The organism is Sphingobacterium sp. B16(2022) (assembly GCF_012030425.1).
In the GTDB taxonomy this organism is placed as follows: Bacteria; Bacteroidota; Bacteroidia; order Sphingobacteriales; family Sphingobacteriaceae; genus Sphingobacterium; species Sphingobacterium anhuiense.
The window spans coordinates 403,700-517,166 of the sequence record NZ_JAAUVN010000004.1 but is presented as its reverse complement, the minus strand read 5'-3'; the positions used below and the strand labels follow the sequence as shown (position 1 = coordinate 517,166).

General features: G+C 35.2%; 105 protein-coding genes, 3 tRNA genes and 1 pseudogene. 62 read left to right on the top strand and 47 right to left on the bottom strand.

All coding sequences use genetic code 11. The annotated features are described in order from the left end of the window. The first annotated feature begins 994 nt into the window (after positions 1 to 994). Complete coding sequence (locus HCX49_RS25700) at positions 995 to 1,129, top strand: hypothetical protein (RefSeq protein ID WP_259194733.1); 135 nt, start codon at positions 995 to 997, stop codon at positions 1,127 to 1,129. Between the two features lie 149 nt (positions 1,130 to 1,278). Continuing rightward, positions 1,279 to 1,890 carry a trimeric intracellular cation channel family protein gene (locus HCX49_RS20615; RefSeq protein WP_168128016.1) on the top strand — a complete coding sequence of 204 codons (612 nt, stop codon included), beginning with the start codon at positions 1,279 to 1,281 and terminating at the stop codon, positions 1,888 to 1,890. 34 nt (positions 1,891 to 1,924) lie between these two features. Here HCX49_RS20615 and def read toward each other — a convergent pair whose 3' ends face one another. Continuing rightward, positions 1,925 to 2,506, bottom strand: coding sequence for a peptide deformylase (def, locus tag HCX49_RS20610; RefSeq protein WP_132771789.1), 582 nt, complete (start codon positions 2,504 to 2,506; stop codon positions 1,925 to 1,927). A gap of 93 nt (positions 2,507 to 2,599) precedes the next feature. Between def and HCX49_RS20605 the strand changes: the two genes are divergently transcribed. The 3 genes from HCX49_RS20605 to miaA are packed head-to-tail and all read left to right on the top strand — an operon-like array spanning position 2,600 to position 5,516. Then, entirely contained in the window at positions 2,600 to 3,388 is a 789-nt protein-coding gene (locus HCX49_RS20605) for a hypothetical protein (protein WP_132771788.1), read from the top strand. Positions 3,389 to 3,444: 56 nt separating this feature from the next. Beyond that, positions 3,445 to 4,617, top strand: coding sequence for a Gfo/Idh/MocA family protein (locus tag HCX49_RS20600; RefSeq protein ID WP_132771787.1), 1,173 nt, complete (start codon positions 3,445 to 3,447; stop codon positions 4,615 to 4,617). After that, positions 4,614 to 5,516: a tRNA (adenosine(37)-N6)-dimethylallyltransferase MiaA gene (miaA, locus tag HCX49_RS20595; RefSeq protein WP_317166851.1), complete on the top strand. Its 903-nt coding sequence runs from the start codon at positions 4,614 to 4,616 to the stop codon at positions 5,514 to 5,516. The genes HCX49_RS20600 and miaA overlap by 4 nt, the downstream gene beginning before the upstream one ends. A 67-nt stretch (positions 5,517 to 5,583) precedes the next feature. Here miaA and HCX49_RS20590 read toward each other — a convergent pair whose 3' ends face one another. The 8 genes from HCX49_RS20590 to HCX49_RS20555 form a co-directional block, all read right to left on the bottom strand. Continuing rightward, a complete protein-coding gene (locus HCX49_RS20590) occupies positions 5,584 to 7,137 on the bottom strand; it encodes a ribonuclease E/G (RefSeq protein WP_021189239.1) in 1,554 nt (517 codons plus the stop codon). Positions 7,138 to 7,455: 318 nt separating this feature from the next. Then, positions 7,456 to 8,286 (bottom strand): tetratricopeptide repeat protein, encoded by an 831-nt coding sequence (locus tag HCX49_RS20585; RefSeq protein ID WP_021189240.1) that lies wholly within the window; start codon positions 8,284 to 8,286, stop codon positions 7,456 to 7,458. A gap of 19 nt (positions 8,287 to 8,305) precedes the next feature. Next, positions 8,306 to 8,590, bottom strand: a complete 285-nt coding sequence (locus HCX49_RS20580) for an HU family DNA-binding protein (RefSeq protein ID WP_021189241.1) — start codon at positions 8,588 to 8,590, stop codon at positions 8,306 to 8,308. A 277-nt stretch (positions 8,591 to 8,867) separates the two neighbouring features. Next, the gene (locus tag HCX49_RS20575) at positions 8,868 to 9,911 is read right to left on the bottom strand and encodes an aminotransferase class I/II-fold pyridoxal phosphate-dependent enzyme (RefSeq protein WP_021189242.1); all 1,044 of its coding nucleotides are present in this window, start codon (positions 9,909 to 9,911) and stop codon (positions 8,868 to 8,870) included. Positions 9,912 to 9,990: 79 nt separating this feature from the next. Then, a complete protein-coding gene (locus HCX49_RS20570; protein WP_168128015.1) occupies positions 9,991 to 10,470 on the bottom strand; it encodes a hypothetical protein in 480 nt (159 codons plus the stop codon). Between the two features lie 5 nt (positions 10,471 to 10,475). Then, complete coding sequence (locus HCX49_RS20565) at positions 10,476 to 10,952, bottom strand: hypothetical protein (protein ID WP_021189244.1); 477 nt, start codon at positions 10,950 to 10,952, stop codon at positions 10,476 to 10,478. A 223-nt stretch (positions 10,953 to 11,175) separates the two neighbouring features. Further along, complete coding sequence (locus HCX49_RS20560; protein WP_132771782.1) at positions 11,176 to 12,768, bottom strand: DNA/RNA non-specific endonuclease; 1,593 nt, start codon at positions 12,766 to 12,768, stop codon at positions 11,176 to 11,178. Positions 12,769 to 13,087: 319 nt separating this feature from the next. Beyond that, positions 13,088 to 13,160: transfer RNA gene (locus tag HCX49_RS20555), tRNA-Lys, on the bottom strand. 218 nt (positions 13,161 to 13,378) lie between these two features. Here HCX49_RS20555 and HCX49_RS20550 point away from each other — a divergent pair. The 8 genes from HCX49_RS20550 to HCX49_RS20515 all read left to right on the top strand — a co-directional run bounded on the left by HCX49_RS20550 (position 13,379) and on the right by HCX49_RS20515 (position 21,458). After that, positions 13,379 to 14,512: a tyrosine-type recombinase/integrase gene (locus HCX49_RS20550; protein WP_168128014.1), complete on the top strand. Its 1,134-nt coding sequence runs from the start codon at positions 13,379 to 13,381 to the stop codon at positions 14,510 to 14,512. A 156-nt stretch (positions 14,513 to 14,668) separates the two neighbouring features. After that, a complete protein-coding gene (locus HCX49_RS20545; protein WP_168128013.1) occupies positions 14,669 to 15,730 on the top strand; it encodes a hypothetical protein in 1,062 nt (353 codons plus the stop codon). A 276-nt stretch (positions 15,731 to 16,006) separates the two neighbouring features. Further along, the gene (locus tag HCX49_RS20540) at positions 16,007 to 16,441 is read left to right on the top strand and encodes a hypothetical protein (protein ID WP_168128012.1); all 435 of its coding nucleotides are present in this window, start codon (positions 16,007 to 16,009) and stop codon (positions 16,439 to 16,441) included. A 94-nt stretch (positions 16,442 to 16,535) separates the two neighbouring features. Further along, on the top strand, positions 16,536 to 18,374 hold the full coding sequence (locus HCX49_RS20535) for a hypothetical protein (protein WP_168128011.1): 1,839 nt from the start codon (positions 16,536 to 16,538) through the stop codon (positions 18,372 to 18,374). Positions 18,375 to 19,253: 879 nt separating this feature from the next. Then, positions 19,254 to 20,078 carry a DUF4595 domain-containing protein gene (locus tag HCX49_RS20530; RefSeq protein ID WP_168128010.1) on the top strand — a complete coding sequence of 275 codons (825 nt, stop codon included), beginning with the start codon at positions 19,254 to 19,256 and terminating at the stop codon, positions 20,076 to 20,078. A gap of 10 nt (positions 20,079 to 20,088) precedes the next feature. Then, entirely contained in the window at positions 20,089 to 20,433 is a 345-nt protein-coding gene (locus HCX49_RS20525) for a hypothetical protein (protein ID WP_168128009.1), read from the top strand. Positions 20,434 to 20,459: 26 nt separating this feature from the next. Beyond that, the gene (locus HCX49_RS20520) at positions 20,460 to 20,924 is read left to right on the top strand and encodes a hypothetical protein (protein ID WP_168128008.1); all 465 of its coding nucleotides are present in this window, start codon (positions 20,460 to 20,462) and stop codon (positions 20,922 to 20,924) included. Positions 20,925 to 21,023: 99 nt separating this feature from the next. Beyond that, positions 21,024 to 21,458, top strand: a complete 435-nt coding sequence (locus HCX49_RS20515) for a JAB domain-containing protein (RefSeq protein WP_317166850.1) — start codon at positions 21,024 to 21,026, stop codon at positions 21,456 to 21,458. A 121-nt stretch (positions 21,459 to 21,579) separates the two neighbouring features. On the opposite strand, the gene HCX49_RS20510 is transcribed toward HCX49_RS20515, so the two are convergent. The 3 genes from HCX49_RS20510 to HCX49_RS20500 form a co-directional block, all read right to left on the bottom strand. Continuing rightward, a complete protein-coding gene (locus HCX49_RS20510; protein WP_168128006.1) occupies positions 21,580 to 23,544 on the bottom strand; it encodes a hypothetical protein in 1,965 nt (654 codons plus the stop codon). 1 nt (position 23,545) lies between these two features. Beyond that, positions 23,546 to 24,076, bottom strand: coding sequence for a type II toxin-antitoxin system antitoxin SocA domain-containing protein (locus tag HCX49_RS20505; RefSeq protein WP_168128005.1), 531 nt, complete (start codon positions 24,074 to 24,076; stop codon positions 23,546 to 23,548). Between the two features lie 1,122 nt (positions 24,077 to 25,198). Next, positions 25,199 to 25,681 carry a helix-turn-helix domain-containing protein gene (locus HCX49_RS20500; protein WP_165902487.1) on the bottom strand — a complete coding sequence of 161 codons (483 nt, stop codon included), beginning with the start codon at positions 25,679 to 25,681 and terminating at the stop codon, positions 25,199 to 25,201. A 1,780-nt stretch (positions 25,682 to 27,461) separates the two neighbouring features. On the opposite strand from HCX49_RS20500, the gene HCX49_RS20495 reads away from it, so the two are divergent. The 12 genes from HCX49_RS20495 to HCX49_RS20440 all read left to right on the top strand — a co-directional run bounded on the left by HCX49_RS20495 (position 27,462) and on the right by HCX49_RS20440 (position 38,065). Next, entirely contained in the window at positions 27,462 to 27,968 is a 507-nt protein-coding gene (locus tag HCX49_RS20495) for an RNA polymerase sigma factor (protein WP_168128004.1), read from the top strand. A 40-nt stretch (positions 27,969 to 28,008) separates the two neighbouring features. Further along, positions 28,009 to 28,272 carry a hypothetical protein gene (locus HCX49_RS20490; protein ID WP_168128003.1) on the top strand — a complete coding sequence of 88 codons (264 nt, stop codon included), beginning with the start codon at positions 28,009 to 28,011 and terminating at the stop codon, positions 28,270 to 28,272. 12 nt (positions 28,273 to 28,284) lie between these two features. After that, the gene (locus HCX49_RS20485; RefSeq protein ID WP_132771779.1) at positions 28,285 to 29,379 is read left to right on the top strand and encodes a hypothetical protein; all 1,095 of its coding nucleotides are present in this window, start codon (positions 28,285 to 28,287) and stop codon (positions 29,377 to 29,379) included. 153 nt (positions 29,380 to 29,532) lie between these two features. Then, on the top strand, positions 29,533 to 30,141 hold the full coding sequence (locus tag HCX49_RS20480; RefSeq protein ID WP_206368619.1) for a hypothetical protein: 609 nt from the start codon (positions 29,533 to 29,535) through the stop codon (positions 30,139 to 30,141). A 9-nt stretch (positions 30,142 to 30,150) separates the two neighbouring features. Further along, positions 30,151 to 31,257 (top strand): aminotransferase class I/II-fold pyridoxal phosphate-dependent enzyme, encoded by a 1,107-nt coding sequence (locus HCX49_RS20475; RefSeq protein WP_132771778.1) that lies wholly within the window; start codon positions 30,151 to 30,153, stop codon positions 31,255 to 31,257. 66 nt (positions 31,258 to 31,323) lie between these two features. Then, entirely contained in the window at positions 31,324 to 31,935 is a 612-nt protein-coding gene (bioD, locus tag HCX49_RS20470) for a dethiobiotin synthase (protein ID WP_132771777.1), read from the top strand. Between the two features lie 16 nt (positions 31,936 to 31,951). Further along, positions 31,952 to 32,944, top strand: coding sequence for a biotin synthase BioB (gene bioB / locus HCX49_RS20465; protein WP_132771776.1), 993 nt, complete (start codon positions 31,952 to 31,954; stop codon positions 32,942 to 32,944). Further along, entirely contained in the window at positions 32,929 to 34,197 is a 1,269-nt protein-coding gene (gene bioA / locus HCX49_RS20460) for an adenosylmethionine--8-amino-7-oxononanoate transaminase (protein ID WP_168128002.1), read from the top strand. Before bioB ends, bioA begins: the two co-directional genes overlap by 16 nt. A gap of 499 nt (positions 34,198 to 34,696) precedes the next feature. Next, positions 34,697 to 35,077: a hypothetical protein gene (locus HCX49_RS20455; RefSeq protein WP_132771774.1), complete on the top strand. Its 381-nt coding sequence runs from the start codon at positions 34,697 to 34,699 to the stop codon at positions 35,075 to 35,077. Between the two features lie 256 nt (positions 35,078 to 35,333). Further along, positions 35,334 to 36,077: a (Fe-S)-binding protein gene (locus HCX49_RS20450; protein WP_132771773.1), complete on the top strand. Its 744-nt coding sequence runs from the start codon at positions 35,334 to 35,336 to the stop codon at positions 36,075 to 36,077. Between the two features lie 12 nt (positions 36,078 to 36,089). Beyond that, positions 36,090 to 37,475 carry a lactate utilization protein B gene (locus HCX49_RS20445; RefSeq protein ID WP_168128001.1) on the top strand — a complete coding sequence of 462 codons (1,386 nt, stop codon included), beginning with the start codon at positions 36,090 to 36,092 and terminating at the stop codon, positions 37,473 to 37,475. After that, entirely contained in the window at positions 37,472 to 38,065 is a 594-nt protein-coding gene (locus HCX49_RS20440) for a lactate utilization protein C (protein WP_132771771.1), read from the top strand. The genes HCX49_RS20445 and HCX49_RS20440 overlap by 4 nt, the downstream gene beginning before the upstream one ends. A gap of 132 nt (positions 38,066 to 38,197) precedes the next feature. Here HCX49_RS20440 and HCX49_RS20435 read toward each other — a convergent pair whose 3' ends face one another. Further along, positions 38,198 to 41,374, bottom strand: coding sequence for a S41 family peptidase (locus HCX49_RS20435; RefSeq protein WP_168128000.1), 3,177 nt, complete (start codon positions 41,372 to 41,374; stop codon positions 38,198 to 38,200). 254 nt (positions 41,375 to 41,628) lie between these two features. Between HCX49_RS20435 and HCX49_RS20430 the strand changes: the two genes are divergently transcribed. Next, the gene (locus tag HCX49_RS20430) at positions 41,629 to 42,807 is read left to right on the top strand and encodes an MFS transporter (protein ID WP_132771769.1); all 1,179 of its coding nucleotides are present in this window, start codon (positions 41,629 to 41,631) and stop codon (positions 42,805 to 42,807) included. Positions 42,808 to 42,898: 91 nt separating this feature from the next. Here the strand turns inward: HCX49_RS20430 and HCX49_RS20425 are convergent. After that, positions 42,899 to 42,970: transfer RNA gene (locus HCX49_RS20425), tRNA-Arg, on the bottom strand. 92 nt (positions 42,971 to 43,062) lie between these two features. Then, positions 43,063 to 43,143 (bottom strand) — tRNA-Tyr (locus HCX49_RS20420). 240 nt (positions 43,144 to 43,383) lie between these two features. On the opposite strand from HCX49_RS20420, the gene HCX49_RS20415 reads away from it, so the two are divergent. The 6 genes and pseudogenes from HCX49_RS20415 to HCX49_RS20390 all read left to right on the top strand — a co-directional run bounded on the left by HCX49_RS20415 (position 43,384) and on the right by HCX49_RS20390 (position 49,427). Continuing rightward, on the top strand, positions 43,384 to 44,016 hold the full coding sequence (locus tag HCX49_RS20415) for a peroxiredoxin (protein WP_021189264.1): 633 nt from the start codon (positions 43,384 to 43,386) through the stop codon (positions 44,014 to 44,016). A 98-nt stretch (positions 44,017 to 44,114) separates the two neighbouring features. Further along, positions 44,115 to 44,429, top strand: a complete 315-nt coding sequence (locus tag HCX49_RS20410; RefSeq protein ID WP_021189265.1) for a thioredoxin family protein — start codon at positions 44,115 to 44,117, stop codon at positions 44,427 to 44,429. After that, positions 44,410 to 44,664: a DUF6952 family protein gene (locus HCX49_RS20405; protein ID WP_021189266.1), complete on the top strand. Its 255-nt coding sequence runs from the start codon at positions 44,410 to 44,412 to the stop codon at positions 44,662 to 44,664. Before HCX49_RS20410 ends, HCX49_RS20405 begins: the two co-directional genes overlap by 20 nt. A gap of 289 nt (positions 44,665 to 44,953) precedes the next feature. Continuing rightward, positions 44,954 to 45,487, top strand: a pseudogene (locus HCX49_RS25860) (PIG-L family deacetylase); the annotation flags it as partial. A 1,933-nt stretch (positions 45,488 to 47,420) separates the two neighbouring features. Further along, positions 47,421 to 47,621, top strand: coding sequence for a hypothetical protein (locus HCX49_RS20395; RefSeq protein ID WP_021189267.1), 201 nt, complete (start codon positions 47,421 to 47,423; stop codon positions 47,619 to 47,621). Positions 47,622 to 47,726: 105 nt separating this feature from the next. Further along, positions 47,727 to 49,427 carry a sodium:solute symporter gene (locus HCX49_RS20390; RefSeq protein ID WP_168127998.1) on the top strand — a complete coding sequence of 567 codons (1,701 nt, stop codon included), beginning with the start codon at positions 47,727 to 47,729 and terminating at the stop codon, positions 49,425 to 49,427. Position 49,428: 1 nt separating this feature from the next. Here the strand turns inward: HCX49_RS20390 and HCX49_RS20385 are convergent, their stop codons facing one another. From HCX49_RS20385 to HCX49_RS20350, 8 genes are all read right to left on the bottom strand, one after another. Further along, a complete protein-coding gene (locus HCX49_RS20385; RefSeq protein WP_206368617.1) occupies positions 49,429 to 50,223 on the bottom strand; it encodes an N-acetylmuramoyl-L-alanine amidase in 795 nt (264 codons plus the stop codon). Between the two features lie 80 nt (positions 50,224 to 50,303). Continuing rightward, entirely contained in the window at positions 50,304 to 51,332 is a 1,029-nt protein-coding gene (locus HCX49_RS20380) for a DUF3078 domain-containing protein (protein ID WP_021189270.1), read from the bottom strand. Positions 51,333 to 51,363: 31 nt separating this feature from the next. Beyond that, positions 51,364 to 52,122, bottom strand: coding sequence for a hypothetical protein (locus tag HCX49_RS20375; protein WP_168127997.1), 759 nt, complete (start codon positions 52,120 to 52,122; stop codon positions 51,364 to 51,366). A 58-nt stretch (positions 52,123 to 52,180) separates the two neighbouring features. Continuing rightward, positions 52,181 to 53,008, bottom strand: coding sequence for a glucosaminidase domain-containing protein (locus tag HCX49_RS20370; RefSeq protein ID WP_132844985.1), 828 nt, complete (start codon positions 53,006 to 53,008; stop codon positions 52,181 to 52,183). Positions 53,009 to 53,021: 13 nt separating this feature from the next. Next, positions 53,022 to 53,549, bottom strand: a complete 528-nt coding sequence (locus HCX49_RS20365) for a glucosaminidase domain-containing protein (RefSeq protein WP_021189273.1) — start codon at positions 53,547 to 53,549, stop codon at positions 53,022 to 53,024. A 22-nt stretch (positions 53,550 to 53,571) separates the two neighbouring features. Continuing rightward, on the bottom strand, positions 53,572 to 54,207 hold the full coding sequence (locus tag HCX49_RS20360) for an O-methyltransferase (RefSeq protein WP_132771812.1): 636 nt from the start codon (positions 54,205 to 54,207) through the stop codon (positions 53,572 to 53,574). Positions 54,208 to 54,441: 234 nt separating this feature from the next. Continuing rightward, positions 54,442 to 55,071, bottom strand: a complete 630-nt coding sequence (folE, locus tag HCX49_RS20355; protein ID WP_132771763.1) for a GTP cyclohydrolase I FolE — start codon at positions 55,069 to 55,071, stop codon at positions 54,442 to 54,444. Between the two features lie 27 nt (positions 55,072 to 55,098). Further along, entirely contained in the window at positions 55,099 to 55,512 is a 414-nt protein-coding gene (locus tag HCX49_RS20350) for a 6-pyruvoyl trahydropterin synthase family protein (RefSeq protein ID WP_031287841.1), read from the bottom strand. Between the two features lie 105 nt (positions 55,513 to 55,617). On the opposite strand from HCX49_RS20350, the gene mqnB reads away from it, so the two are divergent. From mqnB to HCX49_RS20335, 3 genes are all read left to right on the top strand, one after another. Continuing rightward, a complete protein-coding gene (gene mqnB, locus HCX49_RS20345; RefSeq protein ID WP_132771762.1) occupies positions 55,618 to 56,247 on the top strand; it encodes a futalosine hydrolase in 630 nt (209 codons plus the stop codon). A 140-nt stretch (positions 56,248 to 56,387) separates the two neighbouring features. After that, a complete protein-coding gene (locus HCX49_RS20340) occupies positions 56,388 to 57,374 on the top strand; it encodes a pyruvate dehydrogenase complex E1 component subunit beta (RefSeq protein WP_021189278.1) in 987 nt (328 codons plus the stop codon). 88 nt (positions 57,375 to 57,462) lie between these two features. Beyond that, the gene (locus HCX49_RS20335) at positions 57,463 to 58,206 is read left to right on the top strand and encodes a DUF6263 family protein (RefSeq protein WP_132771761.1); all 744 of its coding nucleotides are present in this window, start codon (positions 57,463 to 57,465) and stop codon (positions 58,204 to 58,206) included. Positions 58,207 to 58,266: 60 nt separating this feature from the next. Here HCX49_RS20335 and gcvH read toward each other — a convergent pair whose 3' ends face one another. Next, a complete protein-coding gene (gene gcvH / locus HCX49_RS20330; RefSeq protein ID WP_021189281.1) occupies positions 58,267 to 58,647 on the bottom strand; it encodes a glycine cleavage system protein GcvH in 381 nt (126 codons plus the stop codon). A 116-nt stretch (positions 58,648 to 58,763) separates the two neighbouring features. Here gcvH and HCX49_RS20325 point away from each other — a divergent pair, with 116 nt between their 5' ends. Beyond that, on the top strand, positions 58,764 to 59,951 hold the full coding sequence (locus HCX49_RS20325) for an anhydro-N-acetylmuramic acid kinase (RefSeq protein WP_317166849.1): 1,188 nt from the start codon (positions 58,764 to 58,766) through the stop codon (positions 59,949 to 59,951). Between the two features lie 3 nt (positions 59,952 to 59,954). Here HCX49_RS20325 and HCX49_RS20320 read toward each other — a convergent pair whose 3' ends face one another. The 9 genes from HCX49_RS20320 to HCX49_RS20280 all read right to left on the bottom strand — a co-directional run bounded on the left by HCX49_RS20320 (position 59,955) and on the right by HCX49_RS20280 (position 69,687). Then, positions 59,955 to 60,626, bottom strand: a complete 672-nt coding sequence (locus HCX49_RS20320; RefSeq protein WP_132771759.1) for a DUF2461 domain-containing protein — start codon at positions 60,624 to 60,626, stop codon at positions 59,955 to 59,957. A 10-nt stretch (positions 60,627 to 60,636) separates the two neighbouring features. Then, positions 60,637 to 61,437, bottom strand: coding sequence for a phosphatidate cytidylyltransferase (locus HCX49_RS20315; protein WP_132771758.1), 801 nt, complete (start codon positions 61,435 to 61,437; stop codon positions 60,637 to 60,639). Position 61,438: 1 nt separating this feature from the next. After that, entirely contained in the window at positions 61,439 to 61,654 is a 216-nt protein-coding gene (locus HCX49_RS20310) for a DUF2007 domain-containing protein (RefSeq protein ID WP_021189284.1), read from the bottom strand. Then, positions 61,629 to 62,558 (bottom strand): CPBP family intramembrane glutamic endopeptidase, encoded by a 930-nt coding sequence (locus tag HCX49_RS20305; protein WP_132844973.1) that lies wholly within the window; start codon positions 62,556 to 62,558, stop codon positions 61,629 to 61,631. The genes HCX49_RS20310 and HCX49_RS20305 overlap by 26 nt, the downstream gene beginning before the upstream one ends. 183 nt (positions 62,559 to 62,741) lie before the next feature. Then, positions 62,742 to 66,041, bottom strand: coding sequence for a S41 family peptidase (locus HCX49_RS20300; protein WP_168127996.1), 3,300 nt, complete (start codon positions 66,039 to 66,041; stop codon positions 62,742 to 62,744). A gap of 141 nt (positions 66,042 to 66,182) precedes the next feature. Next, positions 66,183 to 66,935, bottom strand: coding sequence for a zinc ribbon domain-containing protein (locus HCX49_RS20295; RefSeq protein ID WP_021189289.1), 753 nt, complete (start codon positions 66,933 to 66,935; stop codon positions 66,183 to 66,185). Beyond that, complete coding sequence (locus tag HCX49_RS20290; protein WP_168127995.1) at positions 66,935 to 68,035, bottom strand: Nif3-like dinuclear metal center hexameric protein; 1,101 nt, start codon at positions 68,033 to 68,035, stop codon at positions 66,935 to 66,937. Before HCX49_RS20290 ends, HCX49_RS20295 begins: the two co-directional genes overlap by 1 nt. Then, positions 68,025 to 68,525 carry a hypothetical protein gene (locus HCX49_RS20285; protein ID WP_021189291.1) on the bottom strand — a complete coding sequence of 167 codons (501 nt, stop codon included), beginning with the start codon at positions 68,523 to 68,525 and terminating at the stop codon, positions 68,025 to 68,027. Before HCX49_RS20285 ends, HCX49_RS20290 begins: the two co-directional genes overlap by 11 nt. Positions 68,526 to 68,979: 454 nt before the next feature. Then, positions 68,980 to 69,687, bottom strand: a complete 708-nt coding sequence (locus HCX49_RS20280; RefSeq protein WP_168127994.1) for an SAM-dependent methyltransferase — start codon at positions 69,685 to 69,687, stop codon at positions 68,980 to 68,982. 126 nt (positions 69,688 to 69,813) lie between these two features. Between HCX49_RS20280 and apaG the strand changes: the two genes are divergently transcribed. The 4 genes from apaG (at position 69,814) to HCX49_RS20260 (ending at position 76,245) form a co-directional block, all read left to right on the top strand. Continuing rightward, positions 69,814 to 70,200: a Co2+/Mg2+ efflux protein ApaG gene (gene apaG / locus HCX49_RS20275; protein ID WP_168127993.1), complete on the top strand. Its 387-nt coding sequence runs from the start codon at positions 69,814 to 69,816 to the stop codon at positions 70,198 to 70,200. 465 nt (positions 70,201 to 70,665) lie between these two features. After that, positions 70,666 to 72,525 (top strand): ABC-F family ATP-binding cassette domain-containing protein, encoded by a 1,860-nt coding sequence (locus HCX49_RS20270; RefSeq protein WP_168127992.1) that lies wholly within the window; start codon positions 70,666 to 70,668, stop codon positions 72,523 to 72,525. 99 nt (positions 72,526 to 72,624) lie between these two features. Next, positions 72,625 to 74,484 carry a tRNA uridine-5-carboxymethylaminomethyl(34) synthesis enzyme MnmG gene (gene mnmG, locus HCX49_RS20265; protein WP_132771753.1) on the top strand — a complete coding sequence of 620 codons (1,860 nt, stop codon included), beginning with the start codon at positions 72,625 to 72,627 and terminating at the stop codon, positions 74,482 to 74,484. A 186-nt stretch (positions 74,485 to 74,670) separates the two neighbouring features. Further along, a complete protein-coding gene (locus HCX49_RS20260) occupies positions 74,671 to 76,245 on the top strand; it encodes an Ig-like domain-containing domain (RefSeq protein ID WP_232789371.1) in 1,575 nt (524 codons plus the stop codon). Here HCX49_RS20260 and HCX49_RS20255 read toward each other — a convergent pair. Both HCX49_RS20255 and nadB read right to left on the bottom strand, forming a co-directional pair. Further along, positions 76,242 to 76,751, bottom strand: coding sequence for a gamma carbonic anhydrase family protein (locus tag HCX49_RS20255; protein WP_132771751.1), 510 nt, complete (start codon positions 76,749 to 76,751; stop codon positions 76,242 to 76,244). The genes HCX49_RS20260 and HCX49_RS20255 overlap by 4 nt on opposite strands. Before the next feature lie 7 nt (positions 76,752 to 76,758). Further along, a complete protein-coding gene (gene nadB / locus HCX49_RS20250) occupies positions 76,759 to 78,351 on the bottom strand; it encodes an L-aspartate oxidase (RefSeq protein WP_168127991.1) in 1,593 nt (530 codons plus the stop codon). Positions 78,352 to 80,357: 2,006 nt separating this feature from the next. Between nadB and nadA the strand changes: the two genes are divergently transcribed. Together nadA and thiL are read left to right on the top strand one after the other, a co-directional pair. Continuing rightward, a complete protein-coding gene (nadA, locus tag HCX49_RS20245) occupies positions 80,358 to 81,353 on the top strand; it encodes a quinolinate synthase NadA (protein WP_168127990.1) in 996 nt (331 codons plus the stop codon). A gap of 20 nt (positions 81,354 to 81,373) precedes the next feature. Next, positions 81,374 to 82,420 (top strand): thiamine-phosphate kinase, encoded by a 1,047-nt coding sequence (gene thiL / locus HCX49_RS20240; RefSeq protein WP_168127989.1) that lies wholly within the window; start codon positions 81,374 to 81,376, stop codon positions 82,418 to 82,420. Positions 82,421 to 82,476: 56 nt separating this feature from the next. Here the strand turns inward: thiL and HCX49_RS20235 are convergent, their stop codons facing one another. Continuing rightward, positions 82,477 to 83,301 carry a segregation and condensation protein A gene (locus tag HCX49_RS20235; RefSeq protein ID WP_317166848.1) on the bottom strand — a complete coding sequence of 275 codons (825 nt, stop codon included), beginning with the start codon at positions 83,299 to 83,301 and terminating at the stop codon, positions 82,477 to 82,479. Positions 83,302 to 83,434: 133 nt separating this feature from the next. Here HCX49_RS20235 and dxs point away from each other — a divergent pair, with 133 nt between their 5' ends. Next, positions 83,435 to 85,363, top strand: coding sequence for a 1-deoxy-D-xylulose-5-phosphate synthase (gene dxs, locus HCX49_RS20230; RefSeq protein ID WP_132771748.1), 1,929 nt, complete (start codon positions 83,435 to 83,437; stop codon positions 85,361 to 85,363). 413 nt (positions 85,364 to 85,776) lie between these two features. Beyond that, the gene (gene dnaA, locus HCX49_RS20225) at positions 85,777 to 87,201 is read left to right on the top strand and encodes a chromosomal replication initiator protein DnaA (protein WP_132771747.1); all 1,425 of its coding nucleotides are present in this window, start codon (positions 85,777 to 85,779) and stop codon (positions 87,199 to 87,201) included. 97 nt (positions 87,202 to 87,298) lie between these two features. On the opposite strand, the gene HCX49_RS20220 is transcribed toward dnaA, so the two are convergent. The 6 genes from HCX49_RS20220 to HCX49_RS20195 form a co-directional block, all read right to left on the bottom strand. Next, positions 87,299 to 87,706 (bottom strand): hypothetical protein, encoded by a 408-nt coding sequence (locus tag HCX49_RS20220; RefSeq protein WP_021191448.1) that lies wholly within the window; start codon positions 87,704 to 87,706, stop codon positions 87,299 to 87,301. A gap of 196 nt (positions 87,707 to 87,902) precedes the next feature. Further along, positions 87,903 to 88,289 carry a hypothetical protein gene (locus HCX49_RS20215; RefSeq protein ID WP_031289190.1) on the bottom strand — a complete coding sequence of 129 codons (387 nt, stop codon included), beginning with the start codon at positions 88,287 to 88,289 and terminating at the stop codon, positions 87,903 to 87,905. A 95-nt stretch (positions 88,290 to 88,384) separates the two neighbouring features. Then, a complete protein-coding gene (lpxK, locus tag HCX49_RS20210) occupies positions 88,385 to 89,440 on the bottom strand; it encodes a tetraacyldisaccharide 4'-kinase (RefSeq protein ID WP_168127988.1) in 1,056 nt (351 codons plus the stop codon). A gap of 1 nt (position 89,441) precedes the next feature. Then, positions 89,442 to 89,906 carry a gliding motility lipoprotein GldH gene (locus HCX49_RS20205; RefSeq protein WP_168127987.1) on the bottom strand — a complete coding sequence of 155 codons (465 nt, stop codon included), beginning with the start codon at positions 89,904 to 89,906 and terminating at the stop codon, positions 89,442 to 89,444. A gap of 62 nt (positions 89,907 to 89,968) precedes the next feature. After that, on the bottom strand, positions 89,969 to 91,354 hold the full coding sequence (locus tag HCX49_RS20200) for a stage 0 sporulation family protein (protein WP_206368615.1): 1,386 nt from the start codon (positions 91,352 to 91,354) through the stop codon (positions 89,969 to 89,971). Between the two features lie 6 nt (positions 91,355 to 91,360). Further along, positions 91,361 to 92,503 carry an ATP-binding protein gene (locus HCX49_RS20195; RefSeq protein WP_168127986.1) on the bottom strand — a complete coding sequence of 381 codons (1,143 nt, stop codon included), beginning with the start codon at positions 92,501 to 92,503 and terminating at the stop codon, positions 91,361 to 91,363. Positions 92,504 to 92,727: 224 nt separating this feature from the next. Between HCX49_RS20195 and dnaN the strand changes: the two genes are divergently transcribed. From dnaN to nadD, 7 genes are all read left to right on the top strand, one after another. Beyond that, positions 92,728 to 93,852, top strand: coding sequence for a DNA polymerase III subunit beta (dnaN, locus tag HCX49_RS20190; protein ID WP_021188232.1), 1,125 nt, complete (start codon positions 92,728 to 92,730; stop codon positions 93,850 to 93,852). A 10-nt stretch (positions 93,853 to 93,862) separates the two neighbouring features. Beyond that, entirely contained in the window at positions 93,863 to 94,522 is a 660-nt protein-coding gene (locus tag HCX49_RS20185) for a DedA family protein (protein ID WP_021188231.1), read from the top strand. A gap of 122 nt (positions 94,523 to 94,644) precedes the next feature. Further along, positions 94,645 to 95,292 carry a DedA family protein gene (locus tag HCX49_RS20180; protein WP_168127985.1) on the top strand — a complete coding sequence of 216 codons (648 nt, stop codon included), beginning with the start codon at positions 94,645 to 94,647 and terminating at the stop codon, positions 95,290 to 95,292. 64 nt (positions 95,293 to 95,356) lie between these two features. After that, positions 95,357 to 95,926, top strand: coding sequence for a CAP domain-containing protein (locus HCX49_RS20175; protein WP_168127984.1), 570 nt, complete (start codon positions 95,357 to 95,359; stop codon positions 95,924 to 95,926). Positions 95,927 to 95,984: 58 nt separating this feature from the next. After that, positions 95,985 to 96,860, top strand: a complete 876-nt coding sequence (locus HCX49_RS20170) for a YicC/YloC family endoribonuclease (RefSeq protein WP_132771739.1) — start codon at positions 95,985 to 95,987, stop codon at positions 96,858 to 96,860. Between the two features lie 2 nt (positions 96,861 to 96,862). After that, the gene (gene gmk / locus HCX49_RS20165; RefSeq protein WP_132771738.1) at positions 96,863 to 97,435 is read left to right on the top strand and encodes a guanylate kinase; all 573 of its coding nucleotides are present in this window, start codon (positions 96,863 to 96,865) and stop codon (positions 97,433 to 97,435) included. Then, on the top strand, positions 97,435 to 98,010 hold the full coding sequence (gene nadD / locus HCX49_RS20160) for a nicotinate (nicotinamide) nucleotide adenylyltransferase (RefSeq protein ID WP_021190413.1): 576 nt from the start codon (positions 97,435 to 97,437) through the stop codon (positions 98,008 to 98,010). The genes gmk and nadD overlap by 1 nt, the downstream gene beginning before the upstream one ends. Positions 98,011 to 98,046: 36 nt before the next feature. Here the strand turns inward: nadD and HCX49_RS20155 are convergent, their stop codons facing one another. Continuing rightward, complete coding sequence (locus HCX49_RS20155) at positions 98,047 to 98,571, bottom strand: YegJ family protein (protein ID WP_168127983.1); 525 nt, start codon at positions 98,569 to 98,571, stop codon at positions 98,047 to 98,049. Positions 98,572 to 98,743: 172 nt separating this feature from the next. On the opposite strand from HCX49_RS20155, the gene HCX49_RS20150 reads away from it, so the two are divergent. Genes HCX49_RS20150 through HCX49_RS20140 form a run of 3 tightly spaced genes read left to right on the top strand, consistent with a single transcriptional unit; the run spans position 98,744 to position 101,077 of the window. Continuing rightward, on the top strand, positions 98,744 to 99,502 hold the full coding sequence (locus tag HCX49_RS20150) for a hypothetical protein (RefSeq protein WP_132771736.1): 759 nt from the start codon (positions 98,744 to 98,746) through the stop codon (positions 99,500 to 99,502). Position 99,503: 1 nt separating this feature from the next. Beyond that, positions 99,504 to 100,259, top strand: coding sequence for a hypothetical protein (locus HCX49_RS20145; RefSeq protein ID WP_168127982.1), 756 nt, complete (start codon positions 99,504 to 99,506; stop codon positions 100,257 to 100,259). After that, entirely contained in the window at positions 100,256 to 101,077 is an 822-nt protein-coding gene (locus tag HCX49_RS20140; RefSeq protein ID WP_206368613.1) for a formylglycine-generating enzyme family protein, read from the top strand. The genes HCX49_RS20145 and HCX49_RS20140 overlap by 4 nt, the downstream gene beginning before the upstream one ends. Before the next feature lie 38 nt (positions 101,078 to 101,115). Here HCX49_RS20140 and HCX49_RS20135 read toward each other — a convergent pair whose 3' ends face one another. From HCX49_RS20135 to HCX49_RS20120, 4 genes are all read right to left on the bottom strand, one after another. Beyond that, complete coding sequence (locus tag HCX49_RS20135; protein ID WP_132771734.1) at positions 101,116 to 101,886, bottom strand: SDR family NAD(P)-dependent oxidoreductase; 771 nt, start codon at positions 101,884 to 101,886, stop codon at positions 101,116 to 101,118. Beyond that, positions 101,886 to 103,010, bottom strand: a complete 1,125-nt coding sequence (locus tag HCX49_RS20130; RefSeq protein ID WP_132771733.1) for a DUF4861 family protein — start codon at positions 103,008 to 103,010, stop codon at positions 101,886 to 101,888. Before HCX49_RS20130 ends, HCX49_RS20135 begins: the two co-directional genes overlap by 1 nt. A gap of 5 nt (positions 103,011 to 103,015) precedes the next feature. Further along, positions 103,016 to 103,861: a 5-dehydro-4-deoxy-D-glucuronate isomerase gene (kduI, locus tag HCX49_RS20125; RefSeq protein ID WP_021189180.1), complete on the bottom strand. Its 846-nt coding sequence runs from the start codon at positions 103,859 to 103,861 to the stop codon at positions 103,016 to 103,018. An 86-nt stretch (positions 103,862 to 103,947) separates the two neighbouring features. Next, positions 103,948 to 104,859 carry an AEC family transporter gene (locus tag HCX49_RS20120; RefSeq protein ID WP_132771732.1) on the bottom strand — a complete coding sequence of 304 codons (912 nt, stop codon included), beginning with the start codon at positions 104,857 to 104,859 and terminating at the stop codon, positions 103,948 to 103,950. Positions 104,860 to 105,255: 396 nt separating this feature from the next. Here HCX49_RS20120 and surE point away from each other — a divergent pair, with 396 nt between their 5' ends. The 8 genes from surE (at position 105,256) to HCX49_RS20080 (ending at position 113,348) form a co-directional block, all read left to right on the top strand. Beyond that, the gene (gene surE, locus HCX49_RS20115; RefSeq protein WP_021189178.1) at positions 105,256 to 106,026 is read left to right on the top strand and encodes a 5'/3'-nucleotidase SurE; all 771 of its coding nucleotides are present in this window, start codon (positions 105,256 to 105,258) and stop codon (positions 106,024 to 106,026) included. 1 nt (position 106,027) lies between these two features. Continuing rightward, positions 106,028 to 106,288: a hypothetical protein gene (locus HCX49_RS20110; RefSeq protein WP_132771731.1), complete on the top strand. Its 261-nt coding sequence runs from the start codon at positions 106,028 to 106,030 to the stop codon at positions 106,286 to 106,288. Beyond that, entirely contained in the window at positions 106,285 to 107,157 is an 873-nt protein-coding gene (locus tag HCX49_RS20105; RefSeq protein ID WP_132771730.1) for a menaquinone biosynthesis family protein, read from the top strand. Before HCX49_RS20110 ends, HCX49_RS20105 begins: the two co-directional genes overlap by 4 nt. 141 nt (positions 107,158 to 107,298) lie before the next feature. Next, positions 107,299 to 110,595, top strand: a complete 3,297-nt coding sequence (gene secA / locus HCX49_RS20100) for a preprotein translocase subunit SecA (RefSeq protein ID WP_132771729.1) — start codon at positions 107,299 to 107,301, stop codon at positions 110,593 to 110,595. Positions 110,596 to 110,619: 24 nt separating this feature from the next. After that, on the top strand, positions 110,620 to 111,078 hold the full coding sequence (locus tag HCX49_RS20095; RefSeq protein WP_021189175.1) for an SPOR domain-containing protein: 459 nt from the start codon (positions 110,620 to 110,622) through the stop codon (positions 111,076 to 111,078). A 10-nt stretch (positions 111,079 to 111,088) separates the two neighbouring features. Then, entirely contained in the window at positions 111,089 to 112,279 is a 1,191-nt protein-coding gene (locus HCX49_RS20090; RefSeq protein ID WP_168127981.1) for a M20 family metallopeptidase, read from the top strand. Positions 112,280 to 112,284: 5 nt separating this feature from the next. After that, entirely contained in the window at positions 112,285 to 112,854 is a 570-nt protein-coding gene (locus HCX49_RS20085) for a thiamine diphosphokinase (RefSeq protein ID WP_132771727.1), read from the top strand. Then, positions 112,851 to 113,348 (top strand): GNAT family N-acetyltransferase, encoded by a 498-nt coding sequence (locus HCX49_RS20080; RefSeq protein ID WP_021189172.1) that lies wholly within the window; start codon positions 112,851 to 112,853, stop codon positions 113,346 to 113,348. Before HCX49_RS20085 ends, HCX49_RS20080 begins: the two co-directional genes overlap by 4 nt. The last annotated feature ends 119 nt before the right edge of the window (positions 113,349 to 113,467 follow it).

Here is a 113,467-nt window from a genome sequence, read left to right as displayed (position 1 = left end):
TGATGTCGGCATTGCGCCGTTATCGATCTTGTTTCTGTTTCCCTTCGTTTCCGTTGGGACTGCAAAGGTAGAAATCTTTTTGGTTTCTCCAAAATAAATGTGAAAATTTATTTTTTTTGTTTTCCTGATGTTTCTGCGTTTAATCTTCATTAAACCCTTCTTTTTTCAGTGCCTATCCTTTCGGATCAGCCGTTCCTCCCTTGCGGAGTGGTGCAAAGATAGCGACTTTTTATAATCACTTCCTAATCTTTTCCGGAAATAGTTTGCCTCGAAACGGTAAACAGCTTATAACCTGACCGATAAATTTACCTATGATCTGTTCTCGGGGCTGAGAAACGGACAATCCTGGCTTTAAACTATAAAAAGGGGTAGCGGGGGAACTGTTCGTCCTGAACCGTCTTTCATGGATGCAGTATGCTTTTAGGGAATAGCCAAATGGAAATTATATCTTTTTCAGTACAGCGGCATCATCGACACTATTACTATTACTATTACTATTACTGATAAGGTGATCCATGTCTCCTCATGCTTTCCGCAGGGCCGACATCTTTACTTTATACTATATAGTATATAGTATATACTACAAAAGGGATCCTGAGAAGTGCTGCTGTTTTGCAATAGCCAGCTATCCCCGTAAAGATACTCCGGAATAAGGCATATTATAACCTGCTCGGGAACTGAAAGGGAACTGATTATTACTTAAACTGGGATTTATAGAGAGATTACTGAGATTTTATAGGGGGTTAATAGAGCTTTACCTCTACTAACCCCCTATAAACCCCCTCTTATCCCTCTGTTATACCTCTATTATATTCGAACCAGGTACCCAGTTGCTTATAACATGGTATCACCCTGCTAACAACAATAATAGTAGGTTTCTCCAGATTCAATTGGTTTAAAGAGCTGCTTTATAATCACGCTCAAACAGCTAATCGAAAATCAATTTGCATCAAATACGTAATTTTTTCTTTCATAGATTTTAAAAATAAAATCTATGAACTATATTATAAAAGTCAGATTATGTAATAGTCGGTATCTCCAAACTTCCAAAAAAGAAGATATTGATTCTTACCATGCTGTAGACAAATTGATCAGAACTAGCGCTAAGCATTATCGTGATGTAAAATAAAAAACTATATTTACTGCTGGAATAGACGAAACATTAGATTAAGTGATCGGAAAATCATTTTTTAAATCAGGATCATAAAACGATAAAAAAGTATATTAAATACGAATCAACCTATACAACTAAGCGCCAAACCAATAGAATAAGCATAAATGACAGGACCTGATTATATATACTATACTGATTTAATGGGCACAATGCTTTTTGCCATTTCAGGAGCCATGGCAGCTAATCGGAGAAAAATTGATATTTTTGGTGCAACTTTTACAGGATTTGTTACAGCAATAGGGGGCGGTTCACTCCGGGATGTTTTTCTAAACCTTCGTCCCATTTGGGTTGACGATGGGAATTATTTAATTGCTATACTAATCGGGGCTTTTCTATCAGCAGTCCTTAACGACAAATTAGATAGATTCTCCCGAACTTTAACACTTTTTGATGCCATGGGGATCGCTTTCTTTACTATTGTTGGCTTACAGAAATCCATTACCTATGAAAGCTCTACAATTGCGGCTGTAATTCTAGGCATGTTTTCGGCTGTAATGGGAGGGGTCATCCGGGACACCCTTATGAATGAAACGCCACTAATTTTCAGAAAAGAAATTTACGCAACAGCTTGTTTATCAGGAGCTATACTTTACGTAACCTTACCTTATTTTGGACTTTCCGAGGGCATAAATGCTTTTTTAAGTGCATTGTTGATCTTTACAGTTCGGATCTTAGCCGTAAAATATAAATTCTCCCTTCCGATAGTGGGTGGATAAGGTGGAGAAATAATTAGAAAAGCGTTAATTATAACTAACGCTTTTTCTTTTGAAATGGAAATTTCATTTTATATCCAACACGGATCATCCCTTTAGAAATTGTATCCAGTTTTCCTTTCAACATTGTTTTTTTCAGTGTAGACAATTTATCAGTAAACAATTTCCCTTCGATATGATCATATTCATGTTGTACAACACGCGCTGCTAAACCGGATAAATCAATTTCGTGCTCCTCAAAGTTTTCATCCAGATAATTAATCTTAATATTCGGGTTCCTCAAAACATCCTCATTAATATCAGGAATACTTAAGCATCCTTCATTAAAGGCCCATTTCTCACCAGACTCTTCAACCATGATCGGATTAATGAAAACTTTCTTGAAAGCTGTCAACACTTCTTTTTCTTCTTCAATATCTTCAGCAAAAGGAGTTGCGTCGATTACAAAAAGACGAATTGGCAAACCAACTTGGGGGGCTGCTAACCCAACACCACTTGCTGCATACATCGTTTCAAACATATCTGCAATAAGTTGTTTCAAGTTTGGATAATCCTCATCTATTTCATCTGCTACCTTACGCAAAACTGGGTCTCCGTAAGCCACAATTGGAAGTTTCATACTTTATTTTTTTTTGAAGGACAAAGATACGTATTAAAATTCAATCGAAAACCACAGTTTGTTTCTAATAAATCATATTTTTGTTATTCGAAAATGACAGATTCATACCATCAAATAGTAGAACGCTTTTGTAATGCATTACGAAAGAGCTTCAATTCAGAGATTTTAGTCTCCGAAAAATCCCCCGTATTTACAGTAATAACGGGGGAGGAGCTTCCTTTTAAAATTCACCTTTACGGATCTAATATCACGAAGCGGGTTTCAGAAGAAAATCAAAAAATCGTACATATTGATGAAGATATATTATTTAGCAAATATGCTATCATTCTAAAAAGAATACTGGCAATCGCCTTACATCAGAAAAAAGCTTACGCTAGAAATACCGTTGTAGCTCGTGTCGATAAAAAAAATACAATCGCATTCTTGGAAGAAAACCACTTGCAGGGGGCAATGCCAGGAAAATATCGGTATGGTCTATTTTTAGAGGGTGAACTAGTTTCTCTTGCCGTATTTAGCGGAGGAAGAAAAATGCCTGAATTAAATATTGAAAACTATCGGTCATTTGAACTAATTAGATTTTGCAATAAACTTGGTTATAATGTAGTAGGGGGAATCAGCAAATTGCTTAAAGCATTTATCAACGATTTCAACCCCCAGGATATTATGACCTATACGGATAAGGATTGGAATCAAGATTCTTCATTAGAAAAAATTGGTTTTGTCAAAAAATCAGAACTCGAACCCCTTAAATTTTGGGTAAATGGAATATCAAGAGTGCTCATTAGAGATGAAGATCAATATAAGAACCTACAAAAAGAATTTCCTGATGGCTACTTAAAAGAAAACTTGGGCAGTCTTAAACTGATTCTATCTATAAAATAAAATCATTTTTTGTATCTTGTCGATTAATCTAAACAGTAAATAATAAAATATATCACATGAAGAGAAAACTACGAATGGGTATGGTCGGAGGGGGCAACGATGCTTTCATCGGAGCTGTACACCGTATCGCGGCAAATATGGATGGTAAAATCGAACTTGTATGTGGTTCATTCAGCATCAATCCTGAAATCAACAAACAGTCTGCTGAAGATCTATTCATTCCAGAAAATCGTTGCTATGCAAATTATGAGGAAATGATTTTAAAAGAAAGCCAGCTTCCCGAAGGAGAGCGCATGGATTTCTTAACGATTGTTACGCCCAATTTCATGCATTATCCTCCTGCAAAAATGGCTTTGGAAAATGGTTTCAATGTTGTCATTGAAAAACCGATGACCTTAACATTAGAAGAAGCAAAATCTTTAGAAGAAATAATAAAAAGCACGAATAAAACACTTTGCTTAACACATACTTACTCCGGTTATCCGATGGTAAAACAAGCGAAAGCAATGGTTAAAGCTGGTCACTTTGGTAAAATCCGTAAAGTTGTTGTCGAATATCCTCAGGGATGGTTGAGTAAATTGACTGAGCGTGAAGGAAATGCCGGTGCGGCGTGGCGTGCTGATCCTACTAAATCTGGAAAATCTTTAGCGATGGGCGATATCGGCGTACACGCAGCTCACCTAGCAGAATATATCACAGGATTAAAAATTACAGAATTATGTGCAGACTTAACGACTTTCGTTGAGGGAAGACATCTAGATGATGACGGTTCTGTTTTATTGCGTTTTGAAGAAGGAGCAAAAGGAATGCTTTGGGCTTCACAAGTAGCAGCCGGAGAAGAGAATGCTTTACGCATTCGTATTTATGGTGAAAATGGCGGGTTAGAATGGGCTAACGAAGATCCGAATAACTTAACAATCAAAATGTTAGGCGAACCTCGTCAAGTATTCCGTACCGGAAATGCGTACAATGCTCCAAATCAGTTAAGTTCATTTGCAACACACAATACGCGTATCCCATCTGGGCATCCAGAAGGTCTATTAGAGTCATTTGGTAATATTTACCGCAATTTTGCTCAAACTGTATCTGCGAAATTAGAAGGTAAGACACCAACGGCAGAAATGTTGGATTTCCCTCAAGTACACGAAGGTGTACGCGGCATGGCTTTTATAGAAAATGTTGTCAACAACAACAATGGTTCTGAAAAATGGACTAAATTTGTTGTGTGATAACTAAACAACAAACATTACTTTCTTCTTTGGCAATCTCATCTTTGCCAAGGGAGAAAGTCATCGTTATTTTAGGCCCTACAGCTTCTGGGAAAACAGCTCTAGCAGTCCAAATAGCAAAAGAAATCGGGGCCGAAATTATCAGTGCAGATTCCCGCCAGGTCTATCGTCAAATGGATATAGGTACTGGTAAAGATCTATCCGAATACGGCGATGTTCCTTATCATCTCATCAACATCTGTGATCCAGGAGAAAAATATCATCTAGGACAATTTATAGAAGATTTCCAACAAATCTATCAATCCCTATTGCTACAAAAAAAACGTATCATACTTTCCGGGGGCACTGGGCTCTACATTCAAAGTGTTATTCAAGGCAGTAAATATGTTAAAATTCCTAGCCAACCTGGTTTTAAAGAGGCTCTATATCAATTTGAAAAGGATGAACTTATCGATAGATTAGCCAAGTATAACAAACCCAATGATCTATTTATTGATTTATCCACTAAAAAGAGAATCATTCGCGGGATAGAAATTTTAGAATGGCTTAAGAATAATCCAGAAATGATACTTAGTAATGAAAGTTTAGATTCCTTTGTAATAGGCTTAAATCCTGATGTATCAACAAGAAGAAAAAAGATCTCCAAAAGACTGGATCAAAGAATAGAGGCAGGACTTATTTTGGAGGTACAGGCATTATTGGAATCTGGTGTTAGTCATACAGAACTGCAATATTATGGTCTGGAATATAAATATATATCTAAATACCTATTAGGCGAATTAAACTACGAAGAGTTCTATAAAAAATTGGAAACAGAAATTCATCGCTATGCAAAAAGGCAGATGACTTATTTCCGTAAGATGGAAAAAGATGGCATTGTCATCAATTGGTTGGATTAAAAGTATCAGAGTTTATAAACAGAAAAAGGGTTGACCAGATGGATCAACCCTTTTTAATTTCTTTCGATTATAACTTGATTTCCTCGTCTTTAGCATTAAAGAAATGGAATTCCGTTAAATAATATGAAGTAACCGGAACAACTTTGATCCATTTTTGAAACTTCAAAAACCATTTTATTCTTTTTGAAATAAAGCCAGATTTAATAAAAGCGGCTATATAAGGATGTACACATAGTGATATTCCTTTTTCATTTTGTTCTTGAAGAATAAAACTTAAATTATTTTCAATATCATCCATCAGGACAATACTTGACCGGATCTCACCAGTACCATCACAAGCGGGACATTTCTCATTTGTAACGATATTCATTTCTGGTCTAACACGTTGACGCGTAATCTGCACTAATCCAAATTTACTTGGAGGCAAGATTGTGTGTCTCGCACGATCCGTGGCCATACATTCTTTCAAGAAGCTGTACAGCTCTTTGCGATGAGTAGGTTTATGCATATCGATAAAATCGACAACAACGATCCCGCCCATATCTCTTAAGCGCAATTGACGCGCAATTTCTTTTGCTGCTTCCATATTAACCAGGAGCGCATTATCCTCTTGGTTCTCTTTATTAGCAGAACGATTACCACTATTAACATCAACGACGTGAAGTGCTTCAGTATGCTCGATTACGAGATAAGCACCACCTTGTAATGTAACAGTTTTTCCAAAAGCAGCTTTGATTTGTTTCTCAACCCCAAAATGGTCAAAAATTGGTTCTTTATGTTTATAAAGTTTTACAATTTTTTCTAGATCAGGAGAGATATCTTGGACATAAGATTTTGTCTCTTCATATATCACAGGATCATTTACATGAATATGTGTAAATTCATCTGTTAATAAATCGCGTAAGATGGTAGAAGCTCTATCCATTTCACCCAATACTTTTTGAGGAGGTTCTGCTGTCCGAAGTCGCTTGGTAAATATTTCCCACTTAGAGATTAGATCCAATAAATCCTTTTGTAGTTCGTCTACGCCTTTACCTTCAGACACCGTTCGGATAATAACTCCAAAATTAGGAGGTTTTATTCCTTCGACAATCTTCTTGAGACGTGTCCGCTCATTACTTCCTTTGATTCGTTTGGATATGGAAACCGCGCTTGAAAAAGGTACCAGTACGACAAATCTACCTGCAATAGATAGATCGGAGCTCAATCGAGGTCCTTTTGTTGATATTGGTTCTTTTGCGATTTGAACTGGTAAAAGCATATTTTTGCTTAAGATATCAGATATCTTACCGGCCTTATCGATGTCCTTTTCAAGTTTTAAACTATTTAGCAGTTTCTCTTGATAACTGCCATTCTTTACTATTCGAGTAAGTTTTAGCAAAGATTGAACCTGAGGACCTAAGTCCAAATAGTGGAGAAAAGCATCTTTTTCGTATCCCACGTCTACAAATGCTGCATTTAATCCCGGCATAATTTTTTTGATTCGCCCAAGATAAATATCTCCAACTGAAAAATTATTGTTAACCGTTTCCCTATTTAGTTCAACAAGCTGCTTATCCTGTAGCAAAGCAATAGTAACTCCTTTTTCAGGAGTAGAATCGATAATTAATTCCTTTACCAACAGCTACATATTTACGATACAAATTAGCATACCCTGCTAACTTTGTTGTATCTGATTAAACCTTAAAGAACGTTTTTTTATAAAAAAAAACAATCTACACGTAATAAATTACGTGTAGATCATCAAACTTCAATGCGATTATTGCGTTATTTTCATGTCTCAACAACCTATTGGAGTCTTATACAAGAAAGACTATTTTTTCTTGTGTCTATTTTTTCTTAAACGTTTTTTACGTTTGTGAGTAGCCATTTTGTGTCTTTTTCTTTTTTTTCCGCTTGGCATAGCTAATTTTTTTTAAATGATTATAAACTAAATTAATTACTTACTCAACTCAGCGATCTTGCGATCGATAAATTGTGAAAGGGAAGGGTCAGCAGCTAGTTGTTTACTTTGTTTAAAAGCAGCAACCGCCTCACTTTTCATCCCAATATTTTCATAGCCTGTGGCTAAATAAAAGTAAGATTCCGCATCTGGTTTCAATTCAATAACTGTTTTGAAACGATCAATCGCTTTATCAAACTGGCGAGATTGTAATGAAAACAATCCCAAAGTTTTGTTTGCTTCTACATTTTTTGGATCTGCTTGAACCACTTCACGAAGTAAAGCAATTCCTGCCATCGGGTTATTAGTACCCGAAACCATAGCAGCTCCTAATCCTGTTTTCGCTTCTAAACTAGCAGTATTTAATTTCAACGCAGCTTCGTAAGAACGAATTGCATTTTGTGTTAAAGCCTGAGCTAAAGTAGAGTCTTGTAAATTTGTGTAAGCAGTACGATAAGAGTTACCCGCTTTCAACCAGTATTCATATTTTGGAGAAATTTTAGCCATTTCTTCATAAATGAATCCTTGCGGAGCTGGCTTCGCCAAATCATCCCACTTTACAGCCAACTTTTGAAGTAAAGAAATCTTTTCTTCTCCAGATGCCTTTGCAATTTGGGTCTCAATATCGGAAATATCTTTGATTAAATTTGCATCTAATCCTTGTTTTGTCATTAACGATATGTTTTCCAAATTAATTTCGGAAGAAGATTGCTCCGTTTGAGCAGATTCTTCTTTCTCGTTCACCAAACCTTTGATAGGTTGTGCCAATAGTACCGCAACTAATGCTGCAACCACGCCTACTACTATAATTTGTTTGGTTTTTGCCATTTTTAATCTGTTTTTAAGATTATTTATTGCCGTTTTTTACTTTCTCAACAAATACTTTTGCCGGTTTGAAACTAGGAACGAAATGTTCAGGGATGATGATCGCTGTGTTTTTAGAAATGTTTCTAGCAGTTTTTTCAGCTCTTTTTTTAACAACAAAGCTACCAAAACCTCTTACGTATACATTTTCTCCACCCACCATTGCGTTTTTAACCACTTTGAAGAATGCCTCAACGGTCTCTTGAACATCTACCTTCTCTAAGCCTGTTTTGTTAGAGATTTCTGCAATAATTTCTGCTTTAGTCATATCAATTTTACTGTAATTATTTATTTCTCAACCTTTAACCAAATATACTTTGGGGTTGCAAAAGTATCTCTTTAAAATGACGTTTGGAAATAATTTAAACATTTTTTTTATTTTAAAATTATTCCAAAAGAGATCATTTACAACAGCTTAGCCATTTTGCATCGCTAAACTCATTTTTCAAAGAAGCACAAAAATACACTTTATTACTGAAAATCAAACCTTTAATTTTATTTTTATCATTTCACGTGAAACAAATGATAAGCCTATGACTTAAATTTTAATCACAAATTACCTGTGCTATTTTTTTTAAATCTTCGGCATTATGAAGACTGCTCAGCACAATTCTGTTTAATGGTGGATCTGTTTCCAAAGGATAAGGAAAACTTGAAATCAAAAATCCCTCTTTTACTAATTTTTGATAAAGTTCAGGGTTCGTGGAGCTGAAAACAGGAAAATTAGGAATATGACTTAGGTTATTGCCGATTAAATCGCTTAATAGCTTGATATTCTGTTGGAGTTTATTGAATTCATCCGAATATATTTCCTGTGAATTTGTAAAAGCGTACATGAAAGCGGGAGAAGCAGGGGAGGCTCCAGTAAAAAAAGATGACTTGCGAAACCTTTGAATCCACTTATTGGATGACAAGATGATACCCGCATCTGTTCCCATTCCTTTTGCCAAAGATGCAACCACTACGACATCAATTCCTGTATTATCAAACATAGACAATTCCGTAGAAACTTTATTTTTGCGAACCACCCCGATTCCGTGCGAGTCATCGACTAAAAGCACGATCCTTTTATTGGGATCTATTTTTAGTAATGGACTAAAATCGTAGTGCTGGGGTGTTAAATTATCCAGTGCATTACTCACAATTACGAAAGAATCTTCTTTAGAGGCATTGATATGCTTTACCACATCCTCCAGCCAAGAAGCCATAAGACCACTCACTCCTGGATTGACATCAAACCACAATGCTGGATGACTATTGGGAGCATATAGAAGTGTTCCTTGTAAAGCAAGTTCCCTCACAACCAATTGTGCCGCCAAATAACCACTTGAAACTATCATCGCATCTTCAAAGCCAAATCGTAAAGCTGCAGCCTCCTCAGCAATATCAAAAATACCAAGCTGAATATTATTATTACGGGAGGTTCCGTTATTCAGTCCATAAATAGAAATTCCTTGTTTATATACATCGATATAAGCCTCATTAACCAATAAGCCCAGATAGGAAGTTCCGCCAAAAAAGAGATACGTCCTTTCTTCATCACTGATCAGTCGACCTGTTGGCTGATGCAAATGGGTAAAATCTTTCATTATCAATATTACACTTTAAAATTACCGGGAAATAGACTCTGTTATAAATAATAGGTTGTTATCTCAAATAACAAAAACACTACATATTGAGTTTGTAGTTGAGCGGAATATTAAATCTGAGCGAAATCGTAAAACCCTTCAGTGGACGATAATCCTGCTTGTCAGCGATTGAAAATCCATATCCAAAATCCAAGTCCAAAAGAGTGGCCATTGTAACACCTACTTTTGGTGTAAAGGTATATGGAGTGAATTCTGTCCGTACAAAAGGAGCAACTACCCAGGATTCAGGATAGAAAGACAGCGCCAGCTCAGGAATTACTGCAAACTTTTTCTGTGTCCATGTAAAATTATGTGTCCATGTAAAATTAGCGGTAACATCTGTTTTTAAAATATTTTCACCGAGAAAAGCAAATGCAAAATACCCTCCTGTTTTTACAGCACTTCCTTTTTGATATTGATAACTAATTGTAGGACCATATAAGATCTCCTGAGCTTTTACCTGCATACTGAAGCTAAATAGCACAAGACAGATCAATTTAACAACAATACTTCTTCTCATAGAGTCTAATATAAATGAAAGTTTAAAGGAATATTGACTCCTAAGGATAAATTCACTCCTTTAATTTGTTTAAAATCTTTCTTGGTATTAATATCAAACCCATAACCTACTCCCAGATCAATGAGAGAGAAAAGACTGAGACCAACTTTTGGCGTTACCGTATAGGGGGTCAATTCGGCTTTGACAAAAGGTAATAGAACAAAATCATTGACATAATAAGTAAATCCCACCTCGGGAATTACGGTTGTTTTACCGCCCATCCAAGTGAAATTTGCACCAGCATCAATTTTCATATACTGCGACTCATTTGGTGCAAATAACCCCCAGGCAGATGCTTTCAAAAAACTTCCGCTCTGATATTGATAACCAATAGAAGGTCCAAATATCCAATTGTTATGTGCCGGTAATGGGTTCTTTTGCGCTGCCACACTTAGACAGGACAATACCCCAATAAGAATGAAAGCAAATCCTTTTATATTCATCTAGCTAAAATACAAAGTATAACCATTAATCAGTACCTCCAAAACAATTAATGTCTAAAATCGTTTGGTTTTATCATTAAAAAAGAATGGGAATCTGAGCTTAATTTTGCCTAGGTCCCCCTGATATTTCTTTTAAAAGCAATCTTCTAACAAACAACTCACCAATATATATGGTGCTGTTCAATGTCTTGTGTGTTTTTTACAATGCAATGAATGGTAAGATTTATCTCCAAATGTTTGCATCAATACTTTGTTTTTGCGTTGTATTTAAATCCGGGAACAAATTAAATCCTGTCACTTTCTCTAATTCGCTTACTGTCATTTGATACTTTTCAAACTTGTTAGAACTTGGTGTTTCATTGTCCATCTTATAGGCAATGGTATAATAATTCTTTCCCTTTTTCATTGCTAGCGCTTTAAAATAATACTTGGGTCTGGCGATTTCTATGTTTTTATTATCGATGATATATTCAATCGCTGTGTTAGATTTTGTATTTGGCATCGCTCCTGTTACCACATATAGCGTATCACATTGTGCCGTCCATGTCCGCACTTTATTTTCTAGGTTTGCCCAGACACCCTGATTCAGTTTAGATGCCTGTGCGGTCATATTTGAAAAGTAAAACGTAGTCTTATTCTGAGCATTATTAAAATTTCTGTCCGCACTTGGCAACTGATGCCCTCTATCGTAACCTGAAGTACCAAAACCTTTAAATAAAGTGGGCTGAAACTCCATTGCTATAGCCGGGTCGTATTGCCAGTCATCGGTACGTTTGGCATTACCGAGATAACTACTGTGCAACGGGTAGGCAACCCAATAGGCCATTTTTTTCACCTTATCGTACAGCATGGTGTAATTACGGCGTTTCGGATCATCAGGTAAAAAGTGCTGAATAAAAACCTCGTCCTTTTTCAACTTCGTTATTCCTGGAATTTCTAAGTAAGGTTGCGTTGCGACAATGCCTCCATCAGAAATACCGTTATCAATTTTTACATCAAAAGAATAATGATTCGCTCTTTTCAGTTTATTTACTTTTGGTAGCTTCCAAGTAAACTTCGTGTTGTCTGAAGTTAAAAACTGTATGGTTTTTCCAGTAATATTTTCTCCTGGAAAAAGGAAGAATTCGACAAAAGCAGTCCCATCATGGTTGTTTATGACTTTTCCCTCAATATCTTTCTGGCTGTCCTTTTTAACTGCTAACTTGCCTGTTACCAGATCAAAGGAGCCAAGCGTGTTTAGTTTCGGCATTACGACTTTCATCTCTTCATACCCGTGTTCATCTATATTGGCTACCGTTAATTTAATGGATATTTTTGATAATTGACGTTCAAATATAAGTGGAATATTATTGTTCCCTTTATTGATTGCCTTTGCATTTTTTGCGTACATGAGATCTATTTTCGCCTGATTAGACTGATCCGTTATATCAAGTACATATTGATAATCGCTAATTATTTTAAAAGGATAATAAGCAATAAAATCTACCGATTTTTCAGGTAAGAAAAGTTCATCTGTAGTTTGAAATATTGATCCGTTTATAAAAAAAATATGATTATTAGTACCGTTGACAATGGAACTAGTCGATAATGGCATTCCTGACTCGATCATAAATATACCGATCTCATCTCCTTTTTGCCATGTAGTACCTATTGCTCTATTTTGATTCTCTTCAACGATCGTTGCTGTAAAGTGTACAGCGTTCTGATCTATTCTGATCTGGTTTTTACGACATGCGTATACAACCAAAAATGTTATAATAAAATAAACTACCTTCTTTAAAAATTTGGTCTTTGTAGTTCTGGTTTTTTTAATCATCCTAAAATATAGTAAGTATTAATTTTAGGGCGAAAATGGCTAATAAATTTAGATTAATGAACATTTAGTAATGACTTTTAATCGATGAAACCACCAAAATTTTGTAGTTAATTGATTACTAGAGGTCTTAAATTAGCCGAAAAAACGATTTTAACAGGATGATTGATTCAATCACAAATGTCCAAGTTACATATGAATTGCAAAAAATGTAAAACAAATCATTTTGAGGATAAAAAAAACGAATCAATCTCAAGTATCAAAAGTCGCGAAGAATAAAAAAGCCACTTTTCATAAAGAAAAATGGCTTTTTTACAGGAGGTGACCTCGGAGGGGCTCGAACCCTCGACCCATTGATTAAGAGTCAATTGCTCTACCAGCTGAGCTACAAAGTCAAGTCTATACTCAAATGTAACTTAGATTTTTTTTATATCAAACATAAAAATGAAAAAACAATATTTCTAGGCTTCTAGACACTGTTTATTATATTATTTTACTTGAAAAATTTGATTTTTAATATCTAAAGTTACAATGAAGCTATCATATTTAATTATTGAAAAGAAAAATACAATAGATAAAATTTATTGGGAGAACAGTGCGAGAACATCAAAAAATGCACAAAATCCAGATTTCCATTTCCACAACTGATGACTTAAAAAAACGTTCCTATATCTACATCAAGATAGGAGAAAATAAGTATAAGGAGTACACAGGTATAAAACTAGGTTTAAACATACAACCAAACTCTTGTAAAACTATCAATGAGAGGAAAGAACAGTTAAGGCAACTAGAATACGAATTTAAAAAAGCCATTGAATTTGGTAAATATCCTATCAACAAATCTTTATCAAAAGTAAAAACGATAGAAAACACTTCTTTAGGAGAACTATTAGATCTAGCTATATCAAACAAGAAAAAAGCAAATCTAACCCGTAACTACGTTAACCATCTTGAAAGATTAACAGAAAAACTAAAAGCGTTTCTAACAACAGAAGAGTTAAATAGTAATATTAACGACTTACAACGGAGTCGGATTCAAGAGTTTATGAATCAATTCAATTCTACGGCTTCTAATTACATGATTTCGCGTCGTCATATAAAAGCTGTATTTGGAGAAATAGATAAGGATTTTGAATTCAATACGGCAATAATTACCAGAACTGACAAGAGAAAGGCTACTCCTAAACTACACAAAATCTATTCTGACGAACAACTTAAGAACGTATTACAGTTCTTAAAAAACAATCATGAAGAATTGCACTTATGTTGCCTAATGAGTTATGGCTGTTTATTACGCCCACATAATGAAATTAGGCTACTAAAGCGTCACCACTTTAAAAACAATATAACAGAAATCCATCTTTCAGGTAATGAAAATAAAGGTAAAAAAATCAGAACAGTGCCAATACCTAGTTATGTAAGAGAATTACTTCTAAATCGACTGGAAGGCTTATCTCATGACGACAACATCTTTACAAGAAGACCTGATTCCAATAATCCATATTATTTTAGTACCGCTTGGACTCGAATGTTTAAACTAATGGAGAAAGAGGGTATTATTGAAAAGAATCAAACAATCTACTCCTTTCGCCATACTGCTTCTGTGAACGTATACAAAAAAACTAAGGATCTACACATTCTACAGCAATTGTTAGGTCATTCGGACATGATAGTCACCTTAAAGTATTTGCGTGGTCTAGGGGTTCATAATGTTGATGAATTAAAGCATGTGATGCCTGAGTTATAATTTAAAAGTGAGACACGGATATTTTGTTTTTTATACCCCTTAATGAAAATGATGTCTCATCAAAAATAAAAATACGCCCATTTCCCTTTATTGGGGATGGGCTTTTTTCATTTGTTTTTGCTTATAATTAGTTTTTATTTAACAGATCAATATTTAATGGAAATTACAACCTCTTGGGAAACATTAGGATTCGATGAAACAATCGAAATTACTGAGACAATTTGTAAATATTTTATGCCAATCACAAGGGAGATTGATGATTCAAAAATAATTACAAGACAAGGAACAAATTCCGAAGAGTATCTAAAGCAACGGAAAAAAGAACTAGCCAATACACGAAATCTTAAATATAAACTACGAGTTCAACGGAGTTATTCCGAACACGGAGAAGTTTTCTACCATAAAGACTATAGCTATCGAGACCTTAGCTCAAGAGTACTATTTAAAAAGCCTGAAACTGAAATTTCATCTGAAGAAGCCGAAACACTGAAACATTTTTTAAACAATCTTTTCAGTATTACAGCGCTTTACAAAGAAGATTATTGGCAATCATACTATGAAAATTATGATGACTTTAGCTCAAATCCTTTTATTCAAGAGGCTATAGAAGAGGTTAGAGATATCTTTAATGTGCTAAAAATGAGAAAGGATATCCTCAACTCCGAAATCGTTCTTAGGCATAAAGACAAATATGGCGCGGTCATTACCGATGAAACCACAAAGGTAAATGACCTTTACAAACAGGAGGCGTTTGATTATTACACACAGCTTAAATATCAAAACTTTCTGCATAGATTCCGTTTGGAAAGGTTCTTAACTGATCAAGAAAAAGCTTTAAACATTCCTATCAAGAAAACACCTAATACAATCTATGAGTTTGATCATGAGATTTCCTTAAAGATTGGATTCATGGAATTTTCTGGCATTACCCCCACTTGTACTACTGATTTTTTCGAGAAGCTAGTCACCAATCTAGTCGACAGTATGTCTTTTAGCGCTAAGCTATCACCATTATACGAGTTTTTAAAACTAGTGGTACCTGCGCTAAACAGCTTCATACATGACCATGCTCATGAGAAATACAAGAAAAAGGATAAGCACTTCCTAATTTTCTCCTTTCTTAGGCTATTCGATTTAGTACCCAAAAAACAGACTATGGATGTCAATGGGCTTGATGATGTTAAGGAAGACTTTATAAAACAACTCATAAAGAAATAGACAATATATAACCCTCCATTTTAAAAAGGACAGAAACTTGAATGTTTTCTGTCCTTTTTTATTTAATCCAAAAAAGTTTTACACACTAATAATTAATAAGATAACTCTTTATTGTAAAAAGGGGGCGATAGAAAATAAACCTTATTATATCCCCCTTTTTTGCATGTGCACCTTTGTGCTGTCCGAAGGGGATAACACTTAAACAATAAGGCGCCAAAGTTTAAGTGGAGAAACGAACCGGGATGACATGACAGATTAAAACTAAAAATTTCGAAGATGAATATTGCTCAATTAAAAAACAGATCACAGGTACAAAAACCATTATTTGCTAGCACGACAAAAAAAGCAAATCAAAAAAAAGCCAAATATACCTTGTCTAATAAAAATTTCTTCACTGAAAATCATGAATACTTTGGAGTCACATCAAAAAAATACTTTAAAGAATATTATAGAGCGCTTGATAATGAACAACGATTAGGTTTATGGCTGTTCTTTAAAAATCTCTCAAGCGGAAATAAAATAGACATTTCCGAAGTTAGATTTAATAAGGATAATATTTCATATGTTGAAATCAAAACCACAATAGACAAAAAGCGTATTACATTTGAGCTGTATTACATGAGAGGTATGCATAAGCTTCTAAGTTTCGCATCATATACCAAATATGATCTAGATGCGAAAGAATTATTAAAAATAGCGAGTCAAGACTAATACTTCATAATCTGGGGGATTTCTCTCCCAGATTAATACTAAAATTTCACAAAATTTCCATTAGCCAATTTATTTGGCTCAGCATTTTAATGTCATGAAAACAGAAAATCTATACATCTCAAAAGATACTTATTTAGATACAATACTTTCGCGAATCCCTACAAATACATTGCTATTTAAAAATATTACTGGCATTGGAGCGACTTACTTAGAAATAATTGATAAGACTAGAAATTCAATCATAATAGTACCAAATGTTCCAGTAATACAAGGCAAGCAAACAAAGCACAGCCATCTATTGGGTGTTTATGAAGGAATAGGAAAAGATCAAATCAAGCGCTTCCTAAAAAAAAGTAAGCCAAAATTTAAGAAAATCATGGTAACTCCTGAATCACTGTCCCGTGTATTGGACTCGTTGAAGGAACTAGAAATAGACTGTTTTAATGAATACTTTCTTTTGATTGACGAGTTTGATAAAATGACACACGATAGTGACTTTCGTGAAGAAATTACATTCCCAATGACGGTATTTTTTGAGTTCAAGAATAAAGCAATGGTGAGCGCAACTCCTATCATTCCATCAGACTCTCGTTTTGCAAAGCACAATTTTACAATTAAAAATATTATTCCAACTTACCCTATCACGAGAGAGCTAAAGGTAATTACAACAAATTCAGTATTGGATGCATTTAAATCCAAATTAGAATCTTGTAAATCAGATAAAATATTTGTTTTCTTTAAATCACTAGCACAAATATCCAATTATATTAAATCATTGAATATTGAAAATGAGTCTAGTATTTTCACTTCAAAGGAAGAAGTCAAAGAGTTTTACAACAAAAGAAAAGAAATAAACCCCTTCCATCTAAGTTATTTATTGGACGAGACAAAGTTCAGCAAATATAATTTTTTGACCAGCAGATATTTTACAGCTGTCGATATAGATATCGAAGAAGATGCTGATGTATTTATTCTTGCAGATTTAAAAGTCTCACATACGATCATCGACCCTTCAAATGAGATTATTCAGATACTAGGCCGATTTAGAAAGAGTAAAATCAAATCAGCACATTTCATCACAGATATCCCCACAAGCATTTCCTTTAAAAGCCAAGAACAGTGTAAAGCATATTTAGAAGCAAACCAAGAGGTATTTAATTATCTTAAAACTATGCGCTTTTCCACGCCAGACTTAGTAATTAAGGAAGTTATTGATGGACTTATTGATATGACTGGATATAAGATTTTTGTAAATAAAGATTATAGTATTAACTACTTTTTAAGAGACAATTATTGTCTGTCAAATCACGTCAAATCGTTGTATATCGATGTAAAACGATTAATCTTGGAATTTAAAAATGTAAAAATTTATAATACAGAGATGAAATATTTCAATGTTTTGCATGAAGACCTCCCATTTTCAAATCTTGATTTGGATAAAATTAAATTTAAGGATACTAGCATTCCGTTTTTAGATAAGCTAAACATCATCATTGATAATCTAAATGAGTTACAAAGTATTCAAAAGAGAATTCACGAAGGTGAATATGTGATTGGAAACATGCAAGAAATGAGAAAAGACCTATTAGAAAAACATCCTGAGATATTCAATATCTTCATGGACGAGGGTGAAGAAAGGCTGAGGGAAATTGCCAAAAGTCAACTTAAATTAAACCAATACTATCAAAAGGCTTATCTCAATGACGCTTCAAAAAATTTTCCTTTAATTTCCGAATTGAATGAAAAATTTAGAATGGGGGAGCAATATAATGAAGCTAATATTTTAAACAAATTTTTTTCTATTGCTAAAAAGTATGATAATGGCATAAAAAGAAATAAACATTTTCTAAATCTATTTATCAATACTAAGAAGATTCCAAAACTCAACGGACAAAGAAGAATAGAAGTTACAGGGTTTGTACACTTAAAATAGGGATATTTTGGTACATCAAAATCATTATTTATACCCCTCAATAATTTTGATGTACCATAATGTTTTGTTTAAATCAAACATCGTACTAACTATACACTCACTATATATCTTCCATATTAGTAATACTAAAAAATGACAGCTATATAAACTCTATTATCAATATAGCCGACAATGGAAATAATATTTATATCATTGATATACATTAAATTACTGTCAAGTATTCCAAATTAGAATTAGTAAATATTGGATTTCAACAGTTTAATTAAAGAAATACAACATTAAATATGGCTCCTATTTCTAAAATAGTCAGCAAAATTTCCACAAAAAATAAAATTATATAGAAATTTTTAACAATTGGTGTTGAAATACCCCCACCCAATTATCTTTTGAACACCACAGGTGTATATTAAACAGCCCCCACCTTAGATTTGAGGAAGAAGCATTTATTAAAGTCAAATTTTTATATTTATCTTTGGACAATAAATAATTACAGCTATAGAATAAAAAGAATTTAAAATATCAAGTTAAGCGTTAACTAAAAGTTCTTGTGAAAGAGAAAACCTAGGAAATTTTCAAATTACACAACAAGGACAGTTAGAGTAACGTTCTACGCTCAAAAGCGTGGGGCGTGGCCTATCTGTTTGTGTAAGGGTTCTTCCTAGGTACCTCTCTCCGACAGCTCTAGGTTATAGTCCCACGCTTTTGTATTTACTAACCTATCGTAAAGGGATTCATCGATACCTAATTATTATAACATGTTTATAAAGTAAAATCTATTACGGATTACCGTATACAGCAATTTATTGCTCTCCGTATTTTTGAAAATCACACCATAAACAGTCGTTGCAATTAAAACGACACTAATCAAACTTTAGATTTATGAAAAAAGTAATCTTACTTTTAATGACATTGGCAACCTTAGCAGGTTGTTCAAAAAAAGATAATACAGATAATAACTCTGGTGAAATAGAGAACAATTGTCTTGTCGAACAATTAACCTATGAAGGTGGCTTTGTAAAATTTAAGCGTGATAACCAAAATCGAGTCATTAATGCTCAAAATGAACTGGATGAAAGACCTTGGCAAGGTAAGTTAGAGCATTCATCTTACGATTTTGCTTACGAGCTAAATACAATTACACTTAAATTCAAGAATGACTATGAGTCATATACTGTTATTTACCAGATTGATAAATCAAATAATGTTGTGAAATCCCAAAAATTAGATTCTAACAATTCTATTGATATCGAAAAGAACTACAGTTATGATGCAAATGGATATTTGAACAAAATTATTTCAAAAAGTAAAAGCAAATGGCATCGAGACATTATTTTAGAATACAAAGATGGCAATTTGATTAAAACCAATGAAAATTATGGTTCAGAAAATGGGATTTTAAATAAAAGTAATTTTGAGTTCAAATATGATTTACCTCAAAATAATGTTCCTTATTTCGCCTTATATTCAAGATTATCCTCAACTCTTGATTTTGCAGAATCAGTTCTTCTTGAACAGGGCTATTTTGGTAAAAAATCAAAAAATGCAATAAGCTCTGAAAAAAGTCTATATAGTGATGGTGCTCCTCATGAAACAAATTGGTCATTTACTTACACCACTAATAATAATGGTTTAATAACTAATGTTAAAGAATTCGAAGAGACCGATGGAGCAAAGGAGTATACAATAGATTATAAATGCAAATAGTATTTTAACAATGTGGTATAAAATCAGAACTGGTGATAATTCAACATATAGAGGTTGGAATTATAGCGTAACAGCAGATTCTAACAATGATCTACGAATTTTAATCACCTCTCCATACGCAATGGATAGACCGATTGCAAACTCGGGCAATTATGAACAAGAAATAGAATTGTTCTACAGATTTATGGAAATCAATGCGACAAATACATATTCTTTTAAAGAAAAGGTAAGAGTTTTTGGAATATTTTCAACATTTGCACCCAATATTGAAAAGGGGCATAATGCCGCTAGAAAATATATAGATCAACGTTTAGGTGACTTCAACCTCGAAAAATTTTATAAAACTATCATGTAAAATATCTATGCAACGGTTATTAAAATATGCTTAATTTCTTAATATTAGTATTTGCTATTACTCTAGGGATTATTAAACTAATAGAGTTTCTATTATGGGGAGTCATTATTACTATAATGCTTGTCACTATTATTGTCTCTCTACTTTATTTTTATCGTAAAAAAAATACTAAGTCTACACACTGCACTCTAGATGACTTTTTTCCAGACATTGGAGCAGATATTCCTGAAAAAGAGTTCGAACACATGAAAAAACAAATCATTTCTTACTTGCGTTCCTATGGTGTTAATGATAACTGTGAAATTAATCAGGACATAAATAATGATAACACAGTCGTTTTTCATAGTGACCCAACATTTAACGGAGTGTTCCACTGGGGAACCATGGATTCACTTAATCAATATAAAAGTGTTTCTGAAAATCCCAATCTGGAAGAATTTACAACTCTTTACATAAGGTCTTACTATGATGTGATCGCAGGCGTTATATAGTAATCATTTTTAAATCTACCTCAATGTTAGCCTCTCCACATCGGAGAGGCTTTTTTTATGCACTTTAATTTACAACACAATATGAAAAATCTATCGAATGTGGCGGAAATCACCGTCCAATTTAAACCTAATTTTAAGGTTTCTGAATGTCCTCAAATTTCTGACTCATCTACAGCTCATACAATATTAAAAGAGTTCTGGGACGAAGGATTGATGCAATTTTTAGAAGAGTTCAAGGTCATCTATCTTAATAATGCAAATCATGTACTTGGCATATCAGATATTGCAATGGGAGGGAGAGCCTCCGTAAGTGTGGATATGAAAACCATTTTTTCTATTGCTCTTAAATGCTGTGCATCTAAAATTATCTTATCACATAATCATCCATCAGGTAAACTAATGCCAAGTTCTCACGACCATGCTATTACGAAGAAGGCTATTGAAGCAGGTAAGGTTTTAGATATACAGGTGGCTGACCATTTGATACTAGGTGTTAATGGGTATTACAGCTTTAGAGATGAAGGAGATTTTTGAGACATGATCTTTTTGTTTTTATAACCCCTGAATAATTTTGGTGTCTCACCTGTAATCATCACCTCTCACTTGGAACCTTTGTGGGTTTCTGTGAGGGTGATGATTATAGAAAAAATAAATTTTATTCAGCTATTAAGTTTAGGTATTTATAAAGGTCATCATGTGCTCTTATATTAAAATAAATCAATATAAATGCTGTTACATATAATCCTAATACAATAAAATGATACCACTCCAACTTTTTTAAATTTTCTCTAGTTATTATCCAAATTAAATAAATGAATAGGGATAAACTAAAAGCAAATGCTAGTATGAAATTTAAAATTGTATTCAATGATAAATCCACATTGTCTTTGAATATTTGTAAAGAACCTATCGAAAAAAGTGCTACTGCAGAGAAAATACCTAAGACCTCTATTGATCTTCTTTCTTGTTGTTTAATAATACTCTTGCTTTCTTCTAATTCTTTGTTTGTGGATTGTATTTTTTCAATAAGATCACTTAATAGATCAAAAGTCGTTTCAAAAGATTCTATTTGATTCTTCTTAAATTCGATATTTTTAACTTCTTCGGATATTTTGCTATAATCTAAAGGTACGACATAGCTACTGGGGAAAAATAATTGGAATTCACCAAATTCAAGTATATTAAATGTTTCTTCTGATTGACAATGTTTAAAATCGTTTTGAAATGGTTTCAATTTCAACTGATGAGACCATTTAAAAGCACTTTTTAATTTACTATGGCATTTGCTAAATAATTCTAATAATTTATCGAATTCACTTTTAATTTGAAGACTGACTTGATTCTCCTTAATCCCATAAGTTTTCTTATAATAGTCTTCTATAACACAAGTTAGATACTTTGTCAATTTTAACCAAGGAAAATAATTTTTGATATTATCTGTATGCTGATATGTTCTAATACTTTCATAAATTTCGAAAAGTTCCTGATAACTCAGGCTTATTGTTTCGAGTTTTAAAGATATAGAATTATTAAATACATAAGCCTTTAATATTTTCAAACTATTTCTATCAAAATCTGAATCTGTTATATTTTTAGATTTTAATTTATTCTTAATTTCTTCTAAAATGTCGAACCTTTTAAAATCATCTTTACACAACTTAATATATGTGTGATAATCAATGGATGTAAAATCATCTAAATTCAAATCACTGAGTCTAGCTAGATTTTTTCTTTGCTCTTTCTTCGAGTTTTCTCCATCCGTATAATGCGATTCAATAAAACTTTTCCATACCTTAAAGTTATTATCATTATCTAAGTCGACCTCAATTTTATCATTATCAAAAATATAGCTATATGTATTTTTACCAGTCCTTTTTGCAATTTTGTAAAGTAAAAAATCACATTTCATCTCCACAATTCTTTTTAACTCTTTATTTTCCGAATTTGGTAATTGAAGTTCTTTAAAAGACTGCTTAAACAAAATTAGATCAGTAAACACATTATCATTAGGATCATAACCAAAATGCTCGAGACCATATAACTTTAATATCGTTTCAAATCCATTTAAATAATTTTGTTCTTTTTCAGGAATATTTAGCCTTTTTATATTTAATGCACTAAAAAGCTCCCTCTGAGAATCGAAAGAGAAATTAGATTCCAACCTTTTCTGAAAATTTAAGGTTAAGTTCTTTATTCTTTGAAAAATAAGTAAAGGACTATCGTAAATTAACAAAGACGAAGCATCACTAAGCCTTTTATAAACACTAACATATGCTAATGGTATCTGCTTCAGATCGATGTTATCGTAAAATGTATATTGTGTTAAATAGGTCTCCAATTCCTCCAAATCCTTTTTCAGATCCGATATGCAATACTTACCAGACAGTAATACATAAGAATAGTACCTAATTAAGTCAATACTCAGTTTGGTAAAATGGAGTATTAAGAGCCCCTCCTGAAGGTCATAAAATGATTCAACAAATTTTCTTCTCTCTGACTTTGTCGTTAAGATCATCCTTTCTCTATCCGATTCCTTAATATTCGCTTCCAAGGAATAGATTTGACTTTCTTTCTTTGCATTTTCTAAAAAATCCCAAAAATTCAAATCATAGAAATTCATTCTAGAAGGAGTAAATTTTTAATTCATTAGATATAAGTGATTTATCAATATATGATGAAAGGCTACCCTTTTTTTTCGCCTGTTCAAATGAATATTGCCAAGAGAACCACTTATGACTTAATTCAACTAAATCAAAAGCAGTATATGTAACCAAAATACGATTGCGATTTTTCAAATTATTTACTATTTCATCGATAATAGATTTATCCTCTGGAGATATAGATGTAAGTATCGACTCAATACTAAAATTACTTTTTATAACCAATGATGATTTGGTTATTGTAAAATTATTCAGTTGATCTATGATTTGATAAACATCACTCTCAACATGACCATACGGCAATGCATGGAAATTATTAAAAATCCTTAAAGCACTGTCGGAAGTACTACATGCAAAAAAATGCAGTTTAATTAATTTTAACTTACTTAAATCATTATTTCCGCCTTGATTAAAATCTAAGTTCTTAGCCTCACAATACCATTGATAGACTAAATACACGAAGTATTCAAATAGATCTTTCTTCTGACTCATTTTTATTTTTCTTATTTAAGTTTTTGTAATATACAAAAAATTGTGCAAATCTACTTAATTATATTAGTATTTCTTATACTTCATTAATAATTATCGAAATTCAATCAAATTGGTAATAAGGCATTCCGTTTTGGAATTACCGCCATGAAGATACGCCAAACCAAGTTAAAAAAGAAACAGGATTACATCCCAATTCTTTTTTAATGCTCCGCAGTTTGTCATACTTCCTGTTTTGGTAATTCCTTCACTTCATAAAAACTCCTTTGTGTTTCATAATAAGCATTACATGCCTATTAGAAACCCAACCGTTTTTCGAGTTTGGCTCGCCTGCTTGGTCCCTCAGGCTTCGCTGTTGTCACTATTTTTGATATTCCCTCCTCACAGTCCTTTTTTCAAAAATACCACCAACAGCTTCGTCTATTTCATAGATATCGTTGAATCATGCTACGCATTTCTCTTCAACGACCTTCGCTCAACTCGCAGGACGGCGAGCGATAAAAGTGTGTGCTAAAATGAGAATGTTTTACAATAAATAGGAGTGAGACATGAAAATTATGTTTTATATACCCTTGAAAATAATGAGGTCCCAACAAGAAGCAATTTCTCATTAAATACGAAAGTCCTTAGTAAGCGCATTACCACAACTTCAAAAATCAAAAAAACCTATTTAACTTTATACTGATAGAAAGGAGAATATTTCATTGAAATAGCGAGAACACATGCGAGAACAGGGGCCTATTTAAGGCTCAAAAACAAGGTTAATCAACAAAATTTTAAAACTACTGATCTGACAATAAATTTGCTTAAGTATTTTAAAATCAATTAATTAAAGAAGTGAAATATGAGCTTAAAGCGCTGATTAAGAGTCAATTGCTCTACCAGCTGAGCTACAAAGTCAAGTCTATACTCAAATGTAACTTAGATTTTTTTTATATCAAACATAAAAATGAAAAAACAAGATATATTAATATAATCTTTTTAAGACATTCATTATCAAATTGAAAATCCATAAATGAAGTATATGAATTCGATAACAAATATAGACATGAACTCAAACTGCCGTTTTTAATCGCGAGCCTCAATCAGCCAAATTACTCAGGAAGTATCAGCTTTGTGTGTTTTCTATATTTTATTCGTCTTTTTCTTATATAGCTTAAAATTTCCTTCTTTTCTATATTCTAACACATGCTCTTTACAATATCCCGTTAAATAAACGGAAAATTTATTGCTATCGTTTTTATCCAAATTCAATTCTGCCAATACCTCCGCCACACGTTTAGGTGTATTAAAAAAATCCGAGTGATAAACTAAATGATCCAACTTTTGTGTTGTTTCTATACGTCGTTTAGATTCAGGTTCGATTTTATATAGTGGCGTCAGATCCATGTTCTTCTCAAACAATGTTCTGGGCTGGATATTCAGTGCGCGGCAAATTAGCAAGAAGTTATACATAGTCGTACCTTTTCCCTTTTCTACCGCAGCAATGGTATTAATGGTAAGGTCAGTCATATGTGCAACGTCCCTTTGCGTAAAATCTAATTCATCTCGACGCTCTCGAAATTTTTGACCAATATTCAGGATAATATCTTCATTTATTCTTGACACGTAACAAATAGAGTAAATATTTGCGCAAAATAAATACAAATAAAAAGCTGATTTAATTTGCGCAATTCCTTTTATAATATTACTTTTGTGTATATAAGGGAGAAATTACCTTTCGTCCTATGGTATATGTAACCAATTATGATCGATATGAAATATTCATCAAAACCTAGGATTCTCAAAAATTAAATGTTCTAAGGTGATATCAGCACAGCGATATATTCACGTTTTTGTTCTTTGACTTATTGGTATTGATAAAAAAGAGGCTTCTTGTGAAGCCGTAAGGCAAGGGATAGTTCCACTCGCCAAATACACTGAAAACAACTTTGTATTTTTTCTTCATTAAAAAAAGATATTAATAATATGTTGCCAATTTCTGTTTTCCAAAGTCATACTTGGTTAATAGATGGTTAGGGATCTTCTCATATTTGGTCTTGTTTGTTGTCCCTAATTATTAAGTGATACACAACTATGTTTATGTTTATTTATCCTAAGGGTTCATTAAGATTAGAAATTAATTTTTCTTATTATTCCTTTTAAAGGGCACATTATAATTTAATAATAGATTTAGACAGATATCATAAGTTTACGTACCCATCATCTACCTTGGTAAACATTACGCTCACGACCTACACTCCTTTAGTAGCCCGAGAGAAGAGGTTCCTTGTGAAACCGCAAGATGAGAGCAAATGCTGCTCATTAAGTACATGGTCTACAAAAAACTTGCAATAACCTTTGTTCATCAACTTTGTAAACTGAATTGTACATACAGCAAAGGACTATAAAATTACATGCAAAAGCTCTTACTACAGTTGGATTACAATATGGAGAAAGCTGCTCTTTTTATTGCATACGAAGTATTTTAAAGATAAAAAATAAAAGTAGTACACAATTAGGTTCTTACTAAGATAAGGAGACTTAAAATCTATAGCTGTAAATAACCTTTATAAAAACAGCCCTATAGAAGCACTGCGAAATCACTTCCATAATAAAATAGATATTAAAGACAAAATGAGGCTTCTTGTAAAGCCGTAGGGTGAGGGTTTAAACTACTCACTAAATACTTTCCAATTTATTTTTTTCAAGCTTTACAATCTGTATCAACTGTAACTTGCTAGAACAATAATGGGTTAACAATCTTTATGGGTTACTCATCCGCTTTTTATAATGATTAACATCTTTTCTCTACCCACATATTGAGGTTAACTCAATCATTAGCTCCTGAACACAAGACTATTGGTTATGTATAAACAATAAGCTGGACTAACAAAATGAATAAATTACTACGTATATACAATCATGCACTATTTATAATTATGAGGTAAGAATATCAGCTTATAAGCAGGTTATATATACGAATCAGCTATTAAAATATTTATCGAGGCTGCTTGTACAGCCGTAGGGTGAGGACACTTGTCGCTCACTAAATACCTACCAAGAATTAAATTATTCAACGAAGATAAAGCTACATGTTGCTAGGGATATACAATTGAAGGTCTGCCATTACACTAAATTTGAACCGGTTTATTCATTAATATCTTCTTGGAGCGTTTATACAATATTGAATTTTGAGTTAAAACATCTTTTCACGAACGCTTTCAACATGATAAGGTCTTCACAAATTCTTTTAAGAAAATCGCAAAACGACTAAAACAAGATTACCGTCAATACCAATAAGTTCTATTCATAAATCTTTCAACTTAGGCAGCTTCATGGTTAAAATCGCCAGAAAAGAAACTGCACGAAGTTGTCTCAAAAGTTTACCCACTAAATAAAACGAAATATGAACAAACTTTACAGTCAAAAAAACACTAAAAAACAACTTATCCAACTCAACAAAGGGATTGAAGCAGGATTAAATTATTTCTATGAGAAGTTTTATCCGTATTTCTACCTCCGCTCTAACCGTGCGACACAAGACACCTGTATTGCAACTAGTATTACTCATGAAGCTTTCTTAAGGTTATGGCTATATCGGGAAAATATTCATTCTGAAGAAGATCTTTTGCATTTCCTAAAAATGCAAATTAAAAAGGCTATTCATATTTTTTATAGCAACCCCCGGAGCCGCTTTCACCGTAGCCTCCTTCAATTAGATTCTATAGAAAATTATCAGGAATTTCTTGCTGGATATGAAGAAGATGATGACGCTCATGAAGACTTAGTTTATCTTGATAAATTAGACAATGAAAAGCAGCATCAATTAGATAAACTCAACAAAGTACTGCCATTTTTAAACCTCGAACCAACTATTCATCAGACTCAGTCTTCAGTACAGCTTCAATTATGAGCGTATTGCCTATTACTTAGGCGGAATATCGGACTATGAAGTGAGTTTAAAAGTAGAAAAGACGATTGAAGTTCTTCGTTCAATTTTAAATAGTTATGAAAAAATAAATAAGGCAATCTCAAATAAAAAGATTGTTGCACAAGTAGAACTTACAGACGAACAGGTAGAAATTTTCCGCATGCGCTATGAATTGCAATTCTCTTTTGAACAAATATCAAAGCAATTGCATTTAAACACTACAGCTGTCAAAAAAATATTTATCGAGGCACACAGTAAAATAAAACCCCGCAAGAAAACTGCTTAAAACCCCTTTGTTATGGAAAACAACACAACTATTTTAACCCGGAAAATACAGATTTATATCGATTGTGATGATAAAAAGAAAAGAGCCACATATTACGATAGGCTATTCGATTGGCAAAATATAATATTTAGAGCATCCAATATTGTACTCTCCCATCAATTTCTGCAGGATAGCTTAAAAGATCTCATTTATCTAACTACTGAAGTGAAAGTAAAATTAGCAGACCGTAATACCGATGAAGAAGGAATATTGAATACATCAAGAATGAATACTACCTATCGGCTTCTTTCAGCTTATTTTAAAGGCGAAATACCGACCGATATCTTATCTACGCTCAATACAACATTATACAAAAATTTTCAATCGGATCGTAAAGCTTACTGGAAGGGAGAGCGCTCGTTAAGAACTTACAAAAAAGATATTCCTATTCCTTTTTCTTCAAAATCTATGAAATTAAGTAATGATGAACAAGGGCGAGATTTTAAAATTTCTTTATTTAAACTTCCTTTTCGAACTTATCTTGGTAAAGATAGGTCTGATAAACGCATACTGTTACAAAGGGTACTGGTCGGGCAGATTAAGGCTTGTTCTAGCGCTATAAAGGTTATAAAAGGTAAAATATTTCTTCTATTATCATTAGAAATGCCCCAAAAAGACCATGTTCTGCAGGAGCATCTTATTGCAGAAGCATCGCTATCTATTGAACATCCTATTTCAGTGAGTATAGATAATGATTGCTACCAAATCGGGACAAAAGAAGAGTTTTTATACCGTCGTATTGCTATTCAAGCGGCAAGACATAGACTACAAAGAGCCATAACTTATAATAGAGGTGGCAATGGCCGTAAAAGAAAACTCAAAAGTCTAGATCATTATAATCAGAAAGAAAAGAATTATGTTGATAGTAGACTACATCTCTATAGCAGAAGACTCATTGATATCTGTATCAAATCTCAGGCAGGAACACTTCTTCTAGTCAATCAATCCAACAAAGAGGAGATCGCCAAGGAGGATGAATTCTTACTCCGCAACTGGAGCTATTACGGCCTTATTGAAAAGATCAAATATAAAGCTAAAATGGCCGGTATTAATGTTATTATAGAATAGTTTACAGCCTACAGTACATTAAAAAAGAAAGAAAAATACAATCTAGAAATGTAAAAACTTACTGTGAAAACGCTACCGGACTAGGCAAAATATGAAAACTGGTACACGATGAGCTTCATGCGGGACAATACCTTTGTTTCAAAATTTAAAGCTATGGATATTCAAAATGTGCTTCGTTGTATAGTGCAGCAAGATGAACTGCATGCCAGATGGTTGAATACACTTTCTTTTATGGAAAACGCTGGCGCTAGGAAAATATCGCAATGTGAACATCCTACAGAAGTTAGTATCATACAGCTAAAACATGCGGCAGAGGAGCATAGGCATGCTTATTACCTGAAAAAACAGATCGGTAAACTTGGAACAGCCATCTGCTCGACCTATGAGGATAAATATTTAATCGCTCCAGTATACACAAAACAATACCTGCATCAATTGGATATTAAATCTTGTCGCTACCTCAAAGAAACTTTTAATCTAAGCGGCGCAGCTCTTAAGCATGCCGCTTACCTATTTGTTACTTACGCCATTGAGGTCCGTGCCGACGAGCTATATCCCATATACCAGCATACGCTTGATACAATGAAAAGCAAGGTTATGGTCAAATCTATAATTCTTGAAGAGGAAGGGCATCTGGAGGAAATGATTGATCAACTGGCGCAGTTTTCTCCTCAATGGGAGCAGTATGCCAACAATGTACAGACTATAGAGCGGGCCTTACATACGGAATGGATCAGCGCAATAGAAAGTCAATTAAACTAATGTCCGGCGATGTACAGTACATGGGATAAACTGCTATTGCAAAGAAAAGAGTCCGCATCACTTCGAAAGCTCAGCATAAATGCCAGTGAGACCGATTTCCTGAGCAATGACTATTTGGGCATGGCCAGGAATAAAGTTTTTCATAAGATGATGCTAGAAACCATACAGTCAGACCCCAAAATACTTGCGGGTAGCACTGGTTCAAGACTCATTAGCGGTCACTCGGCAGAGGTGCATGAAACAGAATTCATTCTTGCACAAAAGCATCGTACCGAATCAGCTTTACTATTCGCATCGGGATATGCGGCCAACCTCACTTTATTCTCTTGTCTACCGCAGCGGCAAGACACCATTATTGTAGATGAGTATATACACCGTTCTGTACACGACGGCTGTGTTATGTCTAAAGCTATAAAATGGAAATTTAGACATAATAATCTTGAAGATCTAGAAGCCAAGTTAAAAAGAGCCAGGGGACTGTGCTTTGTGGCCGTTGAAAGCCTATATTCTATGGAAGGAGATTTTGCCCCTTTAACAGAAATCGCCAAATTGACCGATAAATATGGAGCATCTCTCATCGTCGATGAAGCACATGCATTTGGTGTATTTGGCTATGGCCTTGTCCATCAATTGGGTTTACAAAACAGCGTATTTGCAACTTTGATCACTTATGGTAAGGCTATGGGATTACATGGGGCAGCACTACTCTGCAGTAAACCTATCAAAACTTACCTCATCAATTTTGGCTCTCCCTTTATATACAGTACAGCCCTTCCAGATCTTATCTGGAGACAGATTCGTATGGGATATGAATTTATTGACAATCACCCTGCCTTAGCTTCAAATTTAAGGCACAACATTCGCCTATTCAGAACACAGCAGGTACCCACAATATCAGGCACAGATAGTCCGATACAATCGCTTATAGTTCCTGACAACAAACAGTTGTTGAACTTAAAGAACTCCCTGTCTGAAAAAGGATTACAAACCTATGCTGTTTTTTCACCAACAGTAAAATTAGGAACAGAACGTTTACGTATTTGCCTACACACATTTAATCAGAAAAACGATATTCTCTTGCTAACACAAAGCATAAAATCGAGTCTTGACTTATAGAGAAAGAAACATATCAAAATACTCGTTTTGAGTCCCAAACCAAATAGAATTAAAATAAAAAACAATATGAAAGAACAGATTTTTGTAACGGGAATTGGAACAGAAATTGGCAAAACCGTCTGTTCCGCTATATTAACTCAATATCTAAAAGCGGATTATTGGAAACCTGTCCAATCTGGAGATTTACATGCCACAGACAGCATGCGCATATATGATCTCCTTCAAGGTGATGTCCGTATCCATCCCGAACGATATAAGTTACAACTTGCTGCATCTCCACATAAGTCCGCTTTATTAGAAAACACATCGATATCGCTCGAAGATTTTAAAATTCCTGAGACGACAAATAATCTTGTTGTAGAAGGTGCTGGTGGTTTATTTGTCCCACTCAGTGACACCTGTTATATCATTGATTTAATACAAGCCTTAACAATTCCAGTCGCGCTGGTTATCAAAGATTATTTAGGGTGCATTAATCATAGTTTACTATCAATAAATGCCATAAAGCAAAGAAATATAGATTTAAAATACTTGATATTTAATGGTGGTATCGATACCGATACCGAAAGGGTGATCTCCCTCCAAATACCTGAACATACACAAATTATTCATATCCCGCAGCTAGAAACTGTAACGGCAGAAGCTGTACGAAAAATAACCGATCCATTTAACTCTTAAAGCAGTTTAATAACAGATGAAAACTACAATCCGAAATAACTGGACCAAGGAAGAAATTCAACAGATCTATGACCAACCTCTTATGGAGCTCATTTATCACGCCGCTTCGGTTCACCGCGAATATCATAATGCCGCTGAAGTACAGGTGTGCACCTTACTATCTGTAAAGACAGGCGGATGTCCAGAAGATTGTTCATACTGTGGCCAGGCCGCACGCTATCACACCGATATAAAAGTACAGGCCCTCTTACCCACACAAACCGTGATCGAGCATGCTCAAAAGGCAAAAAATAATGGTTCTACCCGATTTTGTATGGCGGCCGCTTGGAGAGAAGTTCGTGACAATCGTGATTTTGACCGTATTATAGACATGGTAAAAGGCGTAAATGATCTAGGTCTTGAGGTCTGCTGTACATTGGGAATGCTAACGGAACAGCAGGCTATTCGGCTTCAGGAGGCAGGTCTACATGCCTATAATCATAACCTAGATACCTCTGAACAGTATTATGATGAGATCATCTCTACCCGCACGTTTGATAACCGCATCAATACCATCAACCATGTGCGTAAGGCTGGAATAACCGTTTGTTCAGGGGGTATCATAGGTCTAGGTGAGTCACACATAGACCGGATAGCGATGCTTTTAACATTGGCGACTATGCCCAAGCATCCTGAATCTGTACCGGTCAATGCACTCGCACGTGTTAAGGGAACCCCATTGGAAAACAATGCCAAAGTTTATATCTGGGATATGGTCAGAATGATCGCTACAGCCCGTATAGTGATGCCAAAATCAATGGTTAGGTTAAGTGCCGGCCGTATAGAGATGAATGAAACAGAACAAGCCTGGTGTTTTATGGCGGGTGCCAATTCCATTTTTACAGGTGAGCGAGAGACATTACTGGTGACTCCAAATCCAGGAGTATCTGAGGACATGAAAATGTTCCAGACACTGGGATTAAAACCGATGGTCAAACACATGAAGGACGAAGCATGCACAGCACATTAAAAGAACGGGACAAGAACGTTAACTGGCATCCTTACACGCAAATGAAGGGTGCATCGGACATCATCCCTATCATTCGGGGCGAAGGGACATATCTATATGATGATCTAGGTAACCGATATATCGATGCTGTATCGTCCTGGTGGGTAACTTTACATGGGCATGCCCACCCCTATATTGCAGCCCGTGTTTCTAAACAGTTAAATACGCTGGAGCAGGTTATATTTGCAGGATTTACACATGAACCAGCTATTCAATTAGCTGAAAACTTACTAAAACTACTTCCTAATAATCAACAAAAAGTATTCTATACCGATAATGGATCTACTGCTGTCGAGGTTGCCTTAAAGATGTGCATACAGTACCATGCAAACAAAGGTCAAAAGAAATCAAAAATTCTAGCCTTCCGCAATGCTTACCATGGTGATACTTTTGGAGCGATGTCAGTGAGTGCCAGAGGGGTATGGACAGAGCCATTCGGACATCTGCTTTTTGATGTTATTTTTATAGACATTCCCACAAATAAAAATATTGAATTCCTACGTCAGGAAATTGATAAACACGCGACAGAGGTCGCTTGCTTCATCTACGAACCGCTGGTACAGGGGGCAGCAGGAATGTTGATGCATGAACCAGAAGACTTGAGTACATTAATGAACTATTGCCGTTCTAAGGGAATCTTAATGATTCAAGATGAAATTTTTGTCGGTTTTGGCCGCACAGGAAAACTGTTTGCGGCAGATTATCTGTCTGAATCACCAGATATCATGTGTTTTTCCAAAGGTTTAACAGGTGGAACTATGCCATTGGGCATGACAACTTGCTCCAATACGATCTATGAAGCTTTCTATTCGGATGAAAAACAACGGGCCTTATTTCACGGCCATTCTTTTACCGCCAGCCCTTTAGCTTGTACAGCGGCACTGGCAAGCATGGAGTTATTATTAAATAAAGAAACTTTAGCCCGTATTGCAAACATCACAAGGAAACACAGCATCTTTCTTTCTAAGATCAAAAATGAGCCTAAGATCAAGCATGTCAGACAAACGGGAACAATAATGGCGATCGAATTACAACAGCGTGAAGAAACATCTTATTTTAGTAATATAAATGAAATTGTATATCCCTATTTCTTACAGCGAGGTATATTAATAAGACCATTAGGCAATATTATTTACCTTGTTCCTCCTTACTGCATTAGCGACGCGGATCTTGATTATATTTATGAAGTCATTACCGATGCTTTATCTTTATAAATCAGATATTAAAAGCGAAAAGAACGAATTGCAATCTTTTTACTTTTGAGTCACTTATTTCCCAATATGTCCAAATTTTGATAAATAAGAAGGTGAAAATTTTCACCTTCTTATACAAATATAACCCCAATTTGTCCTTCTGTCTCCAGTAAAAGCCAATTAATATTGGAATAGTATCGTCAAGTAAATCTTACGAATATGGCATATAAGGCCCTTCTAATAGCTCTATTCGCTCTGATCATATACCGATAATACACAGATCGTATCAATTCATTCTTAGTCTGCACAAGAAATAATTCCATGCGATGCACTGCTAACTATGGTATGAATAACCGATGCTTTTGTCAGCTAATTCATTGATGAGGTCTAATTTTCAAAAAATAAGTTATAATATTTCATACTATTATAACTTAAAATTGTATGTTTGCACGCATAAAAAAAGGCGATAGTATGAGTATATCATCTATCCCCTAACAAAAGCATAAACAACCCAAACAGCATGTCCATTACATACAACGAACGTTTCTTTCTCTTGTTTGAGGATCTAAAGAAAAAAGGTGAATTAAAAACATACGTAGAACTTGGTAAATTAATCAATGAATCGAAAGTTGGAATCAATGATTTAAAAACCGAACGAAAAAAAGTGAGTATTCAGCATATTCATGATATGAAAATATCATACAATTATATCAATACAGACTACCTGATCGGAGCAAGTAATCAGCTATATTTATCGGCTAACGAAACCTTGCAATTAACCTCAGCGACAATTCCTGACAACTCTGGACAGCAAGAAACTATTCTAGCGCTCAAAGAAACGATCGAAGCAAAAAATGAAACGATCGCGGTTCTTAAAGCATTGCTCGCACAGAAAAAATAGATTCCTATTTTTTTTAGCAAACAAGTAAAAAAGATAAGAGCTTTTTTATTTTGGAAAAAAGCTCTTTTAAGTTTTTCATCGTTTCTTAAAAATATTTATGCATTGGCAAAAAATACAGATACCTTTTCCAATTGTTGCCAATAGTGTTTTATAAAAATTCAAGCAATTAAGTAATTTTATTGCTACTCCATGATAGTTAAGAACAGTAAATTCGAATTTTATTTGTAAACTTAGCCCATCAATTTAAATCAACAATATGCGTGTAGGATTATTTATTCCTTGTTATATCGATGCGATCTATCCCGAAGTAGGAATTGCAACACTAGAACTGTTGGAGCGCCTCGGAGTGGAAGTGGTAGTGCCATTAAATCAAACCTGTTGCGGCCAGCCGATGGGCAATGAAGGTGATCAAAAAAATGCGGCTTCATCAGAGCAGCTTTTCTGCGATAATTTTGAAGGTTTTGATTACATCGTTGGTCCGGCAGGAAGCTGTGTAAAACACGTACGCATGCACTTCGATGCTATTCCACAAACTGAAAAAGTAAAGCATGTACGCAAAACAACTTACGAGCTTGTTGAGTTTCTAACAGATATATTAAAGGTTAAAGAGTTCCCTTGGGCTTCTTACAAACATAAAGTGGCCATTCATAATAGTTGCAGCGCTATACGGGGTTTACATATACAATCTCGCTCTGAGTGGCAAGAACCCTACTTTAATAAAACGGAGCAGCTATTAACGATGGTAGAGGGGGTGACCATTAAACAGATTACCCGCCCGGATGAGTGCTGTGGATTTGGGGGCACATTTTGTGTTACTGATGAAGCTGTCAGTGTCAAAATGGGGCAGGATAAAGTTGCTGATTACCTGAATCACGAAGTAGATTGTATCGTCTCACCTGATATGTCTTGCTTGATGCATCAGGAAGGGATTGCTAAACGCGGAAAAGCACCTTTAAAATTTGTACACATCGCTCAAGTTTTAAATAATGGTCCTTTTTAAAAGAAAATCAAAATGAGTAAAGTTAGAGTTGACCAAAATGCGGCAGATTTCATCTATATGGATGACATCCACCAGCCTACACACGATAAAAACTTATGGAATGCCCGCATGAAACGGGATCTTGCCGCATCTGGAATTCCTGAATGGGAGCAGATGCGTGATCTTGCCTCACAAATAAAAGAGCATACACTAACCCATCTGGACCAATATGTAGAACAGTTTGTGGCCGAAGCGACCAAACGTGGTGTAATTGTACATTTTGCGAAAGACGATATAGAACATAATCAAACCGTATACGACATATTAAAAAGTCACAATGCCACCAAAGTAGTCAAAAGTAAATCGATGCTCCAGGAGGAATGTGAAATGGGCGCTTTTCTTGAGGCTAGAGGTATCGAAATGATCGAAACTGATCTTGGCGAAAGGATACAACAACTTTCTGGGGAAATGCCAAGCCATATTGTCATGCCCGCTATTCATAAAACGACGGCAGATGTGGCTGAACTTTTTGCAAGAACAATCGGTACGAATCCAGATGAGGATGATCCTACACAATTAACAGAAGCTATGCGAAACAATGCTCGTCCTAAATTTTTGGAAGCGCATGCAGGTTTAACGGGAGCAAATTTTGCTATCGCAGAAACAGGTGCTTTTGTAGTCTGTACAAACGAAGGTAATGCCGACCTTACAGCAAGTATACCACCGTTACACATTGCCAGTATTGGAATTGAAAAAATTCTTCCCAAAACGAGAGATCTTGCCCTATTTATCCGTTTACTGTCACGCAGTGCTCTAGGCACTCCAGCCACTCGATACACTTCTCATTTTATGGGACCTAGAGAAACAGGAACCGAAATGCATATTGTACTAACGGACAATGGAAGAAGCCGTCGTTTAGGAATGGAGGATTTCTGGAGATCCTTGAAATGTATTCGTTGTGGAGCATGTATGAATACCTGTCCGGTATACCGTAGAAGTGGGGGATTAGCATATGGAGCCACTTATTCGGGGCCGATCGGTATCATTATCGATCCGACTTTTGATGAATCAAAATTCAGTGAGCTTCCTTTCCACTCATCACTTTGCGGTTCTTGCTCTGAGGTTTGTCCAGTTCGGATTAATATTGCTGAGCAAATTGGGCTATGGAGACAGCGCATGGTCAATATCAATGAATCTTCCAAAGCACTTCACTATGCGTTTGGAGCGGTAGAAAAAGTATTTGCTAATCCCAAATTATTCCGATTGGCAGAGAAGGCGGCATACTATGGTATGAAACTTACACCAAATTGGTTATTATATAACACCAAATTAAATGCTTGGGGTAAACACCGCGAATTGCCGGAAATTAAAAAAGAGACTTTCCGCGATTGGTATATTAAAAATAGATTGAAAAAATGAGTTCACTAGACGAAATATTAGCGGCTATCCGTCAAAATCTTCCTGCTCAAAAGGTTGCTTATCCTGAGTTGCCATCTTTTGAGAAACAGGGAACTAATCTGAAAGATCAATTTAAAGTAAACCTTGGGCTTGCCGGAGGAGAAAGCTATGACGTAGAAAGTATTGCAGAAGCGCAAGAAATCATGCTCAAAAACCTTCCTGATACACGGGTTAGTTGTTCTGCAGCCCCAGAATGGGAGGGTACCAAATCGCTTAATGCTATTGCACATCCTCGAGATCTAGACGACGTAGATTTAGGAATTATAAGAGCAGAATTTGGAGTGGCAGAAATGGGGATGATATGGCTTACTGAAAATTCATTGAAGGTAAACTCTCTGGGATTTCTATCACAGCATCTTGCTATATTACTTGATCCAGATGCGATTACAGAAAATATGCATACAGCATACAGCGATATTGATTTTCAAGCCTCTACTTATGGTTGTTTTGTTATGGGCCCTTCAGCTACCGCAGATATTGGAGCTTACTTGGTACGCGGCGCACAGGGAGCACGAAGTTTGACTGTTTTCTTTATAAAAGAAACGAAATAGTCATTATTTTATCCTACTCTAATCTTGATTTCTAATGTTTATCATTAAAGAATAATTGAATAAAAATCAAGGTACTGTTCAAAAATAATAAACCAGATTCATCTCTGAATCTGGTTTATTATTAAAAATTTCTTATTTCAAGTCTTTCAATATTTCTTGCACTGCGCGTTCCAGTTGCGGGTCTTTATCATTCGTACGATCTGCGATTGTGTTTTTAACCACAATATCCGGTGCTACACCTGATAACTCTAAATCTTGACCAGCTAAAGTATAACATCCCCAGGCTGGCACGCGATAACTAGATCCGTCTACTAAACCTTTTGCTGATGTAAAGATAATCCAACGATAGGTTTCATTTCCAATAATCTTACCTAATTTCAATTCCTTAAACCCTGCTGCGGTCATTTCTGCATCGCTCAGAGATTGTTCATTTATCAAAAGTACAATAGGTTTCGATGCTGGTGCAAAATTACTTTGCGGAGCCCGCTGACCGCCACGATACTGCCACTTCAAATAAGGTCTTTGTGACAGAAAACGTAACACCTCATCGTGCACATTACCTCCTGTATTGTATCGCAGGTCCAAAATAATACCATCTTTATTATTCTCTTGCTCGGCCATATCGATCAAAAAGCGTTGCAACTCCGGCCCTCCCATATTTTTCATATGTGAATATGCAATTTTGCCATTACTCCATTGATCAACTTTCCCTCGATTGCCTTTCATCCATTCGTCATAAATCAGGTCCTTAAAAGCGGTACTGGTTAAGGGCCGAATAAAAACTGAAATTTCTTTACCGCCACGTAGTATAGTCAACTGTATTTCCTCTGCAAGGGACGGCCATGTAAAATACTGATCCCGATCTTCTTTAGGATTTACTTTATTTCCATTAACAGCCATGATCTCATCGCCTTCTTTCAGATCTACTCCTTTACGGGAAGCTGGACTGTTGTCTATAATCTGTGCTATTTGATAAGGATTATCCTGATTGAATAAAACACCAATTTCATTAGTTACGTCCCCAAATGGTTTGCGCTCTTCTGCTCCCATCGAACTAAAGCCCAAATGTGAAGAGTTTAGCTCTCCTAACATATCATTTAATAATATCCGTAAATCACTACGGTCATTAATACCAGAAAGATACAGTTCATACTTCTTCTTCATTGCCGTCCAATCGATACCGTGGAAAGTACTATCGTAATAGTTTTCTTCTAGCCCAGCCCAAGTCTCATAGAACATCTGCTTGAACTCATTTTCCAGATCACGGTTAAATCTAAAATTGATTGTTACTGCATCAATTTTATTTTGGTCAAGGTTATATTTTTGAATTACTCCTCTATTAAGGATAAAATACTTACCTCCAGATTCGATAAACTGGTTAATTCCGTTGTCAACAACTTTTTCGGTTTTAATAACTTCAAAAGGTTCATAGATCGTTCTGTATAATCCGTACTTTCCTTCGTGATTGGATGAAAAGAAAACATAGTTTTTTTCTCCTTTTTGGATAGCAATGGGATCTGATTGCGTTCCAAAAGCAGGGCTTACTTGTTCAATACGGTCACGTAACCCTTTAACATCTATTGTAACCAGCACTTTTTTGTCGGTAGAAGAACTTGTTGCTTTTTCTTCTTTCTTATCCTTCGCCTTTGTTTTATTGTCATTCTTATTGTCCGTAATGGTATCTTTCTTTACAGGCTGACTAAAGAGCTCATTGAATTTGCTAATGCGATAAGGTTCGTCAAAATTCTCCAATGCCATTCTAAAAATACTGGAGTTCTGCATGCCGGTAGGAAAGGACGGCTTTGTGCGGTTACTGGCAAAATAAATATATTTTCCATCTGGTGACCACGATGGGGAGGCTTCAGTGACACCAGTATTGGTCAGATTTGTTGTTTGACCTGAACCGATATGATGAACAAAAATATCTTGCTCAAAATTTCGAATAGCAGTAAAAAGAATATATTTCCCGTCTGGAGAAAAAGAGGGAGAAGAATTTTGAAATGCCCACAGTTCATCCTTAACAACAGTTTTACTATTTAAAGTTGTCAAATCTAAAAGACGTACTTCATCTCGCCCACTTAAATAAACAGCATGTGATTTATCAGCGTTGAAAGTTAACTCTCTATTATTGCGAAGATCTTGTGTCAACTGCTTTGGTTCGCCCAATCCGTCTGCGCTACGGGTGTACCAGTTCAGGTAACCTTGATGGGTCTGACTGTAAAGTAATGTTTTGTTATCCTTTAACCATTTCACCTCCATAACGCGCTGTCCCTGACTAGGCATCTGACGGATAAATTTACCTTCGCTATCGGAAACGAAGAGCTCGCCTCTCGATACAAATGCCATCTTTTTACCGTCAAGTGCTACATCAAAATAGCTGATGTTACCATTTACATTAAATTCCTTGCTCTTGCCTAATACCTGATTTCTGCTCAATGCGATAGTTGGCTGTGTAACCTTCTTTGATGCAACGTCATATAAAAACAATTGATATCCTTTTTCAAAAACAATCTTTTTCCCGTTGGCAGCTACAGCAGGTCTCTTGATAGATTCCTTAAATGAAGTCAAAGCCACGGGTTTATCACCGCTCATCTGATACAGGTTATATTCGGCATTTCCTTGATCAGATACGAAATAGATCACACCATTTTGATCAACAGTAGGCCAGAAATCTTTACCATTGTAATCGGTATATTGCTTAAATGTTTTTGTTTTAGGATTATAAGATTTTATATCCGGATTGAATGCTCCTTTATATCGCTTACGGTTAGTTGAACTATATCCTTCCCAACTATCATTGAACAATAGTTCTCCAGATGGTGTGGTTACAACTTGACTTATATAATTGAAATAATGTGGAAATAGTCGCTTTGCAGTCCCCCCTGTAGCATCAACTTGATAACTACTCATCCGATTGTAGCGGGTTGATGTAAAATATAACGTTTTACTGTCCCAGCTCCAACTGTCCACTTCATCAGCACCATCGTGATGTGTAATTTGACGGATATCACCACCAGCTAAAGGCATGATATATACATCCATATTTCCATTCTGATTTGCTGAGAATGCAAGCTGTTTGCCGTCAGGCGATATCCGTGGATTGATTTCATTGCCCTCCATACCTGTTAATCTCACTGCAACCCCACCTTCACTTTCAACTTTCCACAGATCACCTTCAAAACTAAAAACAAGGACTTTTCCATCAGGACTTAAAGTCGGATGGGATAAAAATGTGGGTTGTTGCTGCGCAAAAGCATGCATGGTTCCACCTAAGGCAAGACAAGTGCCCAATAACAATTTTCTAATCATACTTTTCAAGGAGGCTAATCGATTAAATACCTGTATGCCAAAGTTAATCAGCTACTCGTTAGAAAACAATGAAATAATCAATCGTTATTAAAAAAACCTACCCCAGCATTAAAAACAGTTTTCAATATCACGTGTTCTTTATCAATGTGCACCCATTAATTTTAATATTTTTTGCATAAATACCAAAAGATGAAACATCATCACTGTCATTATTAATTTCTTACATGTACCTTTGCTGACACATCATTACAACAATGAACGCATCCTTAACCTACTCTGAAGAAGAGCTTTACCAAAACCGTAATCGCATTCGGATTGCTGTATCCTTATTTTATTTTTGCCAGGGCCTGGCATTTGCTTCTTGGGCAAGCCGTATTCCAATTATCAAAGAACGTCTGAATCTTACAGAAGGTCAATTAGGCACAATTTTATTGATGCTTCCTGTCGGTCAACTGGTCACCATGGCGTTATCCGGGAAACTGGTTACCACTTACGGCAGTGCTAGAGTACTACGAATAGTCGCGATTATTTATGCCCTTATTTTATGTTTAATAGGTTTTGCACAAAACGCATGGGAATTAGGAGCAATCTTATTTTTCTTTGGGGTAATTGGAAACATGTGCAACATAGCTGTCAATACACAGGGGGTTGCTGCAGAAAAGATTTTCAAAAAATCAATCATGTCATCTTTTCATGGAGCCTGGAGCATCGCCGGATTTACTGGTGCCCTCATCGGGTTACTCACTATGAATATAGCTGTAGACACCATTCCTCATTTTATCATTATTTTTGTTCTCATTGTGATTAATACGACCATCAACTACCGTTACTTGATTCCTGGTGTCGCTACAGAGGCTAAAAAAACATCATTTTTTTCCAAACCGGAAAGCAGTTTAGTACAATTGGGTATCATCGGCTTTTTCAGCATGGCCACCGAGGGTGCTATGTTTGACTGGAGCGGCGTTTATTTTAAGGAAATAGTTCACGCTCCAGAACAATTTATTATTGTTGGTTATGCGTCTTTCATGGTCATGATGGCGCTGGGAAGATTTATTGGGGATGCGGTCATCAGTAGGCTCGGTAGAAAAAGAACCTTACAAATTAGCGGTATATTGATGTTTGTCGGCATGATGACCTCTGTTATATTCCCTCTTTTTTACATTAGCACATTGGCTTTTATGATGGTGGGTATCGGTGTTGCGTGCAATGTCCCGACGGTATATAGTGTTGCTGGCCAGAACAAAAAGGTTACTCCAGGGGTAGCCTTGGCGATGGTATCTAGCATTAGCTTTCTGGGCTTCTTAATGGGACCTCCTTTAATCGGCTATATTGCAGAGCTGACAAGTTTACGATATTCTTACGGTGTATTTGCTTTCTTCGGTGTCCTCATGTTTATTATGGTAAGTAAACTGAAAGTTTTCAAGGAGGGATAACAGGTAAAAGAAAGATTATTCATTAACCATATGGCAGATGTGATAAAAAAAGAAAATGCGAGACTATTTAACAGTCTCGCATTTTTTGTTGTAGCCCCAAGCAGAATCGAACTGCTATCTAATGTTTAGGAAACATCTATTCTATCCGTTGAACTACAGGGCCGACAAAGCGTATGCAAATATTTCAAATATATTGCTTAATCCCAAACTTATTTATTAAAATGTTACTGAAAAAAGAGGAGAGAAAAAATACTGTGGGGGGAGAAGGATTCGAACCTTCGAAACCGAAGTAACGGATTTACAGTCCGTCCCATTTGACCGCTCTGGAACCCCCCCAGTATAATTTGTTGACTTCTAAAGAATTAAGATTTATTGTATCTCAATTTCCTTGTGGAACGCTACAAAGGTAGAATTTTGTCTGATAAATGCAAAATTTATTTAAAATAAACCTATCGAGAAAACTTATTGTACCCTTAATGTAAAAATAGATTTTAACGATAGCTCATTGAAAAAATCAATACTTTTTTAACCTTATTTGAGGTATCTTTGTATCAACAAAAAAAGAAAGATATTATTATGAGTTTCACAGGTAAAAGTTTTCCAAGCATCACAGTAGATGCAATCGATTATTTAGGCGATAATTTACAAATTAACGTTTTCGAAAAAGCAGTTCAAGAAGGTAAAAAAGTAGTATTGTTTTGGTACCCAAAAGATTTCACTTTTGTTTGCCCAACAGAATTACATGCTTTCCAAGAAGCTTTACCAGAATTTGAAAAACGTAATACAATCGTTATCGGTGCATCTTGTGATACAAACGAAGTTCACTTCGCTTGGTTAAATACAGCAAAAGATAACGGTGGTATCGAAGGCGTAACTTACCCAATTTTAGCAGATACTACACGTAACCTATCTTCTGTATTAGGTATTTTAGACATTAAAGAAGTAGAGCACCCTGAGTACGGTACTTTAGTTGAAGGTTCTGCAGTTTCTTACAGAGCTACTTATTTGATCGATGAAACAGGTCGCGTATTCCACGAATCTGTAAACGATATGCCATTAGGTCGTAACGTAAAAGAATATTTACGTTTAATCGATGCTTATGCTCACGTTCAGAATTTTGGTGAAGTATGTCCTGCTAACTGGGAAGAAGGAAAAGAAGCAATGCACGCAACTCGTGACGGTGTAGCTAGCTATTTAGCTGGTAACTAAAAACAATACTGAAAAGACTACATTGGTCTTTTTACAAAGGGGGTAATCCCTTGCCCCCTTTGTTTATTCATCTTTCTCAATAAATAAACAAAAAAATCATGGTACAGGAATTAGAAAACGATAATTTACAAGAAATTGTAAACAGTAATGATATTGTAATGGTTCAATACGCAGCTACTTGGTGTGGTAACTGCAAAATTATGAAACCGAAATTCAAAAAATTGGCGACTGAAAATGAAAATGTAACTTTCGTAATCGCTGATGCAGAAAAATTTCCGGAATCTAGAAAACTAGCAAATGTCAATAACTTGCCTACTTTTGCGGCTTTCAAGAATGGAAAATTGGTAAATCAAGTACAAACAAATAAATTTGACGCCTTAATCGACTTATTCAATGAAGCTTCCAGTAATTAAACATATCACCGAGTTTATCGAACAGAACGATGTTGACTATGTATTAGAGACCATCGAGACATTAGAATCCTTGGTAGAAGCTCCTTTAAAAGATGAAGAGCTTGATGTAATCGGTGAATTGATTTCAAATCTTTATGGTGCTGTTGAGGTTGATAAACTAATTAAAGAAGGAAATAGTAAAAAGGACGCTATGAACATGTTTATGAAACGTGTTTTAGGTTCAATTGATAAATAAATCTTTTAGCCTTTAGCAATAGCAATTACTGCAACAAGAACTTCATTTTTAATATGAATGTGTATAATCCGCTTTTTGTGGAAAACTTGTTCTCATTTAATGCTAAAGTCCAATAAAGATTGTACTATCTTTAGCGGTAATAAAGGTTACCACTTAAAGAATTTGCTATCCTGATGAACAAACTATAAAAGGGTAGATTTTAAGATAATATTTTAATTGTTAGAAACGGAAATTCTCCCTACAGAATTTCCGTTTTTTATTTAACCACAATATTAATTACCTTTAATCTATGTTAAAATCAATCCTATTTACCAACATATTCATTTGTTTAACCTTTCTGCCACAGGCTCAAGCTCAAAAGGCAACAAATAGCTGGAACAGTGCTGACATAAAATCAAAATTAGAAAAATTAAATGTTCTAGGGTCTGTTCTATATTTTGCAGCCCATCCGGATGACGAGAACACTAAATTAATAGCATGGTTAGCTCAGGAAAAACATTATAAAACGGGATATCTGTCCCTAACAAGGGGAGACGGGGGACAAAACTTAATCGGTACGGAACAGGGAATAGAACTTGGTCTGATTAGGACACAGGAACTTTTAGCAGCAAGAAGAATCGATCAAGGAGAGCAGTTCTTTACTTCTGCTTTTGATTTTGGATTTTCAAAAACTTCGGAAGAGACCTTTAATTTTTGGGATAAAGAACAAGTACTTCGAGAAGCGGTGTGGATCATTCGAAAATTCCGACCTGATGTCATTATAACCCGATTTCCACCTGATGCGAGAGGGGGACATGGTCATCATCAAGCTTCTGCAATATTAGCAAAAGAAGCATTTGTTGCCGCTGCAGACCCAACACGGTTTCCAGAACAGTTGAAACAGGTCAAGCCATGGAAAGCAACTCGTTTGCTATGGAATACGTACAATTTTGGCAATCAAAATACAATTAGTGATGATCAAATACAGATTGAAATAGGCCAATACAATCCCTTGATAGGCAAATCCTATGGAGAAGTTGCTGCCGAAAGTAGGTCATCGCATAAAAGTCAGGGATTTGGAAGTGCTGCTCAGGTTGGAAAGTCTACAGAATATTTTGAATACATAGCAGGAGAAGCAACGAATAAAGATCTTTTCGAAAATATTGACGATACCTGGTCAAGAATCCCTCATACCGCTGCTATCAGTACGAAAATAAAACAGATTAATGCTTCCTTTCAGCTCGACCACCCGGAAAAATCAATTCCTGACCTATTCGAAGCTCTGACACTGGTCAAGGCGATAGCGGATAACTACTGGAAAGAAATAAAAACAAATGAAATCAATGATTTAATCCTTGCCTGTGCTGGAGTAAGAATAGAAAGCATCGCAGCAAAGCCGCATTATGCTATTGAAGACACGATAAAGGTTACAAATCAACTGATTGTAAGAGCTGATGTTCCTGCGATACAGGTTGCTAAGATCAATGGAAAAAATATCAATCAAAATCTCGAAAATAATACCCTAACAAGTTTTACTAGTTCTTACCCTGCGCGGTTTAGTACACAACCATACTGGTTGGATGCTCCAAATCTTATAGGTCGATTCCAATTCGCAGACTTTAATAAAACTGGAGCCCCTGAAAATCCAGACTATCCAGCTGTTGACTATGAACTGGTCATCAATGGAAAGGCGCTTAACTATAAAAAACCCATCCAATATAAATTTACAGATCCTGTTAGGGGAGAAATCTACAATCCTATCGTGATTTCACCAGCCATAACCGCATCTACGGACCAGACGATCGTACTAAGTCAAAATAACACTCCACAAAAGGTAAGGGTAACATTTGTAAATGAAGGCAGTACAAAAAATAGAACAGAAAATGTTTCTCCTGTTGTCAACAAAAATTGGATCGTAACTCCAAATCTGGTTAAGCTCGAATATTCAGAAAACCAGCAACAAATAAGTCAGGAATTTACCGTTCAGGCACAGACCAAAGATACACGCCTAGATACACTTTCCTTCCGTTATGGCTCAAATGAAAAAGTCAAAATAAACCGCGATATACATTATGACCATATACCAGCCATCACGTGGTTTCCTGATCTTACAGTAAAAGTCAGCAATCTGCAACTTCAAGTTCCTATCAAAAAAGTTGGATATCTGGTTGGAGCGGGAGATTTAATTCCTGAGTCTTTAAGAGCAATTGGTATTTCTGTAGATCTTCTAAATGAAACACAGGCTCTGCATCAAAATCTCGCACAATATGATGCCGTCATAGTAGGAATAAGGGCTTTTAACGTCTTAAAATCGATGAATCAGATTAGTGCTAAACTAAATGAATATGTTAAAAATGGCGGTACAGTTTTGGAACAGTATAATGTAAACAACAAGTTGCTCTCTAATCAATTTGGTCCATATCCATTCCGTTTAGGCAACAGCAGGGTGACGGAAGAACTTGCTGTAGTAAAATTTGATGAACAAAATCAAATTTTTAACTATCCAAATAAAATCATCAAATCTGATTTCGACAACTGGGTACAAGAACGGGGTCTGTATTTTGCGGAAGATATCGACAGTCGTTATCAAACACCTATACAGATGCAGGATAAAAATGAACCGCTTCACAATGGATCGCTATTGATTACTAACTATGGAAGTGGTAGATTTGTCTATACATCATTGTCATTTTTCAGACAATTGCCTGCAGGAGTTCCTGGAGCTTACAGATTATTTGTAAATTTGTTATCAAAATCAAAATAAAACATACAATTCAATGGAAAATCAAGTTGAAAACAACGCATGCGCACCTAATCCAAAAGGATTAATCGTATTAATCGGTGTGATATTTGGAGCTTTAATTTCATTCACTGCAAACGAGACTTTTTTAAGTATCATAGGTGGAGCTGTTGTTGGTTTAATTATCGCAGCTTTCTTCAATAGCTTCCTTTACGCTCAAACACCGCATGACAGATAGGGGAAATAACCCCTTAACACAAAAATGGAAGCGCTTTTATATTTTAGTAGCGTGTAGCCTGCTTGTGGTCATACTATTCCTTTATCTATTCACGAGCTATTTTTCATGAGTACGATTGATTGGATAGTTCTTATTCTGACTCTTTTGATTATTGTGCTGTATGGCATGTACAAAAGTAGAGGAATCAAAAATATTGATGGGTATTTACTTGGTAATCAATCCTTACCTTGGTACCATGTCGGACTTTCGGTGATGGCCACTCAGGCGAGTGCCATCACCTTTCTTTCTGCGCCAGGCCTGGCTTACAGTTCAGGAATGAGCTTCGTCCAGTTCTATTTCGGTCTTCCTTTGGCCATGATTGTACTCTGTATCACCTTTGTACCAATCTTTCATAAACTTCGCGTTTTTACAGCTTACGAATTTCTAGAGAAACGGTTTGATATTCGGACCCGTGGATTAACGGCTTTCTTGTTTTTGATCCAGCGCGGTATATCAACAGGCATCAGTATTTTTGCTCCGGCACTTATTATAGCCAGCATTTTACATATTAACCTTCCTCTCACCACGCTTTTAATCGGCAGTATCGTGGTAATCTATACGACATATGGTGGTACTAAAGCAGTTTCACACACGCAAATGCTCCAGATGAGCATCATATTTGGAGTGTTGCTTGTCGCCGGAATACTTGTTGTCAAACTCTTACCTACAGACATTGGTTTATATAAAGCGCTTCATATTGCTGGTAAATCTGGAAAAACAAATGCGATCGACTTTACATTTGACCTGAATAACCAGTATACTGTTTGGACAGGTATTATTGGTGGTTTCTTCCTACAGCTATCCTATTTTGGTACGGATCAAAGTCAGGTAGGCCGTTATCTAACGGGTTCATCTATAAAAGAAAGTAGACTTGGTCTACTAATGAATGGCTTACTCAAAATACCTATGCAATTTTGTATTCTGCTCATAGGCGTTCTTGTTTTTGTTTATTATCAATATCACACACCGCCAATCTTTTTCAACCAGGTTGAAGTAGATAAGTTAAAACAAAGTGAATATAACAGCACTTATACGGTTCTGGAAAAGCAACAGGCTTTTATTAGTAATAAAAAGAAGGAAACAATCAATCGTTTAACTAAAGCCATTGATGATGAGGATCAATCTACAATAGACGAAGCAAGGCTTACACTCAAGAATTCAAATGAAAAACTAAACGGTATCCGTACAGAAGTTGTCGCATTAATAAAGAAGAATAATCCCGCTGCCGAAACAAATGACAATAACTACATCTTTCTATCTTTTGTAAATAATACTTTCCCTAAGGGCTTAATAGGTCTGCTTATCGCTGTTATCTTTCTTGCATCTATGGGATCTACAGCAAGTGCGATCAATTCTTTGGCTTCTACAAGCACCGTTGATATTTACAAGCGATTTATAAACCAAAATTCTAGCGATAAACAGGATCTATTCTGGTCACGTATATTCACGCTTTTCTGGGGTGTATTTTCTATCGCTGTTGCCTTATATGCGAGTAGACTGGGCAATCTCCTAGAGGCGGTTAATATCCTAGGTTCATTATTTTATGGTACTATTTTGGGCATTTTTATTGTCGCCTTCTATATGAAGAGTATAGGAGGGAAAGCCGTGTTTTATGCTGCAATAATAACTGAAGTGATTATTTTTACGATCTGGAAAATAGATGTCATAGCCTTTTTATGGCTCAATGTCATTGGCTGTATCTCGGTCATGTTCATCGCCTACTTATTAGAAAACTTGATACCAAAAAAAAGCCATTCAATCGAATAGCTTAATAATTTTGATATAGATTATAAAGAATACTTTTATCATAAATCGTGAGTTCTGGGCTCACATCGTTGACAACAAACTTCCTTTTAAATGCAATAATTGCCGCTTTCAAATTGCGTGTATCGTAACCAATGATTCTCAAGGCATCAATTGGGTTGAAGGTTTCTGGGGCTGTTACCAATTCTGCAGGATTATACCATATACCAAAACCGCGATCTGCCAATTTTTTCCAAGGAAAAAATACACTTGGATCATTTTTACGAGCTGGAGCAATATCAGCATGACCAATGAAATTTGCTGCGGGAATGCCGTAATTAGCTTTTAATGTATCCAAGACAACCATTAACGCTTCAATCTGGGCATCTGGAAATGCTTCCTTTCCATTATTATCCAGTTCTATTCCAATGGAGATCGAATTCATATCTGTGATCGTTCCCCACTTGGAAAGTCCCGCATGCCAACCTCTTACATAATCATTGAGCATCTGAACGATTACACCATTACGGCTAATCACATAATGTGAACTTACCTTTGTGTGCTCTACCTGAAATGTTCTGATGGTTTGATCCAGACTATTTTGTGCTGTATGATGGATAATAACGTAGTTTGGTTTGCGCACATCATAGTGTATGGCCGTTTCCTGACGTATATTAGCATGTATGCCGGCCTTTCCCAATGTCCATACTTTGTGCTCTCCCAAGCTTAATTTGGGAACGGTATCGTGCACGATCACCTTTTGGATGATCGTATCTATCTTTATAGGTACAATTTGCTCTATAGATCCCTTTTTAGCCATGCCTGACTTACTCTTACATCCAATAATGGATAGAGCAAAACAAAGTATAAACGGAATCCAAAGATTTTTTTTTTCAAACATTATCGAGGTAACCTATAAACCAATCCTAATGCCAATGATTCACTTAACTGAACTTTTGAGATCACATCCGTATCATAAACTAAAATTCCGTTTAAGTTTACATTGATCGCTCGCGATACTTTAGCTGTCACTGTGACATCCAAACGATGTGAAGGGTCCGTTACTTTTTTATAATTCGCAAATAAATTATAACGTGCTTTCACATTCAATTTATCTGTAAAATTTTTATCCATATTTCCGGTGATCTGAAAAGCGAGGTCATTTTGAACAGTTTTACCTCCTTCAACACCATACCTTACTTGATCTTTATCAATTGGTGCACGATCTGGATATTTCTGACTATATTGCTCAACCGTTAGGGGTTTAATACGGTTATCCAAAATCAGAGTTTGGCGTGCAGTACCTGTACCAAAACGAATCGAATAAGAAGCGCTTGGCTTGTATTCAAAACCCAGCGATTCGGTTATGTACGCAGGAGCCATAAATGCATTCTCGATATAATCAATGGTATCTTTACCGTCAACTTGTTTATATTTATATCCTGCATCAAATTGAGATTCAAAGGTTAATGAAGTATAAAGTGCCCATTTAGCAGACAATTTATAAGACAATTTATTATCCCAAAAAATACGGTCGTTATTTTTCTTCGCGATTTGCTTATTATTTTTAATCTTACCATATCGCAAATCGATCTCAGTTACAAAATTGAAATTGTCTCTGGTATAATCTGATTTATGATTTGCAATTAATCCGACGGCTGTTGATCCAACTCCACCACCTTTCCAGTCGCCATTAAAGGCTGCCTGATTAATATTTACTCCAAAACTGGTCCAATGCTTCCAATAATCAACTTGTAATTCTAATTTTGGTACTACTGGACGAATATTTTTTAAGGAGATATTTTCTTGTTTATTCTCCGAAATAACTGAATCTGGCTTTACTCTAAGGTCTTTCAAATTAACCTGAGCGCTAACCGTACCACACGATAAGCCAATAATTAATAAGGCAAATAAGGATTGTAACTTCATATCAAGCAACTCTTTTTTTTCTTTTCTTAATTTAAGGTACTAAAATAGGATTTATTGTTGGTAATGGCTCAATAAAATATCGAGAAGGATTTTTTTGATACTTTTCATAACATTCTTTGATATAATTTGTCAGTTCATACTGTGTACAGCTAATGATGAAAAAGTAACTTGGTTTAAAGATCCGTCTAAATTTATTAAGCTCTTCTCCTTCTAAACCTGTTGTACGACTCACCAGTTGTTCTGAAAACTTATACTCGATAACATTATCTTTATAATCACTCTCAATCAATTTCTTTAATCTTTTTGCATTTTTAGCTTCTCTGCTAAACAGACTATAGATGGAGTTGATACTGAGCCCTGCACCATTATGCCCTACTGAAAACAGATCTCCTGGATCAGAAAGCCGAAAGGCTTTCTCATAATCATTTCTTGCCTTTTTTAAAATCTCATCTGGATCTTTCTTTGCAACTACAGAAACTTCATCAATATAAATCGATTCACGCTTCAAATGGAACAGTATAACAGGAGAGGTATTTACAATGACGGTATCAGGATAGTATTCCCGAGAAGTCGCGATCAATGCATCTCCTTTGTCGGCCATAATAGAAAATTCTCCCTTACTATTGTTAAAGACTTCTTCGTTGGTCCTAGTGTTGCGGATTGTTACTTTTGATATACGTTGTTTGGTATTAAAATCAGAAACAATACCCTCTATACGCTTTTGTGCAAAAGCATCGGGTGCTAGTGCAACCAAAAGAATGAGTATTACGATATTTTGCAGAGTCTTCACTCTCGTAAAACTACGTTTTAGCTTATCAAAATAGAAATATTTAACATCTTTTGATGATTTACTTTGAAATTACCAATAGCTGCCCGATGGCTAAGTTTGTGTCAGTCAAGCCATTTAACTCTTTTATTTGATCAACAGTGATACCGTATTGTTTACTCAACGAGTATAATGTGTCTTTCCCTTGTACTTCATGAATACGCATTGCTACAGGACTCTTGATTTGCTCTGTTTGTACCACAGGAGCTTCGACTGCATTGTGTACAATCTCTCGCTCAACAACAACTTCTCTTTTCTCCTTCTCAACACGAGTTTCCACGCGGTCATATTGGTAGAGTTCATACCGTTCAATCATATCGATCAATAAATCTGGATATCGCGGGTTGGTGGCATAGCCTGCGGCTTTCAAACCTTTGGCCCAGCCTTTATAATCGTTCTTATTGAGCAAGAATAAATCGGAATAACGTTTACGCAACAAGAATTCAGAATGATCTCTAAAAGACTGTTCCGGACTTTCATAAACGCGAAAGCAGTCATTGATATTATCATCTGGGCGATTAATGGATTTTCCCTTCCATACACCTCCACATTTGATTCCAAAGTGATTATTGGCTTCGGTAGCGAGGTAGCTATTGCCATTTCCAGATTCTAATAATGCTTGTGCCAATTTGATACTCGCAGGAATACCGTACTTATTCATTTCTGAAATAGCAATATCTTTATATTTCTCAACATAAGCATTTCCTGAAACAGCTGGTCTTAACTTACTAGGACGATTGGAAGAGGTAGAGCCTTGATGATTTTTGCTTTTATAGACGGTGTTTTTTTTGGATGAGCATGAACTAAAAAAAACAGTAAGGGCAAGTAGGATAAAAGCAATTTTTTTCATTGGATGAGTAGCATTACTTAGAAGCGGTGAGTTTCCTAGATATTGTGGTCGGATTTTTATCAAAACTATCTAAATCATACATTTCAATTGTTTTGATAACCTTCGCAGACCAATCTTTAGTTCTTGAATATCCTGCTTTTGCTAAAGCACCTACCCAAGCTTTGTAGTTTTGTCCTCGATTTTCCTCAAATAAGGGAGTCGTGGTTTTCTTTCTTTTAACCAACGATATAAAGTCATTATAAGAATCAAGTACTGATTTATAACCTTTATATGCTGAATTAATCACTTTGCTATTATTTTTTCCTTTAATACCGAAGTGATTATTTAAATTTTTTGCAATCTTACTATTTCCATGTGCACTTTCATGCATTGCAATAGCTAAAATTACTGATGCTGGAACACCATGTTCTTGCATCATCTCTTGTGCTACGGGGCTGTATTTATCAATATAAAATTGATTGCTTTGAGCGGATGCAGTAGCATAACTACTGACGATCAAAATTAATACAGCAACATAGTTTTTTAATGTTTTAAAATTCATAAAGAATCATTTAGTCCACTAATTACTTTTTGCGTAATACAAAAAGTCCATCTCGAATCGGCAATAAAACCTTTTCGATGCGCTGGTCCTGAGCTAATTGTTCATTCAAATCTATGATTTGCTTTGTTTGATTGTCTGGATTTTCATCTAATACTTTGCCTTTCCACAAGACATTATCGATTAAAATCAGTCCTCCAGACGGGACTCTATCTAAAATTAATTCGTAATAGTAATGATTACGTTTTTTATCAGCATCTATAAAAACCAGATCAAAACTACCTTCGATCTTCGGAATTACTTCTGCAGCATCACCAATATGGTATTTAATTTGAGACGCATATTCAGATCTGTCAAAATATCCCTGTACACGCTCCTCCTGTTCTGCATTAACATCTACCGTATGTAAAATCCCCTTTTTAGACAAGCCTTCTGCAAGGCATAAAGTAGCATATCCAGTAAACGTACCGATTTCCAAAATAGTATTTGGAGCAGCTAATTTACTAAGCATAGCAAGCACCCTTCCTTGGTAATGTCCGGATAACATATGAGGCATTGTTTCCTTCAAATAGGTCTCCCTATTGACGCTTTTTAGCAACGGATTTTCTTCGTCACATGTGCGCTCTAAGTAAGATTCTAAATGCTCATTACAAATGTCCATAACAACAAAATTACTGAACATGATTTATAATCAGAAAAAATAAAATACAAACCGCTGATAATTAGGTAATTAATATTTAGTCAGATGTTACATAAAAAATCGCATCCGCCTTTATGAAGCATAATGACACTTTTAAAAAATCGTGATTTTTTAAATTCTTTGAATTTTCAAAGAAAAAAAAGTCCAATCATCATAGGAAGATTGGACTTTAAATTTTGTTATTTTTTTATTGAATTACGTCAAATTTGCAGTAATTAGTTTTAAGAATTCCGAACGCGTTACATCGTTTTGAAAAGCTCCTGTAAATGCTGATGTTGTAGTGACAGAATTTTGCTTCTGAATGCCTCGCATAGCCATACACATATGCTTACATTCGATCACCACAGCCACACCCTTTGCTCCTAAGGTTTCTTGAATACAGTCACGGATTTCATTGGTAAGACGTTCTTGAACTTGTAGTCGACGTGCAAAGATATCTACAACGCGTGGAATTTTGCTCAATCCAACGATATGACCATTAGGAATATAAGCAATATGCGCTTTACCAAAGAATGGCAACATATGGTGTTCGCACATCGAATACACTTCAATATCCTTCACCACAACCATCTGGCTATAGTCTTCCTCAAACATAGCACCTTGTAATACTTTAGCAGGATCAATATCATATCCATGAGTTAAAAACTGCAAAGCTTTTGCTACACGTTCTGGTGTTTTCAATAATCCCTCACGATTCGGATCTTCTCCTAGAGATTCTAAAATATCTGTATAATGAGCGGCAATACGACCAACTTTTTCTTGATTATATTGATCAATTTTCACGTAGCCGTCTAACTCTTCTTCTTCAAATGAGTGATTACTCATAGTAATTAAATAAATTAGTGTATAAGATTAGTCGCCAAAATATTCGACGTAATTATTTTCTGTTTCATGAAGGCGAATGCTGTGCAACTGCACTTTTTGTTCTTCAAATAATGGTTTCAATACCTCAAATATAGCAATTGCTATATTTTCTGTAGAAGCCATCTTATCTTTCATAAAATCAACATCAAGGTTAATATTTTTGTGATCGACTTTATTTACGATATTTTCCAAAATAATGGTTTTCATCAATTTTAAGTCAATCAGAAAACCTGTTGTTGGATTTACGTCACCTTTGACCGTCACAAACAAATCATAATTATGACCATGCCAATTAACATTTGAACAGTTTCCGAAAACATTTTCGTTTTTCTCAATACTCCAATCTTCGCGGTAAAGCTTATGTGCAGCGCAAAAGCGCTCACGACGAGTGATATATACCATAATACCACAAAGATACGTGTTTGCAACCAAAATATCGCTTTCAACGAAATGATTACCATCACATTTGCGTAAATATTGATTAATATTGTACAAAGGTTATCCCACATGAAAACACTTATAGTAGCAGCAACTCGATTCGAAATTCAACCCTTCCTTGATCGTATTGCTGCATATCCGAATACCGACTATTTAATAACGGAAGTAGGTATGGTACAAACAGCTTATCGGCTTGGAAAACATCTTGCAAATAATCAATATGATCTTATCATTAATATCGGTATTGGTGGCTGCTTTAATCGATCATTACCAATAGGGGCGGTCGTTTCAATCGATCGCGAGATCTTCTCAGAATTAGGAGCAGAAGATGATGAGAGATTCATTCCGATTGATGAACTTGGATTTGGTAACGCTCATTATGTGGCCACACAAAATAAGACAACTAAGGAACTGGTGCATGCATTACCAACAGGGCTAGGTGTAACAGTTAATAAGGTGCATGGAAATGAATTAGAAATTTCGAAATTACTGATACAAATACCCAATGCTCTGATTGAATCCATGGAAGGAGGATCTGTTTTTTTAGTTGCATCTGAAGCAAAAATTCAAACCATACAGATCCGTGGAATATCTAATTATGTAGAGAAGCGAAATCGTGCCACGTGGAACGTACCGCTCGCTATCCACAATAGCAATGCGGTTCTTTTCGAAATTTTGTGTAAAATAGATAAAGTTTAATTTTTGAATTTTATTACTGTTTTCGCCATCCTGTTATTAAAAAATGACATAAAAGCAGATATTTAGCGATGAATAACCTTCAAAATATCAATAATAAATAGTAGATTTGTAATCTAAAATTTGACACTATTTTACAACTGATGAGAGAGATACAATTCAGAGAAGCACTTCGTGAAGCGATGAACGAGGAAATGCGTAAAGACGAAACAATATTTTTATTAGGAGAAGAAGTTGCAGAATACAATGGTGCTTATAAAGTGAGCCAAGGTATGCTGGATGAATTCGGAGCTAAACGCGTGATAGATACACCTATTGCAGAATTAGGTTTTGCAGGTATAGCAGTCGGTGCTGCGATGAACGGTTTAAAACCAATCGTTGAATTCATGACTTTCAACTTTTCTTTAGTTGCGATTGACCAAATTATCAATGCTGCTGCAAAGATTCGTTCCATGAGTGGAGGTCAATTCTCTATTCCAATAGTATTCCGTGGTCCAACTGGTAATGCAGGGCAATTGGGAGCACAGCACTCTCAAAATTTTGAGAACTGGTATGCAAATACTCCAGGATTAAAAGTTGTTGTTCCTTCAAATCCTTATGATGCGAAAGGTTTATTAAAATCTGCTATGATTGATCCAGATCCAGTTATTTTTATGGAATCTGAGGTTATGTATGGTGATAAAGGTCACGTGCCTGAAGAAGAATATTACTTACCAATAGGTAAAGCAAATGTTGTTAAAGAAGGTACTGATGTAACCATCGTATCTTTCGGTAAAATGGTTCCACGTGTTGTATTACCTGCTGTTGAAGAATTGACAAAAGAAGGTATCAATGTGGAAGTAATTGACTTACGTTCTGTTCGTCCAATAGATTACCCAACTATTATCGAGTCTGTTAAGAAAACAAACCGTTTGGTAATTGTGGAAGAAGCTTGGCCATTAGCGTCTATTTCATCTGAAATAACATATTCTGTACAACGTAATGCATTTGATTATTTAGATGCTCCAATCGTTCGTATTACAGCAGCAGATGTTCCTCTTCCATATGCAGCTACATTAATTGAAGCAGCTCTTCCAAGTGTTGCTAAAGTTGTAAAAGCTGTAAAAGAAGTTGCTTACATCAAAAAATAAAAGCATCTAATTGCTTAAATCAAAAAAGACCTTTGGTAATACCAAAGGTCTTTTTTAATTTAGGGGATATTTTACTAACTAATCTTAAATGATCAAGACCCTATCGCTCGCTTTTTTGTCGTTCTTTATTATTACGACATTAATTGCTCAAGACAAAGTTTTATTAAAGCTGAAACCCGATCTTAATAATCCCTTTTCACAAAAAATGCACATGACTATAGATGTCAATGCTGGTGCTCAAAGTACTATGATCGATGCAACCATGTTGTGCGAGACAACAAACACCAATGCTACAGACAGTACATTGACCTATGCAACGAAATATACAGCAATGATCATGGCAATGGATGCAGGAATGATGACCGTCAACTATGATTCCAAGAATCCGGAAGCCAATGAACTTTCCAAACAGATCCATGAAAAAGTTAAAACTTTGCTGGAGACCCCTATCGTGGCTGTGATGGGTTTAAATGGAAAAATAAAAGATGTCGAAGATTTACCTGATGATAATGATCTGTTTGATGCCAATATGCTCAAAGAAGCAGCGTTTGAATACCCAAATAGAGAATTAAAAGTTGGAGAACAATGGAAAGCAACAGCAAATAATAAGTCTCTAGGCCCAATAGAACAAACATACACCCTAAAAAGTATCTCAGCAGAGGGTATATCGATTACTTCAGAAGGAAGTATAACGGCAGAAGGCCAAACTGTCGGATCAATCACTGGCCAATACCTATTAAATCCTAAAACTCATTATTTAAAAGCGCTTACGCTCGAAACAAAAGTAAAAAATGAAGAGGTTGAAGTCACCAGCAAAATAGAAATCCTATAAACCACAAAAGAGCTGTCAATGACAGCTCTTTTGTGGTTTTATTGAACGTAAATGTTAAAATTACGCGTTAATTTCTTCTTTATATTGATCAGCAGTTAATAAAGCATCAACGTCAGCTACATCATTTAATTTGATACGAATAATCCAACCCTCTCCATAAGGATCTGAGTTTACTAATTCTGGTGATGCATCGATTGCCTCGTTAACAGCTAACACTGTTGCTGTAACAGGAATGAATAAATCAGAAACCGTTTTTACTGCCTCGATTGTTCCAAAGATTTCGTTTGCAGCCACTTCTTCACCAATTGTGTTGATGTCTACAAATACGATATCACCTAACTCACGTTGTGCGAAATCAGTAATACCAATAACGGCCTCATCACCTTCAACACGAATCCATTCGTGATCTTTAGTGTATTTTAATTCTGCTGGAAAATTCATTTTACTTTTTTTTAATCTTCTATTTAATTACGCCATGAAGTTACAAAATATATTTATATCACAAAAATCTTGTGTACTCTATCATATTTTGTTCCTACTTTTAAGGTATGAACTCAATGATTGAAAAGCTTTACAAAATCGCAAAAAAAGATAGTCGTTTTATAATAGGACTTATGTCAGGGACTTCATTGGATGGTCTTGATATTGCACTTTGTAGAATAAGTAATAGTGGTAAGTCTACACAAATTAGCGTGGATAATTTTATTACAATGGACTATCAGGATGAGTTTAGAAAATACGTAAGAGGTGTTTTTGCAAAGCGTACAATTGATCAACAGCTGCTCTGCGGACTTCATGCTTACGTCGGAAATGTACATGCAGCACTGATTAATCAGGCTCTTGAAAAATGGGGGATTCCACATTCAGAAATTGATTGTATTGCTAGCCATGGGCAGACAGTATACCACGCTCCACAAAGCCTTACAGATGATCAATTAATGCCCAACAGCACTCTTCAAATCGGGGATGGCGATCATATTGCTGTAAAAACTGGTATTATTACACTATCAGATTTTAGACAAAAACACATCGCTGCAGGTGGTGAAGGTGCACCTCTGGCGGCCTACGGCGATTACTTACTGTTTTCGGATAGGAAAGAAAATCGATTTTTATTGAATATCGGTGGCATTGCTAATTATACATTTATACCTAGCCAAGAAAGTGATTTGAAAGCTTTTGCAACAGATATTGGCCCCGGAAATACCATTATGAATCAGTTTGCAAAAGAAAAATTTGATATAGAGATGGATAAGGATGCAAACATCGCTACACAAGGAACTATCAATGAGGGACTTTTAAATGAGCTTTTAAAAGAACCATTTCTACAAGATGAATTCCCTAAAACAACTGGTCCGGAGCTCTTTAATTTGGATTATCTAAAAAAATGTCAGATAGCATCCAATAATCTTTATATGATTCCTGAAGATATCATGGCCACTTTAAATCAATTTACTGCAACATGCATCATTGACGCAATCCATAAGCTATCAAAAACATTAAGCAATGTACATATCTACATCAGTGGGGGAGGTTTACACAATCCGCTATTGGTCGCTAAAATCAAAGCAGGATTGCCTCATCATAAAGTCTCCTCATTTGGAATACTAGGCATTGATCCCGACGCTAAAGAAGCTGTGTTATTTGCCCTACTGGCTAATGAAACATTGGTTGGCGACCGAGACAATGTAAGTCAAATAAAAGATTCTCCTGCAGTCTGTATGGGTAAAATTAGCTTACCTCAATAACAACTAATCATTATCAATAGCTTCGTGTAGATACTGCTTCAAAGGAAGCATTGTTTTATATAATGCAATGATATTATTCAAAGCATTTTTATCAGTCAGAGCGCTATTGGATAAGCTTTTGTGTGCAACAAAGCTCTTTAATTTTAAAAATTCAATTGAAGGATGTGTTGCCTCATAACCAGCAGGGGGGCGTTTTAGTTTGTCTTCTTCTTCTAAAGTAAGACCACTTTTTTTCTGTAAATCTGCTATAATTGCATTAAATTTCTCTTCGTTATAATCTATTTCCTGACGAATAGCATCTAAATGTTTTTTTTCTGGTCTCCAGTAACCACAGGCAATAAATGAATTATCTGGAGAGATGTGGATATAATATTCTGGTCCGTCCAATTTACGGCCATCTTTGGAAATACCTGCACCGAACCAATTTTTATAGGGTGTTTTGTCTTTTGAAAAACGCGTATCACGATAGATACGAAACAAACATTTATTAGCCTGAATATCGGTCGTAATATGAGGATCAAATTGAGACAGGCTATTAATCAAATCAGCCACAAACAAACGAACATCAGCTAAAGCCGCTTCATAACGTTCTTTCTCTTCTGCAAACCATTCACGGGTATTGTTATTTTGTAAATCTTTTAAAAATTTAAACGTATTTTGATTAATATGTCCCATAAATATGATCTTAATTTACTAAAAACAAAAATAAATATACCAAAGGTCCAGCGATTAATAAACCGTCGAATCGATCTAATAAACCTCCGTGTCCAGGTAATATATGTCCAGAATCTTTCACATTTAAGCTTCTTTTAAGCATCGATTCTACCAAATCACCCAATGTACCAAATACAGCAATTATCATTGCTACAATAATCCATTGCCATTGCGGTATTGTTTCAAAATAATGTGCTAAACATAAAGATACAAGAACTGCCAATACAATACCACCAATAAAACCTTCCCAGGTTTTCTTTGGAGAAATTCGCTCAAAAAGTTTATGTTTTCCCAAGGATCTCCCAGCTAAATAAGCCCCTGTATCACTCGTCCAAAGTAAAATCATAAAACCCAAAGGTAAAAAATGATTAAATGAGCCACCTATATAGCCTAATCTTGTAAAACAATAAAAAGGAAATCCAACATACAGAATACCTAAAATGGTAAAGCCGATATCATTAAAGGGGAAATCACGCTTTTGATAAAGAGCTTGTATATAGATCGCTAAAAGAAAAGGGATGCATAACAAAATATACTTCGCCTCAAAAATGCCTAAACTATATAACGCTGTTGTACTAAATAAAACAACTGTAGTCAATATACCTAAAGCTTTACTTGGTCTACGATCTTCTGAGCTAACAATACCATAAAACTCATACAGACACCAGGCGCTTAATAAAGAAAAAAATCCAAGGAAAACTGCGTCGCCCAGCAGCATAGCCCCAACCATGACGATGATAAAGAAAAATCCTGTAATAGCTCTAGTTTTCATACTAATCTTCGCTTTCTGTCGTAGATTCGATTAAAACTAATGCCTGTTGCTCATCTTGTTGATTCACATAAAGCTCAATCTTACCAAATACAAGGTATGATGAGTCCTGCTTATTTAATACAATAGCAGGTATCCCGCTTTCTTCTAACATTTGTTTAACGATCTCAGCTTCTATTGCATTAGTATAAACTTTAATCTTCTTCCAGCCTTGCTCCATATGGGATTTTTTTAGTTGAACGATAATATAATACTACAAAAATAACAGTAAATATTAAGCTTGCAAGGTAAACCCAAATTGGTTCTTGTTCAAAGTTATTCATTTCTTCGAAAGGTATCCCTTTTCTTGTATAATAAAACGCTGTAATGGTGGCACTTGCATTATTAATAAAATGGCCAAAAATAGGCAAATATATGTTTCTACTCCAAACATAGAGATATCCAAAAAAGGCACCAAGAAGCATTCTAGGAATAAATCCAAAGAACTGCATATGAAATGCACTAAAGATTATTGCTACTAACCAAATGACCACGTGCTTATTCCATATCCAACGACCAAAAATGTTTTGTAGACAGCCTCTAAAAACCATTTCTTCACCTACGGCTGGCACCACTGCTAAAATGATCAGATTGATCAATAAACCGCCCCAAGTTGACTCCTCTACAATTTGTTTAGTCATTACAGCGGCACTATCTTCACTAGCACGCATCCACTGCTGTACACCTCGAAGACTATCGGGCAATTGCATAGATTCATTCCAATACGCAAGCAATGACATCATAGGAATGAAACATAGCATGGCCGCAAAGACAAAAAGATATTGTAATGATGAAACCTTATTTATTCTTTCAAAATAGGGATGAATGCCTGATTCGCTACGATATAAGATCCAAGCTGGTAAAATAAATGTTGTAACACTACTGATCAACAACATCCCTTTGAGTGCCACTGTATTTTCTTGAAAAAAAGATAAACTGAACGGGCTCTCGGGAGACAAAATCTTCATAACCAATAGTGATAATCCCATCAATACCAATTGAATACTTACACCCAAAACGATCATGTAAAGCAATAATCTAAATAAAGATTTTCCGGGATTTATCTTTGTCACTAATTCTTCCATGTAGTACTTTTAATTTATTTCATAAATATATTACAATTAAAATTTATTACCTCAAAATCTTCTAAAAGATCTACTTTAAGCTATCATGCTGCATCTAGAACAACGTCTATCTGGATATAGAAACCTGTAAACCAAAAAAATCCCGTTTCATTTAAAATGAAACGGGATTTCCATATTTTTCAATTAATTAACCCGAATTGGATCAGCCGGTTTTTTCATGTTCTTGTAGGGATAATTTTTCATTTCTTCCAACAAGATCTGAACCGTTTTTTCCAATTGTGGATCACGACCTTCTATCAAATCCTTAGGTGTTTGCTCGACGAAAATATCTGGAGCAACACCTTCATTTTCGATGATATAATTGCCTTTCAAATCGTATACACCAAAGTTTGGTGAAGTGATTCTTCCTCCATCCAATAAAGGAGGATAACCGCTGATACCAACTAAAATACCCATAGTGGTACGGCCTACCAATTTTCCTAATCCTTTGTGGCGGAACATATAAGGCATCATATCTCCTCCGGAACCCGCATTTTCATTAATAATCATTGCTTTTGGCCCATAAATTCCATTACCTGGCGTATTGAATCCCTTTCCGTCACGTATTCCCCATCCAGCGATTAAATCACGGGATAATAAATCGATAACGTAATCGGCCACCCAACCGCCACCATTATTACGCTCATCAATTAATACCGCTTTTTTATCCATCTGAGAGAAATAATAGCGATTGAAAGCAGTGTATCCTTCTCCACCTGTATTAGGCATATAAATATACGCGATCTGACCCTTGCTTAATTCTTCCACACGTTTTCTGTTCCGCTCCATCCACTCGGTGCTTCTTAAACTCATCTCATCAGAAAATGATATTGGTTTAACCACATATTCTTTAGCTCCAACTAAACTAGGTTTTGTATTGACTTTAATACTTACCTGTTTACCAACAGTATTATCAAATAAACTGTACAAGTCCATATCGGCAGTAACTGCTGTACCATTTACTGCTACTAAGTACATTCCCGATTTGATATTTAATCCCGGTTCAGACAAAGGCGCTTTAAATGATGGATTCCAATCTAAGCGTGTAAAAATCTTATCAAGCTTATAAAAACCTTTATCAATAGAATAATCAGCTCCTAAAACACCCACACTAACCGAAGGACCACTAGGTTGATCACCTGGATAAATATAATTATGTCCAACAACCATTTCGCCCATCATTTCGTTCAATAAATAACCTAAATCAGAACGGTGACTTACATAAGGCAAGAACTTCTCATATTTCGTTTTTACAGCATTCCAATCTGCTCCATGCATATTTTCAACGTAGAAATAATCTTTCTGCATTGCCCATACTTCATCGAATATTTGTTTCCACTCAGCAACAGGATCAACTAATTGTTTGATATTATCCAATTTCAATACACCAGTTGTAGGACTTGCCACTTTTTGACCTGCTGTTACAATATTAATACCTGCACTGGTCTGAATAATCATTTTCTTACCGTCGGCACTGATAGCATATGAGCGGATACCTGCGACAAGATCTTTTTCTTTGAAATCTGTAAAATCATAAGCATAGAGTGTCCCATTCTTGACATATGTCAATTGATTGACGACAGATCCATTGATACCATAAATACCATCACCTAATGGAAGCGCAACAATTCGATTATTGATATGATCAAAATCTATTTCTGTAGGCTGTACCGCAGGTTTTGAAGGTTCTTTGTTTGGTTCTTCTTTCTTCTCGTCTTTTTTCTTTTTATTAGCCTTTGCTGTTTCTTTAGGCTTTTCCGACTCCTCTTTCTCTTCTTTTATCGTTTCTTCATCACTTTCATTTTTGAAAATAGAAGGTGTTTTACTGGATAAAATGAATGCATATGCTTCATAATTAGCACGACGCTCTGTTGCTGACATATGCAGTCCAGAATTTGTTAGTCCTACATTTGTACTTGCTGTGAAAAAAAGATACTTACCATCTCGACTAAATGAAGTCGATCGAACCGCACTCATACCATCGGTAATCTGTGTGCTTTTTTTACTGTCAAGATGATATAAAAATACTGCCGAAACGGAATTTGGAAGTGTTTTAATGTAAGAAATCCACTTCGAATCAGGTGACCAACTTGGTTGGAAATGATTAAAAACACGTCCAGTCTGAGCACTTTCTGTATCCGAATCTACCTTGACTATCTTTTTACTATCGATATCAATGTAAAATAAATTCAAGTGAGAATCGTTATAAAACAATTTCTTAGAATCAGGAGACCAGGTAGGTTCAAAATAAAAATTAGCTTCACCTAAAGTATACATTAGAGGTTCATCTTTTCCAAATTGATCGCGTAATTGAAGTACATATTTCCCTTTTTCACTCGAAATATAGGAAATCCATTTCCCGTTCGGAGACCAGCTTGGAAAGCGGTCATGTGCGCCTGGAGAATTTGAAATATTGCGCGCTTCGCCTTTTTCTTTAGGTACAGAGAATATTTCTCCTCTCGCTTCTATAAGAGCACGTTGCCCGGTAGGGGAAATGTTCAAAGTGCGAATATCATCACGCATATTATCATAATGTGGTCTTTTATACAACGCATCATTACTCACATTAATTTTTAATGCTGTAGAAGACTTTGAATTGATATTGTAAATGTGTACTCTTCCTTCTTGTTCAAAGGTCAATTCCGATCCGTTGCCCGTCAATGTTCTGACGTCATAGTCAGTAAAATTGGTAATTTTATCGATTTTTTTTGATTTGACATCGTACGAGAAAATATTGACAATTTTATCTCTATCTGAAAGGAAGTAAACCTTATTATCCAACCATACCGGCTTAACGTCATTGCAGCGCTCTCCAGGGATTATTTCGATTTGATTACTCTTTGTGTCGAAAATCCAAATGGATGGCATACCACCGCCTCTATAGCGCTTAAAAGCAACACGGTCACGTTCCGTAGGATCTGTATTTTTTATATAAGCCCAATAGCGTCCATCTTTAGAAGGGCTACCCTGATAAGCCTCTGGCATAGGAAGCGATTTGTCCAATGTCAATCCAGTAACAGATGAAGAATATAAACGTGGACTTAATGCATAATTGTATTCGCGGGTTGTGGTATAATATACTTCATTATTATTTAGCCAGCCTCGCAGCACATCAGATGCGGGATGAAAAGTAATACGTTTAGGTTCACCACCTTCAATCGGCATGACATAAACGTCTGTATTACCATCATAATTACCCGTAAAAGCAATCTGTTTTCCATCCGGTGAGAAGATGGGGCTTTGTTCAACACCAGGATTTGTCGTTAATCTTCTTGGATTTGCTCCAGATTTATCCGAAATCCAAATATCACCTCCATATACGAAAGCAATATTTTCGGCGCTAATACTAGGACTTCTCAATAACAAAGTTTCTTGTGCTTCTACTGAAAAAGCACCCGATAAAGCCATTACTAATCCTAAAAATCGAAGTTTAGGTTTTAACATATATTTAAAGATAAAATAGGGTTTTTATTGTGCTGTAAAAATAACCAATAATTTATCAATAAATTATGTATATCAATTAAGTTGCAATAAAAAAGCCCCAATTAAAAAATTGGGGCTTAAATATCAATATAAGGCTGTTTTTTAGAAACCGTAGTCTTGTTCTATTTCTAAAACAACACCTTCGTCTACTAAAACACGTCCACAGTGTTCACAGATAATAATTTTCTTACGTTGACGAATCTCAGATTGTAGTTGTGCAGGAATTTTATTATGACATCCTGAACAGCTATCACGGTCAATTGAAACAACTGCAAGACCATTCTTGAATGAATTACGTAAACGGTAATAAACTTTATTTAAGCGTTCATCAATGTTAGCTTCCGCTTTTTCAGCTTTAGCCAACAAATCATCTTCATCTTTTTGAGTTTCAGAAGTAATTGTTTCCAATTCTTTCTTTTTACCTTCTAACTCACCTTTACTATACTCTAAATTAGATACTGTCGTATCGTAGTTTTCTGTTTTATTGCGAATTTCGAATTCGAATTCTTTAATTCTTTTTTCACAAACTTGGATTTCTAATCCTTGAATTTCAATTTCTTTCGAAATAGCATCATATTCACGATTATTTTTTACTTCGTTCAGTTGACTTTCATATTTTTTGATAGCCAATTGAGCGTCTTTAATCATGTTCTTACGCTTAACGATCGAATCTTCTAACTCATCTAAGTCTGTTCTGATCTTTTCGATACGTGTTTCTAAACCCGCAATTTCATCTTCAAGATCTGCAACCTCGATAGGTAATTCTCCTCTAATTTGGCGAATTTTATCTACTTTAGTATGTATGGCCTGTAATAACCATAATGCTTTCAATTTTTGTTCTACGGTTTGTTCCATCAACAATAGTGTTTTATAGGATTTGTATCTACTTCTGTTATTAGGACTGCAAAGTTAGGAAATTTTTCTGTAATTATATCGAACAATAATTCTTGCGTAAATTGTTCGCTTTCATAATGACCGATATCTGCAATCACAATTTGATTTTCTGCATCAAAAAATTCATGATATTTATAATCGGCTGTAACAAAAAAATCCGCTCCAGACCGCTTTGCGGTATTTAATAAAAATCCACCGGCACCACCACATACGGCAACCCTTGACACAGGTTTACCCTGTAGAGCAGTATGTCTAATAACCTGCAGGTTTAAATTATTTTTTAAATAGGCTAAAAAATCCTGTTCAGACATAGGACTTTCTAAATTTCCAATAACTCCAGCTCCGACTTCTTGATTTTTATTTTCCAGTTTAAGCGTATCGTAAGCAACTTCTTCATAAGGATGTGATTCATACATAGCCAAAAGAACTTTACGTTCAATAGCTTTTGTATAAACAACTTCAATTCTGGTCTCTTCCACTCTTTCTTGTAGCCCAATTTCCCCAATAGTTGGTTGTGCTTCGCCATGAGGTCTAAATGTACCATAACCGGCATTATTAAAACTGCATTGATCGTATTTGGTCCCAACTTTACCTGCGCCAGCATCAAATAGAGCTTCTCTAACCAATTCGACATGGCTTCGTGGGACATAGACCACAAGTTTATACAAAAGATTAGATTTAGGTTCTAAAATAGCCTGATTTTGAAGATTTAACAGGGAGGCTATCTTTGAATTAACACCACCTGTTATATTATCCAGATTCGTATGAATAGCATACAGCGCAATATCATGTTGAATTGCTTTTATAACAGTACGCTCTACGTAATTGTTACCATTAAATTTCTTCAGACCTTTAAAAACAATAGGATGATGAGAAACAATTAAATTACATCCTTTAGCAATTGCATCATCAACTACCTCTTCAGTACAATCTAAAGAAATCAATATTTTTGAAAGTTCTTGATCCGGATCTCCCACGATTAAACCGCAATTGTCATACGACTCCTGTAGATCTAATGGTGCTATCCTTTCCAGATAAGCAGTAATTTCCTTAATCTTCATGTTTATTCTCTAATTCTTCTTGATCCCTAAAAGTATTATGTTGCTCTAATATACGCTTATAATTTTTGATATCAACCCAATAATTAATCATGGTTACAAAATGAAAAATAATAGCAACAACAGATATAAATGGGGGTAATGGAATATTTGTCGCCAAATATATCCAGCCATATAGTGAACCTTTCTTAAATGTCGGAGATTCATCTACAGCGATTTTACGATCAAAAAATTCATTAATTAACGAATCCCGTAAACGTCTTGCTACTTCAAAATTCCAATAAATATTAAATAAAGGAATAGCGATACCAAATACCTGATTAGGTTTTATACATTGATTTTCTTCTGACACCAATAATAATGTCTTTCTCATCGTATTGGCTAAAAACAGCCAAATAACAATACGAATAATATAAATTGCAATTACTGTATAGATAAACTCCGGCTTTGAAATTTCCTTCAATAACTGTTCTTGTAATTCTACTTGATCCATCTGTGCTAATTCTCGTTATGCAGTAAAGATACCAATTCTTTTAAATTCTTTATTCGTCGATTTTGATCAATTACCCTTAAAATGATATTTATATTAAAAGCTTTAACCTATTCCCAAATAGTGAAAGAGTGGGGGATTTATTAGATTATTATCCAACTGTATTCCTGCAACTTAGCAAGTTTTATGAAAAATAAAGTTCATATAAAAAATATATCTAATTAATAATCAGACGTGTATTTCAAAAGCATAGTATGCCGTATACAACTGAGATAATGATTGCAATCTACATGGAATCATTTAATACAACGCGTTTCAAAAACTATTCGTTATCAACAGATAAAATAACAGAGTAAATAAGTACTTACTCACCGTATTTCACCCCGTTTAAAACACCTCAGTGAGGTTTTTAATTTCAGTATGCGAACTTACCACACTAGGGTAGGGGAGACCATTACTAGTAAAGCAAAAATATAGCAGGTCTTTTATGAAAATCATCGGATCTCTTTTTCCATTGATCAATAGTCAATGTTTTAATAAATTCAGCATCATCTGTGAGATCACATGCAACACAAAGTTTAGTTTGTCCTTTACATGTTTTTAATAATTCGGCCAGTAATTGATTATTTCTGAAAGGAGTTTCTATAAAAATTTGTGTCTGATCTTCCTTTGATGCCTGTAGTTCCAATTCTTTTATACGTCTTGAACGATCTGTTTTATCAATAGGTAGATATCCTTGGAAAGCAAATTTTTGTCCACTAAAACCCGAAGCCATTAAGGCTAATAAAATAGAACTAGGCCCAACTAATGGCACAATCTTAATTCCTTGACGATGTGCTTCAGCCACAATATCAGCACCGGGGTCAGCAACACCTGGGCAACCAGCTTCGGACATGAGACCGACATTTTTACCTGCTAGTAAGCCCTTGAAAAAATCTTTAATGTTTCCTTTATCTCTTGCATGCTTACCATAATCATAAATGATCAAATCCTTTTGAGGAATATTAAGTCCAGCTTGTTTAAGAAACTTACGTGCTGTCTTCTCATTCTCTACAATATATTCATCCAAGCTATTTATTGTCTCCACTAAATAGGAAGTGAAAGATTTTGCTGATGCTTCCTCGCTAAGAGGAACCGGAATCAAAAATAGTGTACCTTTTTGCATATTTACAAACCTACTAAATTGTCTTTCATAACAGATGCATTTTTCAATATAATGTAAAACCTTATCATTTTTTTGAGTATTTAAACTCATTATTAGTAACTTAGTTGCATAGCAAAAAAACTATATATGACAACTCAAATAACAGAAGGAATAAAAATTTCAGTAGAATGCGTTTTTCAACCTGAATATTCTAATCCAGAAAGAGATCATTTTATGTTTGCTTATCTAATAAGTATAGAAAACTTAAGTGATTCAAGTATTCAGCTCATGAGCCGCTACTGGGATATTTTCGATTCAATCGGAGATCATAATGAAGTATATGGTGACGGTGTGGTCGGAGAACAGCCCATTATTGAGCCAGGTCAAATGCATCAATATACATCAGGATGCAATTTAAAAAGTGAGATGGGCTATATGGAAGGTTACTTTAATATGATCAAATTGATAGACGACTCTTCATTCAAAGTTGACATCCCTAGATTTAACTTGATTGCAAATTACGTATTGAACTAGATCATTATCACCTGCATTTCATCTTATCCAGATCTTCTCCAAAGATTACATATAAAAGGCGAAAATTACTTACTTTTGCGTGATACATTTGTGAGTGGAAATTATTTTCTAAATAATCAAATTCATATATCTTCCTTATTCATCGCGATTGATTTTACATGTGATAAAATCTGCTTGAATAACTTGGACATACTGTTGCTAGGGACCAACATTTAAAATCTCCTATTAAATGACCAACTGTCATTTATTCTTAATAAAATAATACGTTAGCAATGTGCTAACTTTTGCATATAATTTACTACCATCAAAGTTATTTATACTAGAGGGTAGACATTCATAGTTTTTAATACATAGAGGTGTATTGAAAAACACAAGAAAAACACAAAATACTAATAATCAGTATTTTATGTTTTTCTTATGTATAAATTATGCAATTTATTGAACAAGAAAAATTAGGAAATTAACGTGAGTATATTAGCAACTGAACAAGTAAGTCATTCATTTCATGATAGATGGCTTTTTAAAGATTTACATTTTGGACTTCTAAAAGGGGATCGAGTAGCCTTAGTAGGTATCAACGGAACAGGAAAATCAACCCTTCTCTCCATATTAGGTGGCAAATTAGAGCCTACCTCCGGAAAAGTTGTTAAAGAAAAAGGTATCAAGATTGGTTTTTTAGATCAAGATCCTAAATATGATGGATTAACCTCCATTAACGATTTTATATATTCAACTGACAACGAAGAACAGCGATTAATTAGAGATTATGAAGAGCTTTTGGCTATGCCAGAAATTGATCAGAATAAATTAGAAGAGCTGACAGAAAAAATAACAACCCTCAATGCATGGGAGTATGAGTATAATATTAAGACTATTTTGAATAGACTTAATATTGTCGATTTTCATCAAGATATAAAGAGTCTTTCGGGAGGACAACGTAAGCGACTAGCTCTAGCAAAACTTTTAATAGACGAACCGGATGTTTACATTCTAGATGAGCCTACCAACCATTTGGATATTGAAACAATAGAATGGCTTGAAAAACTTTTGACAACAGGAAATAAAACTGTATTACTGGTTACCCATGATCGTTATTTTTTAGATAACATTTGTACAGAGATCAGAGAATTGGATAGGGGAAAGCTGTTTACTTATAAAGGAAACTATTCATACTTCCTCGAGAAAAAATCTGATCGCGAAGCGATCGACGCAGTAATGGTAGAAAGAAGTAGAAATCTATTACGTCGGGAACTAGAATGGATGAGAAGACAGCCGCAAGCACGTGGTACAAAATCAAAATCTAGAATAGATGCTTACTATGAGCTTGAAGATAAATCCAAAGCTCAAAAAGCAAATGACTCTGTTCAGTTAAGTGTTAAAATAAGTAGACAAGGCTCTAAAATTTTAGAATTGGAAAATGTCTCTAAAAATTATGGAGATAAAGTCATCATCAGTGATTTCTCTTATGTTTTCAAAAAAGGTGACCGTATTGGATTAGCCGGTAAGAATGGAACAGGTAAATCTACTTTTCTAAATTTAATTACCAAAAATGAAGTACCGACTAGTGGTAGTATTGCTGTAGGTGAAACGACCGTTTATGGATATTACAAACAAGGTGGTTTAGAAGTAAGTGAAGGAGATCGAGTTCTAGATGTTGTAAAAAATGTAGCAGAATATATCAAGATGGCAAATGGTGAAGTGATCACTGCTTCACAATTGTTGACACACTTTTTGTTTCCTCCTGAAAAACAATTTGGTTTTGTAAGCAAGTTGAGTGGGGGTGAGCGTAAGCGTCTACAACTAATGCGCGTGCTGATGTTAAACCCGAACTTCCTAATACTCGATGAGCCATCAAACGATCTTGATATTGACACCTTAAATGTTCTAGAAGATTTCTTAATGAACTATAATGGCGTACTTATATTAGTTTCTCACGATAGATATCTACTAGATAAATTGACAGAGCAATTATTCATATTTGAGGGAGAGGGAAAAATTGATATCTATAATGGTAATTATGCCGATTATAAAACAGAGCAGGATATCTTACTAAAAGAACAAAAACAGAAAAAAGATATTCCTGTTCAAAAGAAAGAAGAAGTAAAGGAAGAAAAGAAAAAGCTTTCATATAAAGAGCAATTGGAGTACGATAAACTGGAAAAAGAAATACAGCAATTGGAAGAACTCTTGGTAGAAAAAAACGATACACTTCATTCTACGGTTGACCATGTACAACTATCAAGTATAGCAAAAGAAATAGAAGATATACAAAATAGTATAGACGTCAAATCTGAAAGATGGTTGAGTCTAGCAGAACTGATGTAAAAATAACACACTACGTTTCACGTGAAACGTAGTGTCATAAATAATAAAAACTAAACAATCAATTCCGCCGTTTCACGTGGAACTTTGAAATAAAATAAGATGTTTAAAAAATATAACGTTATCGTAGTTGGTGCAGGACATGCCGGCTGTGAAGCCGCGGCGGCAGCTGCAAACCTAGGTTCATCTGTACTTCTCATTACAATGAATATGGGAGTAATCGCACAGATGAGTTGTAATCCAGCAATAGGTGGAGTAGCAAAAGGACAAATCGTAAGAGAGATTGATGCCATGGGTGGCTATACGGGTATCATCGCAGATAAATCAACTATTCAATTTAGAATGCTTAATCTGTCGAAAGGACCTGCCATGTGGAGTCCCAGAACGCAGAATGATCGTATGCGATTCGCAGAAGAATGGAGATTACAACTGGAAGCTCTGCCAACATTAGACATGTGGCAAGATACCGTGAAAGAAGTGATCGTTAAAAATGGAAAAGCTTGCGGTGTCATCACTTCTTTAGGAATAGAAATAGAAGCAGACGCAGTAGTCCTAACAAATGGAACTTTTCTAAATGGAGTCATTCACATTGGCGAAAAGAAATTCGGTGGCGGGAGAACAGGAGAGAAGGCAGCAACAGGTTTAACAGAACAACTTGTATCACTAGGCTTCGAGTCCGGTAGAATGAAAACCGGAACACCTCCGCGAATCGATGGAAGAAGCTTAAATTATGCCTTGATGGAAGAGCAATGGGGCGACGATAATCGAGGTCGGTTCTCTTATACAGATACTCCATTACCGACAGAGCAACGCTGTTGCTGGATCACATATACCAATGATAAAGTACATGAAATGTTGAAAACAGGTTTTGAAAGATCGCCTATGTTCACAGGTAGAATTAAAGGTCTCGGCCCACGTTACTGTCCTTCGATAGAAGACAAAATCAATCGCTTTGCAGAACGTGAAAGACATCAGATTTTTGTAGAACCAGAAGGATGGACTACCAATGAAATTTATGTTAATGGCTTCTCCACTTCTTTACCGGAAGACGTGCAACAAAAAGCTTTACAATTGATCCCAGGTTTTGAAAATGCAAGAATGTACAGACCAGGTTATGCTATAGAATATGATTTCTTTCCACCTATGCAACTTGATCTAACTTTGGAAACACTCATTGTAAAGCATCTCTTTTTTGCAGGACAGATTAATGGTACTACAGGTTATGAAGAAGCAGCAGCGCAAGGATTCATTGCAGGTATCAACGCACATCAACGCATTAATGATGATAAAGAACTAATCTTAAAAAGATCTGAATCTTATATAGGCGTACTAATTGATGACTTAGTAACAAAAGGAACTGATGAGCCATACCGCATGTTTACTTCCAGAGCAGAACACCGCTTACTGCTAAGACAAGATAATGCAGATATCAGATTAACACCGATTGCCCATAAATTAGGATTAGTAGGAGATGAGCGACTGAATAAAGTAAATGAGAAAATTAAAAATTCAGATCATATTATTCAGTATCTTAAACAAAATTCAACAACAGTAGATAAGATGAATCCTATCTTAGACGAAGTTGGATCAAGCTTGATTTCACAAAAAACAAAATTGGTTAATTTACTAGGAAGACCACAAATCAATATCTATGACCTCGCGAAAGGTGATTCAGATTTTGGATCCTATTTAAACCAGTTTGACAAAGAGACAATAGAGCAGGCGGAAATCAAAGTCAAATATGAAAGCTACTTCGAGAAAGAAATGGAAATCGTAAACAGAATGAAAAAAATGGAAGATAGAGAAATCAATCCAGATTTTGATTATTCTTCCTTAGTTTCGTTGTCGATAGAAGCAAGACAAAAACTAGCTCAGGTAAAACCAAGAACATTGGGCCAGGCATCCAGAATATCAGGTGTATCACCATCCGATATCAGTGTTTTAATGGTACATATGTCATAATAATCTGATTTACAGTTACTTGTATAATAAATATTATCAATGCAAAATAAAGCGATATAAAGTATTATTATTTCATTTATGAGTCAACATTCAAAAAAAAATAAAACAAGCTTAAAAAGCATTAAAAGCACACTAATCACAAGGTTAGTGCTTTTAAGCTTGTTTTCTTCTCTGATTTTATTAACTGTGCAATGTGCAAGCATAAAGCAGCCAACAGGTGGACCGAAAGATTCAATTGCACCGGTTGTACTCAATGAGTTTCCTAAGAATTTCTCAAAAAATTTCAAAGAGAAAAAAATTAGCATCACATTAGATGAGTATATTAAACTCAATAATCAGCAAAAGGAAATCAGTGTTTCTCCTGATATGGATAAGCCACCACAATTTAAAATTAAAAAGAAAGTACTCGAAATTACCTTACCAGATTCTTTAGAACAGAATACAACCTATACCATCAATTTTGGAAAGGGTCTCGTTGATTATAATGCGAGTAATCCAATCATCAATTACAGTTATGTATTTGCAACAGGAGATCAGATTGATTCATTATCAATATCAGGAAATGTAACCAACGCTTTGACAAAGGAGAAAGAAAAGGAAGTCCGGGTATTACTAATTCCAGTCAGTCAGGATTCTATATTTGGCAAAAAGAAAGCCAATATTTTTGCGCAAACAGATACAATTGGCAATTTTAAAATAAGTAATCTAAGAGCTAATACCTATCGCATTTATGCACTAAAGGAAACAAATAATGACCGTATCTATAACGGCGCAGATGAACTAATCGGTTTCTTAAAAGACTCCATTGTATTGGACAAAGACCTAACGAATATTAATCTTCAAATATCAAAAGGTACACCACTTAAATTTAGAGTAGTTGACAAGAAAATTGAAAACACAGGACGAATACATTTAGTTTTCAATAGGGGTATTAAAAAGCCAAACTTAGTGCTACTAAATGATGATGAAAATGATAAATCAAAAATTGTTAAGTACTCGGAAGCACAGGATTCAGCGTTAATTTTTATTAATAACCTGGAAAGAGATTCTTTAAAATTTGTCTTATCAGAAAACAATACAGTACTTGATACCATATTGGTAAAGAAATCGAATCTGAAATTAGATAGATCAATTGTTCCAACAACTTCTCCATCTACAGGTAAAGTTGACCGCGTAAAACATCTAACAATATCATCTTTAACACCTATAAAATTAATAGATAAAAGCAAAGTAAAATTGATAGAAGATAGCATTGCTAAAACAAATTTTCAACTCCAATTGGATACTAATGTTGCCAATCTTTATCACTTAAGATACAATTGGAGAAAGCAAAAAAACTATGAAATTATTCTTGAAGAAGGCGCAATGCAAGGCTATTTCGGTGAAAAAAATAAAGAGAAAAAGCTGACACTCGCTTATGATGATAGTGATAATTACGGCGATATAACGTTTACTTTTACTGCCATTGACAGTGCAAGACAGTACATCGTAGAACTTATTGATGAGAAAAAAGAAAAAGTATTCCGAAGAGATATTCTCAATAATTCAATCGGGAAAGTAGCTTATAAAGAGTTCCCCGGTGGTAAATATTCCATCAGAATAATACGCGACGATAACAAGAATGGCATTTGGGATCCTGGAGAAGTTTATAAATCAACGCAACCAGAACCCCTAGTATATTTAAACAAAACCTTTACAATACGTGCTAACTGGGAGCAAAATGAATCGTTCAGTTTACAGGAACTGAACGACTTGAATTAATCAAACCAGGAACTATAAAGCACATAATTATGCGGTAACTGCTGTAACAATAACTTTTGTTCATCAGTTATCGCTTTTATTTTTTTAGCCGGCACTCCAGCATATAAATACCCCGATTCACATACTGTATTTTCCAAAACAACAGCTCCTGCTGCAATAATAACATGGCTTTCTAGCACAGCATTATCCATAACAATGGCCCCCATACCTATCAGCACATAATCATGTACAACACAACCATGTACCATCGCCTGATGGCCGATGTTCACATAGTTACCGATCGTTGTACCAGCCTTTTGATACGTACAATGAATAACAACCCCATCCTGAATATTGGTATAATTACCGATACGGATATAATTTACATCTCCTCTTACGACAGCATTAAACCAAACTGAACAATGCTCTCCCAGCTCAACATCACCTACAATAGTACAATTAGGCGCTATAAAGCAGTTATCTTTAAATTTAGGGCTAATACCCTTTACTGGTAATATGAAGGCCATAATTGTTCTAAAATAAAGTATCTGTTAAAGTATCAGCATGTTGCGGATAATCTGTTGTAAAATGCAGTCCCCTACTTTCTTTTCTTAACAAAGCAGATTTTGTCACAATGAAAGCCACCTGTATCACATTTCTAAGCTCACATAGTTTAACTGACAATTTAGTATGCCTATAAAAGTCTTCAGTCTCCCCATACAATAAATGCAATCGATTGAGTGCTCGTTCTAATCTAAAATCTGAACGTACAATGCCAACATAATCACTCATCACTTTTTGACACTCTCGCAGATTATGGGTAACCAAAATATCTTCATTGGAAAGCTTTGCTTTTGAATCATCCCATTCTGGCACTCCTACTGCATAATCGGCTGTAGAAATCACTTTTGTAGCATCCAGGTAAATACGATGCGCATATACCAATGCTTCTAACAGGGAGTTGGAAGCTAGGCGATTTGCGCCATGTAAACCTGTCGATGAACATTCGCCACAAGCATATAAATTTTGAATACTGCTACGTCCAAAATCATCAACATAGATACCCCCGCATAAGTAGTGCGCAGCTGGTGTAACAGGAATAAAATCCTTACTCATGTCGAGTCCAATAGACAAGCATTTCTCGTAAATATTTGGAAAATGTTTAATAATATCCTCCTTCTCACGGTGGGTTATATCTAAATAAACATAATCAATTCCTGACTTTTTCATCTCGGCATCGATTGCTCGAGCCACAATATCCCGAGGTGCCAATGAAGCTCGTTCATCGTATTCAGCCATGAAATCATCCCCATTAATACGTCTTAGAATACCGCCAAAACCACGCACAGCTTCCGAAACCAAAAACGCTGGTGAGTCACTCGGATTATACAAAGCAGTAGGATGAAATTGCATAAATTCCATATTTCGCACCTTACCTTTTGCACGGTAAACCATGGCAATTCCGTCACCTGTGGCAATAGTTGGATTGGTTGTACTTGCATATATATGGCCAGCACCACCAGAAGCCATCACCGTAGTTTTGCTCAAAATCTTATCAACCTGATGCGTATTTGTATTGAATGCATAGATGCCAAAACACTTAATATCGCTCCTTTGCTTATCGACAAATTCACCTAAATGGTGCTGTGTTATTAAATCTATAGCGAAATAATGCGTCAACATTTCGATATTTGGATGCTCGTGTATTTTCTGCAAAAGAGACCTTTCAATCTCATACCCCGTGATATCTTTATAATGCAAGATACGATTGGCAGAATGACCTCCCTCCTTCGCAAGATCATAAAATCCGCTGTCCGATTTATCAAATGAAGTTCCATATGAAATCAATTCGTTAATACGTTCTGGAGCTTCCCGAACTACGTTTTCCACAATATTCACATCGCATAAACCATCCCCAGCAATCTGAGTATCAATTATATGCTGCTCAAAGCTATCAGACTTATCCACAACTGCGGCCACTCCTCCTTGTGCGTATTTTGTATTAGATTCATCTTCGTTAGATTTTGTGACAATCAATACTTTACCATGATCAGCAGCTTTTAAAGCAAAGCTTAATCCCGCTATTCCAGACCCAATTACAAGGAAATCTACCTTTTTTTCTGACATAAAATAATATTACATGTGACCAGCACATTTTGACTATTCAAATTAACAAAAAATGTGGAAAACGTGTAAATAAAAGGTTAAATAAAAATGATAACTTTTTTTTTATTGTTGATATCTCCTATTTCTCACAAAATTCTTAAAAGTTATTAGCACAAAACTGCTCGTTTATCAACATAAATTAACATCAAAAAAATTCACATTTTTTTATTGAAAACAAAATCAAGGAAAAATCAGATAATTAAAAATCAGGCCTTTAAAATGAAATTAATGTGAATAAATTGTTAATAACTTTATAAAATCTTCATATCAAAATAAAAAATCACACTTTTATCCCCATTTTCCACACACTAATAAACAATAAGACCTTTTTATATAAAAAAGATTATTATTTATTAAAAAAAAAGAATGTGGAATACGTTTGATTTTCTTTGTTTAGTTTTGTCAAGTTGAATTTGAGTCTTTGAGAATTTGATTATTGATTAGGTATTGAAACTGAAATCAAATATTCAATTCTCAAGGGCTTTATTTCTTTTGAAAATATTTTTAAACCCCTTTAGAATGCGATAAATCTTATTTTTTAATTTAAAAATCTAAATAATGAACTGTTAAACAGCTTAATCGGCTATTTTAGTGGCTTTAGATTTCAATATTTTGATTTTATTTTTTTATTATTCTAAATATTGAATCTTAAATACCTGAAATTTGTTTTTTTATAAATTGGTCTAGATTTAAAACGAAAAATTTTAGGTCATTTTACACTGAGATCCCTTTGGTCAGTCTTTTTTGTAATTGTGTATACAGCATTTTCAAAATTTTTAATTGAAATCTCTCCTGCCGATCTTAAATACCATCTTCTTAAAAATCATATTTTTGAAATTTGAAATTGAAAAAATAAATTTTTCAATTTTTTTTTGAAAATGTTATTACGATTAAAGTCGTTTAGCTTTGAATTTTTATAAAATTTTTTGGATTTTGTAAAAATTTGAGCTTTTAAAGTGGTTTATTTTATAAATAAGCCCGCTTAGAATTGAATATACTTTTTTATAAAAAATGAATTATTCTACATTGTAATTTCAAAGCCTTTAATTTGATTTTAGGCGCCTTGAGGATCTCTTATTTACTTCATCAGAATTTTATTTTCAAAAAATTCTATCTATGGTCGCTTTATTTTTTTTAAAAAATTAGCAGTCAAATATTTTTATATCATCTTCAGATCGTAATGGCCGATGATCATAGCCGCTTCCACTTTTCAGTAATTTTTTTTTTTCGAACCTTATCTTTTGTATTTAAAAGCGTTTTACTTGCAATATTTGTTTTTTTAAAATTTTTCTGTTGATGTATAGGTTTTCTCAAGCGTTTATATTAAAAATTAAGTCCCTTACATTTAAATATTTGAAAACTTTGTGAATAAATTTTGCTGTAATTTATTTGTATAGCTTCAAAATAGTTTAGCTTTGTCCTATTGATTTGCATTAAAATCATCTTTGATTTTTTAATTTATAGCATTTCATTAAAATTCTTTGATATTCTCACCATTCTATATTGTGATCAATACTGCGATATTTGATAATTTTAGAAGTGAAATTCCAAATATTCGATTCTAAGAGCCTTTAATTTGAATTTTGAGGCCTTTACAATTCGATATTTATATTTATGTGGACAACTATATTGAATATTTAAATCTCATATTGCTATACAGTGCTATTTAGATAGGTTTTTGTAGTCTTAAAATTCACCTTTTAAGAAATGTTGATAAGTGTGTTAATTATCTTTATGACAAGTATTTACATTGTTATTTTAGCCTTAATTTCACCTGTTATTAACACATAGTAAAAATACGCTTTATTGAGATGTTGATAAGTGTGTTAATTAGCTGAATATTAATATACTATTTGTAACTATCAGTTAGTTACGGTTGGAATTATAAACATCATTTTCTATTTGAAAGATTTATTGAAGAACTATTCTTAATTTTGTAACGTAAATCAAATTAAGAAGAAGAATTAATGGATTTAGTAAATTACGATATTGAAGCTAAGGGCTATATTGATGCTCCTATAGATCCTAGCTTAGATTTGATACAAGAGATCAAACGTCTTAAGGAAGAGAAAAACGCCGTCATTTTAGCACATTACTATCAAGAAGCGGAAATACAAGATATAGCTGACTATATTGGTGATAGTTTAGGTTTATCTCAGGAAGCAGCAAAGACCGATGCTGATGTGATTGTTTTCGCTGGAGTGCACTTTATGGCTGAAACAGCAAAGATACTTTCACCATCAAAAAAAGTTTTACTTCCAGATGCCAAAGCAGGCTGTTCATTGTCGGATTCATGTCCACCTCATCTATTTGCTAAGTTTAAGGAGCAGTATCCCGATCATCTGGTCATCACGTATGTAAACTGTACTGCAGAATTGAAAGCGCTATCTGATATTGTCTGTACTTCTAGTAATGCAGTTGAGATTGTGGAGAGTCTACCGAAAGATCAAAAGATCATTTTTGGACCAGATCGTAATCTTGGGGCCTATGTAAAGAAGAAGACAGGAAGAGATCTTGTTTTATGGAATGGTGCATGTATGGTGCATGAGATTTTTTCTCAGGATAAAATAGATCGTTTAAGAGCTGAACATCCCGATGCAAAATTCATTGCTCATCCGGAGTGTGAAGATCATATCTTAGCAAGTGCAGATTATGTAGGTTCTACCTCTGGAATGCTGAAGTTTACAATCAATGATCCTGCGACCACATATATAGTCGCTACAGAGTCGGGAATTATCCATCAGATGCAAAAGGCTAGTCCAGGTAAAACTTTCATTCCTGCGCCTCCAAATAATGCTTGTGCGTGTAATGATTGTCCACATATGAAATTAAATACGTTGGAGAAGCTTTATAATTGCTTAAAGTATGAAAGTCCGGAAATAACACTAGATGATTCGATGATTGCCCGTGCGCAACGACCTATTGAACGTATGTTGGAAATATCCGCACAATTAGGATTATAAAATATAAAACAAAGACAGATATGTTAGAATTTGATAATACAGAAAGAACAAATTTAGGAGAGTTGGGTGAATTTGGTTTAATTTCATATTTAACGAAGGCTGTCGAGATTAATGAACCCAGTACCCTTAAAGGTATCGGGGACGATGCCGCTGTTTTAGATTTTTCAAATAAGAAAACTTTAATTTCAACAGATCTTCTGTTGGAGGGTATCCACTTTGATCTGCGTTATGTTCCTTTGAAACATTTAGGCTATAAAGCTGTACAGGTGAATTTGAGTGATATCTATGCCATGAATGGAACAGCATCGCAAATTACATTCTCAATAGGGTTATCCTCAAAATTTCCATTAGAAGCAGTTGAAGAAATCTATCAAGGTGCACTGATTGCTTGTAAAAAGTATAATGTGGACCTTATTGGCGGGGATACGTCAGCTTCAGTTCAAGGATTGGTTATTTCGGTAACGAGTATCGGTTTTGCTGATGAAGATCAGATTGCCTATCGATCAGGTGCACAGGAAGGCGACTTGTTATGTGTTTCAGGCGATTTGGGCGCTGCTTATGTTGGGCTACAATTACTAGAGCGTGAGAAAAATATCTTCTTGGAGAACCAGAATATACAACCAGATCTAGAAGGTAAGGATTATATCGTAGAGCGCCAGCTAAAACCAGAGGCTAGAAGAGATATTGTTGAATTATTAGCAAAAATCGGTATTAAGCCGAATGCAATGATTGATGTATCAGATGGATTGGCATCAGAGATTATACATATTTGTGAGGCATCTGATAAAGGTTGTAAACTTTACGAAGATAAAATACCGCTGGATTCGATGACTTATGAGACAGCTCGTGAATTTGGAATAGATCCAACCGTTTGTGCGTTGAATGGAGGAGAAGATTATGAATTATTGTTCACGATTCCACAAGCTGATTATGATAAGATAAAAGGATCGATGGATATTACTGTTATTGGGCATATTACACAAGCAAGTGAAGGATGTCAAATGATTTCTAAATCTGGAAAGGTCTATCCAATAACGGCGCAAGGTTGGAATGCATTTAAAGACTAAGGGTATTGTATACTATAAATAGAAGAGGCGATAATCCAGATTATCGCCTCTTCTATTTATGATGCTAATTCTTCTTCAATATCGATGTGATCGAATTCATCTGCACGTCTTTTTCGGATACTGAATTCGTTATAGCCGAAACCTATTTCTATTTGCAATAATTTTTGTTGAAGCATTTCAAGGATCGCGAGGAAATTGTAAACGAACTGTACCTTATTTTCAGAGTTTTTTAGAATATATTGAAAATCGAGTTGCCTATTTATTTCTATCAAATCTGCAATTGCCTTTTTTTGTTGATCTATACTATAAGGATGTTTTATAACAGTATGTTTTACTTCCGCAGGTCTATTAGCATATTGAAACATGACACGTTCGTATACCATCATCAATTTATACAGATCAAAACTGTTTAATTCTTCGCCTGTATTTGACTCCGGCCTAGCAAGTTTAATATCGTAATTGATATTACCCCGTTTATAAAGTTTAAGCCGCTCATCTTCCAATAATTTTAAATCCTCACAGGTATCCTTAAACTGCTTGTATAAAATTAATTTTTGGATTAAATCTTCTTTAGGATCGATTTCATTTTCATCATCATCCAATTCCGGGCGTGGGAGAAGCATCTTAGCTTTTATACGCATCAGGGTCGAAGCCACAAAAATAAATTCACTGGCCATCTCCATGTCTAATGCCTGTAATTTGTTGACATATGACAGGAAATCGTCGGTTATTTTTGAGATTGGTATCTCATGAATATTTAATTCATCCCTTTCAATAAAAAATAAGAGAAGGTCAAATGGGCCTTCAAACTGGGGTAACTTTATTTCGTATCCTTCTTCTACTTGCATATCAAGAGCAAATTTACATAATAATACAAACATTTTTATTTCAAACTATTAAAACTAAAAGCTTCTGCAACTGTTCATTTTCTAATACAAAAAGTATGATAAATACGAAAGTTGTGATAAATTAGTTGTTATTTTGTATCAATATTTTAAAGTAATTAGCAATACTATGCAGTTTGATGCTGGAGAATTATTAAGTAAAATCAATGATCCCTCTGATCTGAAAAAACTCAAGGATGACCAACTGGAACAAGTCAGCCAGGAATTACGTCAATATATCATTGATTTAGTTTCGGTTAATGGTGGTCACTTTGCAGCTAGTTTGGGAGTAGTTGAATTGACTGTGGCATTACATTATGTCATGAATACTCCCTATGATCAATTAATATGGGATGTAGGTCATCAGGCCTATGGGCATAAGATATTAACAGGACGTAGAGATTCTTTTCATACGAATAGAATTGTCGATGGTATTTCCGGTTTTCCAAAACGAGGAGAGTCCATCTATGATGCTTTTGGAGTAGGACATTCGTCAACATCAATCTCTGCCGCATTAGGTATGGCGGTTGCTTCTCAGATCAAAGGAGAAAAAGATCGTCAGCATATTGCGATTATTGGCGATGGTGCTATGACAGGAGGTATGGCATTTGAAGCTTTGAATCATGCAGGTATAGAGAAATCAAATCTTTTGGTTATTCTCAATGATAACTGTATGTCCATTGATCCTAATGTAGGAGCATTAAAAGAGTATTTAACCAGTATCACAACTTCAAAACGATATAATCGTTTCAGAGACGATATTGCATCTGTCTTATCCAAGATATCAGAGATGGGACCGAATGCTTTAGGAGCTGTTAAAAAGCTGGAAAAAAGCATAAAAGGGACATTGCTCAAGAATGCTAATTTATTTGAATCTTTAAATTTCAGATACTTTGGACCTGTTGATGGACATGATGTCAAAAAATTAGCAAAGACACTGGAAGATTTGCGCCATATCCCGGGGCCAAAGTTGTTACATTGCGTAACTGTTAAAGGTAAGGGATATGCATTAGCAGAAAAAGATCAAACCAAATGGCATGCCCCAGGTTTATTTGACAAAATAACAGGCGAGATAAAAAAATCTGTCAATGATAAACCGACAGCACCGAAATATCAAGATGTCTTTGGAAATACATTGGTAGAACTTGCGGAGAAGAATGATAAAATAGTGGGTATTACACCTGCTATGCCTTCTGGATCATCGATGAATATTATGATGAAAGCTTTTCCAGAACGATCATTTGATGTAGGAATAGCAGAACAACATGCTGTTACATTCAGTGCGGGTCTAGCAACCCAAGGGCTAATGCCTTTCTGTAATATTTATTCCTCATTCATGCAGCGTGCGTTTGACCAAGTCATTCATGATGTAGCCTTACAGAATCTTAATGTAGTATTTTGTCTGGACCGTGCCGGTGTAGTAGGAGCGGATGGTCCGACACATCACGGTGCTTACGATATTGCTTTTATGCGCTGTATACCAAATATGACGGTTTCCGCTCCAATGAATGAAGAGGAGTTACGCAATTTGATGTATACTGCTCAATTAGAAAATAAAGGTCCTTTTGTAATTCGCTATCCAAGAGGTAACGGCGTGATGGTCGATTGGAAAAAACCGTTTAAAGAAATTGAAATTGGAAAAGGCAGATTAATTCAGGATGGAGAAGCTGTTGCCATTTTAACTTTTGGAGCAATTGGTAACGAAGCCAGTAAAGCAATTTTGCAATTAGCTGAAGAAGGAATATATCCGGCTCACTATGATTTAAGATTTGCTAAACCTTTGGATGAAGAATTGTTACATAAAGTTTTTCAAAAATTTGAAAATATCATTACCGTTGAAGATGGCTGTTTGCAGGGTGGAATTGGGTCTGCTGTTCTAGAATTTATGGCCGATCATCAATACAGTCGTAAAGTTGTAAGATTAGGTATCCCTGATGCTATCATCGAGCATGCCGAACAGAAAGATCAATGGAATATAGCATACTACGACAGTGCCGCTATAATGGCCGAATGTCGAAAATTAGTAAAAGGTATAAAAACGGATACGATGGTTAGCTAAATTCGTTTGGTAAAAAAAATAAAAAAGAGGAATCATATCATCATGATTCCTCTTTTTTTGTTTAACTTTATAAAGATTCATCCGGCAGCAGTTCCCTTTTTTATAGTTTACTAGATTCGATCATTATTTTGCAACGTTATACGGATGGAATATTGCATGAATTATAGACCAAAAACTACTTTTTTTTAAAAAAAATAACAAAAAATTTGGAATGTTAATAAAAAAAAATAAGGCTAAAATTAGTTGCAAAAAAAAGCGATTTTTTTAATGTAACTAGTTGATTAATAATGAATTTAAATTAATTTTAAATTTTAGTTTTTTAGCTGATTTTTTTTTGTCATCTTCGTCTTAAGAGAAAGTTATCAACATTTTTTTGGTCGCTTATTGGAAATCAACTTATTAAGAATTTTAGAATGGAAAAAACGAGTACAAGTGTTTGGAATAATTGTCTTGCAATCATCAAAGACAATATACCAGCGCAAAGTTTTAAAACCTGGTTTGAGCCTGTGAAAGCAGTACGTTTGGAGGGTGACGTTTTGACTATTCAAGTACCTAGTTTATTTTTTTACGAATGGTTGGAGGAGCACTATGTTGGTATCCTTCGTAAGACTGTTAAAAAGTTTTTAGGTGAGCTTGGTAGGTTGGAATACAATATCGTGGTTGAGAAGTCATCAGCTTCAATTCCTTATACAACAAATATCCCTTCCAATGGCAATGGTGCAGAAGGTAAGAAACAATCTATACCTGTTCCTGTATCTTTAAATAAAGATATCAAGAATCCATTTGTAATACCAGGATTAAAGAAACTACAGGTTGATCCTCAATTAAATCAAAATTACACCTTTGATAATTTTATTGAAGGCGAGTGTAACCGTTTGGCGAGATCTGCGGGCTTTGCTGTGGCAAATAAACCTGGAGGTACCTCATTCAACCCATTGATGATTTATGGAGCTGTAGGACTAGGAAAGACTCACTTAGCACAAGCTATCGGTAATGAAATCAAAAGAAATCTACCAGATAAGTTGGTGATCTATGTTTCTTGTGAGAAATTTTGCCAACAATTCGTAGATTCACTTAAAAATAATACCATTAATGATTTTGTGAATTTTTATCAGGCAATGGATGTGATCATCATGGATGATGTACATAACTTCGCTGGTAAAGAGAAAACACAAGATATATTTTTCCATATTTTCAATCATTTGCATCAGTCTGGAAAACAAGTAATCTTAACATCTGATAAAGCTCCTAAAGATTTAGCAGGATTAGAAGAACGTTTATTAAGCCGTTTCAAATGGGGTCTTTCTGCTGATATTCAAATTCCAGATTTGGAAACAAGAATGGCTATTTTGAAAAAGAAAATGTATTCTGATGGAATTGAATTACCAGAAAATGTTGTAGAATATGTTGCAAATCAAATTGACAACAGTGTTCGTGAACTAGAAGGAGCTATGGTTTCTTTATTAGCGCAGTCAACATTAAATAAAAAAGAGATTGATTTAAATCTAGCTAAATCAATGCTTAAGAACTTTGTTAAAAACACGCATAAGGAAATTTCAATGGAATTTATTCAAAAGCTCGTTTGTGAGTATTTTGAAGTTCCAGTAGAAATGGTTAAATCTAAAGTTCGTAAAAGAGAAATCGTACAAGCTAGACAGATTTCAATGTATCTGGCTAAGAACCATACAAAATCGTCATTGAAAACAATTGGTTCATTCTTCGGTGGTCGCGACCACTCTACGGTAATTTATGCTTGTCAGACAGTAGAAGATCTAATTGAGACAGATAAGAAGTTTAAAACGTATGTAAATGATATTATGAAAAAGCTAAAAGCTTAATATCATCCATACATAAAGATATAAGACAAAAAAGGGATTCTAATTAGAATCCCTTTTTTTATCCAAATTGGATAACGTTTATGAACAAGCTCTTATACTATTGTGTTGTTTCTTCTGTATTTTCTTTTTGCTCTTCCTTGACCGGCTTAGGTGCTACTTCTGGAATAACTTTAGCAGGTCTTTCTGCCACCACTTTTTTGAATAATTCTTTTTGATCCTCTGTTAGTAATGCATCAACCTTTGCATCTGCATCAGCTTGTAATTTAGTAAATTGTTCTGTTAATACTTCTTTAGTAGCCGTAGTATCCTGCAGTAAAGCAGCCTCAGCTTTTGCCTGATCTAGCGTAATTGTATAAGCGGCAGTTTTCTGCTCGTCTGTCAAACTTAATTTTTGCGTTAATTCCGTCGTTACCTGAGTAGCTGTTTCTTCTGGACTAGCTTGTTGGGCAAATGTTAAACTGAGTGCTAATAAAAACCCGATCCCTGTTAAAAATAATTTTTTCATGACTGTTATTTTTAGTGTAAATATTCAATTCTTAAATTCTACTACTAAAACTAAAAACTACTGCTTTTTATTGTATCAAATCTGTTACTTTAACAAAGTTTTAACAAAATTAACGTTTTAAGTTATTGAAAATCAGTTTTTAATAAAAAAAGGTTCAACCGTGAAGTTGAACCTTTTGTCAATAATTATAATCAAATTAGTTTGATTTTTGTCTTTGTTGCCTACGTTCTAGCATTTCTTTTTGTAATGCGTCGTAAGATTTACTTTGTTCAGCATTTAAAAATGATTTGATTTTTACGTCGGTTGAAGAACGAAGAGGTTGCAATTTTTCGAAAGCTGCTTTACGGTCATCTGTATTCTTAAAAATATCTTGTTGCTTTTTGGACAGTTCCAAGCTATATACATAGATTGAATCTTTTTGATTTTGTGATAATTTTAATTGCTTATCTAATCTTTCTACCATATTTTTAGCTTGGTCTTCAGGAGATCGCTGCTGACCACCATTACGTTGTCTCTCTTGTGCCATAGCTGTTACAGCCAATAACATAAAAGCTCCCATTAAACTTGATTTTAAATTTTTCATATCATTTTATTAGTTTACTTATTTTTTATGTCAACTAGTTTAGTCGCCAATAAGAAGACAAATGATATTTAGTAAAGTTTAAGTGATGTGAAAATTTAAGATTCATTAACACTTCTGTCACAGATAGATAGAAGTTGTTGTTCAATAATATTTCGATATTCCTGATCTTCAAATGCTATTTCGATGGGAATGTAAGCTATAGGTAAGCTCTCTACTAAAGCTAAGTATTCAGGAGTACGGATTCTTTGTGCATCCTTTTCTGTAGTTATAATTAATTTAAAAGGATTTTTGATCTGATTAAACTTCTGTTTGACTGTCAATATATCATTTGATGTATAGGCATGGTGATCAGAGAAACCAAGATGCTCTATACCTTTTACAAGCCCTGTAAGGTAATCTAATAAAGGTTTTGGGTTCGCTATACCTGTAAGTAATAATACTGTCGTATTGGCGTTCATTTCAATCCTAGTTGTATTCAGATATACTAGCTCACCGTAGTGTATGGAAGTGAAAAAAATATTTGAAAGACCACTTTTACATTCTAGTTTTCTTTTAATAATTGCTTTCTCTTGAAGCGTAACTGAAGCAGGAGTTTTTGTAACCATAATCAGATCTGCGCGTTTAGATTCTCCTGGAAGATCTCTAAAATTACCCATGGGAAGTACAAACATGGGATTGAGGCAAGAATGATAATCGAATAAGAGTATTGAAAATGTAGGTTTTAGCTTACGGTGCTGAAAAGCATCATCTAGAATAATAACATCATGATTATCCATTAATGTTTCAACCCCTAAGCATCTGTCTTCACAAACAGCAACTGTAATATCTGAAAATTTATTTTTGAATTGTAAAGGTTCGTCACCTACTTCATCAGCAGTTGAAGAGACGGTAACATATTTAAAACCTTTGGTTTTACGTCCATATCCCCGACTCAAGGTAGCGATACATCTTTTATCTTTAAGGATTTTAATAATAAACTCCGTCATAGGACTCTTTCCTGTACCTCCAATGGCAAGGTTGCCAACAACGATAGTCGGTATGGAATAAGTTTTAGATTTTAGTATCTGGAGGTCAAATAATCGATTTCTGATCCAGATGATAAATCCGTATAGTATTGCAAAAGGGAATAATAGTAATCGAAGAAAATTCATTTTATTTGCTCATAATATTTAATCCAACGTCACTTATTTCTACAAGCGGATTGTCGCGCATATTCTGTTCAAAAGTGAATTGGTAAATACCGGTATCTGGGAACGTATAATTTTGATGAATAAGGCTACGCTGCGTATATAAAGAACCTGCGCTTTTTCCTGTCCATTTTCCATCAGCTTCTGCTAATTTGAGCGCTTTTCTATAGCTGTATTCTTTAGTTTTGGGACCTTTTTCATGTACTAAAACAAAAAGGTTAGAATAAGGGTATTTTGCCGTGTGTCGAACATTTAACCAAACGTCATATTTTTTAGAGATATCTGAAATATGTATGTTAAAGCTTGGTTTATCAGAATGGAGCCATTCTTTGTTGTTAATATTGACATTTTTATCAATAATGGTATTGGAATCGCAAGCACCCAATAGTATTATCATTATAAAGCCAATTAGAAACGCGTTGTTTTTCATTCTTATTTAAGTCTATAAAATTGGCGAGAATAGCTATTCTCGCCAATTAATGCAATAACTTATTATTCAGCTGAAGGATCAGTGTTATTGCCTTTATTTCTATTATTTCGATTCTTATTGAAACGTCTTTTTGGCTTACTTCCTGTACCTTCTTTACTTTGGGCAGAAGCAGTAGTTTTGTCTACATTTAAAACCTTTGTATTTTTATCCTGCTTTTGTTGCGGTTTCTCTAGCTTTACCGGTTGCGTTTTTACATTAGGTTCCGCAACAGTTTTTGCACGATTGTTAGGTTTGGATCTACCTTTATTATTTCTTTTTCTTTTGTTTTTTTCGTCCAGACGGGTTAAGCTATCTTGACCGACTACGTTCTCGTAATCATAATTAACAATTTTTTCCTCTTTGATCTCAGTATCAACAGTTGTGATCAACTCTTCAACTTTAATGCCCTGTTTATTCTTCTCGATTAGTTCTTTGACCTGATCCACAGGAAGTGCAATCCAACTCTCAGCTCCAGGATAAGAGAACCACATCATTTTCTTGAAAATGTCGGTTTTTTGCAAATATGCATTTCCTTTCAAAGTTTCAATACGGTCTACATTATTAGGAATATCCTTTAAAGCATCCATATAACTATCCAATTCGTAATTTAAGCAACACTTCAATTTACCGCATTGACCCGCTAATTTTAGCGTATTAAGCGATAGATTTTGATATCTAGCTGCAGAAGTTGAAACAGTTTTAAAATCTGTTAACCATGTCGAACAACATAATTCGCGACCACAAGAACCTATACCACCTAAGCGGCTTGCTTCTTGTCTCATACCAATCTGTCGCATTTCTATTCGAATACGGAATGACTCCGCCATTCTTTTAATTAACTCACGGAAATCCACACGACCTTCTGCTGTATAGTAGAAAGTTGCCTTTGTTTTATCACCTTGATAATCTACATCAGAAATTTTCATGGAAAGTCCCAATTCTAAAGCTAAATTACGCGCTTTATGCATCGTCTCCCATTCCAGATCTTTTGCCATATTGAATTTTTCAACATCGGCCTCAGTAGGTTTACGGTAGATTTTTTTGGTAACACTCTCTAAACTTACATTGTTTTTCTTTAACTGTAAGCGAACGAGTTCGCCAGTTAGAGAAACGTGTCCTATATCATATCCGCCTGTAGTAGGTTCTACAGCAACCATTTCACCTATTTCTAAATATAGATTGTCTGAATTGACAAAGAAATCCTTTCGGGATCCCTTAAATCGAACTTCTACAATGTCAAAAGGTTTATAGTTGGATGGCATATCCATATCAGATAGCCAGTCATATACATCTAATTTATTACATCCGCTAGTCATGCAAGAGCCATTATTTTGGCAACCTGCTGGAGTACCGCCCACTGTCGTCGTACTTCCACAACCTCCGCCGGATGAGCAACTGCCACATCCCATAGTTTTCTATATATATTGAGTTCCTTTCGGAAACGTTTTGTATTTAAACATTAATACTAATTGCAAAGATAAATCTAAAAATAATATTTTAGGATTTGCATTTCTTTCCACACTATAGTGTGTTGTTTCAAACAAATTAATTGTTTCTTCAATTTGTTCGATGGTATAATGAGTAGCAAACTTGTTTACAAAATCAAGTTCATGCGCGGATAGAAATACTAAGTTTGAAAGATCGAGTTTAATTAAAATAATTTGACGCATGATATTAATAGCATACATCAAAAACGTTTTTTGATTTTCACGACCTAATTTAGCCAATTCCTCCTCGCAAATGCTGATGATATTTAGACCAGAATCCTGAACAATAAGCCGTAACCATTTAACCAATAAATTGAAATGGTTGTTTGTCTGCGTATCGATCATATTTATAGCTTCCTGTACGTTACCGTCAGCTATAAAAGCAATATCTCTTGCTTCAGATTCTTCGAGGTTTTTATTTTCTATTAAATACGATGTAATCGCTTGATGACTCAATTTATTAATTTTAACGAGCTGTGTTCTCGAAATAATCGTGTTTAATATTTTATTCTGATTTTCAGCCACCAAAAGGAACAATGTTTTTTCTGGGGGTTCCTCAATCAATTTTAATAAGGCGTTACCTTCTTTTTCTAAATATTCAGGTAGCCACATAATCAAAACTTTAAATTCAGCCTCAAAAGACTTTAAACTTAATTTTTTGATTATTTCATGCGCTTCAGCAATATTGATGTTAACCTGCTTATTGTCGGCATCAAGTTGTTGTCGCCAATTTTCTAAACTTAGGTACGGATTATTCAAAAATGCTTTTCGCCAATTCTCAATAAATGTCGCAGCATTATCCTCCTTATGCTTCGCAATAAAAGGATAAGAAAAATGCAGATCCGGATGTATAAGTTTATTATATTTCCTACAGGATGAGCATAAACCGCAACTATCAAACTCGGCTTTATTTTCGCAATTAATAAATTGTGCGTAAGCTAAAGCTAAAGCTAGTGAGCCAGAACCTTCTGGTCCAAGAAATAATTGCGCATGACTCACACGGTTTTCACGAACTGTGCTGATCAGATGAGTTTTAACTAAATCATGTCCAATAATATCCCTAAATTGCATATACTACTCCTAGTCTATACAAATGTAATAAATAATAGACAGCATTTATTTATATTCAAAATATAAATGGGATATATGATGTCAATTTTATTGAAATTCAATTATTTACTAACCTGTAGCAAGATAAAGTTTATACAGTTAATTTTCCGCTATTTGGATATACACCTTCTAAAAATGTAGATTCTTTTGCGTAATATTGCAGATATAATTCATAATTTTAGGAAATGAGATTTATAGTATCCACATCGATTTTATTAAAACAACTTCAAGCTATTAATGGCGCTTCAAGTAGTAGTACAGTTCTACCCATTTTAGAGAACTTTCTTTTTGAAATAAAAGACAATACGTTAACAATATCTGCGACAGATTTGCAGACAAGCATGGTTACGTCATTGCAAATTGAGGCTAAAGAAGAAGGAAAAGTAGCGATGCCTTCTAAAATTTTAATAGAGACCTTAAAAACATTACCAGATCAACCAGTTGCTTTTTTTGTTGATAATAATACGCTAGCGATCGAGATCAGTGCCGGTGACGGTAAATATAAGTTGAGTGGTGAGAATCCTGAGGATTTCCCTAAAATTCCAGTAATTGACAATGCGCATACTGTTCATATGCCTGCTCCAATACTAGCAGAGGCAATTAGTAAAACAATATTTGCTGTTAGTAATGATGAGTTAAGACCGGCAATGTCAGGTGTGTTAGTTCAATTGGGAGATAAGGCCGTAACGTTTGTATCTACAGATGCACATAAACTGGTACGCTACAGACGTTCTGATATTGGCGTAGAAAAGCCTGCTTCATTAATTCTTCCAAAAAAAGCATTGTCTTTATTAAAATCATCTTTGCCATCAGAAGATATCAATGTTTCGATTGAATATAATTCGACAAATGCATTTTTTAGTTTTGGTAACATCAATTTAATTTGTCGTTTGATTGATGAGCGTTACCCAGATTACGAAGCTGTAATTCCGCAGGTGAATCCAAATAAGTTAACTGTTGACCGTTTACTATTTTTAAATACGTTACGTCGTGTTGTTATTTTTGCGAATAAAACAACGCATCAGGTACGTTTGAAAATCTCAGGTAGTGAATTGAATATTTCTGCTGAAGATCTTGATTTTTCTAATGAAGCTCATGAGCGCTTAGGATGTCAGTTTGAAGGGGAAGATATGGAAATTGGTTTCAACGCTAAATTTTTAGTGGAGATGTTAAACAATCTAGCTAGCGAAGAAGTAGTCATTGAAATGAGTACAGCCAATCGTGCAGGTTTGCTAATTCCAGCAGTAGCAGAAGAAAATGAAGATATTTTAATGCTGGTTATGCCAGTTATGTTAAATAACATCGGTTAATCGCACTGTTTTGGAGGTTATAGCGCATATCATTGATTTTGTTCTGCATATTGATAAACATTTACTTGAGATCGTAAATGATTATAAAACGTGGACATATCTCATCTTATTTCTGATCATTTTTGTTGAAACAGGAGTTGTTGTGATGCCATTTTTACCAGGCGATTCTTTACTATTTGCAGCAGGAATGCTAGCAGCACAGCCAAATGAACTTAATGTCTGGTTGATGATTGCTATCTTATTAGTAGCCGCGGTATCGGGAGATTCTCTTAATTATGCCATCGGGAAGCGATTTGGAATGCAGATGACCAAATTTAAACTATTTGGTAAGCAGGTAATCAAAGACGAGCAGATTCAAAAGACACATACTTTTTATGAAAAGTATGGTAGTAAAACAATTGTAATTGCACGCTTTGTGCCTATTGTCAGAACACTGGCTCCATTTGTAGGAGGAATTGGAAGAATGCATTATGGCACTTTTATAACTTATAATGTTATTGGAGCAATTCTCTGGGTCGTAGGGATTACATTAGCAGGATATTTTTTAGGTAATATACCGATCATCAGAGATAATTTTTCAAAAGTAGTGCTGTTGATTATCTTATTATCAGTATTGCCGATTGTCTTTGAAGTCTTAAAAGAAAAATTTAAAAGTAAGAAGGAAGCCTAAAAGCTTCCTTTTTTATTACAGGCAATTTTTTAGTATCATATCATAAAATAAGGTATTTGTAACCCAATAAGGTTCGATGATCAAAACAGTAAGTGTTTGATTTTATTAAACATGCATTTTAAATGGATATTATCACAAATCTCATTGATTTTATTTTACATATTGATAAACATCTTATTCAAATTGTTCATGATTATCAAGGATGGACTTATCTGATTATATTCTTAATTGTGTTTGCTGAAACAGGTCTTGTTATAACACCATTTTTACCAGGAGATTCGGTATTATTTGCATTAGGAGCTATTATTGCTCTTCCAGAAAGCGATCTATCTTTGTCTTTATTTTGGTTGGTGTTAGTGACAGCAGCAGTTTTAGGAGACTTTGTTAATTATGAAATTGGAAAATATTTGGGACATCGAGTTTTCAGGTCAAAGTCTAAAATATTTAAACCCGAATATTTAATCAACACCCAGTCTTTTTATACTAAACATGGTAATAGAGCTATTATCTATGCCCGCTTTGTTCCAATAGTACGCACATTTGCACCCTTTTTTGCAGGAGTTAGCCACATGACTTATGTTAAATTTGGTACCTATAATATTTTTGGAGGGCTATTATGGGTCACTTTATTTTTATTAGGAGGATATTTTTTTGGACAAATCCCAATGGTTAGGAATAATTTCTCTTTGGTCGTCTTCCTGGTTATCATCATTAGTGCTGTACCTGTGCTGGTACAGTTTTTTAATCATAAAAAATCTTCTACGGTCTAAACCTAAGATCCTTTTTTGAGTCTATTTTGTGAAAGAATTTCACACGAAGCATCTATTTATTTACATGAAGTACCTATTAATTTTCAGTTTAAGTCTACTATTTTCATTATCATCAGCACAAGTAAGAGTCGAAAAAAAGCAGGCAAAAGAAGCCTATCATCTTCTTAATGAAATCCGTAAAAATCCTGAACGGTATAAAAAGAAGCTCGGTCTATTCAATTTGAATAAAGTGACACAAAAGTCACTGAATTGGAATAAGAGGCTCGCTGAGGTTGCCGAATCGCGGGCCAAGGATATGGCAAAGCGAAATTATTTTGACCATGTCAATCCAGATGGTATAGGTCCTAATTATTATATGCAGCAAGCAGGTTATGATTTGAATGCCAAATGGCTAAAAAATAAGCGCGCAAATAATTTTGAGTCTATTGCCTGGAATTGGCCAAGTGCCACAGACGCAATAAAAGGTTTAATTATTGGTAAAGAAGCGCCCGGTTATCATCATCGAAAACATCTATTAGGGATGGACGAATGGAATGCCTCTTTATATGATATCGGTATTGGTTTTGTTACTACAGGAAAGAAAGGACATCAAAAAAGTTATTTATGTGTCATTATTGCCAAGCATGATTGGTAAATTAATCAATTTATAGTCTTGATATTATGCATTATTGGAATGTTTCTTACCTTTGCATATGATAAAATCAATGACAGGATACGGCACAGCTGTAAAAGACAATGGAAAAGTTAAGTACAGCGTCGAGATTAAATCCTTGAATTCTAAATTTCTTGAATTAAATCTGCGTTTACCAAAAGCAGTTTCGGACAAGGAATTGACTTTACGTACAGAGTGCAGTAAACTTATTGAAAGAGGTAAGGTGAACCTTTCTGTAAACGTTGAATATTCTGATCAAACGGCAAAAGCATCGACAATTAATGCAGATTTGCTAAAAAAATACTATACTCAATTACAACAAATTGCTTTTGAACTGGGAGATAAACAAGTTTCTCTTTTCGAATTGGCTCTTAATATGCCCGAAGTAATTGCTAATAATGATAATGAAGTTGATGAAGAAGAATCACGATTATTATTAGAAGCATTTTACGCGGCAGTAGAGCAATTTAATATTTTCAGAGCAGATGAAGGAGCAGTTCTTTCACAGGACCTGACAGATCGTGTTGAATTGATCTTAACTTATTTAACAGAAGTCGAAGCTGTTGAAATGGACCGTATTCCTTTAATACGCGAACGTATAGGCCATTACCTGGAGGAAACTGTAGGTAAGGAAAACGTTGATAAAAACCGTTTCGAACAAGAATTGATCTATTATATCGACAAATTAGATATAACAGAAGAGAAAGTTCGTCTACGCTCTCACTGTACCTATTTTCAAAAAGCTTTGAAAGCATCTGATTCTAATGGTAAGAAATTAGGATTTATTTCTCAAGAAATGGGTAGAGAGATCAATACGCTAGGATCAAAAGCCAACCACGCTGGTATTCAGCAGATCGTGGTAAAAATGAAAGAAGAATTAGAAAAAATTAAAGAGCAATTGCTCAACGTATTATAGGAATGGCAGGTAAGTTAATTATATTCTCGGCACCATCAGGAGCAGGTAAAACAACAATCGTAAAGAATCTATTAAGTAAACATGGTGATAAGTTGGAGTTTTCTATTTCTGCTAGTACACGCGAACCGCGCGGTGAAGAAATAGATGGCAAAGATTATTACTTTATATCAAAAGAAGACTTTCTACATAAGATTGCGAAACAAGAGTTCATCGAATTCGAAGAAGTATATTCAGGTACATTTTATGGAACATTACGTTCTGAAGTAGAACGTATCTGGGCACAGGGTAAACATGTTATTTTTGATATTGATGTGATTGGAGGACTTCGTTTGCGTTCAAAGTTTCCAGACGAAGCCTTATCTATTTTTGTGCAACCTCCTTCCTTAGAAGTTTTAAAAGCACGCCTGCGTGGTAGAGGAACAGACTCTGAAGAAAAATTGCAGGAACGTTTTGCAAAAGCTGAATCCGAATTATCCTATGCAGATAAGTTTGATGTGATTTTAAAAAATTATGATTTGGATGTTGCTGTTGTGGAAGCAGAGAAATTGGTAATGGACTTTCTGAATAAAAAGTAATGGCTAAAGTCGGATTATTCTTCGGGTCTTTTAATCCAGTTCATGTTGGGCATTTGATTATTGCCAATTATATGGCCAACTATACTGAGCTGGACGAAGTTTGGTTTGTGGTATCCCCACAAAATCCATTTAAAAAGAAAGAGAGCCTTGGTAATATGTACGACCGTTTAGAGATGGTTAATCTGGCAATTGAAGAGACCGAAAATTTAAAGGCAAGTTCCATTGAATTTAGTTTACCGCAACCCTCGTATACCATCGATACTTTAACACATCTGGCAGAAAAATATCCCACGCATGAATTTGTTTTAATTATGGGTGAAGATATTTTAGAGACCTTTTCAAAGTGGAAGAATCACGATATTATTTTAAGGGATTATCATATCTATGTTTATCCAAGACCTGGATATAATGGCGGTACAATGAAAGAACATCCGTCAATAACCCTGACACAAACACCGATGATGGAATTGTCTTCTACCTTTCTTCGACAAGCGGTGAAAGAGGGGAGCAATATCAAATTCTATACTCCGGATAAAGTCATTGAGTTTATCGAAAAAAAAGGACTATATTCATAAAAAGGCGAAACTTAAGTTTCGCCTTTTTTATGAACTTCAATCTTCTATAATAAATCCAACTTCCTGATCAAAAGCTTTTTTTTCTTCTTCAGATAGGTTCTTTTTCATAACACGGATGGTATATCCACCTTTTAGGACCCCTTTATCTAGATACATCCAATCAGAGATCCGTTGCGGATCTATTGTTACTTGATCACCATATTTTACAACCTTAGTTAGTTGCGGTTCATTATTAACGGTACCACGATATGATTTGCCATCTGAGGTTAGGTTACCCACCCAGATATGTTCACCACCCCCATCTTCTGTATCGAATCTTACTTTGATAGCAAAACTCTCGTATCCTTCCTGGGGATCCTTAAAAGAAGTTTCAAAATTCTGAAACGTTTTATTTGCTTCGAGGATGGCCTGATTCATGGCTTGATCATCACCATTGAATTCGATGACATCATCATTCTTTATCTTTTCTTTAATCGTGTTTTGGCACGAAATAAATGAGAACGATACAAGTACGGGTAATAAAAAAAACTTGAAAATTGGACTGTTTTTTGAATGTAGCATTGTTTGTTTATTTGTATTAGCTTAGAAATATTATTTTAAGATAATCATAATTTAGTATTTACTGCAAATAGAAGAGAAATGACTAGTACTATGGTCTGTATTTTTATATAACAGTTTATTCATATCTTCAATAAATTTTAAATGGACAACTGGACTAACTTATATTAAAACAATGAAACATCATTTAATATTATTGATTCTCCTTTTTTCAGGCTTTATAAAATCATTTGCTCAGACGAACGAGGATGATGGAAGTTCTTATACTAGGGATGAAAAAGGATACGAATTGCGCACTAAAATGACTATACCGCCGTACGGACTGACGAAAATCAAGACGTTAATATCAAATATTACATTTAAAGAAGATCCAGAAGGAAGCTCTGATGGAGGTTTTGAGGCGATAAGTGCTTCGCAGTTTAATGGACTGAGCCTAAGAGAGAAATTTACTTATGTAATGATCCATGCAGAACTTTCTCAACAGAATTGTGCTATTCCAGAATATCAAAATGATCTTCAGAAACGCATTTTCGGACAGCTTGAAACGGGATTTAATGAGGCGAGCTGGAGCCAGAGACAAGCTGACTTTCTTCTTGAAAATCGAGACTCGGTATTGAGACTCATTCAAGAATCAGTTGGACGGAGCAAATGGATGGGCATTAACTACAAAGAAGCAATTTTAGAAATGAATGCTTGGAACATGATTCCTTTTATCATTACGTATGTTAAAAATACACCAAAGGATAAAGATGCACTAACCTTACTGATGCTATTAATGAAACGTGGCGAATATGAAGAATTCCTCAATTCAGTATCCTATCAGAAATTGTATGGTACAGATGCTGGTTATTATGCCTACTTGAACTATAATAAAGCAAATGAGGATTTAATTTGTGAGCGGGCAAATCGTTACTACAAAGTAAAAAAGAAATAATATGAAGCGAATAATTAGTGTAAGTCTCTTTATGATTTGTCTATGTACAACATTAGTTGCTCAAGAGCATGTTTATGTTGAACCGACGCAGGCTGATCGAAACTATAGGGCATACCGCGAGCAGGAGACAAAACCTGAGTTTGGTTTGAGAAAAGTTGAATCTTTAATCAAAAAAATTAAAGAACCAGAAGATGATGGAATGATTGCAGATTACATCGCGGCTATTTCTAAGGACGAATTTAAGCGATTGAATTTAAAAGAACAGTTTACCTATGTTATGATTCATCCAGAAGTATATAGTCAGGCTTGTATAGATGATATGACAAGTCGGGGTGAAGATCAAAAGATCTTTGGGTTACTTACCTTTCGTCTTTCAGGAGTCGACTGGAGCGCGGATCAATATAAGTTTCTCAAACAAAATCGCGATACAGTACAGACATTGATTTTTGAAACCATAGCTGTAAAGAAACATATGGGTGTCAATTTAAAATCGGCCCTTGTCGAAATTTCTGCATGGGAAAGTATCCCGGCTATGATTCGCTATTATCAAACAAATAGGAAAGATAGGGATGTTTTGACGGTATTATCTTTAATATTAAAAAAAGAACAGTACACTCCTTATCTGAAATCTACGATGTATGGAAAATTGTATTTGGGCGATGCTAATTATATGACATCAGTTCGTTTCAATACAGCAAACGAACAATTTCTCTTATCTACGGCACAGGAATATTATAATCAGAAAATTTCAAAATGATGAAGAGCATTCGGATATTATTGATTGGATTTTTTTTATACATGAATACTTCTTTTGCCCAAGAACAAAAGTTTATTGCGGTGGAGGCAGGTACTTATATTTTAGGTGATACAATCAGTTTGGATAATCCTAAAAGATCCGTTTCAATTCCAGCTTTTGCTATTGCTGAAGCCGAATTAACAAATGAAGCATTTGCTGCATTTGTTTCTGCTACGCATTATGTCACATTGGCAGAACGATTTCGTAATGCAATGGTCTTTGAACCCGGATTAGAAGAATTTCGATGGATACAGGATAGTACGGCATATTGGCGGTTTCCAAACGGAATAAGTAGAGGCGGGATTAAAGATAAAATGAATCATCCTGTTACCTGTATATCCTATCGGGATGCAGTAGCTTACTGCGAATGGGCAGGGGTTCGTTTACCCTCATTGGATGAATGGGAAGTAGCTTCAAGAGCAGGTTCGGAGACAAAGTATTTTGAAGGGGTAGATTTAGAAAAAATCATCAATTATGCCAATATATGGCATGGCAGAAATCATTTGGTAGCCGATACCACGGATGGTTATCTCTATACATCACCGATTAAAACATTTAAAGCAAATCCTTTAGGTTTATATGATGTATATGGTAATGTGTTTGAATTTTGTGAAGGCGCATTAGAACGTGATAAAGGTAGGAAAGTTGCCCATGCACGCGGGGGATCGTGGTGGTGTAGTAAAAATAGTTGCGTATCCTTTAATTCGCAATACATAGGTTCGGTCAATCCAAATGCATCTTTTAGTAATCTTGGCTTTCGAGTAGTCAAGAAAATGTAGAGAGATCTAATAAAAACAAATCTCTCTACATCTATTTGTTATCTACCCATCCAGCCACCATCTACGGTCAGAATTGTTCCATGAACATAGTTAGACGCTTCAGAGCTCAGAAATAATATAGGTCCTTTGAAGTCTTGAGGTTCTCCCCATCTTGCGGCAGGAATTCGACCTAAGATAGAAGCAGAACGCTCCGGATCATCGCGCAATGCCTCAGTATTATCTGTTGCAATATATCCCGGAGCAATAGCATTCACATTGACACCTTTGGAGGCCCATTCATTTGCAAAAGCTTTCGTGAGCGATGCAATCGCACCTTTTGAAGCCGCATATCCAGGTACATTGATTCCGCCTTGAAAAGAGAGTAAAGATGCTGTAAATATGATCTTTCCTGTTCCACGTGAAATCATGTCTTTACCTATTTCTCTGGTTAAGATAAACTGAGCATTTTGATTGATCTCGATAATTTCATCCCAATACTCATCCGGATGTTCTGCTGCGGGTTTGCGTAAGATATTACCGGCATTGTTGACTAATATATCAATGACAGGATGTTGTTCTTTTACCTTAGTAATAAATGCATACAAGTCATTTCGCTTTGAAAAATCACATTGATAGGCATGGAATTTTCTACCTAAAGATTCAATAGATTTTTGAACAGCAGAATTTTCTAGTTCTAATGTTGCAGATACACCAATTATATCTGCTCCAGCCTCAGCTAATGCCTCGGCCATAGCTTTGCCAATTCCTCTTTTGCAACCTGTCACAAGGGCTATTTTTCCTGTTAAATCAAATGATTGTAGTATGGACATTATTTTTTATAGCTAATGGTTAATGGTTTTTGTATTTGTTCTGATGCTTGTTGCAAATAAGCTTTCCAAGCATCCATATTTTCAATTTTTCCGGCTTTGTTGAAGGTTGCGCCAATATAATAAGTCAGGGTCTGATTATTTTTAGCCGCTATATTCCATAAAAATTGAGTTGGAGTATCAATAAAATCTTTCTTTACATGTGGTAAAATGATCGCTGTTCCCGTAATATTGCCTTTATTCTCTGGTTCCCAGTAAGCAAAGAAGTTTTCTTTTTTATAAATCGTGTAATTAGGATTTGCTTCTTTTCGCTTGGCGATACCCAATACGATAGGTGTCTCAGCAGCGGTTGCATTATGCATATTCACATTAATTCTACTTAACTGACTTTCAGCATCAATTGATATCTCTTTTTCAATACTGATCATCTGACCTTCTATTTCTTGAGGCTCATAAATTAATTTGAAAGTACTGCGTATAGGACCATTGTCCAGGACTTCTGATCGACGGTAGTGTTTTGTGTATTGAATTTGACCATTAAAGTATAGTGCCATATCACCTACCCCAAGGGTTTGTCCTACAGAATAATAGTCGAGACCTTTACCGTGATCGGCATGATAATCACCTGTTTTATACCACTCATCAATAATTAGATCGTTGGTCCGTTTTGACCAAAAATCAAAACCTTGTGCATCTTCAGAAGTCCCTTCTAAAGCTTTACCATATGCTCGAAAAGCTACAACATTGTTTTCCCATGCAAAATCATCTTTTCGTTCAGGAACATAGCGCGCATATGTTTTGCTTGCTGTCTTTACAGGTGCAGTGGCGGTAACAGCAAGTTCAATTTTTGCTTTCGGAGCAATGTGAACCGCAATCAGTACATTTTGAGGTGTTGATTTTCCGCGCTTTTCCAGTTGATAGATGACCGGTTTTTTCGATTCTTCTTCCAAAATCGAAAAAACGGTATCTTTTAGTTCAAAGTGCTGTTTAAATTTTTCGTAAGGAATACTCACGACTTCTTTTCTCTCAAAAGAAGAAGTATTGTGGATGAGTAATGAGCTCTTATTTTGGGCAGATAAACTAGATGTAATACCGAGTAATAATGCCACCGATAATAATGATTTCATAGTATTTATTTTAAATCTGTAATTGCAGATTTGTCCATATCGTCGTAGTCGAGGTTTTCTCCTGCCATTCCCCAGATAAAAGTATAGTTACTGGTACCTGCTCCAGCGTGAATTGACCAAGGGGGAGAAATCACAGCTTGTTCATTTTTCATCCAAATATGGCGTGTTTCATCTACTGGACCCATAAAATGTGATACCGCTTGACCTTCGGGAACTTCAAAGTAGAAATAAACTTCCATTCGACGGTCATGGGTGTGTGCAGGCATCGTATTCCAAACAGATCCTGGTTTTAGCTCTGTCATACCCATTTGAAGTTGACAGGTATCAACAATCTTATTCAGTAACATCTGATTGATTGTTCTATGGTTTGCTGTCTCAAGAGATCCGAGTTCAATTTTATTAGCCGACTCTTTCGTTACTTTTTTTGTGGGGAAGGTATGGTGAGCAGGAGTTGAATTTAGATAGAATTTTGCTGGATTCGAGGGATCATTACTATTGAAGTAAACATCTTCTACACCTTTTCCGATATATAAGGCCTCTTTGTAGCCTAATTCGTAGGTGGTACCATCAACTTCTACTTTTCCAGCTCCACCAACATTAATAATTCCAAGCTCTCTTCTGCTGAGAAAGAAAGGTTCTTTCAACAATGCTGGAATCGTTTCCAATTTTATTTTTTCAGCAACCGGCATGGCACCTCCAGCCATGTAGCGGTCATAGTGTGAGTAAGTAAAATGTATCTGATCTGCTTCAAAAATATTTTCTATTAAAAAGTTCTCTCTTAAAGACTTTGTATCAAGTGTTTTACATTCATTTGGGCTAATTGCGTAGCGCGACTCATAATTCATTTTCATATTCTAGCGTATTTAAGAAACATGCTAAAAATAACATATAAATAGATCATAAGCCACAATAATCTTCGCAATCGATATCGGAGACTTTAAATAAATATTGAAATGATATAAGACCAGATGGCTGTTGTCAATAGACTTAAGATAATTCCTAAGCCAATAATGAGATTGATTAATTTCGTGTTTAGCCTAAATTGTTGTACCACCATACTGGCTGTAATTAAAGTCGGCATAGCCGCTTCCATAATACTCACACGGGCGATATCCCCCTTAACATTGAGTAACAATGCGGCGATAAGAACAATCGCAGGCGCTAACATCAATTTATACAATAAGGTCATCGAAATTTGAGAAATCTCTCTCTTCATGCCTTTAAATTGCAACTGTAACCCCACAGAAAATAATGCCAAGGGCGCGACTGTAGATGCGATCTTATCAAAAAATGGTTCGGTAATACTCAAATCCACGTATTGTGCCAATACAAGGGCAAGTATGCAGGCGATAAAAGGAGGAAAAGTAACAAGTCTTATTAATAGGGCACCAACCTTAATCCCTTCATTATTGCTCCGGTCTCCCTTGATGGCACAAATAATCCCAACGGTAGACAATAGCATGAAATTTACCTGATCGCAAATAATAGCAATACTTAGATTCTGCTCCCCATAATAGGCAATAATTAAAGGAAAACCAATAAAAGAGGTATTGCTGTATGCCGACGACAATTCCAACGTACTTCTTGACCGCTGACTATAGCCTTTATAGCGACAATACAGTTCCATAAAGAGCCAACTCCCTGCAACAACAAGTATAGGGGATAGGACAGGGAAAAAAAGTTGCATACTCCAGGTGATCTGGGGAATATATTTAAAAGATACGGCAGGTAAGGCGATATATAAAACCCATATATTAATGCTTTTTGAAGCATTTTCAGGAATTAATCTAAAATGCTTAAATAGCATTCCAGCACAGACACAGAATATAATAAGTATAAAATTGACCATTTTAAATTGGAAAACGATATGAATGGTCGAAGTTACTCAAAAGAGAAATTGACTTTATATTTTTTAGAATATATATCGGATAAAAATCATCTTTTTTTAATGCAGTTCTGCTGGTAGATATAGGGCAATTATATTTTGAACATATTATAATTTCATGTAGTGATACTACAGGAGTAATAGAGGGTTTCTAGAGGGTTCATAGAGGTAAATCTATAGAAACCCTCTATAAAACCTAAATAATATCTGATATAAATCTCATAAAATATTTAATGAGATACCTATATGTGCATCAGATGTCCTTTAAAAAATATGAGTTAAGGTCTTTTTAATGTATAAAAAGAAAAAGCAATAGGTTAAAAGCTAACGCTTTTCTTTTTTTCTTCCTAAATTAGCATCATGACAAAGAAGAAACCAACCATCTTGGTTGTGAATGATGATGGCATTACAGCTCCAGGGATTAAAGTTTTAATTGAAGAAATGCAAAAAATTGGCCATGTGGTGGTCGTTGCTCCCGATAGCCCGCAATCGGGTATGGGACATGCCATTACGATCGGGCGACCTTTGCGTTTAGACCGTATTGATCTTTATGAAGGGGTTGAGATGTATAAATGTTCTGGAACTCCGGTAGATTGCGTCAAATTGGCCGTAAATAAGATCTTTAAGGGGCGTAAGCCTGATGTATGTGTCTCTGGTATTAATCATGGGCTCAATCATTCGATCAATGTTTTATATTCAGGAACGATGTCCGCTGCGGTTGAGGGAGCAATAGAAGGAATTCCGTCTATTGGATTTTCTTTAGATAATTTTGATTACGATGCAGATTTTTCTCATTGTAGATCCTACCTGGTATCAATCACCAAGCAGGTGTTGGCAAATGGTCTTCCAAAAGGTTCTTTGTTGAATGTTAATTTTCCTAAAGATGAAGCCAAAGGTATAAAGATCTGTCGTCAGGCAGGTGGACATTATGTTGAAGAGTTTGATGAGCGTGTCGATCCTAGAGATCGGGATTATTATTGGATGACTGGCAGGTTTGAGTTGGAAGATCGTGGAGAGGATACTGATTCATACGCATTAAGCAAAGGTTATGTTGCTATCGTACCCACACAGTTTGATATGACTGCCCATCATGTTATTCCTGAATTAAATTCTTGGGGATTCGATAGTTAATATGAAAAACAATTTAGGCATAGGGATTTTGTTGGGTGCCATTGCACCCATGATCGCTTATTTACTTTCTACCTATACAACGCTTTTTGAAAAAACGATATCGGAAAAGCCGATGTTAATTTATGCCATAGCGGTATTTATCAACTTATTGGTTATACGTTTTTTGTTTAAAGGAGAAAAAGGTGCCTTAGCAAAAGGAGTCTTGGTCGCTACATTTATAGCAACCATACTTTATATTCTTACACATAAATTATCCATATGAAATTGACATTGGGTTTTTCACCATGCCCGAATGATACGTTTATTTTTGATGCACTTATTCATCATAAAATAGATACAGAAGGACTAGAGTTTGACATTGTATATGAAGATGTCGAAACCTTGAATTTAAAAGCCTTTAAGGGAGACTTGGCCGTCACAAAATTAAGTTACCACGCTTTTGCTTATGCTGTTGAAGATTATGAGCTATTGGACGCCGGTAGTGCATTAGGTTTTGGAGTAGGACCCATGTTAATTACGAAAGATGAAGAGCTGGCTAAAGAGCTTCAAGAAATATTGTCATCCAAAACGGTATTAACGAAAGCACTAGCAGAATTACGGGTCGGTTATCCCGGGAAATATACGACAGCTAATTTTTTATTGGGTTTGGCATTTCCTGAATTGAAAAATAAAAAGGAACTTGTTTTTTCAGAAATTGAAGGTGCTTTGTTAGCCGGCGATATAGATTTAGGATTGATCATTCATGAAAACCGCTTTACTTATCAGGAAAAGGGCTTATTTAAAGTGGTTGATTTGGGCGATTATTGGGAAAAAACGACAAATTGTCCTATTCCTTTAGGTGGTATTGTTGTTAAAAGAAGTATTCCTCAAGATATTAAAGAAAAATTGAACCGCGTTTTGAGAGCGAGTGTCGAATATGCTTTTGCAAACCCGACATCAGGTCTCGAGTTTATCAAATCGCATGCTCAGGAGATGAGCATCGAGGTGATGTATAAACACATTGAACTTTATGTCAATAAGTACTCTGTAGAACTTGGAAAAGAGGGGCGTTCGGCGATTGAAATCATGTTTAAGAAGGCTCAGGATATGGGCTTTATCCCTAAAACGGAAAAGAATTTATTTTTGTCATAAAAAATAGTAAAAAATATAGATATAGTGTGTTAGATATGATATCTAATAACTAAATTTGCCCGATTAGTGTCAATTTGTCTGCAATTTTAGTTTGGAGTCATTATTGAATGAAAGTCATAAATTGAGATAGAAAAGAATATTATGTTAAAATTTTTAAGTAAATTATTTGGAAGTAAATCCGAGCGAGATATTAAGGCGGTCCAGCCAATTGTAGAAAAAATCAAATCGGAGTACGAACAACTTTCGCCGTTAAGTGATGATGAATTGCGTGGCAAAACCGCTGATTTCAAAAATAGAATAAAAGGATATTTAGCAGATATTGATAAAGAGATTTCTACTCTAAAGGCTGAAGCTGAAGATGATAATTTGGACATGTCACAAAAGACAGCGATATACGAAAGTGTAGATAAATTATCGAAAGACCGTGATAAAAAATTAGAAGAGGTTTTAATGGATATTTTACCAGAAGCATTTGCTGTGGTAAAAGAAACATCAAGACGTTTGGCAGAAAATAAACAATTAGTCGTTACTGCGACAGATTTTGATAGAGAACTTGCTGCGCAAAAGCAAAATGTGGTTATTGAAGGAAATCAGGCAACTTGGAAAAATGTATGGTTAGCTGCAGGAACTGAAGTAACTTGGAACATGGTGCATTATGATGTGCAATTAATTGGTGGTGTTGTTTTGCATCAGGGTAAAATTGCACAAATGGCAACTGGTGAGGGTAAAACATTAGTTGGAACCCTTCCTACTTATTTAAATGCATTAGCTGGTAATGGTGTGCATATTGTTACAGTGAATGATTATTTGGCACGTCGTGACTCGGAGTGGAATGCACCACTCTTTGAATTTCATGGATTGAGCGTAGATTGTATTGATAAACACCAACCAAACTCGCCGCAAAGACGTAAAGCTTATGCTTCAGATATTGTTTACGGTACGAATAATGAATTTGGTTTCGATTATTTGCGTGATAACATGACGCAGACACCCGATGCTTTGGTACAGGGTAAGTTACATTTTGCAATGGTGGATGAGGTCGATTCAGTTTTAATTGATGATGCGCGTACGCCATTGATTATTTCAGGTCCTATCCCACGTGGTGATCAACATGAGTTTTACCAATTAAAACCACGTATCGAACGTTTGGTAAATGCACAAAAAGCATATATCAATACGGTTTTGAATGAAGCTAAGAAAGCAGTTAAAGCTGGAGATATCGATCCAGAAAAAGGTGGTTTAGCATTATTTAGAGCTTATCGCGGTTTGCCGAAAAATAAAGCTTTGATCAAATACTTAAGTGAGGATAATCACCGTCAGATTTTGCAAAAAGTGGAAAACTACTATATGCAAGAGCAGAATAAAAATATGCCTAAAGCTGATGCTGAATTGTTTTTTGTAATTGATGAAAAAAATAATCAAGTAGAATTAACGGAAAAAGGTATTGAGCTTATTACTGCTTCGGGAGAAGATCCTTCATTCTTTATCTTGCCAGATGTAGGTTCTGAAATTGCGGATATCGAAAAAGCAGATATTCCTTTAGAGGAGAAAGCTGCTCGTAAAGAGGAGTTATTACGTGATTATTCTATCAAAGCAGAGCGTATTCATTCAATCAATCAATTATTGAAGGCATATACTTTATTTGAAAATGATGTTGAATATATTGTTGACGAAGGAAAAGTAAAAATAGTAGATGAGCAAACAGGACGTATCATGGATGGTCGCCGTTACTCTGATGGATTACACCAGGCAATCGAAGCAAAAGAAAATGTGAAAGTAGAAGATGCTACACAGACATATGCAACGATTACCTTACAAAATTACTTCCGTATGTACCACAAACTTGCGGGTATGACGGGTACAGCTTCTACTGAGGCTGGTGAGCTTTGGGAAATATATAAATTGGACGTTGTAGAAATTCCTACAAACCGCGTTGCTTTACGTGATGACCGTCAAGATTTTATTTACCGTACTGCTCGTGAAAAATATAATGCCGTTGCGGAAGAAATCCAAAAGTTAACTGAAGCGGGAAGACCTGTGTTGGTCGGTACAACTTCTGTTGAGATCTCTGAATTATTAAGCCGTATGCTTCAATTACGTAAGGTAAAGCATAATGTCTTAAATGCAAAATTACACCAAAAAGAGGCCGATATTGTTGCGGAAGCAGGTCAACCTGGACAGGTAACTATTGCGACAAACATGGCTGGTCGTGGTACGGATATTAAATTAACAGATGAGGTGAAAGCTGCAGGTGGTTTAGCGATCATCGGTACAGAACGTCACGAATCTCGTCGTGTTGACCGTCAGTTACGTGGTCGTGCTGGTCGACAAGGGGATCCGGGATCATCGCAGTTCTTTGTTTCTTTGGAAGACAACTTAATGCGTCTTTTCGCTTCTGAGCGTATCTCTAACATCATGGTTAAAATGGGTGTTGAAGAAGGTGAAGTGATGCAACATAGTATGTTGACAAAGTCAATCGAAAGAGCACAGCGTAAAGTAGAAGAAAACAACTTTGGTATTCGTAAGCGTTTATTGGAGTATGATGATGTGATGAACTCACAGCGTACAGTTATATACACAAAGCGTAAGAATGCATTGTTCGGAGAACGTTTAGACGTCGATTTGAACAATATGATTTTTGATGTTGTTGAAGAAATTGTTGTTGATGCTAAAGAAGGCGGTTCATATGAAGATTTTCAAATTGAAGTAATCCGTATATTTGCTGTAAATCCAGAGATTTCGGAAGAAGAATTCACAAGTCTAAAGATCGAAGCGTTAACAGATCGTTTGTTTGATCAGATAATCAATGCGTACCACACTAAATTAAATACGGTAGCGGCACATACGATGCCAGTATTGCAAAATGTATTTGAAGAGCGTGGTAATGTTGTCGAAAATGTTGTTATTCCTTTCTCCGATGGTCTTCGTGGCATTCAAGTTGCTACAAATTTGAAGAAAGCAATAGAAACAGAAGGAAGAGAAGTTTTCAAATCTTTTGAAAAAGGTATTGTTTTAGCATTAATTGATGAAGCTTGGAAAGAGCATTTACGTGAAATGGATGACTTAAAACAATCTGTTCAGAATGCTGTTTACGAACAAAAGGATCCGATCATTATCTATAAAATGGAAGCATTCAACTTATTTAAGTCGATGCTGGCGACCATGAATAAGGATATTGTAAGCTTTATCTTTAAAGGTGAGATCCCTGGACAAAATATGCAAAGTGTTCCAGAACGTTCTGTTCAAGCTGCTCCGGTACAGGTTAAAGCGACAAAAGCAGAGCTGGAATCTCCAATTGGAGTAAGTGCTGAGGATGTAGATACCCGTGATTTGGGCCCTACACAGCCTATCCGCAATGAAAATGCAATTGGCCGCAATGATGACTGTCCTTGTGGTTCTGGTAAGAAATACAAAAACTGTCACGGCGTTAATAGCTAGGCAGTGTTTTAAAAAAATATAATAATGCTTAAGAGAGGATTGATAGTTGTTTTTGCTTTAGTTGCTTTTACTTTTTCGAAAGTAAAGGCGCAACAAAATGAAAATGTAGTTGTCGTAAAAGATACATTAATTACGCTATTACAACACGTTAGGGCAAATATGGGTATCAATCCTGTCGAAAGCAAACCTGTTGCTGTACCAACTAAACCGACTGTAAGAAGCGCGGCTACGCGTACTACGGTTCGTGGTTTTAGGGTTCAGATATTTGCAGGCAGTGATCGTAACAGTGCTTTCTCAGAGCAGGCGCGATTTAGAAATATGTATAAAGATATTGATACCTATATTAATTACGATGAACCTAATTATAGGGTTAAAGTAGGAGATTTTAGGAGTCGATCTGAAGCAAATAATTTTATGAATTTGCTGCGTCAACAATTTAAGAACGTCTTCGTATTCTCTGAAAACGTTTTTGTTTACCAATAATCTTATTAAAATGGCAAGTATTAAAGATAAAGTTAATGCCTTAGCCCAACAGTTTTTCCACGAAGCAGTTCAAATGAGGAGACATCTTCATCAGCACCCTGAACTTTCTTTTGAAGAGTACAGTACTTCGGCATATGTCAAGTCTGTTTTGAATGCTATTGGAATTCCCTTTGAAGAAATGGCTGATACGGGTGTAGTTGCCTATTTAACGGGTGACATCGTTTCTGATGAAGTGATTGCTTTACGCGCTGATATGGACGCTTTGCCTATCCAAGAAGTGGAAGGCAGGACTTACGGTTCTCAAAATCCAGGTGTCATGCATGCCTGTGGACATGATGTGCATACCTCATCTTTGTTAGGTGTGGCCAAAATACTGCACGCATTGAAATCGGAATTTGGAGGAGTTGTAAAATTGATTTTCCAACCAGGAGAAGAACGTCTTCCGGGTGGAGCATCCCTCATGATTAAAGAAGGAGTTTTAGAAAATCCTATTCCTTCAGCCATTATAGGTCAACATGTTATGCCTTTTATTGAGGCAGGTAAAGTTGGCTTTAGAGAGGGGAAGTATATGGCTTCTTGTGATGAACTTTTTGTGACAGTAAAAGGTAAAGGAGGTCACGGTGCCCATCCGCATCAAAATATTGATCCAATTGTTATCACAGCGCATATCATAACGGCACTGCAACAGATTGCGAGCCGATTTGCCGACCCAAGAACCCCTACAGTTCTTTCTTTCGGAAAGATCATTGCAAATGGAGCTACAAACATCGTTCCTGACGAAGTTTATCTTGAAGGAACCTTTCGTACGTTTGATGAAGATTGGCGCGCTGAGGCTCATGAAAAGATGGTTAAAATGGCAACAGGTATTGCAGAGAGTATGGGTGCGGTTTGTGATTTTGATGTACGTAAAGGATACCCGTTCCTAATTAACAATCCTGAACTGACAAAAGCAGCAAGAGGTTATGCTGAAGAATATCTCGGTAAAGAAAATGTTTTAGATTTAGATCTTTGGCCTGCGGCAGAAGATTTTTCCTATTACTCGCAGGAAGTAAATGCCTGCTTCTACCGTTTAGGGACAGGAAATAAGTCGAAGGGTATCCAGTCTGCTGTTCATACGTCATCTTTTGATATTGATGAGGATGCATTACAATTGAGCATTGGTCTTATGGCTTATATGACATTAAGACGTTTAGGTCAGTAAAGTCTATGTCGTCACATCATATTGTTCGAGAAAGGCAAGAGCCGGCACTACTGATAACGGATATTTATAGTATTGACAAAGAGTTGGTTGGACAGCTTTTAGAATGGTCTCCAACGATCGTTACGGATGTCAACTCTTATGAAGCTGTTACTTCTCAGGCCTATAAGGTAGATATCATCTTCACTCCGGGGCTCATGGATTTCCCGCAGGAGCATGTAAAGGCTGTTATTTATGAAAAAAATTTTATAGCCAGTGCTTTGAGTTATCTTATTGAGGAGGGGTACAAAGCTGTAAATATATTAGGATCTGGATTTGATCAGACAGTATTGGAATATTTTGCACCAATGATTGATATTGTATGGTTGCATCACGAAACGAGAACTATCTTTGTTCAATCGGGATTTGAGAAATGGATGCCTGCTGGGGATGAGCTTTTTATAGGGTCTGTACTGAATGACTTGGAGACAAGTGGTTTGCAAGCGATTGGAGAAAATCACTTTAGAACAATTCAAGATGGTTTTTTTAGGTTAGAATTTTCATCACCAAAATATTGTTTATTGACAGAAAAATTATGAGCGCAGTAATTATTAAATCCGCAGGAAAAGATGAAGCGGCATTTATTAGTAAAATTGGACAGCAAAGTTATAATGAAACTTATCCTGCTATTCTAACGCAAGAACAAATTGATTTTATGTTGAATAAAAATTACACTGTTGATGCTATTCAGGCTTTAATGGACAGTGGTCAAGATTTTTATTTACTGTATGAAGGTGCTGTACCCAAAGGATTTGTTGCTGTTCAAAATAAGGAACAATCGATTTTGAGAATAGAAAAACTTTATCTGTTAGCTGAAGATAAGGGAAAAGGTTATGGAACGAAGTTCTTAAATTTTGTAGCTGATCTGGCTAAATCAAGAGATTTAAAGCTTTTAGAGCTAAATGTAAATCGGGGTAATCCGGCTTATCATTTTTATTTAAAGCAGAGTTTTGTTGTAACGGAAGTTGTTGACATCCCTTATTATGGTTATATTTTGGATGATTATGTTATGCAAAAAGACCTCACGCTTTAACGGTTTATTTTCGTAATTAAGTAGTATATTTCCTCTATGAATTAATAGCTTTTAATGGCAGAGGAGAGAACATAAATTGTTTTTATATGTGACAAAATTATGTTGCATATAAAAAGCAA

Coding starts and splice junctions, on each gene's coding strand:
- HCX49_RS25700 (WP_259194733.1), top strand. CDS start 995: ATGAACTATATTATAAAAGTCAGATTATGTAATAGTCGGTATCTCCAA.
- HCX49_RS20615 (WP_168128016.1), top strand. CDS start 1,279: ATGACAGGACCTGATTATATATACTATACTGATTTAATGGGCACAATG.
- def (WP_132771789.1), bottom strand. CDS start 2,506: ATGAAACTTCCAATTGTGGCTTACGGAGACCCAGTTTTGCGTAAGGTA.
- HCX49_RS20605 (WP_132771788.1), top strand. CDS start 2,600: ATGACAGATTCATACCATCAAATAGTAGAACGCTTTTGTAATGCATTA.
- HCX49_RS20600 (WP_132771787.1), top strand. CDS start 3,445: ATGAAGAGAAAACTACGAATGGGTATGGTCGGAGGGGGCAACGATGCT.
- HCX49_RS20585 (WP_021189240.1), bottom strand. CDS start 8,286: ATGGCAAAAACCAAACAAATTATAGTAGTAGGCGTGGTTGCAGCATTA.
- HCX49_RS20580 (WP_021189241.1), bottom strand. CDS start 8,590: ATGACTAAAGCAGAAATTATTGCAGAAATCTCTAACAAAACAGGCTTA.
- HCX49_RS20575 (WP_021189242.1), bottom strand. CDS start 9,911: ATGAAAGATTTTACCCATTTGCATCAGCCAACAGGTCGACTGATCAGT.
- HCX49_RS20570 (WP_168128015.1), bottom strand. CDS start 10,470: ATGAGAAGAAGTATTGTTGTTAAATTGATCTGTCTTGTGCTATTTAGC.
- HCX49_RS20565 (WP_021189244.1), bottom strand. CDS start 10,952: ATGAATATAAAAGGATTTGCTTTCATTCTTATTGGGGTATTGTCCTGT.
- HCX49_RS20560 (WP_132771782.1), bottom strand. CDS start 12,768: ATGATTAAAAAAACCAGAACTACAAAGACCAAATTTTTAAAGAAGGTA.
- HCX49_RS20550 (WP_168128014.1), top strand. CDS start 13,379: ATGCACAAAATCCAGATTTCCATTTCCACAACTGATGACTTAAAAAAA.
- HCX49_RS20545 (WP_168128013.1), top strand. CDS start 14,669: ATGGAAATTACAACCTCTTGGGAAACATTAGGATTCGATGAAACAATC.
- HCX49_RS20540 (WP_168128012.1), top strand. CDS start 16,007: ATGAATATTGCTCAATTAAAAAACAGATCACAGGTACAAAAACCATTA.
- HCX49_RS20535 (WP_168128011.1), top strand. CDS start 16,536: ATGAAAACAGAAAATCTATACATCTCAAAAGATACTTATTTAGATACA.
- HCX49_RS20530 (WP_168128010.1), top strand. CDS start 19,254: ATGAAAAAAGTAATCTTACTTTTAATGACATTGGCAACCTTAGCAGGT.
- HCX49_RS20525 (WP_168128009.1), top strand. CDS start 20,089: ATGTGGTATAAAATCAGAACTGGTGATAATTCAACATATAGAGGTTGG.
- HCX49_RS20520 (WP_168128008.1), top strand. CDS start 20,460: ATGCTTAATTTCTTAATATTAGTATTTGCTATTACTCTAGGGATTATT.
- HCX49_RS20510 (WP_168128006.1), bottom strand. CDS start 23,544: ATGAATTTCTATGATTTGAATTTTTGGGATTTTTTAGAAAATGCAAAG.
- HCX49_RS20505 (WP_168128005.1), bottom strand. CDS start 24,076: ATGAGTCAGAAGAAAGATCTATTTGAATACTTCGTGTATTTAGTCTAT.
- HCX49_RS20495 (WP_168128004.1), top strand. CDS start 27,462: ATGAACAAACTTTACAGTCAAAAAAACACTAAAAAACAACTTATCCAA.
- HCX49_RS20485 (WP_132771779.1), top strand. CDS start 28,285: ATGGAAAACAACACAACTATTTTAACCCGGAAAATACAGATTTATATC.
- HCX49_RS20480 (WP_206368619.1), top strand. CDS start 29,533: ATGGATATTCAAAATGTGCTTCGTTGTATAGTGCAGCAAGATGAACTG.
- HCX49_RS20475 (WP_132771778.1), top strand. CDS start 30,151: ATGTACAGTACATGGGATAAACTGCTATTGCAAAGAAAAGAGTCCGCA.
- bioD (WP_132771777.1), top strand. CDS start 31,324: ATGAAAGAACAGATTTTTGTAACGGGAATTGGAACAGAAATTGGCAAA.
- bioB (WP_132771776.1), top strand. CDS start 31,952: ATGAAAACTACAATCCGAAATAACTGGACCAAGGAAGAAATTCAACAG.
- bioA (WP_168128002.1), top strand. CDS start 32,929: ATGCACAGCACATTAAAAGAACGGGACAAGAACGTTAACTGGCATCCT.
- HCX49_RS20455 (WP_132771774.1), top strand. CDS start 34,697: ATGTCCATTACATACAACGAACGTTTCTTTCTCTTGTTTGAGGATCTA.
- HCX49_RS20450 (WP_132771773.1), top strand. CDS start 35,334: ATGCGTGTAGGATTATTTATTCCTTGTTATATCGATGCGATCTATCCC.
- HCX49_RS20445 (WP_168128001.1), top strand. CDS start 36,090: ATGAGTAAAGTTAGAGTTGACCAAAATGCGGCAGATTTCATCTATATG.
- HCX49_RS20440 (WP_132771771.1), top strand. CDS start 37,472: ATGAGTTCACTAGACGAAATATTAGCGGCTATCCGTCAAAATCTTCCT.
- HCX49_RS20435 (WP_168128000.1), bottom strand. CDS start 41,374: ATGATTAGAAAATTGTTATTGGGCACTTGTCTTGCCTTAGGTGGAACC.
- HCX49_RS20430 (WP_132771769.1), top strand. CDS start 41,629: ATGAACGCATCCTTAACCTACTCTGAAGAAGAGCTTTACCAAAACCGT.
- HCX49_RS20415 (WP_021189264.1), top strand. CDS start 43,384: ATGAGTTTCACAGGTAAAAGTTTTCCAAGCATCACAGTAGATGCAATC.
- HCX49_RS20410 (WP_021189265.1), top strand. CDS start 44,115: ATGGTACAGGAATTAGAAAACGATAATTTACAAGAAATTGTAAACAGT.
- HCX49_RS20405 (WP_021189266.1), top strand. CDS start 44,410: ATGAAGCTTCCAGTAATTAAACATATCACCGAGTTTATCGAACAGAAC.
- HCX49_RS20395 (WP_021189267.1), top strand. CDS start 47,421: ATGGAAAATCAAGTTGAAAACAACGCATGCGCACCTAATCCAAAAGGA.
- HCX49_RS20390 (WP_168127998.1), top strand. CDS start 47,727: ATGAGTACGATTGATTGGATAGTTCTTATTCTGACTCTTTTGATTATT.
- HCX49_RS20385 (WP_206368617.1), bottom strand. CDS start 50,223: ATGGCTAAAAAGGGATCTATAGAGCAAATTGTACCTATAAAGATAGAT.
- HCX49_RS20380 (WP_021189270.1), bottom strand. CDS start 51,332: ATGAAGTTACAATCCTTATTTGCCTTATTAATTATTGGCTTATCGTGT.
- HCX49_RS20370 (WP_132844985.1), bottom strand. CDS start 53,008: ATGAAAAAAATTGCTTTTATCCTACTTGCCCTTACTGTTTTTTTTAGT.
- HCX49_RS20365 (WP_021189273.1), bottom strand. CDS start 53,549: ATGAATTTTAAAACATTAAAAAACTATGTTGCTGTATTAATTTTGATC.
- HCX49_RS20360 (WP_132771812.1), bottom strand. CDS start 54,207: ATGGACATTTGTAATGAGCATTTAGAATCTTACTTAGAGCGCACATGT.
- folE (WP_132771763.1), bottom strand. CDS start 55,071: ATGAGTAATCACTCATTTGAAGAAGAAGAGTTAGACGGCTACGTGAAA.
- HCX49_RS20350 (WP_031287841.1), bottom strand. CDS start 55,512: ATGGTATATATCACTCGTCGTGAGCGCTTTTGCGCTGCACATAAGCTT.
- mqnB (WP_132771762.1), top strand. CDS start 55,618: ATGAAAACACTTATAGTAGCAGCAACTCGATTCGAAATTCAACCCTTC.
- HCX49_RS20340 (WP_021189278.1), top strand. CDS start 56,388: ATGAGAGAGATACAATTCAGAGAAGCACTTCGTGAAGCGATGAACGAG.
- HCX49_RS20335 (WP_132771761.1), top strand. CDS start 57,463: ATGATCAAGACCCTATCGCTCGCTTTTTTGTCGTTCTTTATTATTACG.
- gcvH (WP_021189281.1), bottom strand. CDS start 58,647: ATGAATTTTCCAGCAGAATTAAAATACACTAAAGATCACGAATGGATT.
- HCX49_RS20325 (WP_317166849.1), top strand. CDS start 58,764: ATGATTGAAAAGCTTTACAAAATCGCAAAAAAAGATAGTCGTTTTATA.
- HCX49_RS20320 (WP_132771759.1), bottom strand. CDS start 60,626: ATGGGACATATTAATCAAAATACGTTTAAATTTTTAAAAGATTTACAA.
- HCX49_RS20315 (WP_132771758.1), bottom strand. CDS start 61,437: ATGAAAACTAGAGCTATTACAGGATTTTTCTTTATCATCGTCATGGTT.
- HCX49_RS20310 (WP_021189284.1), bottom strand. CDS start 61,654: ATGGAGCAAGGCTGGAAGAAGATTAAAGTTTATACTAATGCAATAGAA.
- HCX49_RS20305 (WP_132844973.1), bottom strand. CDS start 62,558: ATGGAAGAATTAGTGACAAAGATAAATCCCGGAAAATCTTTATTTAGA.
- HCX49_RS20300 (WP_168127996.1), bottom strand. CDS start 66,041: ATGTTAAAACCTAAACTTCGATTTTTAGGATTAGTAATGGCTTTATCG.
- HCX49_RS20295 (WP_021189289.1), bottom strand. CDS start 66,935: ATGGAACAAACCGTAGAACAAAAATTGAAAGCATTATGGTTATTACAG.
- HCX49_RS20290 (WP_168127995.1), bottom strand. CDS start 68,035: ATGAAGATTAAGGAAATTACTGCTTATCTGGAAAGGATAGCACCATTA.
- HCX49_RS20285 (WP_021189291.1), bottom strand. CDS start 68,525: ATGGATCAAGTAGAATTACAAGAACAGTTATTGAAGGAAATTTCAAAG.
- HCX49_RS20280 (WP_168127994.1), bottom strand. CDS start 69,687: ATGCAAAAAGGTACACTATTTTTGATTCCGGTTCCTCTTAGCGAGGAA.
- apaG (WP_168127993.1), top strand. CDS start 69,814: ATGACAACTCAAATAACAGAAGGAATAAAAATTTCAGTAGAATGCGTT.
- mnmG (WP_132771753.1), top strand. CDS start 72,625: ATGTTTAAAAAATATAACGTTATCGTAGTTGGTGCAGGACATGCCGGC.
- HCX49_RS20255 (WP_132771751.1), bottom strand. CDS start 76,751: ATGGCCTTCATATTACCAGTAAAGGGTATTAGCCCTAAATTTAAAGAT.
- nadB (WP_168127991.1), bottom strand. CDS start 78,351: ATGTCAGAAAAAAAGGTAGATTTCCTTGTAATTGGGTCTGGAATAGCG.
- nadA (WP_168127990.1), top strand. CDS start 80,358: ATGGATTTAGTAAATTACGATATTGAAGCTAAGGGCTATATTGATGCT.
- thiL (WP_168127989.1), top strand. CDS start 81,374: ATGTTAGAATTTGATAATACAGAAAGAACAAATTTAGGAGAGTTGGGT.
- HCX49_RS20235 (WP_317166848.1), bottom strand. CDS start 83,301: ATGTTTGTATTATTATGTAAATTTGCTCTTGATATGCAAGTAGAAGAA.
- dxs (WP_132771748.1), top strand. CDS start 83,435: ATGCAGTTTGATGCTGGAGAATTATTAAGTAAAATCAATGATCCCTCT.
- dnaA (WP_132771747.1), top strand. CDS start 85,777: ATGGAAAAAACGAGTACAAGTGTTTGGAATAATTGTCTTGCAATCATC.
- HCX49_RS20220 (WP_021191448.1), bottom strand. CDS start 87,706: ATGAAAAAATTATTTTTAACAGGGATCGGGTTTTTATTAGCACTCAGT.
- HCX49_RS20215 (WP_031289190.1), bottom strand. CDS start 88,289: ATGAAAAATTTAAAATCAAGTTTAATGGGAGCTTTTATGTTATTGGCT.
- lpxK (WP_168127988.1), bottom strand. CDS start 89,440: ATGAATTTTCTTCGATTACTATTATTCCCTTTTGCAATACTATACGGA.
- HCX49_RS20205 (WP_168127987.1), bottom strand. CDS start 89,906: ATGAAAAACAACGCGTTTCTAATTGGCTTTATAATGATAATACTATTG.
- HCX49_RS20200 (WP_206368615.1), bottom strand. CDS start 91,354: ATGGGATGTGGCAGTTGCTCATCCGGCGGAGGTTGTGGAAGTACGACG.
- HCX49_RS20195 (WP_168127986.1), bottom strand. CDS start 92,503: ATGCAATTTAGGGATATTATTGGACATGATTTAGTTAAAACTCATCTG.
- dnaN (WP_021188232.1), top strand. CDS start 92,728: ATGAGATTTATAGTATCCACATCGATTTTATTAAAACAACTTCAAGCT.
- HCX49_RS20180 (WP_168127985.1), top strand. CDS start 94,645: ATGGATATTATCACAAATCTCATTGATTTTATTTTACATATTGATAAA.
- HCX49_RS20175 (WP_168127984.1), top strand. CDS start 95,357: ATGAAGTACCTATTAATTTTCAGTTTAAGTCTACTATTTTCATTATCA.
- HCX49_RS20170 (WP_132771739.1), top strand. CDS start 95,985: ATGATAAAATCAATGACAGGATACGGCACAGCTGTAAAAGACAATGGA.
- gmk (WP_132771738.1), top strand. CDS start 96,863: ATGGCAGGTAAGTTAATTATATTCTCGGCACCATCAGGAGCAGGTAAA.
- nadD (WP_021190413.1), top strand. CDS start 97,435: ATGGCTAAAGTCGGATTATTCTTCGGGTCTTTTAATCCAGTTCATGTT.
- HCX49_RS20155 (WP_168127983.1), bottom strand. CDS start 98,571: ATGCTACATTCAAAAAACAGTCCAATTTTCAAGTTTTTTTTATTACCC.
- HCX49_RS20150 (WP_132771736.1), top strand. CDS start 98,744: ATGAAACATCATTTAATATTATTGATTCTCCTTTTTTCAGGCTTTATA.
- HCX49_RS20145 (WP_168127982.1), top strand. CDS start 99,504: ATGAAGCGAATAATTAGTGTAAGTCTCTTTATGATTTGTCTATGTACA.
- HCX49_RS20140 (WP_206368613.1), top strand. CDS start 100,256: ATGATGAAGAGCATTCGGATATTATTGATTGGATTTTTTTTATACATG.
- HCX49_RS20135 (WP_132771734.1), bottom strand. CDS start 101,886: ATGTCCATACTACAATCATTTGATTTAACAGGAAAAATAGCCCTTGTG.
- HCX49_RS20130 (WP_132771733.1), bottom strand. CDS start 103,010: ATGAAATCATTATTATCGGTGGCATTATTACTCGGTATTACATCTAGT.
- kduI (WP_021189180.1), bottom strand. CDS start 103,861: ATGAAAATGAATTATGAGTCGCGCTACGCAATTAGCCCAAATGAATGT.
- HCX49_RS20120 (WP_132771732.1), bottom strand. CDS start 104,859: ATGGTCAATTTTATACTTATTATATTCTGTGTCTGTGCTGGAATGCTA.
- surE (WP_021189178.1), top strand. CDS start 105,256: ATGACAAAGAAGAAACCAACCATCTTGGTTGTGAATGATGATGGCATT.
- HCX49_RS20110 (WP_132771731.1), top strand. CDS start 106,028: ATGAAAAACAATTTAGGCATAGGGATTTTGTTGGGTGCCATTGCACCC.
- HCX49_RS20105 (WP_132771730.1), top strand. CDS start 106,285: ATGAAATTGACATTGGGTTTTTCACCATGCCCGAATGATACGTTTATT.
- secA (WP_132771729.1), top strand. CDS start 107,299: ATGTTAAAATTTTTAAGTAAATTATTTGGAAGTAAATCCGAGCGAGAT.
- HCX49_RS20095 (WP_021189175.1), top strand. CDS start 110,620: ATGCTTAAGAGAGGATTGATAGTTGTTTTTGCTTTAGTTGCTTTTACT.
- HCX49_RS20090 (WP_168127981.1), top strand. CDS start 111,089: ATGGCAAGTATTAAAGATAAAGTTAATGCCTTAGCCCAACAGTTTTTC.
- HCX49_RS20085 (WP_132771727.1), top strand. CDS start 112,285: ATGTCGTCACATCATATTGTTCGAGAAAGGCAAGAGCCGGCACTACTG.
- HCX49_RS20080 (WP_021189172.1), top strand. CDS start 112,851: ATGAGCGCAGTAATTATTAAATCCGCAGGAAAAGATGAAGCGGCATTT.